General features: G+C 31.7%; 83 protein-coding genes and 2 tRNA genes (2 of these 85 cut by a window edge). 36 read left to right on the top strand and 49 right to left on the bottom strand.

The window, feature by feature from the left end:
* From SHI72_RS14180 to SHI72_RS14155, 6 genes are all read right to left on the bottom strand, one after another.
* Nucleotides 1–192, bottom strand: partial view of an LLM class oxidoreductase gene (locus SHI72_RS14180; protein ID WP_323490355.1) — the start only. Its footprint begins 792 nt before the window's first position; 192 of the gene's 984 nt are visible here — the first part of the coding sequence; it begins with the start codon at nucleotides 190–192; its stop codon lies off the left edge, out of view.
* A gap of 177 nt (nucleotides 193–369) precedes the next feature.
* Nucleotides 370–705, bottom strand: coding sequence for a transcriptional regulator (locus SHI72_RS14175; protein ID WP_323490354.1), 336 nt, complete (start codon nucleotides 703–705; stop codon nucleotides 370–372).
* Between the two features lie 214 nt (nucleotides 706–919).
* Complete coding sequence (locus tag SHI72_RS14170; RefSeq protein WP_323490353.1) at nucleotides 920–1,291, bottom strand: YegP family protein; 372 nt, start codon at nucleotides 1,289–1,291, stop codon at nucleotides 920–922.
* Between the two features lie 36 nt (nucleotides 1,292–1,327).
* Nucleotides 1,328–2,551 carry a sensor histidine kinase gene (locus SHI72_RS14165; RefSeq protein ID WP_086894784.1) on the bottom strand — a complete coding sequence of 408 codons (1,224 nt, stop codon included), beginning with the start codon at nucleotides 2,549–2,551 and terminating at the stop codon, nucleotides 1,328–1,330.
* Nucleotides 2,552–3,099: 548 nt separating this feature from the next.
* Entirely contained in the window at nucleotides 3,100–3,747 is a 648-nt protein-coding gene (locus SHI72_RS14160; protein ID WP_039114701.1) for a response regulator transcription factor, read from the bottom strand.
* 73 nt (nucleotides 3,748–3,820) lie between these two features.
* Nucleotides 3,821–5,461, bottom strand: a complete 1,641-nt coding sequence (locus SHI72_RS14155) for a sensor histidine kinase (RefSeq protein WP_131474497.1) — start codon at nucleotides 5,459–5,461, stop codon at nucleotides 3,821–3,823.
* 815 nt (nucleotides 5,462–6,276) lie between these two features.
* Between SHI72_RS14155 and SHI72_RS14150 the strand changes: the two genes are divergently transcribed.
* From SHI72_RS14150 to SHI72_RS14125, 6 genes are all read left to right on the top strand, one after another.
* Nucleotides 6,277–6,834, top strand: coding sequence for a GNAT family N-acetyltransferase (locus SHI72_RS14150; RefSeq protein ID WP_323490352.1), 558 nt, complete (start codon nucleotides 6,277–6,279; stop codon nucleotides 6,832–6,834).
* A 146-nt stretch (nucleotides 6,835–6,980) separates the two neighbouring features.
* Entirely contained in the window at nucleotides 6,981–8,543 is a 1,563-nt protein-coding gene (locus SHI72_RS14145; protein WP_323490351.1) for a sensor histidine kinase, read from the top strand.
* Between the two features lie 104 nt (nucleotides 8,544–8,647).
* Nucleotides 8,648–11,245: a zinc-dependent metalloprotease gene (locus SHI72_RS14140; RefSeq protein WP_323490350.1), complete on the top strand. Its 2,598-nt coding sequence runs from the start codon at nucleotides 8,648–8,650 to the stop codon at nucleotides 11,243–11,245.
* Nucleotides 11,246–11,272: 27 nt separating this feature from the next.
* A complete protein-coding gene (locus SHI72_RS14135; RefSeq protein ID WP_323490349.1) occupies nucleotides 11,273–14,611 on the top strand; it encodes a SusC/RagA family TonB-linked outer membrane protein in 3,339 nt (1,112 codons plus the stop codon).
* A gap of 10 nt (nucleotides 14,612–14,621) precedes the next feature.
* Nucleotides 14,622–15,941 (top strand): RagB/SusD family nutrient uptake outer membrane protein, encoded by a 1,320-nt coding sequence (locus SHI72_RS14130; RefSeq protein ID WP_323490348.1) that lies wholly within the window; start codon nucleotides 14,622–14,624, stop codon nucleotides 15,939–15,941.
* Nucleotides 15,942–16,001: 60 nt separating this feature from the next.
* A complete protein-coding gene (locus SHI72_RS14125; RefSeq protein WP_039120466.1) occupies nucleotides 16,002–16,760 on the top strand; it encodes a LytR/AlgR family response regulator transcription factor in 759 nt (252 codons plus the stop codon).
* Between the two features lie 407 nt (nucleotides 16,761–17,167).
* Here the strand turns inward: SHI72_RS14125 and SHI72_RS14120 are convergent, their stop codons facing one another.
* The 5 genes from SHI72_RS14120 to SHI72_RS14100 all read right to left on the bottom strand — a co-directional run bounded on the left by SHI72_RS14120 (nucleotide 17,168) and on the right by SHI72_RS14100 (nucleotide 28,368).
* On the bottom strand, nucleotides 17,168–19,567 hold the full coding sequence (locus SHI72_RS14120) for a TonB-dependent receptor domain-containing protein (RefSeq protein WP_323490347.1): 2,400 nt from the start codon (nucleotides 19,565–19,567) through the stop codon (nucleotides 17,168–17,170).
* Nucleotides 19,568–19,957: 390 nt separating this feature from the next.
* Nucleotides 19,958–21,019 carry a helix-turn-helix domain-containing protein gene (locus SHI72_RS14115; RefSeq protein ID WP_323490346.1) on the bottom strand — a complete coding sequence of 354 codons (1,062 nt, stop codon included), beginning with the start codon at nucleotides 21,017–21,019 and terminating at the stop codon, nucleotides 19,958–19,960.
* 271 nt (nucleotides 21,020–21,290) lie between these two features.
* Complete coding sequence (locus tag SHI72_RS14110) at nucleotides 21,291–22,262, bottom strand: NAD(P)-dependent alcohol dehydrogenase (RefSeq protein ID WP_323490500.1); 972 nt, start codon at nucleotides 22,260–22,262, stop codon at nucleotides 21,291–21,293.
* A gap of 298 nt (nucleotides 22,263–22,560) precedes the next feature.
* A complete protein-coding gene (locus SHI72_RS14105) occupies nucleotides 22,561–23,499 on the bottom strand; it encodes a type IX secretion system membrane protein PorP/SprF (RefSeq protein WP_323490345.1) in 939 nt (312 codons plus the stop codon).
* Between the two features lie 21 nt (nucleotides 23,500–23,520).
* Complete coding sequence (locus SHI72_RS14100) at nucleotides 23,521–28,368, bottom strand: gliding motility-associated C-terminal domain-containing protein (protein ID WP_323490344.1); 4,848 nt, start codon at nucleotides 28,366–28,368, stop codon at nucleotides 23,521–23,523.
* A 224-nt stretch (nucleotides 28,369–28,592) separates the two neighbouring features.
* Here SHI72_RS14100 and SHI72_RS14095 point away from each other — a divergent pair, with 224 nt between their 5' ends.
* The gene (locus SHI72_RS14095; RefSeq protein WP_323490343.1) at nucleotides 28,593–30,323 is read left to right on the top strand and encodes a hypothetical protein; all 1,731 of its coding nucleotides are present in this window, start codon (nucleotides 28,593–28,595) and stop codon (nucleotides 30,321–30,323) included.
* An 8-nt stretch (nucleotides 30,324–30,331) separates the two neighbouring features.
* Here SHI72_RS14095 and SHI72_RS14090 read toward each other — a convergent pair whose 3' ends face one another.
* The 3 genes from SHI72_RS14090 to SHI72_RS14080 all read right to left on the bottom strand — a co-directional run bounded on the left by SHI72_RS14090 (nucleotide 30,332) and on the right by SHI72_RS14080 (nucleotide 34,652).
* Nucleotides 30,332–31,243 (bottom strand): GNAT family N-acetyltransferase, encoded by a 912-nt coding sequence (locus SHI72_RS14090; RefSeq protein WP_323490342.1) that lies wholly within the window; start codon nucleotides 31,241–31,243, stop codon nucleotides 30,332–30,334.
* Nucleotides 31,244–31,376: 133 nt separating this feature from the next.
* Entirely contained in the window at nucleotides 31,377–33,380 is a 2,004-nt protein-coding gene (locus SHI72_RS14085; RefSeq protein WP_323490341.1) for a hypothetical protein, read from the bottom strand.
* Between the two features lie 51 nt (nucleotides 33,381–33,431).
* On the bottom strand, nucleotides 33,432–34,652 hold the full coding sequence (locus tag SHI72_RS14080) for a glycoside hydrolase family 27 protein (RefSeq protein WP_323490340.1): 1,221 nt from the start codon (nucleotides 34,650–34,652) through the stop codon (nucleotides 33,432–33,434).
* 306 nt (nucleotides 34,653–34,958) lie between these two features.
* Here SHI72_RS14080 and SHI72_RS14075 point away from each other — a divergent pair, with 306 nt between their 5' ends.
* A complete protein-coding gene (locus tag SHI72_RS14075) occupies nucleotides 34,959–36,377 on the top strand; it encodes an AcvB/VirJ family lysyl-phosphatidylglycerol hydrolase (RefSeq protein WP_323490339.1) in 1,419 nt (472 codons plus the stop codon).
* Nucleotides 36,378–36,393: 16 nt separating this feature from the next.
* On the opposite strand, the gene SHI72_RS14070 is transcribed toward SHI72_RS14075, so the two are convergent.
* Nucleotides 36,394–36,828, bottom strand: a complete 435-nt coding sequence (locus SHI72_RS14070) for a response regulator (RefSeq protein ID WP_323490338.1) — start codon at nucleotides 36,826–36,828, stop codon at nucleotides 36,394–36,396.
* A gap of 13 nt (nucleotides 36,829–36,841) precedes the next feature.
* A complete protein-coding gene (locus SHI72_RS14065; protein ID WP_039119893.1) occupies nucleotides 36,842–38,128 on the bottom strand; it encodes a sensor histidine kinase in 1,287 nt (428 codons plus the stop codon).
* A 687-nt stretch (nucleotides 38,129–38,815) separates the two neighbouring features.
* Here SHI72_RS14065 and SHI72_RS14060 point away from each other — a divergent pair.
* The gene (locus SHI72_RS14060; protein ID WP_323490337.1) at nucleotides 38,816–39,880 is read left to right on the top strand and encodes a pentapeptide repeat-containing protein; all 1,065 of its coding nucleotides are present in this window, start codon (nucleotides 38,816–38,818) and stop codon (nucleotides 39,878–39,880) included.
* A gap of 344 nt (nucleotides 39,881–40,224) precedes the next feature.
* Here the strand turns inward: SHI72_RS14060 and SHI72_RS14055 are convergent, their stop codons facing one another.
* The 18 genes from SHI72_RS14055 to SHI72_RS13970 all read right to left on the bottom strand — a co-directional run bounded on the left by SHI72_RS14055 (nucleotide 40,225) and on the right by SHI72_RS13970 (nucleotide 59,568).
* Nucleotides 40,225–40,755, bottom strand: a complete 531-nt coding sequence (locus SHI72_RS14055) for a hypothetical protein (RefSeq protein WP_323490336.1) — start codon at nucleotides 40,753–40,755, stop codon at nucleotides 40,225–40,227.
* Between the two features lie 153 nt (nucleotides 40,756–40,908).
* Complete coding sequence (locus SHI72_RS14050) at nucleotides 40,909–41,247, bottom strand: hypothetical protein (RefSeq protein WP_323490335.1); 339 nt, start codon at nucleotides 41,245–41,247, stop codon at nucleotides 40,909–40,911.
* A gap of 197 nt (nucleotides 41,248–41,444) precedes the next feature.
* Nucleotides 41,445–41,801, bottom strand: coding sequence for a hypothetical protein (locus SHI72_RS14045; RefSeq protein WP_039114327.1), 357 nt, complete (start codon nucleotides 41,799–41,801; stop codon nucleotides 41,445–41,447).
* Nucleotides 41,802–41,803: 2 nt separating this feature from the next.
* Entirely contained in the window at nucleotides 41,804–43,375 is a 1,572-nt protein-coding gene (locus tag SHI72_RS14040) for a hypothetical protein (protein WP_039114328.1), read from the bottom strand.
* Nucleotide 43,376: 1 nt separating this feature from the next.
* Nucleotides 43,377–43,547: a hypothetical protein gene (locus SHI72_RS14035; RefSeq protein WP_165572113.1), complete on the bottom strand. Its 171-nt coding sequence runs from the start codon at nucleotides 43,545–43,547 to the stop codon at nucleotides 43,377–43,379.
* Between the two features lie 18 nt (nucleotides 43,548–43,565).
* Nucleotides 43,566–45,374, bottom strand: coding sequence for a type VI secretion system Vgr family protein (locus SHI72_RS14030; RefSeq protein WP_039114329.1), 1,809 nt, complete (start codon nucleotides 45,372–45,374; stop codon nucleotides 43,566–43,568).
* 37 nt (nucleotides 45,375–45,411) lie between these two features.
* Nucleotides 45,412–45,807, bottom strand: coding sequence for a type VI secretion system tube protein TssD (tssD, locus tag SHI72_RS14025; RefSeq protein ID WP_039114330.1), 396 nt, complete (start codon nucleotides 45,805–45,807; stop codon nucleotides 45,412–45,414).
* A 170-nt stretch (nucleotides 45,808–45,977) separates the two neighbouring features.
* Nucleotides 45,978–46,952, bottom strand: a complete 975-nt coding sequence (locus SHI72_RS14020; RefSeq protein WP_323490334.1) for a hypothetical protein — start codon at nucleotides 46,950–46,952, stop codon at nucleotides 45,978–45,980.
* A gap of 3 nt (nucleotides 46,953–46,955) precedes the next feature.
* Nucleotides 46,956–47,909 (bottom strand): hypothetical protein, encoded by a 954-nt coding sequence (locus tag SHI72_RS14015; RefSeq protein ID WP_039119887.1) that lies wholly within the window; start codon nucleotides 47,907–47,909, stop codon nucleotides 46,956–46,958.
* On the bottom strand, nucleotides 47,906–50,788 hold the full coding sequence (locus tag SHI72_RS14010; protein ID WP_323490333.1) for a hypothetical protein: 2,883 nt from the start codon (nucleotides 50,786–50,788) through the stop codon (nucleotides 47,906–47,908). Before SHI72_RS14010 ends, SHI72_RS14015 begins: the two co-directional genes overlap by 4 nt.
* A gap of 11 nt (nucleotides 50,789–50,799) precedes the next feature.
* A complete protein-coding gene (locus SHI72_RS14005; RefSeq protein ID WP_039114335.1) occupies nucleotides 50,800–51,288 on the bottom strand; it encodes a DUF4280 domain-containing protein in 489 nt (162 codons plus the stop codon).
* Nucleotides 51,289–51,330: 42 nt separating this feature from the next.
* Nucleotides 51,331–52,314, bottom strand: coding sequence for a hypothetical protein (locus SHI72_RS14000; protein WP_323490332.1), 984 nt, complete (start codon nucleotides 52,312–52,314; stop codon nucleotides 51,331–51,333).
* Nucleotides 52,315–53,040: 726 nt separating this feature from the next.
* Nucleotides 53,041–54,252, bottom strand: coding sequence for a PQQ-binding-like beta-propeller repeat protein (locus tag SHI72_RS13995; protein WP_323490331.1), 1,212 nt, complete (start codon nucleotides 54,250–54,252; stop codon nucleotides 53,041–53,043).
* 257 nt (nucleotides 54,253–54,509) lie between these two features.
* A complete protein-coding gene (locus tag SHI72_RS13990) occupies nucleotides 54,510–55,064 on the bottom strand; it encodes a porin family protein (RefSeq protein ID WP_323490330.1) in 555 nt (184 codons plus the stop codon).
* 294 nt (nucleotides 55,065–55,358) lie between these two features.
* Nucleotides 55,359–55,898, bottom strand: coding sequence for a DUF3575 domain-containing protein (locus SHI72_RS13985; protein WP_323490329.1), 540 nt, complete (start codon nucleotides 55,896–55,898; stop codon nucleotides 55,359–55,361).
* A gap of 88 nt (nucleotides 55,899–55,986) precedes the next feature.
* Entirely contained in the window at nucleotides 55,987–57,141 is a 1,155-nt protein-coding gene (locus SHI72_RS13980; RefSeq protein ID WP_323490328.1) for a helix-turn-helix domain-containing protein, read from the bottom strand.
* Between the two features lie 500 nt (nucleotides 57,142–57,641).
* Nucleotides 57,642–58,778: a helix-turn-helix domain-containing protein gene (locus SHI72_RS13975; RefSeq protein WP_323490327.1), complete on the bottom strand. Its 1,137-nt coding sequence runs from the start codon at nucleotides 58,776–58,778 to the stop codon at nucleotides 57,642–57,644.
* 301 nt (nucleotides 58,779–59,079) lie between these two features.
* Nucleotides 59,080–59,568: a hypothetical protein gene (locus tag SHI72_RS13970; RefSeq protein ID WP_323490326.1), complete on the bottom strand. Its 489-nt coding sequence runs from the start codon at nucleotides 59,566–59,568 to the stop codon at nucleotides 59,080–59,082.
* 700 nt (nucleotides 59,569–60,268) lie between these two features.
* On the opposite strand from SHI72_RS13970, the gene SHI72_RS13965 reads away from it, so the two are divergent.
* The 3 genes from SHI72_RS13965 (at nucleotide 60,269) to SHI72_RS13955 (ending at nucleotide 63,372) form a co-directional block, all read left to right on the top strand.
* Nucleotides 60,269–61,075 carry a formylglycine-generating enzyme family protein gene (locus tag SHI72_RS13965; RefSeq protein ID WP_323490325.1) on the top strand — a complete coding sequence of 269 codons (807 nt, stop codon included), beginning with the start codon at nucleotides 60,269–60,271 and terminating at the stop codon, nucleotides 61,073–61,075.
* A gap of 426 nt (nucleotides 61,076–61,501) precedes the next feature.
* Nucleotides 61,502–62,638, top strand: coding sequence for a hypothetical protein (locus SHI72_RS13960; protein WP_323490324.1), 1,137 nt, complete (start codon nucleotides 61,502–61,504; stop codon nucleotides 62,636–62,638).
* 26 nt (nucleotides 62,639–62,664) lie between these two features.
* Complete coding sequence (locus tag SHI72_RS13955; protein WP_323490323.1) at nucleotides 62,665–63,372, top strand: DUF6090 family protein; 708 nt, start codon at nucleotides 62,665–62,667, stop codon at nucleotides 63,370–63,372.
* Nucleotides 63,373–63,674: 302 nt separating this feature from the next.
* Here the strand turns inward: SHI72_RS13955 and SHI72_RS13950 are convergent, their stop codons facing one another.
* Together SHI72_RS13950 and SHI72_RS13945 are read right to left on the bottom strand one after the other, a co-directional pair.
* Nucleotides 63,675–64,283, bottom strand: coding sequence for a hypothetical protein (locus tag SHI72_RS13950; RefSeq protein ID WP_323490322.1), 609 nt, complete (start codon nucleotides 64,281–64,283; stop codon nucleotides 63,675–63,677).
* Nucleotides 64,284–64,353: 70 nt separating this feature from the next.
* Nucleotides 64,354–65,052 (bottom strand): pseudouridine synthase, encoded by a 699-nt coding sequence (locus SHI72_RS13945; protein ID WP_039120602.1) that lies wholly within the window; start codon nucleotides 65,050–65,052, stop codon nucleotides 64,354–64,356.
* A 577-nt stretch (nucleotides 65,053–65,629) separates the two neighbouring features.
* On the opposite strand from SHI72_RS13945, the gene SHI72_RS13940 reads away from it, so the two are divergent.
* From SHI72_RS13940 to SHI72_RS13920, 5 genes are all read left to right on the top strand, one after another.
* A complete protein-coding gene (locus tag SHI72_RS13940) occupies nucleotides 65,630–66,064 on the top strand; it encodes a hypothetical protein (RefSeq protein ID WP_086896161.1) in 435 nt (144 codons plus the stop codon).
* A gap of 182 nt (nucleotides 66,065–66,246) precedes the next feature.
* Nucleotides 66,247–66,651, top strand: coding sequence for a hypothetical protein (locus SHI72_RS13935; RefSeq protein ID WP_323490321.1), 405 nt, complete (start codon nucleotides 66,247–66,249; stop codon nucleotides 66,649–66,651).
* Nucleotides 66,652–66,857: 206 nt separating this feature from the next.
* Nucleotides 66,858–68,525 (top strand): DUF6138 family protein, encoded by a 1,668-nt coding sequence (locus tag SHI72_RS13930; protein WP_323490320.1) that lies wholly within the window; start codon nucleotides 66,858–66,860, stop codon nucleotides 68,523–68,525.
* Nucleotides 68,526–68,744: 219 nt separating this feature from the next.
* Entirely contained in the window at nucleotides 68,745–69,284 is a 540-nt protein-coding gene (locus tag SHI72_RS13925; RefSeq protein WP_323490319.1) for a helix-turn-helix domain-containing protein, read from the top strand.
* 88 nt (nucleotides 69,285–69,372) lie between these two features.
* Entirely contained in the window at nucleotides 69,373–70,281 is a 909-nt protein-coding gene (locus SHI72_RS13920) for a hypothetical protein (RefSeq protein WP_323490318.1), read from the top strand.
* Nucleotides 70,282–70,436: 155 nt separating this feature from the next.
* On the opposite strand, the gene SHI72_RS13915 is transcribed toward SHI72_RS13920, so the two are convergent.
* Entirely contained in the window at nucleotides 70,437–70,691 is a 255-nt protein-coding gene (locus SHI72_RS13915; RefSeq protein ID WP_086896159.1) for a GIY-YIG nuclease family protein, read from the bottom strand.
* Nucleotides 70,692–70,796: 105 nt separating this feature from the next.
* Nucleotides 70,797–71,042, bottom strand: a complete 246-nt coding sequence (locus tag SHI72_RS13910) for a GIY-YIG nuclease family protein (RefSeq protein ID WP_323490317.1) — start codon at nucleotides 71,040–71,042, stop codon at nucleotides 70,797–70,799.
* 197 nt (nucleotides 71,043–71,239) lie between these two features.
* On the opposite strand from SHI72_RS13910, the gene SHI72_RS13905 reads away from it, so the two are divergent.
* Nucleotides 71,240–72,019, top strand: a complete 780-nt coding sequence (locus SHI72_RS13905) for a hypothetical protein (RefSeq protein ID WP_323490316.1) — start codon at nucleotides 71,240–71,242, stop codon at nucleotides 72,017–72,019.
* 100 nt (nucleotides 72,020–72,119) lie between these two features.
* On the opposite strand, the gene SHI72_RS13900 is transcribed toward SHI72_RS13905, so the two are convergent.
* Nucleotides 72,120–72,192: transfer RNA gene (locus tag SHI72_RS13900), tRNA-Met, on the bottom strand.
* Nucleotides 72,193–72,659: 467 nt separating this feature from the next.
* On the opposite strand from SHI72_RS13900, the gene SHI72_RS13895 reads away from it, so the two are divergent.
* From SHI72_RS13895 to SHI72_RS13875, 6 genes are all read left to right on the top strand, one after another.
* Nucleotides 72,660–73,088: a DUF5713 family protein gene (locus tag SHI72_RS13895; protein ID WP_323490315.1), complete on the top strand. Its 429-nt coding sequence runs from the start codon at nucleotides 72,660–72,662 to the stop codon at nucleotides 73,086–73,088.
* Between the two features lie 143 nt (nucleotides 73,089–73,231).
* Entirely contained in the window at nucleotides 73,232–73,822 is a 591-nt protein-coding gene (locus SHI72_RS13890) for a hypothetical protein (RefSeq protein ID WP_323490314.1), read from the top strand.
* A 160-nt stretch (nucleotides 73,823–73,982) separates the two neighbouring features.
* Complete coding sequence (locus SHI72_RS13885) at nucleotides 73,983–74,363, top strand: hypothetical protein (RefSeq protein ID WP_323490313.1); 381 nt, start codon at nucleotides 73,983–73,985, stop codon at nucleotides 74,361–74,363.
* Nucleotides 74,364–74,827: 464 nt separating this feature from the next.
* Complete coding sequence (locus SHI72_RS23610) at nucleotides 74,828–75,112, top strand: immunity 17 family protein (RefSeq protein ID WP_416348478.1); 285 nt, start codon at nucleotides 74,828–74,830, stop codon at nucleotides 75,110–75,112.
* 513 nt (nucleotides 75,113–75,625) lie between these two features.
* Nucleotides 75,626–77,014, top strand: coding sequence for a serine hydrolase (locus tag SHI72_RS13880; RefSeq protein ID WP_323490312.1), 1,389 nt, complete (start codon nucleotides 75,626–75,628; stop codon nucleotides 77,012–77,014).
* 425 nt (nucleotides 77,015–77,439) lie between these two features.
* Entirely contained in the window at nucleotides 77,440–77,916 is a 477-nt protein-coding gene (locus tag SHI72_RS13875) for a carboxypeptidase regulatory-like domain-containing protein (RefSeq protein WP_039118553.1), read from the top strand.
* Between the two features lie 311 nt (nucleotides 77,917–78,227).
* Here SHI72_RS13875 and SHI72_RS13870 read toward each other — a convergent pair.
* From SHI72_RS13870 to SHI72_RS13830, 9 genes are all read right to left on the bottom strand, one after another.
* A tRNA-Met gene (locus SHI72_RS13870) sits at nucleotides 78,228–78,300 on the bottom strand.
* 219 nt (nucleotides 78,301–78,519) lie between these two features.
* Nucleotides 78,520–80,148: a glycosyl hydrolase family 18 protein gene (locus SHI72_RS13865; RefSeq protein WP_323490311.1), complete on the bottom strand. Its 1,629-nt coding sequence runs from the start codon at nucleotides 80,146–80,148 to the stop codon at nucleotides 78,520–78,522.
* A 175-nt stretch (nucleotides 80,149–80,323) separates the two neighbouring features.
* On the bottom strand, nucleotides 80,324–82,270 hold the full coding sequence (locus tag SHI72_RS13860) for a beta-1,3-glucanase family protein (RefSeq protein ID WP_323490310.1): 1,947 nt from the start codon (nucleotides 82,268–82,270) through the stop codon (nucleotides 80,324–80,326).
* A gap of 264 nt (nucleotides 82,271–82,534) precedes the next feature.
* Nucleotides 82,535–85,864, bottom strand: a complete 3,330-nt coding sequence (locus SHI72_RS13855; RefSeq protein WP_323490309.1) for a family 16 glycosylhydrolase — start codon at nucleotides 85,862–85,864, stop codon at nucleotides 82,535–82,537.
* Nucleotides 85,865–86,578: 714 nt separating this feature from the next.
* On the bottom strand, nucleotides 86,579–89,509 hold the full coding sequence (locus SHI72_RS13850; RefSeq protein WP_323490308.1) for a triple tyrosine motif-containing protein: 2,931 nt from the start codon (nucleotides 89,507–89,509) through the stop codon (nucleotides 86,579–86,581).
* Between the two features lie 555 nt (nucleotides 89,510–90,064).
* Nucleotides 90,065–91,399, bottom strand: a complete 1,335-nt coding sequence (locus tag SHI72_RS13845; RefSeq protein WP_039114358.1) for an anaerobic C4-dicarboxylate transporter family protein — start codon at nucleotides 91,397–91,399, stop codon at nucleotides 90,065–90,067.
* Entirely contained in the window at nucleotides 91,396–92,805 is a 1,410-nt protein-coding gene (gene aspA, locus SHI72_RS13840) for an aspartate ammonia-lyase (RefSeq protein ID WP_323490307.1), read from the bottom strand. Before aspA ends, SHI72_RS13845 begins: the two co-directional genes overlap by 4 nt.
* A 29-nt stretch (nucleotides 92,806–92,834) precedes the next feature.
* On the bottom strand, nucleotides 92,835–93,884 hold the full coding sequence (locus SHI72_RS13835) for an asparaginase (RefSeq protein ID WP_039114361.1): 1,050 nt from the start codon (nucleotides 93,882–93,884) through the stop codon (nucleotides 92,835–92,837).
* A 32-nt stretch (nucleotides 93,885–93,916) separates the two neighbouring features.
* Complete coding sequence (locus SHI72_RS13830) at nucleotides 93,917–95,158, bottom strand: DcaP family trimeric outer membrane transporter (protein WP_323490306.1); 1,242 nt, start codon at nucleotides 95,156–95,158, stop codon at nucleotides 93,917–93,919.
* A 618-nt stretch (nucleotides 95,159–95,776) separates the two neighbouring features.
* Between SHI72_RS13830 and SHI72_RS13825 the strand changes: the two genes are divergently transcribed.
* The 4 genes from SHI72_RS13825 to SHI72_RS13810 all read left to right on the top strand — a co-directional run bounded on the left by SHI72_RS13825 (nucleotide 95,777) and on the right by SHI72_RS13810 (nucleotide 101,874).
* Nucleotides 95,777–96,433 (top strand): succinate dehydrogenase cytochrome b subunit, encoded by a 657-nt coding sequence (locus SHI72_RS13825; protein ID WP_323490305.1) that lies wholly within the window; start codon nucleotides 95,777–95,779, stop codon nucleotides 96,431–96,433.
* A 7-nt stretch (nucleotides 96,434–96,440) separates the two neighbouring features.
* Nucleotides 96,441–98,351, top strand: coding sequence for a fumarate reductase/succinate dehydrogenase flavoprotein subunit (locus tag SHI72_RS13820; protein ID WP_416348477.1), 1,911 nt, complete (start codon nucleotides 96,441–96,443; stop codon nucleotides 98,349–98,351).
* Nucleotides 98,352–98,366: 15 nt separating this feature from the next.
* The gene (locus SHI72_RS13815; protein ID WP_039114368.1) at nucleotides 98,367–99,113 is read left to right on the top strand and encodes a succinate dehydrogenase/fumarate reductase iron-sulfur subunit; all 747 of its coding nucleotides are present in this window, start codon (nucleotides 98,367–98,369) and stop codon (nucleotides 99,111–99,113) included.
* A gap of 379 nt (nucleotides 99,114–99,492) precedes the next feature.
* Entirely contained in the window at nucleotides 99,493–101,874 is a 2,382-nt protein-coding gene (locus SHI72_RS13810; protein ID WP_323490303.1) for a mechanosensitive ion channel family protein, read from the top strand.
* A gap of 33 nt (nucleotides 101,875–101,907) precedes the next feature.
* Here the strand turns inward: SHI72_RS13810 and SHI72_RS13805 are convergent, their stop codons facing one another.
* Complete coding sequence (locus tag SHI72_RS13805; protein ID WP_039114369.1) at nucleotides 101,908–102,774, bottom strand: AraC family transcriptional regulator; 867 nt, start codon at nucleotides 102,772–102,774, stop codon at nucleotides 101,908–101,910.
* Between the two features lie 163 nt (nucleotides 102,775–102,937).
* Between SHI72_RS13805 and SHI72_RS13800 the strand changes: the two genes are divergently transcribed.
* From SHI72_RS13800 to SHI72_RS13765, 8 genes are all read left to right on the top strand, one after another.
* A complete protein-coding gene (locus SHI72_RS13800) occupies nucleotides 102,938–103,858 on the top strand; it encodes a dihydrodipicolinate synthase family protein (RefSeq protein ID WP_039114372.1) in 921 nt (306 codons plus the stop codon).
* Nucleotides 103,859–104,161: 303 nt separating this feature from the next.
* Entirely contained in the window at nucleotides 104,162–105,745 is a 1,584-nt protein-coding gene (locus SHI72_RS13795) for an aldehyde dehydrogenase (NADP(+)) (protein WP_039114375.1), read from the top strand.
* Between the two features lie 3 nt (nucleotides 105,746–105,748).
* Nucleotides 105,749–106,759: a 4-hydroxyproline epimerase gene (locus SHI72_RS13790; protein WP_039114377.1), complete on the top strand. Its 1,011-nt coding sequence runs from the start codon at nucleotides 105,749–105,751 to the stop codon at nucleotides 106,757–106,759.
* Nucleotides 106,760–106,836: 77 nt separating this feature from the next.
* On the top strand, nucleotides 106,837–108,072 hold the full coding sequence (locus SHI72_RS13785; protein WP_039114378.1) for an NAD(P)/FAD-dependent oxidoreductase: 1,236 nt from the start codon (nucleotides 106,837–106,839) through the stop codon (nucleotides 108,070–108,072).
* Nucleotides 108,073–108,076: 4 nt separating this feature from the next.
* Nucleotides 108,077–109,372: a Xaa-Pro aminopeptidase gene (locus SHI72_RS13780; protein ID WP_323490302.1), complete on the top strand. Its 1,296-nt coding sequence runs from the start codon at nucleotides 108,077–108,079 to the stop codon at nucleotides 109,370–109,372.
* Nucleotides 109,373–110,065: 693 nt separating this feature from the next.
* Complete coding sequence (locus tag SHI72_RS13775) at nucleotides 110,066–113,260, top strand: SusC/RagA family TonB-linked outer membrane protein (RefSeq protein WP_323490301.1); 3,195 nt, start codon at nucleotides 110,066–110,068, stop codon at nucleotides 113,258–113,260.
* A gap of 11 nt (nucleotides 113,261–113,271) precedes the next feature.
* Nucleotides 113,272–114,729, top strand: a complete 1,458-nt coding sequence (locus SHI72_RS13770) for a SusD/RagB family nutrient-binding outer membrane lipoprotein (protein WP_323490300.1) — start codon at nucleotides 113,272–113,274, stop codon at nucleotides 114,727–114,729.
* Nucleotides 114,730–115,226: 497 nt separating this feature from the next.
* Nucleotides 115,227–115,343 carry the beginning of a M43 family zinc metalloprotease gene (locus SHI72_RS13765; protein WP_323490299.1) on the top strand. The gene runs 3,822 nt beyond the window's last position, so only the first 117 of its 3,939 coding nucleotides appear in the window; it begins with the start codon at nucleotides 115,227–115,229; its stop codon lies beyond the right edge, outside the window.

Raw genomic sequence — 115,343 nt, 5'->3', positions numbered from 1 at the left:
GATATCTCGTACCCAGATAGCACCAAAATTCTTTTCGTCAATTTGTTTGATATAGCTGGTGTGATTATTAAAGATTGTAAGATCTCCAGCATAAAGATCTAGTGGCAAAAAAAGGCCTATTGTTAATTTTTTTGGACCATAAATGCGGTTGAATGCTTTGTGATTTTCGAAAGTTCTTATTGAATTTTCCATATTAATGTAATTTTAATGTTTGTGAGCTTTTGCAAAATTATTTTCGATATTCTTATATTATTAGATATCTAGAATTATAGATATTCTATAGTTTAAAAAAAAGAACTTATAAGTTCTTTCTTCTGTTATTTTATATCAACATCTTAAATGTTCTTTTTGTTATTATAAAAACAAAAACTATAAAGCTTGTTTAATGTAATCTCCTAATTCCTGGATTTTTTCTTCATTACGTTTGTAGTAAGTCCATTGCCCTTCTCTCACTGATTTTAGTAAGCCAGCACTAACCATTGACGATAGATACGATGATGTTGTAGATTGAGAAATACCTGCTTTTTTTTGTATAACACTCATACATACCCCATAATCCTTTACCTCTGGTTCTATATCCTCAATTGCAAAATGGGCATGGGGATCCTTTAACCATGATAAAATGAGTATACGATGCTCATTAGACAACATTTTAAATAATTCAATCATATCTAGATATCTGTAATTATCGATACAAAGGAACAAATAAATACTTTTACTATCAAAAAAATTAACGTAAAATCTATATTCTATTTTATTCCTGTAACAATTTAGACTCCGTTTTATCTGTTTTGTTAACTTTTTATTAGTCATTAAATCAAAGCGAGATTTATAATATTATAAACCAAAAGCCCTCAAAAATTAAATTCTGGAGGACTTTCTTTTTTACTACAAGTAACTATGTTTATTCTAGTTTAAATCAGCATGCTATCGATTCAGAATTCACATTTTTTTCTGATAATTTTGATTGATCTTCTGTAATTGCATGAAGTGCTTTTTCTTTTAAAAATTCAATTCCCTGATCACGCGAAATTCTATTTTCGTACATTTTACTCATTCCGATAATTTTTCCGTTAAAGGCCTTTAAGTTGAAATAAACCTTATTATCAGAAATTGTTTTTTTGTAAAACTTTGTGCTGTCTTGTGAATTTGTTTTTACAGATTCAATTCCTTTCTCGCACATAAATTTTCTTGTGTATCCGCTGCTTCTTAAAAGTATCTCTCCTTCTTTATTTATAAATTCAAACTGAAACTCATCATTTGTATTTTTTGTAATTACAAATTTCTCCATTTTTAAAACTATTATCTATTATATATTCTATTCTTTTTAATCATTGAATGTCACTGTAAACGTACTTCCCACCCCAACTTCACTTGCAACGTTTACAGCTCCATTCATTGATTCAATCTGGTTTTTTGTTATATACAAACCTATTCCGTGTGCATCTTCATGTTTATGGAATGTTTTATACATGTCAAACAACAAATCCCCGTGTTTTTTTAAATCTATTCCTAAACCATTATCAGTTATAGTAAATGTTTTTTTGCCATTTTCTATAAAGAAATTAAACTCAATTATTAAAGCTCTTTCCGGATCAGCATACTTAATAGCATTGGTGCAAAAATTCAATAAGACGCTTTCCAGATAAGCCGGATTAAAATTAATTGTAGCTTCTTCTGGGATGTTATTTATAATTGTACCAAAATTTTTGTATTTGTATGCACTTACTATATCAAGTACTTTCTTTAAATATGAATTTAAGTTTAATGGTTTTACAATAATATTTTGGTTATTCTGAATATTTACAATTTGAGATAAATCGGCAATCGTATTATTCAAATCATTCGATACGGTTCTTAAATAACTAAATGCTTCACTGTTTTCCATGCCTTTATTTTCAGCATCGATCATATCCAAAAGCAATTTTAAATTCCCCGCATGCGAGTTTAAATTGTGTGCCACTATATGAGAAAAGTTTAATAACTGGCTATTCTTTTCACTGTATAGCTTCATTGTTTTTACCAACTCCAATTCCTTTTCTTTCTGAGCAGTAATATCAGTATGAGTTCCTATTACTCTTAATGGTTTTCCTTTATAGTCACGCTCTATAACTTCTCCTCTATCTAAAATCCATTTGTATTTTCCGCTAGAGGTTAATACCCTATGAAAATTTTCATAAAACGGAGTCTTATTATCAAAATGCTCATTTATAGTAGCGTAATATTCTTCTAGATCATCTGGATGTACAATTTCATCCCAACGTTCTGGATTATCAAAAATATCAGTAGAATTTATTTCGAGGATTTTAAAAGATTGCGACGAATAATAAACAGTATTCGTTTTTAAATCCCAATCCCAAACACCCGTGTTTGAAGCTTCCAGAGCAAATTGAAATCTTTCTTCCAGTACTTTGAATTTCAATTCCTGAGCTCTCAACTCTTTTATATTCGAAACCTTACTATAAAACATACGGTTTCCGTCCTCACGAAATTTTGAAGGGAAGCTATTCATAGCTCTATAACCATCCTTATTGTAAATATCAAACATCATATCTCTTCGCTACTAAATTCATCGACAATAAAACAAAAAAGAAATTATCTCTTAATGTCCTTCACAAAGATACTAGCAATGAAATCAATAGTTTATAGTACATCGTACCACTTTATATAGAACTTGTACTACATGATTATGGGCATTAAACACAAAGGCTCGCAAAACTATTGATGAAGCTTTGCGAACCTTTCTCTAATTGCGGTTAATTCAGCATACTAAAAAACAGATTATAGATGCAGTTTACGCAGACGCACTGCGGTGCGTCTCTACACCAATTGAAACACATGCAAAATACAATCCATCCATTTACACACGGTACTTTGCACACTTCGCGAAAATCTTTGCGCTCTTTGCGGTTAACTCTAAGCTAGATCATAGTTTTTTGCCGCAAAGCACACAAATTTTTTATAAGTAAGATTCTATAAAATCGCGGAGTTCGCTAAGCTTTGTATTCTTTGTTTTTTAAGACAAAAAAAGCAGAGCTTAAAAGGCTCCGCTTTTTAAAATATTTGTACTTAATAAGAGAATAGTACTTATGCTTCTATTTATTTCTCATCATAATAGAGATGAAAAAGCTTTATTAGTTCGGCTAGATTATCTACTTCCAGTTTTTCGAAAATCCTGTTTTTATAAGTACTAACAGTGGTTTTCTTGATTTTTAAAATTTCCAGAATTTCCAGATTACCGTAGCCTTTAACAAATAAGCGTGCTACTTCCATTTCTCTATTCGATAATACTTCTAATGGATTTGTAGGTTTCTTAGTAATATAAGAATCCAGAATTCTGTCTTTAATATTCTGGGTCATGTATTTCCCTGAAGAAATCATTGTATTTATCGCCAATTTCATTTCGTCTTCAGAACTTTCTTTGGTTAAATATCCCGATGCCCCAGCATTTAAATATCGCATGGCATAAATATTCTCCTCTAGAGCCGAGAATATTAATATTTTGACCTCTGGCTGAATTGCCTTAATTTCTGCCAATATATTCAAGCTATTACCATCTGGGAAGTTTACATCCAAAATCAATAAATCTATTTTAACCTCTTTTAATATTTTAAAAGTATCGTTAAAAGTAGCTGCCTTATAAACCATAGCGTTCAAGAATAGTTCTTTAACAATTAAAGTCACCCCTTGACGTACTACGACATGGTCGTCGGCAATTAAAAAACTATAACTATTTGATGAATTCATTGTTTATAAATTAAATTATTATAAACCCGTTTATACTTCTAAAATACGAAAACTGTATTTATTCTGTTTTATTTTAAACTGGGCTTAATATCAAATTAAATACAACTTTTGTGCCTTTTCCTTCTTCGCTTTCAATTTTGATTTCTCCATCAAACAATTCGACTATTTCTTTACATAAATTAAGACCTAAACCTACTCCTAAATCATTGATTTTGTTAGATACAGCTCCTTGGTAATATAATTCGAAAATATTTTTTAAATCATGCTCTGGAATACCTGCTCCATTATCCTGAATTTCTATTTTTAAATTATACTCATAATCCGAACTATTATCAAGATCAATCCCTATAGATATGAGTCCGTTTTCGGTAAACTTATTTGCATTACCCACGATATTATAAAAAAGCTGATGAATTTTTGTAGCATCAGAGTACACTTCGTAATCAGAATTTAAATTAGAATTTAACTTAATCTTATTTCCTTTGCTTTCTACCAGTGAAGACAAAGAATCGATAATTTGATTTATTTCTGATTTTAAATGAAAATTTTTATTCTTTAGCTTAAGCTCGTGATTTTCTTCTTTTGAATATTCTAAAATCTGATTTGATAATAAAATCAAAGAATTAGTCGTAAACTGAATCGATTTGAATGTGTTCTTTATTTCAACATCTTTTATAGAAGAACTGATCTTCTTACTATACATAGAAATTATACTTAAAGGTGATCTTATCTCATGGCTAATCATTCCCATGATTCTATTCTTAAAGTTTAAACTCTGACGTATTTGATTCTGGGCGATTGTTAATCTTTTTTCATACTCAAAAGCCATTCTGGTGAAACTAAAAAGTATGATTGAAACGATAAGCATCACAATTATTAAGATCAATAATGTATAATTCCTAACCGTTATATTTGATTTGTACTGATCCTGTAATTTTTTCTGAGAATCGGCCTGTAGCGTATTAATAGGATTTGTATAGTTAGGTAATATCGTAGCGCTTAAATTTAGTAATTTGCTATTAAGCTCTGTCAATTTTAAATCTTGATCTCTTAAACTTGAAAATGATTTCTTTAAATTATTAAACTGGTTTTCATAGTATTTATTAGTAGTTACAAATACATTTTTTATTTGATCCTCGATACTACCAGAAATAAGTTTATCATTGTATTTCATAGTTACAACAATCTTTAATTGCTCTTTCTGAATGTCCATTTTGCCAGCGAGCGCATCTCCTAATCTCGAGAAAAGTCCTTTTTTGGATACGCTATCAATTTTCATATAAGAATCCGTTTTAATACTATCCAGGATTTTCTTGTATTCAAACTTTTTAAAGTCTAATAAACTCGCTGCTTCTTTGTTATTTGGATTCGTTTGAAGCGCAATAATGGAGTCAATGGTGGATCGCAAAGCCAGAACATCCGATTCGGACTTGCTTTTCTCCATTAACAATTGTTTAAATTCCTGATTATTTGCAGTAACAGCGCTTAGTTTATCAACCAATTCACCAGTCTTATTTATTGATTCAGCGTATTCTTTTAAAGAGGCTTCGTCTTTATTACTTATATAATTATTATAGTGTTTTTGGGAATTAATAAACGAATCATTAACCTCGTTCGTAAGTTGTTTTACACTGCCTAAATAGTTTATCGAATCAAAAATCTTCGATACTTTGGCTTCATTAGTCGATTCGTTATACCATATTATAACTGCCATGATTTGTAAAAGGATTACAAATGCCAGCAAAGTATAATGAATTACTTTTCTATGTTCGAATTTTAGTTTTGTAAAACCAAATGTATTTTTTGTCAAGTTCTCTTTAGTCAAAATTTATACTGTATTAAGGTTAAAAAATGAACTAATAAAAATATTAACTCATAATAACTGCTTTGATATAGGTTCTGAAGTAGTATATGTACTACATTTTTTAAATAGTTATTGTTTTTAAAATATTAAAATCTGTGTTACCAATTAAAGATAAAATAGGTTTAATTGGTGTCAATGTTTTTTTTGAAAAAAAATTAATACTAAACTAAAACAAGAACACGCATTTAAAAGAGATTTGGGGAAGTCTTTTAACTAAATATAAAAACCAATATGTTCATACAATTTACATATTTTAATTATTTTTTAGAAATATATTTTCTTTTTTTATGAAAGAATATTTTGCAAAAATAACTTGCTAGAATTTATCAATATGTAGAACATCGGATAGTCATACTCTAGAACTTGTTCTACAAGTTAGCGCTTTTTATTATACAAATATAAGTTTTAATATAAATGTGAATCGCAAAAATCGAGTTTGTTGCCTTTATATAATCAAACTTAAAGATTCTTAAATCACTTACAGAGTTGTAAAAACGACTATTAGTTTAGATTATTTGTGTAATTCTGTTGATTGAATTTTATTACATAATCACCAATAAAAGTCGATTTTGATGAAAAATCCAAAATAAAACTTAATATATGTGTCTGATTTTGGTATATATGCAAGATTAAGGTATTTTTGCAAAAACGAAAATGAAAAGGTGATGATTATAAGAAAAGCAACAATAAAGGATTCCGAAAGTATTGCAACCTATTTACTATTAGCAATGGAGGATATTGTTTATAAATTTATTGGTGAAGAAAACTACAATAAAGCAAAAGACTTTTTGCTACACTTTATAGCAAAGGAAAATAATCAATACTCTTATCAAAATTGTTTTGTTGCTGTAGATGACAACGAGATTGTTGCTGCTGTAAATATATATGATGGCGCAAAATTAAACCTATTAAGAGAACCTATCGTACAATACGTTAGAACTCATTACAACAAAAATTTTAATCCTGAAGACGAAACTCAAAAAGGAGAATATTATATTGACACGTTAGGAGTTGATCCTAAGTGCCAGGGAAAAGGTATTGGATCTCAAATTTTACAGTTTTTGATTGATGAATATGTAAATAAAAATCAACAAACTTTAGGATTACTTGTAGATGAAGCAAATCCTCATGCTAAAAAATTATACTTAAAATTAGGTTTTAAACCTGTTGGGAACAAAACCCTGATTGGAAAGAAAATGGAGCACCTCCAGATAAAAGGCTAAACAATAGATAGATTTAGCTGATATATTGATAAATACGTTTTATAAACCCCTAATAAGACGAAGAAGAAAAGAATTATCTTTGCAAAAAATTAATAATACCACATTATAATAAGGACTTTTATATTCCTTGTTTTTAAAGAATACCATTGAATTTTAAATTAAAAAATAGCCTTTCTGGGCGTAACTTCTTTATTTTAGGAATTGTTTTCGTAGTCGTTACATTGCTTTCTATTTATATACTAAGCAGTTTAATAACACAAATATCCGAAAAATCAAATTCTACCAACGCGCTACGTAGCTTTATAAAAAAGCAAGAAGTTCTAGCGCTGGAGTTTTCACGTTTTCTTGAAATCGAGAAAGAAATAAAGCAAATTATTAAAATTAGCACTCCTAATAATTTATCAAATAATTTAAACGTTTTAAGTACTATACATGCCAATCAGAATCTTGTAAAAAACAATTGGTTCCAGATAAACAATGGAAAAACAGAATTTAGAACCTCTAATAAGAACGCTGATTTAAGAACGGATATCAGTGATTTCATTGCTAAAAACGGTGATAAAGATAAATTTAATTGTATCCTTAAAGATGGACAAAACATTTTTTGGCGTATTTATTTTAAAGCTAATGCAGCAAATGGCAAAGTAGTACGCTATGGTTATGATATTGATTTAAAAGCATTGCGATTCTATTTTTCAACCGTAGATCAATTGGCAGAAAATTATGCTTTTGTATTTGATAAAGAAGGAACTATACTTTATCACCCCGAAATTAAATTTATAAAGCAGAATGTTTTTAAAATAACCGATGTAGTACCATCAGATACAATCTTTATTCCTAAGATAGATTTCACAAAAAAAATAGGTCTTTCCGAATATTTAAAATTAGACATTGTTAGATACACAAAACGTTTAAATGTAGCAGGTACAAATTGGTACGTTTGTGTCAATTTCCCAGAAAACATTGCAAATGAAGATGTAGATGCTATAAAAAAATATGCGTCATTAATTTACTTTATAACTACAGCAATCTTACTTATATTCTTTTATTTATTTGCGCTTTTTACCCGCAAAAGCTTTCAGGAAAAAGAAGACCTAGCCAAAGAAAAGAATAAATTAAGTTTAGAAAATGAAAAGATAAAGAAAGAAAAAGCATTGATTCAGTTGCACCAATTAAAGGAGCAAATTAATCCTCATTTTTTATTTAATTCCCTGAATTCCCTTTATATGCTTATTGAAAGTAATACTGGTGTAGCACGCAAGTTTACTTTAAATCTTTCTAAAATTTATCGGTATTTAATAAATCCACCTGAGCAAAATATTGTTACACTGAAAGAAGAACTTCTATTTATAGAGAAGTATATCTTTTTGCAACAAACCAGATATAAAGACGAATTTAACTTTATGATAACAATCGAAGACAATAGTGTTTTATCAAAAAAAGTACCCTACTTAGCTTTTCAGATCGCGATAGAAAACGCTATCAAACACAACATTGCTTCAGATGAAAATCCGTTAAATATAACAATTACCATCCAGGAAAATAAGGTGGTCATTACCAATAATCTAAACGAAAAACAAAACTTCGGGAAGGAGTCTAAGTTTGGTCATAAGTACTTACAAAGTATTTACAACTACTATTCTAAAACCGATTTTGAGACGTTTAAAAGAGACGGTTTTTTTGTCTGTATTTTACCCTTAATTGAATAAAAAAAGCATTCACTCCCGAAAAAAAGCCACTCACTCCATTTTGTTTTTTTTAACGTAATGGATGCAATATTTTAGGCGAAAAATTAACCTAAACTTAACTTCAAATGAGGGAAAAGGCATTATTGAAATATTTAAAAAACACATTTATTCTACTATTATTAATTAATAGTACTACAATTATTGCGCAGAAAAAAGATAAAAAAAGTAAAGAAAACAAAACTGAACAAGCAAAGGATTCTACAAGCAACAAAAAAGGAAAAAAATATGATGATCTTTTAAAAGGCGCAACCGTTAAAAAAGGATTATTTAACATTATACAAGCTAAAACTGATCTTTATCTAGAAATAAATGATTCTCTTTTTCAGAGAGAATTTCTTGTGGTAAATAAGATTTCTAATGTCCCAATGCAAGTTAATGAGGCTGGGTTAAATAAAGGAATGAATTATGAAAACAAGATAATTACTTTTCATAAAGATCTTACTGCCAAAAAGGTATGGGTAAAATCATCTGTTCCTAGTGTTTCATCTCCTGTAGGTGATGCAATAACGGCATCTGTAAATAATAACTTCTCTGAGTCTATTATAGAAGTTTTTGATATCGAGACAAAAAACAATGATTCGACTTCGATTGTAATCAAAGCAAATAAAGTTTTTGACGGAAAACAAAAAAGTTTCAATGATGTTTTAAGCAACATTGGCTTTGGTGGATCTGTAAAATCGGAACTATCATATATAGAATACGCAAAATCGTTCCCGAAAAATATAGTTGTTAAGTCACAACTTACTACTTCTGTAAGCGAAGGTGGTGGTCCTGCCCTATCGGTTACAATTGGGGTAACTAGTAACATTATATTATTAGACAAAGTTCCTATGCAACCTCGTTTTTCGGATAGACGTGTTGGGTATTTTACCGAAAAGCACTGGTATTTTAGCGATGATCAGCATGCAATGCGTGAGAAAGAATTAATAACACGATGGAGATTAGAGCCTAAAAAAGAAGATATAGAGAAGTACCGTAAAGGAGAATTGGTTGAACCAAAAAAACAAATCGTTTACTATATCGACCCTTCAACACCTAAACAATGGCGTTCATATATTATAGAAGGTGTTCGTGACTGGCAAATAGCTTTTGAAAAAGCAGGATTTAAAAATGCTGTTATTGCAAAAGAACCTACTGCTGAAGATACCGATTTTGATATCGACGATGTACGTTACTCTGTTATTACTTATGTAGCTTCTCCAAAATCGAATGCGATGGGACCTGCAGTTGTAGATCCTAGAAGTGGAGAAATAATCGAATCGGACATTATATGGTGGCATAACGTTATGACCTCTTTACACAGCTGGATGCGTATACAAACAGGTATTATTGATCCTAAAGCCAGAGGAAACAAATTTAGCGACGAACATATGGGAGAAGCTATCCGTTTTGTATCATCTCATGAAGTAGGACATACTTTTGGATTAAAACACAATATGGGTTCTTCATTTGCTTATGATGTTGAGTCACTTCGTTCTAAAGATTTTACAGCAAAAATGGGTGGTACTGCTCCATCAATCATGGATTATGCTCGTTATAATTATATTGCTCAACCAGAAGATCATGTAGAAGCTATTACGCCAAAAATTGGTGAATATGATAAATACGCTATCGAATGGGGATACAGATGGTATGGTGACGAAAAAGAAGAGCACACGGCTTTAAACGGTCTTATCTCAAAACATCAAAATGATCCAATTTATTTTTATGGAGAGCAACAAGATGAAATAATCGATCCACGTTCTCAATCAGAAGATTTAGGAAATGATGCGATGAAAGCGAGTGAATACGGACTTAAAAACTTAAAGCGAGTTGTAAATAATATCCTTGATTGGACGTATGATAAAGATGAGTCTTACTACGAAACTGGTAAACTTTATATTGGTACTATTGGTCAATGGCAACTTTATAACAGACACGTATTAAGCAACCTTGGAGGTATTTATCTTAACACAACTGTACATGGTGATAACAAAGCAAGTTATGTACCTGTTCCTGCTTCAATCCAAAAAAGAGCTGTAGCGTATTTATTAAAAAACAGTATTACTATTCCTGAGTGGTTGTTTTTTAACCCAATACTAGATAAAACGAATGCATTAAAAGATTCTCCAGTTGGTCCTTATGAGTATACTCCTTATACCCTGGCGAGAGAATTACAATACAGTACTTTATATAGTATGCTTAGTGATGATCGTTTGTTAAGAATTACCGAAAACGAATTATACCAACGTAATGAAGCTAAAGAAAATGTGTTTACTGTAACGCAATTATTTAAAACATTACGTCAGAATATTTTTGCTCCAACAATCCAAAATAAATCATTAACGATTATGGAACGTATGACGCAAAAGAACTATATCGATGTGCTTATTGTTTCTACAAACAAGCTTTTTGAGAAAACAGATGCTAAAAAATTAATCGAAATACAAGATAATTTAAACATTCCTCATTTATGCAATCAGCTTGATGAATCAAGAATGGCACGTAATATAAATCAATCTTCTCTTAAAAGAGTTTCAGAAGTAACCTCTGATAAAAAAGGAGAATTAAAACAAATTTTACAATTATTAAGAACCAAGAAAAATATTGGAAATCAAGAAACACAAAACCATTATTTTGATTTGATTCAACGAATAGAGAAAGCTTTAAATACCACACTATAAATCTTTTATCCTAATTAAAAACCAGAAATGAAAAAATTAATTTACATCTTGACCTTATTCCTGACCGTTGTCGGGTATTCTCAAGAAACTCGAACGATTACAGGAAAGGTAATTGATTACCAAGACAAATTACCAATTCCGGGCGCAACAGTATATGTTGAAAATAGCTCAGTTTCTAATAGTACAAATCAAAAAAGTGTTATCGAAAGCGCTAGTATCGGTACTATCACTGATTTTGACGGTAATTTTGAATTAAAAATATCGAGCAACACTACAAGCGTACGTGTAACCTTTATGGGCTACCAATCTTACACTATTAATGTTACTGCACAAAAAAGTTATAACATTTCTTTAAAACCAGATTTAAGCGAACTTAAAGAGGTTGTTGTAACTGGATACCAAAAAATTGAAAAAAGAAAATTGACTTCTGCTGTTGCAAAAGTTAATATGGCTGATATTCAACAAGCGGGTGTTGCAAGTTTAGATCAATTATTAGTAGGTCAGGTTGCGGGTGTAGCAGTTACTCAAGCTACTGGTGCTCCTGGTGCTATTGCAAAAATTAGAGTTCGTGGTACAGCATCACTTTCGGGTTCACAAGATCCGTTATGGGTTTTAGATGGTTTACCATTAGAGAGCAATGATGTTCCTAAAAACTTTGATAAAGACAATATCGATGAATTAAATAACTTTTCGATTGCTGGATTAAACCCTGACGATATTAAAGATATTACCATATTAAAAGATGCTGCTGCTACCGCAATTTACGGGGCAAGAGCTGCAAATGGAGTAATTGTTGTTACTACCAAAAAAGGTAAAAAAGGGAGTATGAAAGTAAATTTCATAGCAAATACTTTTGTTACTATGAAACCTGATTTTTCTAAATTAAATCTTTTAGATGCTTCACAAAAAGTAGATTTTGAACTAGGATTAGCTAGCAGATCAGACTTAACTTATAGAGACACTGGCGGAGAAATTTCTCGTATACTAAATCAGTCTAATGAATTAGGGGCTTATAGAACGGGAGGTTTTTCGGCGTTGTCTTCAGCTACACAAAACTCTATTAATAACTTAAGAAACAGTAACACAAACTGGGGTGATTTATTATACCAAAGTGCTGTAAATACACAATATGGTTTAAGTTTCTCTGGTGGAGGCGAAAAATCGGATTATTATTTCTCTTTAGGAGCTTATAACGAGCAAGGAACTACAGTAGGAACTGGTTACGACAGATATAATATTACTTTAAAAAACAACTTTGAAGTTACTGATAAGTTAAACATTGGTATTGGGTTATTTGGTTCTGAAAGCAAAACAAAATCATACATAACAGATACAGATGGTTTTACAAATCCTGCTAATTACTCAAGAACAGTAAATCCGTATTTAACTCCATATAATGCAGATGGATCTTATAAATACGACAAAGATATTAGAGGTTATTCTGATGTTTATGTACCTTTTAATTTTATTGAAGAAAGAGAAAACTCCTCTTACGAATTAAAGAACAGAGCCATTAAAGCTATTCTTGATGTAGATTACAGAATTACAAAAGGCTTAAAAGCAAGCACTCAGATTGGTTTGCAATTTGATAATACAGCAAGTGAAAAATTTGCTGATAAGAATACCTATTTTACAAGAAAGGAAAGAGAGAAAACGCTTAGATTCAATAATGGTAAGCCTGCTTATTTTCTTCCAGAAGGTGGAATTATCCAAAATACAAATACAGACTTTTTTCAATACAACTGGAAAACGATGTTAAACTACTCTACTGTTTTCAATGAAAAACACGAGTTGGAACTTATGGCAGGTAGTGAATTAAGAAGAAATTACAATACTAGTATTGCAACCAAAGCATTTGGTTACGATCCTAAAACGTTAACTTCTATTCAAATAATTTTCCCTAGCGCCGATCTTGCAGACGAACCTGTTTATAGAGGCTATAAAAAGTCTAAGAATGAAAATGCATTTGCGTCCTTTTTTGCAACAGCATCTTATACATACGACAGAAAATATACGTTCTTCGGAAGTGTACGTTATGATGGTTCTGACTTATTTGGTGTAGATCCAAAATACAAATACTTACCACTTTGGGCAGCTTCTGGTTCTTGGTTAGTATCTGAAGAAGATTTCTTAAAAGGTAATGAAACAGTATCTAACTTAAGATTACGTGCTTCATACGGATTACAAGGAAATATAGACAAGGGAACATCACCATTTGTAGTAGGAGAATATAAAATTGAAACTATTTTACCAGGACAAACTGAGCCAAGTATTGCGATATTAAGCCCTCCGAATGATAAATTAAGATGGGAAAAAACAGAAAATACCAATTTTGGTATGGATCTGGGCTTATTCAATAATCGTATTAGTATCGTTACCGATGTTTATGGAAGAAAAAGTAGTGATTTAATTGGTATTCAATCACTTCCTGTTGAAAACGGATTTGAGTTCACTACATTAAACTGGGCACAAGTAACTAATAAAGGATTTGAGATTGCATTGGCAACGAAAAATATTGATCATCCAAATTTTAAATGGACAACTAATATTAATTTCTCACACAATAAGAGTAACGTAGATCGTATTCAAATTAGAGAAAATGAACTTACTCCATCAAAAGAAGGATACCCGGTAAGAGCAGTATTTGCTTTAAAAACAAATGGAATTGATGAGAATGGATACCCTTTATTTGTAAATAAAAAGGGAGAAACCGTTAATACACAAACATTCTTCCAATTATACGATGCATTAGCTGATGTTATACCTGGAGAGTTTGCACAATCTAAACTTGATACTAAAGAAATAAGAGATTTATTTACTTATGCTGGAGATTTAGATCCTAAGTTTACGGGTGGTCTTACTAATACTTTCAAAATTCATGATTTTGATATTACAGTTGCTACCACTTTTAATATTAAGCAAACAGTTGTAGAAACTCCTCCGTACAATGGAACAGAGGTAGATCGTGGACGAAACTTCTCTGCTGATATTCTAAATGCATGGTCACCTACTAATACGGGATCAAACTTACCTGGAATTGTTGGGAATGAAACTGGTACTGGCGACTCTTGGATGGCTTACAAATGGTATGCTGGAGCAAACTCTATAAATACTAATAAATTTTTAGATACTTGGGTACGTGAAATGAGTTATATGAGATTAAGCAGTTTACGTTTTGGATATACTTTGCCTAAAAAAGCAATCGAAAAAATGTTTTTTGATAGTCTAAGATTTAGTATTGAAGGAAGAAACTTATTTGTAATCAGCTCTGATTATAAAGGATATTTTGATCCGGAGACTTATGGAAACATCTATGCTCAGCCTATTCCTAAATCAATAACATTAGGATGTAACATAACTTTTTAATTAATTTAAGATGAAAAATATATCAAAATACCTATTTCTTTTTGTAGCTGCGATAGTAGCTACAAGCTGCGATGATTACCTGGATGTAAAACCCGTAGGGAAAGTAATTCCTGAAACACTTGCTGATTTTAGAGCTGTTCTTACTAAAGGATACGCTACTTTTCCAACGCATAAATCACTAACTACTTTAAGAGGAGACGAAATGCTTCTTGAAGAAGAAACCAATGATTTGGTATTCTACAAAGATAACTATATGTGGAATGATGCAAATCCGGATCTTATTGCTACAAGATTTCCGTATGCAGGATTATATAATTGTATTTTTTATACGAATGTAATTATTAATGAAGCTAGTGCTAAACTAGGTCCATCACCAGAAAAAAATCAGTTAGTTGGAGAAGCATACGCATTAAGAGCGCTTGCTTACTTTGACTTGATTAACCTATTTGCAAAACAATATGATCCTGCAACTGCAAGTTCAGAGAGAGGTGTTCCATTGGCATTAGAAATAGATTTAGAGCAAGCATATATACCACAAAGTGTAGAAATTATTTACGGTCAAATCATATCGGATAAAGAAGAGGCTAAAAAATTGCTTAACTTAGATACACAGGCTAAAGGCCTAAACTATCGTTTTTCTAGAGCGGCATTATACGCAATGGAATCTCGTATCTATTTGTACCAAAAACAATGGGATAAAGCTTTACAAGCAGCAGATAAAGGGATGACTATTAACAATTCGTTAGTTGACTTAAATGTTACTCCTATTTTGGCAAACAATTATGATACAAAGGAGTCAATAATGGCTCTTGAAAATACATTTGAGAATAAACTAAAAAGATCAGCTTATCCAGCTCCAACCTTAACAAATGCATACGACAAAGTAAATGACTTGCGTTTTAAATTGTACTATAAAGTAAGTGGAAGCGGATTTATATTTTTAAAAGGTGGTGAGATATACCAAAAAAATACGTTTAGAACTTCTGAGTTGTATTTAACAAAAGCAGAAGCATCTGTACAATTAAATGATCTTGGAACGTCAAGAACAACTATATTAAATTTCATTAAAAACCGATATAATACCACAGGTTACGCTCAATTGAGCACAAAGATTAGTGCTATGAACCAAGCAGAACTTCTTGATTTTGTATATCAGGAAAGACAACGTGAGTTTGCCATTGAGGGACACCGTTGGTTTGATTTAAGAAGAACTACTCAAAAACAAATCGAACATACACTGAGTAACAAAACTTATACTTTGATCAAAAATGATCCGAGATATACGTTGCCTTTCCCATTAGATGCACGATTGAACAATCCAGAATTGTAAATTAATTAGCTCCGTTTTTAACGGAGCTTTTTTTTTTAACTTTGCAAAAAAAAAGGAGAAATGAAAATAGTCATTATTGAAGACGAATATCTTGCTTCAAGCTATCTGAAATCTATTCTGGAACAGCAAAGTATTATTACTATAAGTGAAATAACTTTATTGAAATCAGTAAAAGATGCTGTAGCTTTTTTTGAGAAAAATACCGTTGATCTTGCTTTTATGGATATTCATTTAGGTGACGGAAAAAGTCTTGATATCTTTGAAAAAACTACTATTTCATGTCCCGTAATTTTTATAACAGCTTACGATTCTTACGCTGTTAAAGTTTTTAAACATTTTACTATAGATTACCTTCTTAAACCATATGAAGAAGAAGAATTATTAGAAGCGCTATCGAAATATAAAAACATAAAGGAAACATTTAATCCCAACCCAATTGTTGAATCGCTTGTTACAATTGAAAACCAAACTAACATTCAGCACCACTTTTTGGTAAATCACAGAGATAAACTTATATCTATAAATGATAGAACAATCTCCTATTTTTACGCCACAGGAAAACATCTTTTTATTTATACAAATTCAGGCAATAGTTATTTTTATAATAGCAATCTTAAGGATCTTATAAACAAACTAGATCCTACTCTTTTCTTTAAAGTAAATCGAAAATATATTTTTAATCGAAATCATATTCAGGAAATCGTCAAGCATTCTAGTCAGAAAATAGAGTTGTTATTAAACATTTCTATTCCCGATACCGATCCGATTATTTTGAGCAAAAAAGAAATTAGTAATTTCAAAAACTGGCTTGATTCGTGATTTATTAAGTTACAAAGGTTCTTAGGTGCTAAGGTTCTAAGACTTGTACTTATGTTGAGTAGTTTTTTTTGCAACGAATTTACACAAATAAAAAATCTGCTAAATCTGCAGAATCTGCGTGCTTCTTTTTTTTGCCACAGATTAAAGAATTAAAATGATTCCAAAACTTTGCGACCTTTGCGTAATCCTTTGCGAACTCTGCGGTTAATTCTCCACAATCTTGTCTCCCTGACACAGGAAGGGTCTCCGCAAGAAACTAACACAAAGTATTCTCTAGATTGTCGAGCTACTCGTGATTCTTCGACTACGCTCAGAATGACAACATCGGCGAGAAACTTTGCTCCCGACACTTCGGGATTGCGTAATCCTTTGCGAACTCTGCGGTTAATTTTCGCAAAAGACAATCACTACCTTGCTCTGCTGTTTTCCGTTTGTTCCACTTCTTTTTTCTTGTAATCTGTTTTTTTGGAGTTTCCAAAACTATACGTTGCAACAAGCTTATAATAATTTGTTGTGTATGTTCTATGATAATAAATCTCGGTTTGTCCTACAGTATAATTTCCAGAAGCATAAAATCCTTTAAAAATATCATTGGCAGAAAAGTTCAATTTTAAGGCATTATTTAAAAAATTTCTTTCGATTCCCAATGTTACTATCGAGCGACTATATTCATCTCCCAATCCGTAGCTTTTATCACCCAGATACCAGGCAAGCAATTGAATTTTAAACACATCAGGAATAGTAAATGTATTATTTGTATAGAGATAAATTTGAGGTTTTGTTGCGCCTAATGTAAATGAATAAGTGTTGTCTACAGATTTTGTGTAACTCATACTTACTGTATTGGTTGAACTCCACCATTTGCTTGTAAATGACCTGGAAATCGATGCAAAATAACTATTTTCTTTATCTAAATTCAATGATCTTAAAATATAACTATTGGGATTAATACCGCGTAAAGCTGCTCCAGAAATAGGATCGACTTTGTACGTGTATCCTATTTTAAAATCATACTTTTTATACATCGCTCCTATTTCAAAAGCATAGATTTTTTCTGGTTTAAGATTAGGGTTTCCTTCGATAGTTGTAAATGGGTCCTGGTAAACAACATACGGATTAAGCGCCTGATATCTTGGTCTTGTTATTCTTGAAACATAAGAAGCATGCAACTTCAGATCATCTGAAAGAGGCATATTCAATAATACATTAGGAAAAATATCGGCATAACTTTTCCTAAATTTCTGATTACCGCCTGCAGTTGTATTTAATTCATAATTGGTCCATTCACCTCGAGCGCCCAAAGAATAATTAAACTTTTTTCCTAGAGAACTACTGTAATTTATATACGCAGCTCCTATTTTTTCTTCATATTTAAAATCACTCGAAAGGTCTTCATCAAATACAAATTCAGGATTTTTATCATCAGCAATCAAAAAATCAGAACTTGTTTTGATTGTTGCATAACTTACTTTTGCACCAGCTTCTAACTTTGAACTTTCATTTATTTTTTTTGCGTAATCTGCCTGAGTGTTTATAATATTGATGGTATTATCGGCATTGTTTTTTAAATATCGCTCTGTATTAAAGCTGTTAACCAAACCATTTTCATCTATAAGATCTCTTGTAAAACCGTTGTAATTAGAAAATTGTGTACCAACAAACAACGATGAGCCTTTATCATCTGTAATTGTATTATAATTTAAGTTTACAAACTGATTGAGTCTAACATCATTTCTGTCAACATCTGTAGCATAAAAACTATTACTATTGTTGGTTGCAATCGAATTTCGATTGGCTACTACTCCACCCAAATCATTAATATTCCCACTATATTCCAGCGAAATATAATTCGATTCAGAAAAAGTATATTGTAGTCCAAATCCAAAGTTAGAATAGTTATTAAATCTACGTCTCCAATCTGTGGTAAGTTCAGATTTCATAAATTCGGTAGGATCAGGTCTTGTTCGGGTTGTATATAACAGTTCTCTGTTTTTACCTAATTGCAGTCCGTAATTACCAATAATAGAAACTTTTCCTTTATTGTAATTAAAATCTAGCAGTGTATTTGTACTTGTTCCTCCAAATTCCGAAACTGTAATCTGTTGGCTTGCCGTTCCCATAACTCCACTCTCAAAGTTTTTCTTTGTAATGATATTAATTACTGCTTTTCCTTCAGCATCATACTTAGATGATGGATTAGAAATAACTTCAATCTTGGCGATTTGCGAAACAGGAATTGCTGCAAAACGTTCGTTACTAATCAAAATTCCGTTTAAATAAATAATAGCTTCTCCTTTTCCTAACACACTAATTTGTCCTTCGGAAACAATTACATTTGGAACTCTGCCCAATAATTCATTTACCGAACTACTGGTAGAAAGCAAAGTATTAGCCACACTAACCTCAAGTGTTCCATTAGATCCATATTTTAGTAATGAAGCTTGATTTTTTATAACAACTTCATTTAGCTGATTGTTGTTTCCATTAACGAGTATTGTACCCAAATTTATATTTTCTTTTCCATTGAAAGTAATATGCTGGAATTTGTCAGCAAATTCTACAGAAGTAAGTTTTATCAATACTTCTTTTTGATTAATATTTGATAATTGAAAAGTACCATCTAAAAAATCCTGTTGTTTAATTAAAATAGAATCACGAACAGACAACAATGAAACATTTCCCATCATGGGTTCGTTGCTATGATTAGTAACTTTTCCTGACAGAAATTTTATCGATTGTGCTTTTACAGTTATAGATGGTATAAGTAAACAATAGATGTAAATGAAAACTAAGATTAGAATTCTCATAAAATTTAACGATTAAGATTTGACTTTTTATTAGTACAAAAGTCTATCGTAAATCGCAGTATAAGGTCATTCAAAGAGAAATCAGGAGTACGGATTTATAAATCTACACTCTGTTTATTGAACCTAACTTGGTTAATATTGCTGTAATCCTGCACTTTCGATATTAAAATCATACTCATAAGGTTTATCCCGAAGTGCAATGTCATTAAGTTAAGCTCTTTTGATCTAATTGTGGTTAATTATTTTCGCGCAAAGACGCAAAAGCGCAAAGGTTTTAGGCGTAAACTTGGTGGCTTGGCGGCTTTGCGTGAGATTTATTCGATACAGTATTGTAGCCGTTTTTCTTAACTTAATGGCATTACCCGAAGCGTCGAACTAAAAGGAAAAAGATTAAGCTAATGAAGCTTGTAACTGATAGTTTAAAGGTGTTGTTCCTGTATATTTTTTAAACGCCACAAAGAAGGTTGATTTAGAATTAAATCCTACATCGTAACCAACAGATTCTAAGGTCAGTTTATTGTTAGAAGTTATGATTTTGCATGCTTCGTTTATCCTAAATTCATTAACGTAACTGGTAAAATTCTTTCCAATGTTGTTATTTAAAAACTGAGATAATTGGTGGCTTGAAATAGTAACTTCTTTGGATAAATCTTGTAATGTAAGATTTGGATTTTTATATAATTCTTTCTCCAACATTACATGCTCTAGTTTTTGTAACAAGATTGTTTCTTCGGCTGAATCAATTTTCTTTCCTGAATACTTTGGAGAATTAAGTAAAAATAAATCGTCTGTTTTTTTTCGGTATAAAAGAATAGAAATTATCATATACAGAATAAAAGAAAAAATTATAGATCCACTTAAATAAGAAACAAACGGAGCATTAATCAATGCCAGAAAATAGAAAGTAAAAAGTAAGGTATTACCAAGGTAAATCATGCCAAACCACATTTCGGCTGGATTTGCTTTTTGTTTTCTGCTTACAATCTTTTTTAATACTTCTTTAATTGTAAAACCTGCAAAAACTACATATACAAACCACTGAATATAAATAAGTTTTACAAAATAATCTCTCCAAAGTTTAGGGTAAACACTATACGGAAACAGTATTCCAACAGTAATAATAAGTATTGCCCAGAAAATAAGGGTCAGTTTCCAGGATTTGGGCATTACATGAATTTCCTTAACCGAAGCTTTCATGAAATAATATAAAAACGGACCTATAAAAAAACAAGCCGAAAGACCAATTTGAAGATAGGTTTTAGGTAACGTTGGATCAAAATATATAAATACAGATTTAGCAATTCTAATACTTAACGCTAGTAAGAGTGCGCCTAGAAAATAATTTCCGAAGTATCTTTTCTTTGTAAAAAAGAAGAAATAAATACCCAGAATAATTCCGTTGAAAGCCCCCAAAGCACTAAAAAAGAATAAAAGTTCTTTGCTAGTATCCATAATATATTTTCGTTTTATAAATAGTTATTCTGCAAACAAAGCTAAAAAAAAGATTGATGTATGCTTCAAATAAATTGTTTAAAAAATACTGTAATTCTTAATTAAGCAAAACTTACTTTTATAGTATAGTTAAATCTTTTATGTAAAGTTCATAAAAAAGCCCAATTCTAGAATCGGGCTACTTCTTTCTTTTAAACAGTTAGGAGTAATTATTTTAACAGATAGTCCTGAAGCTTCAGGCAATGTCATTAATGTGTTAATTTAAATCTATTTAAGGAACTAAAACAGCTCTTCCTTTTATTTTTCCTTGTCTTAATTTATCATACACTTCGAGAGCTTGATCTAAACTATATTTTTCGACTTCAATATGTATTTTCTTTTGTATTGCCAGTCCAATTACTTCCATTAACTCGGTTCTTGAACCCCAATAAGGATTGGATATGCTTACGCCAACTGGTAAACCGGTATTGTATTCATACTTTCCTCCTCCTAACCCAACAATGGTTAAATCGCTATCTAAACCTATAATTTTTGTACCTAAATCTATTGTAGATGTAGCACCAACAAAATCAAGTACAACTTTTGCTTTTTTTATTCCAGTGATTTTCTTGATTTGTTCGGCAGCATCTTTATCTGTAGAGTTAACTACGTGAGATGCTCCTAGTTGTTTTGCAAACTCAAGTCTTTCGGGAGTTATATCACAAGCTATAATTGTTGATCCGCACATTTCGGATAAAATCTGTAATGCAACATGTCCTAACCCTCCTACTCCAATAACCACAACATATTCGTCTGGCATAAGTTTATGCAATGATCTTTTTATTGCTGAATATGGTGTTAATGCTGCATCTGTAAGCGGAGCAGCAATTACAGGATCTAAATCATGAATTGGGACTAATAATCGAGAGGAAGGAACAAGCATATAATCTGCCATACCACCATTTAATCCTAGTCCACCACCATAGGCTTGCTCGGAATGATGATCACAATAGTTTTCTTGCGAATGTTGGCATGGTTTGCAATGTCCGCATCCCCAAGGTCCATATACCAAAACTGCATCTCCTTTTTTAAATCCCTTTACATCTTTTCCTACTTCTTCTACCCATCCTGCATTTTCGTGCCCTAAAGTAAATATAGCACCAGAAACTAATCCTCCATCAATTACATGTAAATCCGAATGACATACTCCTGCTCCACCGATTTTTAATAATACTTCATCTCCTGTTGGAGAAGGTTTTTCCAGATCGTTTATAATTCTAACATCTTTGTGTCCATAATATCGTACTGCTTTCGTAAGATTTTATTTATAATTTCTATACTATAAATTTAATCAAACCTGATGTAATACGTACGTTAATGAATTATAAATAAAACCTTTAATACGTTAAAAAACAAAGCAAAATACTTTAAACTTTAACTTGCAACATAACCTGATTTCTATTTTTTATTCGTAAACTAAAACTTATAAAATAATTAAAACACAATAATCTTAATCATAGATTGTGTGGATATTTATCTTTTAAGCTAAGAGAATAAAAAAATCAAAACCCGAGATTATTAGCAGGATCTGTAAAGCTACAACCACATTCCCTACGCATATTTTTAGACTGTTTAAATGTATATTTTAAATAAAATTGATGCGATGACGGCGCATATTTGCCTAATCCGTTTATGTTATGATCATAAGCATATCCGGCTTGAAAATCCTGAAGCAAATTAACTCCTATTATTCCAGTTATAGCCGAATCCCAACGGTAGGATACTCCAAATCTGAACTTTTCTTTAAACTCAAAATTAAGAGCGAAATCTATTGCCAATGGTGATCCCTGAACCTCTTTTGCAAGTATGGAGGGTTTAAATAACAATTCATGTGTTAACGCGGTTTGATATCCTGTTGTAAAATAAATTTGAGGTTTTGTTACCGATATTCCTGCAACAGTTGGATCGTAACTTTCTTTAATAAAATTGGGCGTAGATAATCCTATATACCAATTTGGTGTATTGAATAAAAATCCAACTCCTATTCTTGGAGATATTCTGTTTTCTATATTATTTTCAAAACTTAAATCATTTGTATTCTGTACATCAAGGCGTGTATAATCTACATTAAGGACATTAAAACCTGCTTTTAGACCAAACGAAAGCATATTTATTTCGTCTGTAAAAATGGTATAGGAATAATCTCCTGTCACAATTAATTCTTCGGTTACTCCTAATTTTTCACTTGAAACATTAAGTCCTGCTCCCATATTCATTGTAAGCGGAATATTGACATTTAAGTTCAGACTTTCGGGCGCACCATCAAATCCTGCAAATTGTGTTCGGTGTATCAGTAATACACTTCCGTCAAAAAAACCTGCAAAAGCGGGATTAAAACTCGACATATTTAGTTTATAATCGGAGAATTGAGCATCTTGTTGGGCTCTGGCAGAAAATAGTGTAAATGTAAATGCCAGGGCTAGTATATAATTAAATTTCATTTGTTTTTTTGATTTTGTGAATTAAGGATTTAGATGCAAAAAGCCTGTTTTTGTAATACGCTTATTATCATGATTTGTAAAGCTAAATACATAATAATACGTTCCGTACGGAAGTAAACCAGTACCGTTTCCTAATCCTTTATTACCAAATCCTTTAAATAGATTATCATCTTGTCCGTAACGACTAGCTTCGTAAACTAAACTTCCCCAACTATTAAAAATTTCTAGTTTATTGTCAGGGAAAGTTGTGGCTCCTTCTACAAAAAAGGAATCATTCTTTCCGTCACCATTGGCAGAAATTCCGTTATAGACCACAACATCACAATACCTAATAATAATCTCTACTTCTAGCCTTTTAGAACTTTCGCATTCTGCTCCTATGTAGGATGCATAATATTTATGTTTATCTTCTAAGATTGTAGTCGATGCAAGAGGAACACCTCCTGTTGCGGTTTCGTACCACAAGACTTCTTGTTCATTTGTAATAAGATCTGTAATTGTTGCTTCTTTTTCTTTACATATATACTGCACATCATTGCCTGTGGGAGCTAATGCATCTTTAACAATAATTGTAACAGGAATACGATTACTATAACAATTACCATAATTTGTAGCCGCATAATAGGTTCCGCTAATTATACTTGTATTTAATGAAAGACTTTGGGCTGATGTAGCATCGATAAACCATTTTAAATTAGTACTATCATTTACAGCTATATCCCTTATTGTAGGCGCATCTATTAAACAAAATTCTTGTGTAAGACTCGGGAATGTTGGTTCTGGAATAGGAAGAATTGTTACAATCGCTGTTGCTGAACCTCTGTTTCCTGATTGATCTATTACGGTAAGTGTTACTATATTGACTCCTATATTACTACAATCAAAAGTGGTTTTATCGAGTAGCATTTTATCAATAGTACAGTTATCTGTAGAGCCATTATTTATCTCATTAACAGTAATACTCACAGTTCCTGTTACATTGAGCTGAACTGTAATATCCTGCGTTACCACAGTTGGATTTATCTTATCTTCTATAGTTACTACAGCAGTTCCAGACGCTGAATTTCTATTAAAATCTGTAACGGTAAGTGTTACGATATTTGTTCCAATATCACTACAAGTAAAAGCTGTTTTATCGAGTACCAACATATCGATACCACAAGCATCATTAGAACCATTATTAATCAGCGCTGGAATTATTGCTGCATTTCCTGTAGCATCTAGCTGGACAGTTATATTTTGGGTTATAACATTTGGGGCAATCAAATCCTTTACAGTAACAACAGCAGTTCCAGTCGCTGAATCTCCATTTTTATCAGTAACAGTAAGTGTCACATTATTTATTCCAACATTCGTACAATCGTAAGTTGTCTTATCAAGAATCATCGTATCAATACCGCAATTATCTGTAGAACCGTTATCTATTTGCGTAGCATTAATAGTTGCATTTCCTGTAGCATCAAGCTGAACGATTATACTTTTTGTAATAACAGTTGGTACTATTTTATCTTCGATAGTTACTGTTGCAGTTTCTGAGGTTGAATTTCCATTTTTATCTTTTACGGTAAGTGTTACTGTGTTTACTCCAACATTTGTACAATCGAAAGTGGTTTTATCTAATATCATGCTATCAATACCACAAACATCACTTGAACCATTATCGATATCAGCTGCGGTTATAATGGCGTTTCCTATGGCATCAAGCTGAGCTGTTATATTTTTTGTTATAACAGTTGGAGCTATTTTATCTTCGATAGTAACTATTGCAGTTTCTGATGCTGAATTTCCATTAATATCGGTAACGATTAGTGTTACCGTGTTTGCTCCAATGTTAGTACAATCAAAAGTAGTTTTATCAAGGATTATTGTGTCAATACCACAATTATCACTTGATCCATTATTTATTTGAGCGGCAGTTATAATAGCGTTTCCTGTAGCATCAAGCTGAACTACTATATTCTGTGTTACAACAATTGGAGCTATTTTATCTTCGATAGTTACTGTTGCAGTTTCAGATGTTGAATTTCCATTTTTATCTTTTACGGTAAGTGTTACTGTGTTTACTCCAATATTAGTACAATCAAAAGTGGTTTTATTGAGGATCATTGTGTCAATACCACAATTATCACTTGATCCATTATTTATTTGAGCGGCAGTTATAATAGCGTTTCCTGTAGCATCAAGTTGAATTACTATATTCTGTGTAACAACAATTGGGGCTATTTTATCTTCGATAGTAACTATTGCTGTTTCTGAGGTTGAATTTCCATTGATATCAGTAACGGTTAGTGTTGCCGTGTTTGCTCCAATATTAGTACAATCAAAAATAGTTTTATCAAGGATTATTGTATCAATTCCACAATTATCTGTAGAACCATTATTGATATCGGCTGCAGATATAATAGCGTTTCCTGTGGCATCAAGCTGAAGAGTTATGTTTTTTGTTATAACAGTTGGAGCTATCTTATCTTCGATAGTTACTGTAGCCGTTTCTGATGCTGAATTTCCATTAATATCGGTAACGGTTAGTCTCACTGTGTTTACTCCAATATTAGTACAATCAAAAAAGGCTTTATCGAGTATCATCATACTACCACCACAAACATCATTAGATCCATTGTCTATATCCGTAGCGTTAATACTTGCTTTTCCTGCACCATCAAGCTGAACTGTTATGTTTTTGGTTACAACATTTGGTTTTATTTTATCTTCGACAGTCACTGTTGCAATTTCAGATGTTGAATTTCCATGTCTATCAGTTACTGTAAGTGTTACCGTATTTGTTCCAACATTCCTACAATGAAAAACAGTTTTATCGAGTGTCATATTGTCAATACCACAAGCATCGTTCGAACCATTATCAATATGAATGGGTGTAATAGTTGCACTTCCTGTTGCATCAAGCTGAACGGTTATATTTTGGGTTACAACAGTTGGTTTTATTTTATCTTCGACAGTTACTGTTCGTAATGTTGAAGTTAAATTTCCGCTTTTATCTTTTACCGTAAATATTACCGTATTGGATCCAATATTGCTACAATTAAAAGTTGTTTTATCAAGTACCATCTCAACAATACCACAATTATCATAAGAACCATTGTCTATTTGCGTAGCATTAATTGTTACATTTCCACTAGCATCTAGCGGAACAATTATATTTTGAGCTATAGCGGTTGGGACTATTATATCTTCGACTATTATAGTTGCATTTTCTGTAGTGCTGCAATCTTTTTCATCTGTTACAGTTACAATATAAGTACCAGGTAACAATCCTGTGGCTGTGGCTGTAGTTTGCTCAGGAATGGTGTTCCAACTATATTTATAGACTCCAGTTCCACCTGTTACACCTACAGTCGCTTCTCCATTAGCATGTGTACTACAATCTGCATTTATTTGAGTATCGATTGTAGCAACAAGTTCATCAGGTTCTGTTATAGTAAAATTTTGGGTTGCCGTTTCGTTATTACTATCGGTTACTGTTACGACATAATTCCCTGGGCTAAGATTTGTTGCGCTTGTACCATTTCCGCCTGACGGTGACCATGAATAAGTATAAGTAGGTGTACCGCCTAAAGTAGTAACCGAAGCTGAACCATCGTTTTTTCCGTTACATGAAACATTATCTTCTGATGCTTTAGCTAATTTAAGTATATCGGGTGTGGTAAATGGAGAATGGAATATTGTTGAATAAGAGGAACCTCCATCTTCTGTAACGAAATAAAAGTCATAAGATGTATTAAGCGTGAGTCCTGTAATTGGATATGATTTTTGTGTATTGGCTGTAAGAGCCGAAGTGCCACTTGCTGCAACATTTACACCTCCATAATTTACCCCGCTTTTTATTTCAGCTATTGTAGGTCGTGGCGATCCAGCAGGAACAACTACATAATATCCTGTTACATCGGTTTGTGATAACGTTTTAAAAACTGCCGATGTATATTTTATATCTGTTATTGTTCCACTTGCATTAGCGATATCTTTAATTATTTCTTCTAATTCTACAACTTTACCCGCAGCATAATACCACTTAAATTCATCACTCTCTCCTACCGCAAGATCATTTAATCTAACAAAAAAACCATAAGAACCATCAGTGGCTCCACTACTAATAACACTTGTATTTGGGTTTTGATTAATTACATAGTTCCATTGGCAACATATCTGAATAATAGTATTGGCACGATCAGAATTTGAAAAAATTATGACTCCTTCTTCTCCCGAAAAAAGTTTGAGCGCTTTAGCACGATCATTACTTGTAGTTATAGGAACAAAAGCATCACCAACTATATTTCCTCTTGTTTTTAGCGGGTTGTCATTAGTCCCGATAAAATCATCTTTTGTCCCTGACCAATATCTTACATTACTTACTGGAGCTGTACCTATATTCTTAATTTTTACATTAATTATTATAAAACTTGAGTTTTGTTCTAATGTATATGTATTTTCGACCTCTAATAAAGATCCATTAATTGTAATATTTCCTTTGGAAACAATAGTACCATAACCTTTTGACGACGTAGTAGTTATAAACTTCGAATAATCAATTATTTGACTTGTTAAGGTTCCATTAATCGACGAAAATCCATTTGTATTCCATTCACTAGAACCATCCCCATCAATATAATAGGCATTATCAAAAGGATAATCCTGATAAGTAAGCTTTGCCCATAATGATGATGTAGAATTAAAATAAAAAGGCTGCTGTAAATTTCCCGCAGGATTTACAGAGTTTTCTGCTCCTGTACCAAAACGAAGTATATCATTGTCTAATACCTTTTGTGCGGAAACTTTGTTTAGTAAAATAAATAACATGCATATGACTATATATGACTGTTTTGACATTACTTTATCAAAGTATTTTTTTTTCATAATTGATTTGATTTATTGCCTGAAACGGCTCTCTGAAGTGTGCGCAAAACTAATCTAGAAAGGATTCTTATTATAAAATATGGGGTGGACAAATGGGGGACAAATGATGTATTCGTCTTTAAAAACCTTATAAATAGTCATTTATAGCATATCTATTTTATACTAAATATTACTTCTCATAGATTCATATTTTTGTATTTTAGCAAATCAATGATTCCTTACGCATGGCTTATATTATAAAAAGAACAGGAATTCTATTCGCTGTTTTTATTTTTACTTTTTTATCTAAATCATATTCCCAAACGCTAACAATTCCGTTACAAGATTCACGTGAAAATATTGAGCGCATCATTCTTCAAGAGAAAGATTTTCAAAAAGACTCTGTACAATTAAAAAAGTTTTTGGCTCCTTTACTCCAATCTTCGAGTAAGAAATATAATATCCTTTACTATGCCTTGCTGGCAAATGGCTATTCTAGTTTTTTTGATAAAACAAATTCTCTAAGCGATACTTATTACTTACTTTCAATCCAAAAAGCAAAAGACATAAATGATCCTTCGCTAATAATCTGGGCAGAAATGAATTATTCTAAATACCTTTATTATTACAGAGAAATAGACAAGCTTATCCCAACTTTATTAAAAACGATTGATGCCACAGAAAGTATAAATCCCAACAAAATGATTCTTCCTGGAGAAACTTTTAAATTTTTTGGTTGGATAATGACTACCATTGATGATGAAGACTTGGCTGTTAAATTTTTAAAGAAATCCTTACATTATACTAAGACTAATTCTCCAGAATATGCAAGTGTTTTAAATGCCATAGGAGTATATTATTTTAAAGAAAAAAACTTTCCTGCGGCAATGTATTATTTTGATAAAACCATTGCTGTCTCTTTACCTATTAGTGATAATATACGCTATGCAAAAGCACTTGGTGACAAAGCGCTCATTTATGAAAAAAAGGGAGATTATAAAACTGCTCTTGAGCTTTTGCAAAAAGATATCGATTATTCAGAAAAGTATAAAGACGAGAAAAACAGCATGTATGCCTCTATTTTAATGGCTAAAATTCTTTTAAAAGAACAAGATACATCCAGAGCAAATGCATTATTACAAAAAGCCGAAAAAATTGCTTTGTCTAAACCTTATTACAATAATTCTTTAAAAGATATTATCGAATTAAAACTGAATATATTAAACGGGAAAGATCCTGAAAAAGAATTATCATTAAGGCGTGAACTTAAAAAAATAGAAGAATCTTTACTTAAAACAGATGGCGAAACTGCTTTAACAAGGGCAAATTGGTTTGTACAGAAAGCCAAATATGAAAATAGGGTCAAGAATACACAACTGCAATATGAACACGAAAGTAAGATGAAGAATATCTATATACTGCTTGTTATTTTGGCGATTTTATTATCAATTTTTATTTTCTTCTCTTTTAAGAAAAGACTGAAAAATAACAGCTTAGAATATAATAAAAAGATAATAGATCATAAAATAGAAAAAAGAAACTACGAGAAAAAACTTAATGATGCAAACCTTGATCTTGATGCACACATTAAATTTTTGCACAATAAAAATATTCAGATTTCTAAATTAAAACTAGAACTCGAAAATATAAAACAATCTCCGTCTTATCATTTAGAAAAAGGAAAACTACAGGAATTATTGGACTCCCATTTAATGACAGATGAAAACTGGAATACTTTTAAACGAGAATTTAAAAAAGAATACAATGTTTTTTATGAAGCTTTAATGAAGGATTTTCCAGAGTTAAAGGATTCTAATCTTAAAATTATAATGCTCCAAAAATTGCGATTCACTAATTCCGAAATTGCAAGTTTGCTCGGTATTACATTAGATGCCGTAAAAAAGAGCAAACAACGCTTAAAGAAAAAACTTGGCGATAAACACAATCTTTTATTTGAGATAATCGATATGTCGTAATTGTAATATTATGTATGAGATAATATCGGAATCATCAGTTTTTGGTTATTGAATAAATCTTCTAATTCTGGTGAAACAAACAACGTTAGATCTTCCTCTTTATGAATTGTATAATTATAATCTGTATTTAAGGGACTGAATCCAAATAGTACTGTATCAACTTCTGGCGTTGCTAAAGCAAGAATTACATCTTCTATATTTTGTTCTTCCAGCTGAAAAAGCTGAAGTATAGTCATGGTGTTTTCCTCTTTTTGTACAATGGCAATTGTCTTTAAGGATTCGATATAATATATAGAGTCTTTAAAACCAAAATCGGGATAAGCATAGCAATAAAAAAAAGTCAACCCAAGATTTTTAGTATCGAATGATGAAGTTGGTATTGAATTCTTTACATACGTTTCTAATAATTTTCGTTGATTAGAATCATCCAGATTTAGTTTTGTCACATGATGACTGCTTTCACTAAACACTATAGGCGCACTCGCTTGAAATTCTTGTACTGCTGAAAAATTAAACTTGGGATAAAAGTCCAAAACAGAATCATTGGCAAATAGAAACATTCCACTTACTTTTTCCTTGTAATCTTGCAAAATTCTTTCCATCAAATAACGTGACAATCCTTGTTTTTGATAATCAGGACGAGTCATTACCGTTCCTAATTGAGCCAAAACAATAGACTCGTTTCCAACAATAGTTTCAAATGTACTTACTGTAGTGTGAGAAACTATCTGGTCATCAATAAACAAAGAATAAATGATACAGTTATCGTCCCAATATCCGGATTTGTAATAATTTTCAAAGTCAAATCCCCATACTTCATTTGTAAGTTGATTAAACTTTTTACGCAGATTATCGTCAGATTCGTATTGAATATATAATGTAAATACTTGTTTGTTAAGGGTAATATTTTCTGTCTGCATTTCTCTTTTTTTCAAAATTACAGAATTATTTCATTTTCTGCCTCTTTACTTTTTCCTTTTATTTCGAAAAAACAGAAGAATATTATATTTAATATATACTAAATAAACACTTTATATAAGGGTATACAATAAGCTATTTATCAAATAATACCTTAATAGTATCTCCTTCATTAATAACCTTATCTAACCATATTTTTTTCTTATCCGAGATTGTAATTTTTAATTTCTTTTTTTCTCTTTTCACAACAATATCAAAGTCTTGCCCAAATGCATGAATATTTCGCAATCCCATTTCTGGCCATGATATTGGAAGACGAGGTGTAAAATCAAAGCCTTTTAAACTCGTTGGGCGAATACCAAACAATCCTTCGGTAAAAACTCTACAATACAAACCACTTTCTGCTGAAAGATGACGCTGATTTCCTTCAGGATAAGCTTCTACAGGATAAGGAACATGATCTCCTAATAAACGACGCGTGGAGTAATAATGCAAAAAATCTATTGCTTTTTCGGTTTCTCCTGCTGCCAAAACACCTCTTAAAGCATATAAAGTCGATCTGTCCCAGAAAGTTTTATCTCCCGAAAGGCTTGCTAACCCATCTTGAGTCCATAGTTTAGGTGAAAATAATGCTGCAATAGTTCCTTCTTTTCTATTATAAATACCCATCGTTAATGGAGTACATATCCATGCGCGTAAAACATCATTTTCTTTATAGTATTTATAGGTCTGATACCCATCGATAGTAGATCCAAAATATTTTTCGATTGCAGATTTTAAGTTTTTTGCCTGAGTTTTATAAGTTGTAAGTTGTGCTTCCTTTTTCCCTAAAGTAGCTCCTAAATATATTGCTGAATTTAGCGCGTCATAATATAATGATGATGTATTAAGATTTGCTTTTCCAGCAGGGAAACGCCCTTCTAATTCATCTGAATCTGAGGTAACAACACCTTCAGTATTTAGTTTTAAATTACAATATTCAAGACACCATTCTATCAATGGCCACAATTGTTTGGCTTCGTCAATACTACCTTTTGCAAGAGCATAACGTGCTGCTCCATAAGCAATCATAGCAGCATCTCCCCGATCACCTGCTCCATCCCAAATATCTGTACCCTCGGCAACAATCGAACTTGGAATTGGTTTGTATTCTTTATTAATAAATCGGGCAAAATGAAGATAAGCGTTCAGAGACGCTTTATCACCATAATCATATCCTAAAAAAGGAAAAAAGGGTCCTATATACTCTGCTTCATCATTTGCCCAAATTGCAGCATAATACGCTTCTCCGCCCGGTCCATGCATTGGCCCGCCTTTGGTTTCAAATATACTTTCGGCAGCCCTTAATTTTGCAAAAGCAAATTCAGTATTCAATATAGTATCAGGTGTTTCTAAAACCAATTTATTCGATAATTCTTTAACCAGTTCCAGACGCTTCATTTTCTCATTTTCAGCATTCAGTTCTGGTAACAGTTCATTAGATTTTCCAGCAAAATAAAGAACTGAAAAGCTAATTATATCATTTGGTTTTAGATTAAAATAACCATCATTTAAAACTTTAGATTGAATAGTATAACTTCCTTCAGTTCCATTTATTGGGTTTGTATTATAAATGGTATTCGATTTTGGAATTTCTACAGTATATCCTTTTCCAGAAATATTTTTGATAGTATATATTTCGCAATAACTTGCCTCTGTCGTTGTTGGAAAATATTGTCGGGTTAACTCAAGTGTTTTACCAACTTTACTTTTTACTAATAATGTTCCGTTGAGGGTAATCGAAACTACTTTTTCGTTCTCGATAGCCTTATTGTTAACCGTTACTAGTTTTAAATGATCTTGTGCAAACCTGCGGGTAAGACTCGCGTGAGTATTGTTTGGGATTGTCCTTAACATAGGCCATACCAAACTTCGGGTTACATGAAAAGAACTATCTGCAGCAACTCCATATCTAATTACAGAGGAAATTTTCTTTCCGCTCATCTCAATATGGTCGTCATGAGGTATATTATTGATGTTCCATGAGATAGCTCCATCGGTAGTAATTTGCCAACGATTATTTTGTTGAGCAAATGATTTCCCTGATATAAAGCAAAGTATAATGATTATGAGTTGTTTTTTTGTAAATGCAGTAGTCATCAATTGAATTAAAGTTTTAGAATTGTCTTATTTGTTTTTTTTTATAGAAAATTATGCTTTGCTTAATCGATACATCAAAACACCGTGAGGTGCTATAGTTTCTTTTAATATTTTAGAAGTTGTTCCTGTATTTTTTTTACTCCAAACATCAAATAAGTTGTATACGCTCTTATTATCCAAAGTATATTTATAAATAGCATCTACAATGTTTTCTTTACTCCAATCAAAACTTACAGACTTAGATTCGGTTTTACGATTTATAAAGCAAATAGCCCAATCTCCGTTTTTAAGAGGTTTGCACCAAACTTGCAATCCGTCTTTATCTAGATATCTAAATCCTTGTATTCCTAATTCATCCTGATCAATATTCAGCACCTCTTTGTTAGTAAGAATCTCCAGAGTTTGTTTAGACATCTTTCGGATATCATTACCTGCAATTAATGGTGCAGCCATCATACTCCAAAGAGAAAAATGAGCTTTATCTTCATCATAAGTCATTCCGTTACCTACTTCAAGCATATCGGGATCATTCCAATGTCCAGGACCTGAATATTTACGAAGATTAGACTGCAAATCTGCAATATGCATCACACTTAGAGAATTCCAGGTTCCTTCATCATGCACCGAATCAAATATTTGATATATATCTTCGGTAGTACGCCATAACTGACCAACTCCTTCGCCCCACTCCCAAGGTTTGTTTACTCCCCATTCGCAAATACTAAATACAATAGGTCTTCCTGTTTTATTCAAGGCATTACTCATAGTAGTATAAGCTTCTTTGGCATTTATACCCGTGGCAAAGCACCAATCGTATTTTAAAAAATCAATTTCCCACGCAGCATAATTCCTCGCATCCTGATATTCATAACCTCGTGTTCCTGGATATTTTTGGCAGGTTAATGTTCCTGCACAATTATACAATCCAAATTTTAATCCTTTAGAATGAACATAATCGGCAACGACTTTTATACCATTAGGAAACTTTTTAGGATCAGGCACAAGATTACCCTGATTATCTCTTTCCATTGCCATCCACCCATCATCAAGAACTAAATAAATATAACCTGCATCCTTCATTCCTGAGGAAACCATAATATCGGCAGTTTCCATTACCATTTTTTCGTTAATATCAGTATGAAAAGTATTCCAGCTATTCCATCCCATTGGTGGTGTCAACACCAAATGATCTAATTTTTGTGCATTTAATTGTGTACAAAAAATTACAATAGCCATTAAAAACAAATACTTTACTTTTAGATATCTTCTCATTTTTTAAGTTTACTTTTTTAAGCAAACCTACATGCAATCTAAATTTAAGGCATATAGTATATTAGCTTTAAATTATACTATTTTATCTGATTTTTATTTTTTGGAATAAAGAAATAATAAAACAATTCACAAATCATTTTATCATTGATTAGAGAGATATTGGAAAATTAACTTGAAGAGTAATACCTAATAATTAAAAAGTATCTGTTATAAACTAAATTTATATTTCGTCAAATTTATATTCTAGAAATCAGTATCTTTATGTAGTTATCAATCAACATCTTAAGATTAAAAGACTTAAATCATATGATACGACAAAAGATAAAAACTATTGGTTTTAATCAAACCCTGATTGCTGTATTATACTTAATACTATTTCATACAGCGGTTTTTGCAGTACCCAAAGATACCCTTGCTTATAATGGTTTTGGCTACCTCACGCTTTATAAACCTAGCAAAACAATCAATAATGTAGTTATTTGTATCTCTGGCGATGGGGGTTGGAATAGAGGAATTGAAGGTATTGCGCTTCATCTAAAAGATGAGAATACATTAGTTATTGGTGTCGATATTCGTCAGGTCTTTAAGGCTATGAAAAAAAGCAAATCTGCATGCCTCTACCCTGCTGCCGACTTTGAGCGAATGAGCCAATTTGTTCAAAAAAAATTAAAATACCCAACCTATACAGTCCCAATACTTTTGGGATATTCCTCTGGAGCAACATTAGTTTATGGACTTGTTGCTCAGGCGCCACAAAATACCTTTCGAGCAGGCATTGCCATGGGATTCTGTCCAGATATAAACATAGATAAACCATTATGTTCTGGTTCTGGAAAATTTACTTCAACCAAACTAAAAAATACTAAAGGCTACGATTTAGGAACTGTCGAAAATCTTAAAACTCCCTTTATATCCTTGCAGGGTCAAAACGATCAGGTATGCAATTATGAAAAGACAGTTACTTTTCTTAAAAATGTATCCAATGCAACTGTAATATCTCTTCCTAAAGTCGGACATGGTTATGGCCAGGAAAAAAACTGGGTTCCGCAACTTATGCAAGCTTATAAAAGTACCCTAGATGTAAAGGAAGAAAATAGCCCCGAATTGGCAGCAAAGAACCTTAATCTACCATTACATATTACAAATACTGCCAAAGACAAAGCAAGTCCTTATATGGTCGTATTTATATCAGGAGATGGTGGGTGGACAGATTTTGACCAACAAATGGCGAGTGCATTTGCTGCAAAAGACGCACCAGTAGTTGGCCTTGATGCATTAAAATACTTTTGGAAGAAAAAAAGCCCTGAAGAAACTACATCTGATATCCTCAAAATAATCGAAGCTTATGGTGAAGAATGGAAAAAGGAGAAGATTATTCTAGTTGGTTATTCCTTTGGAGCAGATATTATTCCGTTTGTGTATAATAGAATTCCCGAAAAATTCAAAAAAAGTATAACGGGGTTAGGTTTATTATCTCCATCTAAAGAAACAGACTTTGAAGTTCATGTTACTGAACTATTAGACATCAATGCTTCATCTGGATTTTCTGTGTCTAACGAAATAAATAAAATCAACGATATACGTCCAATCTGTTTTTTTGGAAAAGATGAAGAGGATCTTCCTGTCAAAGAATTTTCAAAAGATAAAGCCAAAATCATATATCTCGATGGAGGACATCACTATACAGATGCATTTATTACAATAGCAAAAGAGATGATGCCTTAAATCTGAATTATAAATTTTAAATGAATTGTTTTTTTAATGAAAACTCAAGTTTTATAAGTTCAAATTTATCTCTATCGAGTGGTTTGTTAAGAAAACGAATTACCGATGGAATGTTTTCTACACGCTTAAGATCATCAGGATGTGTAGAAGAAGTAATCATTATGATAAAACAATTTCTTCTTATTATTTCAGAGAATTTTATGTATTCCTCCAGAAATTCAAAACCATTCATTCCAGGCATATTGATATCAAGGAAGATGAGCTGAGGGAGTAAATCGGGCGTACTTTCTAATGAAAGAAGGTATTCGATAGCATCTGGTGCTGAGTCTAATAAAACAATTTCTTCGGCAAAACAATACTTCTCTGCCATACGATTGGCAATATAACGATCTGTTGCGTTATCATCTACAACGAGAATTTTTTTAAACGGTGGTGTTGTTGTCTGTTCCATAGATTAAGTTAATTTACTTGTTTGGAATTTTAATAGCAAAGGTGGTTCCTTGGCCAATTTCAGATTGAACTTTTATATTTCCATTGAGTTTATTTATTGCTTCTTTTACAATGTAAAGTCCAAGACCCGAACCAACTGATTCTTGAGATACGCGATAAAACATATCGAATATTTTTGAGTGTAATTCTTTATTAATACCAATACCATTATCCTGCACAATGATATTAGTCTCGATATTAGAAGTTACTATTTTAATATTTATAAATGGGTTTGAAATTTGTGCGTTTTGATACCGAATTGAATTCGAAATAAGATTATTTAAAATTGTAACCAAACGATTTTTATCAGAGTATACAGGAGTGTCACCAATTATATCTACTTTAAAACCAACCCTCCTATTGGTATCTCCCATGAATTTTAAATTTTGGGTTACATCATCAAGAAGTTCATTAAAGTTTATTTTTTCCTTATGAACTTCCATGCGTGAATTACGCGAATAAACGAGGATATCGGAAATAAAGCTATCGAGTTTTTTAGCATTTTCTTTTAACATCTGGAGATGTCCCAGCATTAATTCTTCGGCGGTATCATCCTGTGCAATTTCAATAAGACCTAACATTGAATTTAAAGGAGCACGCAAATCATGCGAAGTACTGTATACAAAACGATCCAGTTCGTAATTTGCAGTTTTTAATTCTTGATTCTCAATTTCACGCTTTTTAAATGTTTGATTGATATGTGCTTCACTATATTTTTTAAATTGGTAAGCCCATAATCCGCAAAGGCCAAAAATAGTTGTTGCCAGTATTATATGAATAATAAAGGTTTGCAACGACATATAATCTAACTGGGTAAAATAAATTTCGCTAACCCCTTTATATTGCAAATAACCAAACAGTGCATGATGAAATATTACAACTAATGTAAGCGGTATTTGTAGTTTCCAGTTTTGATAAGTAATAAGTATTGCACTTGCTACAAATGCTGTAAAATGCATTTCGAACATACCATGCATTTGATAAATGTATTGACACATAAAAATACCTAATATCGTACTGAGTACGTACTGATAAAAGTCTGATTCTGGCAAAGCAAATTTTGAAGAATAATAAGCAACAAGTAGTAAACTACCTACTCCTATTGCTATTTGCCATGTATCATAATAAAAGGCAAGTAATAAACCGACAATGAAAAAAATTAAAAGAAAATAATTAATCAAATTATCAGATTTTCTTTTAATTGCCAAAAGGAATTCTTGAATATGTATCGACTGCTCTATATCTTCTATTTTTTGCTTCATACTATTTTTGCGATTTGGTAATTCACATTTGAACGTTTTTAAGGCAAAGGTAAATAGGTTTAAAAAGTGTATGAAAAGGAGGTTAATCCTTTAAAATTAATATCCCTTTCTTGTATGACAACTTTATGTAGGTTAGAGAAAGTGATATGTTGTAATGTTGATAAAAAGATTCAACTTAAGAACGGAATATAACAACTTTTTTACTTCAAGCTTTAGCAAGTGAGTTTGCTGAGAATAAGTTTATAAAGTAAAAAAACCATATAAACTTTAGCTAATTTATGAAAAAAATAGCAAAGTAAGATTTTGTTTGTTATAATATACTTGAAAATTATGACGATTATATTCTTTAAAAATACTCTTTTCTCCTAAATAATTTAAAACTGGCATTAATCAACAGAAGACTTTCGTTTTTTTATTGATTTTTACTTTCAAAAATAGTAGGCAAAAAACTAAATTTATATCTTAAAAAAACTCCAGATTTCTCGGAAGTTTTTTTACTTAATAACCAGTAAGATAATTTTAGAACCATTTTATATGTAGCAGATAGTTAGTTTATAAAATACAACTGATAGTTTCTAAATAGCAACTACAAATAGCGTAAATACAACTAAAAGTGTTTGAGTTTTTTATATTCTGGAAATGTATCTAAATACCTTTGCTGAATCAATAATAAATAAAAAAAGTACTATGTTAAATACTAAACTTATTGGCAATAAAATTGCCGAAGCAAGAAAGAAAATAAATATTTCTCAAGCCCAGCTTGCTCAGCAGCTATTTATTAGTTCTCAGGCAGTAGGAAAATGGGAACGCGGAGAATCAATGCCAGACATCACTACTTTTAATCGTCTAGCGGAAATTCTAAATGTTGATCTTAATTATTTTTCAGAAAACTTTCAATCTAAGGTTAATGAGATAACATTGAATGAACCGTTGAATAAACAATCTGAAAAAGAGGAGAAAAAACTAAGTTGGGATATGTCATATGGAAATTGGGTAGACGCTGACTTTTCTGGATTGAAAGATCTTCATGAAAAATTTAGTTCGTCAAACATGCTACGTTGTTTCTTTGTTGGTTCAGAAATGTCAGAACTGCTTTTAAAAAACAATAATGTAGATAGCTGTGATTTTTCCAATTCCAACATAAGTAACAGTAACATTCAGAATTCTAACTTAGCCAATAATATATTTAAAAGCTGTTCTCTAAAAGAAACTAAATTTTTAAAAAACTATATTAAAGGTTGTGATTTTTCTGGGGCAAATCTTATCGAAGTGGATCTTATTAAAAGCAATCATATTGATAGCTGTAACTTTTCAAATACCGACATAAGTAACAGCCACATTCAGAAATCTAGCTTAGCCAACAATATATTTAAAAACTCTTCCCTAAAAAAAGCTGAATTTTTGGAAAGTCATATTAAAGGCTGCGATTTCTCCGATACAAATTTTACCCAAGCTGAGTTTAAATCAGGTGCTTTCGTTAATAATACGGTTATAAATGCAGTGTGGAGTCATACTTCTTTTATTGGAATGCAAATTGACGATATCCTTTTTGATGGAACTCTGGAAGATTGCTATTTTGAAAACTGCTCTTTTAACAGAGTCATATTTCAAAATTCAACGCTTATTAACACGTTCTTTAAAAACAACAACTTAAAACGAATTCAATTCATAGATTGTCAAGCAGATAGAATGACTTACGAATTCCTAAAAAGCGGAAAAGCTGATTTAACTGGTATCAACTTACAATCTTAGACATCAGGTTAACCAGACAACAAAATATAATCATTACAAACGGCATCTTGCATATTTGCAATATTTAAGAAAATCCAAAAAATAATCTTTAATAATAAAACAATGATAGCACTTTTAGTAACCTTTTATTTAGCTGTTTTCAAATCAATTAATTTTTTATTTTTAAAATAATACTAACTATGGGTCGTCCTAAAATAAGTTGACCGTTTTACAATAAATGCTTAATTAGCTTGGAGTAAAAATGATATTTTAGATGTTCAATTTCATCTCTAAGATTTTACCCGAGCTAAATAAGCTACATAATTTTTCTTCTACGTTATAGAAAAATAGCATCCAAATATGAATTATGAATCTGATTCAATATCTAAAATGTTTTTTAAAGGTTTTATAACTTCACCGTATTCAACTAATAAATATATTGTCGTTGCAATTAAGAAAGCGGCTAATATAGATATTGATTTAATACCTATTAACTTTTTTTTATTAGAGTTAAAATTCTTCTCTAAAAAATAATTTACAATCAAAAACAATATAGCTGCGATTAAACCAATAGGTATAAATGCAACTATACCATACAAATAGTTGTCATTAAAGATTCCGAAAAATAAAATAGAAATAAGAGGAAATATACAGGGTACAAAAAATAGATATAATAAAAACTTCATTTTATCTCTAATAGATTTACTCTTTTTTAGACTATAATCAATTCCTAAATACAGCATAACTAAGCCTAACGGAATAAGGATATCAAAACGACAATTAAATGGAAATGTAGAGTTAACTAATGACCAAATAAATACAAAACTTACTGGTAGTACAATAAAAACGTATAAAGTTGCAATACTATATAACGCAACTCTAGAAAACTCCTTCATAATTTACTTTTTTGAATAACCTATTTTTACACCTGAACTGAATGAGCTTTTCAATCCTATTTCAGCCTCTCTCAAATACTTAATATGGGAGAGATTATTGCGATGACTTTACAAACGTATTTATCTCTAATGCAACTTTCGTGAAAACTAAACTTATATCCAATTTAATCCGAATTCTAAAACATAATGAATTAATGTAATTATTCCGCTTAAAATAATAATGGCTAAAATCCTTGCAATATTTTGATTCAGTTTAGTTTCTATTTTTCTTTTAATATAGTATAAATCGATTAATACAAATGGAATAAAGGAAACCAATCCAATAAATCCACCTATCCAAATTATTATAAATCCATATAGTGCATTAAATATGGAAAAGAAACTTGTTGCATCAATAGGTTTTCCTAATTCAATTCTCATCCATACCATTCCTGAAAGTATACTTAAAAGAAAACATATTATATATTTAATAATTGTTATTGTAACTTTCATTCTCAATAATTATGGTTTATATACAAAACGGCAACTCCACATAACTCTACTCTCACAAACCCTTTCATAAATCTACTTTTCCCGTATTCTGAGTTAACACCTGAATGTATATCATAGGTTTGTCAATAAATACTTTATTAGTTTAAATTCAATGAGGTGCATAAAAATTTGCTAAATACCTGCATGTTTTATTTTAATCAGAGTCCTAAAAATCTACTTATAAAAGATTGTGGATTATCATGATCTTGAAATATCGCGCACAAAACAAACCAATAAACTATTGCTAAAACTACCGCAAATAGAATAATTAGCACCAAAGAAAGTAGCCATTTATTCTTTATTTTTCTAGTTAAAAAATAAATTATTAAAAAAGAAAAAGTAGGGATCAATGCCCCAACAAGTCCAATATAAATTGAAATATTCATCAATGATTTCATTGGCATAGCAGACATATCAGACAAAAGATGATCTGATACATACCAATAGGTTATTCCTATCGTAGAAATAACAAAGATTATAATACTATAGAGAATTAGTTTGTAAGTGCTTTTCATAATTATTTCTTTTTATAACCTGTATTTATGCCTGAACTAAAGGAACTTCTTAGATCTGCTTCTACTTTTTCCCAAAATTGAGTATGACTTAAACCGTGGGATACAGTTGCAAAATAAGGAACTCCACCTGGTCTAATCGCCATATCTATTTTTTTATCTTTATCTGAAACAAGATTCGCATGATAAAGAGTTACTAGCTTTTGATAGTTTAGTATATTTTTTCTTAAAATCTTGATTTGAGCATCTAAGTCACCTGTTACGGCATATTCTGCATAATCTAAATAGCTATTAAACGTTGTAAGGGTTGCTGGTACTAAAAACTGGCTGAACAAACGCATTAATAGTTCTTCTAAATTATTTCTTTTTAAAGCACCTTCAACTCCTGTAGCAAAACCCTCAAATTGAGCCTTTTTCCCTCTACTGTGATAGGAATCATTAGTCGTAATATTTCTATCAACAACAGTTAAACTTCCTGCTTGTTTTTTTGGTGACCAAGATGTATCATCAATACTATCAGTCAAACCATGACTTTCTGCAAATACTTTTGCTAATAATTTTAAGATATAACTATCTTTTACACCCGTTTTTATATCAAACAAGATATTTAATACAGCTACCCCTTGGGTAAGATTCAAATTGCTAACTAACTTACTTTTTCCATATCCACTATTTATGCTACTAAAGTTTACGTGTACATCATAAGTCCATTTTAAAAGGCTTTTAAGCAAAACAACAAACTCATCTCTTTCTTTATCTAAAGTGACTTTAGCAACGTTTATACTTTTAATATATTTAATGAATTGATTTGTTAAAATATTAACTCCAAGAAATACTTTTGCCATTTCTCTCCAAATAATAATTGCCTCTTCCTCATTCATTCTAAAATCGACAACATTATCTTGTAATGCTTTTTTATCTACACTTGCCAATACTTCCATCCCTCTTTTAAAACTGTCAGAATGAAAATCTTTAAGAAAAACTTCTAGATTTATCAATGTAAAATCTGCCACAAAACGTTGGGTAATATCATACTCATTATGAACATTAATGATTTTACACTCCTTGTGTACTTTAGCGTGATTTAACTGATGCTTTTTTTGAAAAAAAGGTGTAGATAAATAAGTAATACTTTTTATTTTCCAAAATTTAGGAAATCTTTTATCAGTAGCAATCAAATTTGTAAATTGATTAATCACATTACCGCCATGAGAGTGACCAATTAAGTGTAAGTGGACTTCTTTATTCTTGTATTTAGGATAAACTCTAACAAATAAATCTAACAAACGATCTGCTGCAATAGTTCTTTCCTCTGTGTTATTATCCCCAGACCAACTTAAAAATGTATCTTCAATATGTAAATCATGAAATTGAAATTTCAATTCTTTTAACTTTCCCCAAAAATTTTCGTTACTAGCACGCCAATAATCCTTATTGGCTTCGTGTTTTAATCCTTTGGTATTTATAGGGTCAGTAGTACCCGGTACAAACATAACAATATCAGTTATTTTACCATCGGATTTCACTACTACTTCTGGTTTTTTAAACCTCGGTTCTCCAAGTATTACATTCCCCATACTATTGTTTATTACCTTTTAGTTGTACCTTTTTGTTCGAAATCAATGTAAGATTTTTATCGGTTGCAACGATTTCAACTTTCTCAGCTGTTTCAATAAACTTCTGCGAAATGCCATAATACTTGTTGTCAACTGTAGTATAAAAATTTTTAGCGGTTTTAGTAATTGCCATAAATAATTTCTTAGATAATTAAAACATATTCGATTTCTCTGCACTATTTACATCTACCGTTTTGGCACTGCTTTCTAAAAGCATACTTTCTTTGGTACTAAAAATGGTAACTTCTTCAGCATGCTGAGTCGATTCTAGAGAACTTCTTATATGTGTTTTTTCTATTATCTCTGTTTTATTATTTGCATTCTCAGTAAAATCTCCCGCAGCAGTTTGATTGATATCTTTTGCCGCAATTTGTATGATATCTTTGTCCGCAGAATTTTCTATGTTTTCACCTGCTGTAATAGTTACATTTTTACCTGCCGAAATAGCAAAATCCTCTCCAGCATTAAGTGTAAAGTTCTTAGGAGCATTTGCACTTATATTTCCTTTCCCATCCATTTCCCAAGTATTCCCACTAGGATCTTCAATTAAAACACTGCCTTCGGCATCATTAAAAACCATTTTAATTCCTGAGCGGGTATGGATAGCTTTTAAATCATTTTGAGCCGATCCGTAACCAGAAGCCTCTTTACCATTGTATTGTGTTCCTAATATATATGGATTCTGTGCATTAGCCCCTTCAAAACCGACCAATACTTCTTCTCCAATTTCTGGAATAAAATAAAATCCTTTACCTACACCTGAGTGGGGCTGTATCATACGTATCCATTCGCTCGTGGTAGTACCACCTGCCCAATAAAACTCAACTTTAACTCGTCCTAATGCTTCAGGATCATTATTGTCTTTTACTTTAGCTGGTTGCGTCTCTGCTTTGGCAAAAACATGCACATCAGTATAATCCGGAGCACCTACATCCGAAGGAATCGCTTTGAACTCACATGAATAATTTCCATGTACTTCAGAATGGTGTATTGCTTCTGTAACAATAAGTTCATGCTCTACAGTTTGGTTTACTATTGTAAATACCTGTCCTATTCCTAAAGGCAAGTAAGATATCCCGCTATAATAAACGCTATTGGCATCGTTTCCTGCAGTTTGCAATTGAACCATTTCGTCTATTTCTTCTTTGTTTTGAGCATTGGTTGTATATGCACCAGTACTTAGATCACCTTGAGTGACGGTTCCTTGATTAAATCCTACAATTGAGGAGAAACTATCTTTACTACCTGTACTTGTTTTTAAAGCCGAATTTCGAATATTGTTTGCATTTTTATAATCATAAGCAGCCAACGAAATTTTGTGCGCTGTCATATTAGTCTGTATCTTAAAACTATGCAATGAAGCTCCGTTGATAAGTTTTATTTTACTAGTTTTAGTTTGTCCGAACTGCATACGCATACCATCAAAATAAAACCATTGTCCATAACGTGTTGCCAATCTTTTCAGAAATTCAAAACTGGTTTCGTTATACTGTGCCATATATTTAAATTCCTTAAGATACGTAGACCTTATAGAATCTCGTTGGTAAAACTCTCCTGGTCCTTCACCTAAAATTCCCAGTACAATATCGTCCATTCCTCTTTCTAAATACGTTCTGGATTTTTTCATATCGTCCAGAACAATAGTATGGCTTATTCCTGTTACATGCAAACCAACTGGGCTACCATGAAGATCTACAGAAGAGAGTTCTGTAATTATTCCTTTACTCATAAGTCGAATTCCAGTAAGACTTTTAAAAGTAAAAATAACTTCATCTCCTAAATAACTCCTTAAAGCTTTTGCCTGATCGGCTGGTTTAATAATTGCTTTACCTGTATATTGCCAGATAAATGAAAAATGATGATGATCGGCCATTTTTTGGGATAGCTTTAAATCATAATAAACAATGTTTTGAGAAAAACTTCCTATAGTAATATGTACTTGTTCTGAGAAATGTGCCATAATAATATGTACTTATTTTTAATAAATTTTTTAAAATTTAATCTAAAGCAATCCAGTTGTTTGAGAATTTAGCATCTCCAAAAGTCAATTCTTTAGCTACTAATTCCATAGTTATTTTCATTGGTACTTCGGTAGTACTTGTAAATTGCTCTTCGTAATTGATACAGAAAGCCTTAACAAACTTAAGTTCTTTCATTTTGCTCAGTGCATCTCTTCTGTAAAAAACAATTTTTCCATCCTTAGTCAAATCACTATTTAACATCCATGACAAAAAATTAGTATTTTGGTTGGCTTCAATAATCATTTTTACCACACCGCCCTTGGCAGCCCCAGTTGGTTTACTTGTGGTATCAATTTCTTGTTTAAAATTAATATTAAATTCAAGAACATTATATTCTTCCCCATCGATTTGTAATTTGGATAAAAAACTCATTTGTCTTTTTTTTTAGGATTATTTATTGTTAAAACTTTATTCGGAATATTAAATATATAAAATTAATCTCTCAAAACTATACTATCTAATAGCTTCATACAATACCCACTTTTAGTGATATTTGCTTAAAAATGAACTTACAAACTTTAATTTTAAATAAGTAGATCTTGTTATCTTATAACCTCTAATGGTCCTCCAGCTTTAGGACGATATAGATACATATCATACCATACTGCCTTACCACTTTCTGGATCTTCCCTCATTAATGCTGAGTAATCAATATAATATTTATCTACTTTTACTAAAGCAACCATTTTACCATCACCAAAGAATTGCATTTTATATTGATTGAAAATAAAAGGTTTACTATCATTTACGTTATCTATCCATTCATTTACAATTTTTTGAGGATCATGAACTATTGGAGTACCAAACCATTCATTCTGATAATCTGCTTGCGTTATTTCAAATTGTCTTTTGTAATATTTTCCCGCTATAGCATTTACATCTTTGGCTTTGTAATATCCTATCATTTCTTTATAAAAAGCCTCTACTTCTTTCAACAGTTCGTCTTTATTTTCTTTGCTTAAATCTATTCCATTTTTCCATCCTTCAATATCTTTTTCATAAGCAACTACAGGAGCATCAAATTCTAAATTCACTTCATAATAAGGTAGTCTTCCATTTTGTTTGGGTAATTCATATTTTAATGCTTCTTTAAAGTCTTTTACTTTTTCTTTTCCATACTCGCCGTAATTAATACTTAATTTCAACACCACATTTTCCATATCAATTTCCTTTGCCATATTGTAGTTATTATCTACAACTGGAGTCATACGGATTGTTAACTTTTGTTTTCCAAACTTCAACAGTGCTTGATTGATTCGGGTCAAACCTGATAAATTACCAGGGTCATATTGTTTATATACTGGTAAATCATTTACTAATGCTTCAAAAGTAAAATTGGTAGCTTTATCTATATTAAGTGTATAACTTGGATTGTAATTATAAGTTTTTACCTTTTTATATATATTTACCACCTTCTTTACATTTTCCTGATTCATAATCTCCTCTTTTTTTATTTCTTTTTGTGCACAAGAAAATAAAAAAACAAAACATAAAAGTGTGCTAAATAGTATTTTCATAATCTAACGGATTACCTCTAATGGTCCTCCAGCTTTGGGACGGTACAAGTACATTATGTAAGTTTGAACATTCCCTTCAGCATCTTCGCGTATTAAATTTGAAAAATTAAAATAGTATTTATCTGTTCTTACTAAAGCAACCATTTTTCCATTTCCATAAAATCGCATGGCGTAATCCTCAAATACAAAAGGCTTAACATCATTTACATCTTTTATCCATTCTTCTATTAGCATTTGAGAATCTTCAGGCTTATTTCTGTATCCCATTTTATCTAATTCTAATTGCCTTTTGTAATATTTTCCAGCAATAGCATTTACATCCTTGGCATCATAATATCCTATTATTTCTTTGTAGAAGTTCTCTACTTCTTTCAACAGTTTATCTTTATCTTCTTTAGTTAAATCTACACCGTTTTTCCATCCTTGTATATCATTTTCATAAGGTAGTACTGGAACATCAAATTCTAAATGTACTTCATAATAAGGCAATTTTCCTTTTTGCTTGGGTAGTTCATATCTTAGAGCTTCTTTAAAATCTTTTACTTTTTCTTTTCCGTATTCTCCATAATTAATACTAAGCTTCAATGCTATATTTTCCATGTCAATCTCCTTTGCCATAATAAAATTATCATCTTTTAAAGGAGTCATTCGGATTGTTAGTTTTTGTTTTCCAGAATGCAGTAACGCTTCATTAATTGGCATAGAACCTGTGAAATTCTTTGAATTATAATTTTTTATCAATTGTTCATCATTCACCAAAGCTTCGAAAGTAAAATTGGAAACCTTTTCAATATGCAGGGTATAACTAGGCTTATAATTGTACTCTTTTACTTCTTTGTAAATATTTGCTACTTTTTTTATGTTTTCCTGATTCATTATGTCTTCTTTTTTTATTTCTTTTTGTGCACAACCTGTAATGCTGCAATTAATTAATAATAGAACAATTATTTTTTTCATGATATTAAATATATTTTATCTGTTTCAAATTTGTAATTCAAAAAGGTAACCTCTCCTTCTATAGATCCTCCTATTTCAAATAAAGGTTTATTATTCTTTAAATTTACACTATCCCCTTTTTTAAACTGAGCTATACCCGTTGCCGAAAACGAAAGTTTAATTCCTTCAAATTCTAATTCTTTCTTGGCGAAAAACCCTTTATTATCAATTCCGTAAAAATCAGTTACACCAATTCCTGCTTCTGCTCCAGCTCCAAATCCTAATTGCAAAATAGCTTCGTATCCAAGTGTTTTATATGTATTCGCAATGTTTATTTTAAATTCCAGAGCTGTTTTAATACTGGTTTTCCCCTTAGCATTAATTTCTTTAAAACCTGCCAGCCTATTATATTGAAAATCTACAGTAGTGTCTATTTGTCCTGATACCGAGAACTCACAAGTTATAGCGCTTGAATCATCTGCTAATATGTATAATAAGGCATCAATAGCTTTTAATACTGCATAAGCAATAGGATGTCTTCTGCATAAAAGTTCTAAAATATCCCATTTTATGGAGACTCCTAAAAGAGGACCAGCTTTTAGCATTAAATCAATACCCAATCCTTGTCTTCCTGCTAATGCTGGATATTTTTTTGCGTCAATTTGCTCATAATACCAAGAACCTGCAAATGATAATTTAGGATATAATATTTCATATTCTACAGTTTTTCTTTTGAGCTTATCCATCAAGCCATCAATACTTTTTTCTTGCGTTGGAGTATATCCTTTTTGATCATAATCCCCTTCTATAATACCTATGGCTTTTCCAGCTAATAAAATTACTGGTCTTAACTGTTCATAAATTTGCTTTACGAAATTTTCAGTCAATTCATTTTTTATGTCTCCACCATAATGTTCTTCTTCTAAAGACACAGTCATTCTTTTCATAATTTCAAGCAACTGCTTAAAACTTGTTCCTTTGTCTACTGGAGCGACTTCTGTTGTTTTAGGTTTTAGATCATATTTTTGAGTAAAGTACTTTTCAGCATTATCTAAGGTTTCTTTCCGTCTTAAATTAGCCTCATTAATTTTTTTGCCTTTCTCAGTTGTATCGTTTTCATTAGCTCTAAAATTAGCCTCATCCTTTTCTTTAGCATTATCTTCAAAGGTTTTTAATGGCGCAAAATCCCCTCCTTTTCTATTTAGTTTTTCAATATCTTCCTTCTTTACATTAAAGCCAAATTTTAATGTCCATTTAATGTCGGGATAGATTGCAATATTTATATTTTGCTGAAAAGCACAACTTTTTGCGACTGCAGTAAGAGTATTTATCTTATCTGCGCTTAAATTGGGCAGCCAGAAATACTTCATTGCTTTATAAAAAGTTGTTAGGGCATTAGCGTCCTGTGGGATATCGTAATTATAAAACGCATCAAACTCAATTTGTTTCTGCCTAACGGTTACAATTCCTTTTTCTGAAGCAACACTTTCTTTTTGTGTTGTCTTCGCACCCATCGTCGAAGTTTTATTACTCGATTCAGTTTTTACTAATTCTTTTTCTTCTTTTTTTACCTTATGCTCTGCTTTAGAGCTTGGATCGATTTTTAATTCATAATCTTTTGGAATAGTTAGTATGATTATTTCCTGAGTATTATGTTTTGGTTTTCTTTCGCATTCTAAGGTTTGAAAATCAAAGTCTAAAAGGTATGTTTCTTTCTTCCCTGTAACTATTTCTATTCCAAGATCTTTTATTGCTCTTTGTTCATCTTTTGACGAATCAAAAAGGATTGTAGATCCTGCTTTGTCTTGCTTTTTTAATTCAATTTTATCGTATCTACATGGGCTGAAACTAGCAATATTAGTTTCTACTTTCCCAACAAGAACAGGATTATTGGTAGGTTCTGTAACAGTCTCATGTTTTTCTCCCTTTATTTCTACTTCTAAAAAGCAATTTTCAGGTATTTTTAAAAATTTACCAGTTTCTTTTGATTTTACTGTAGGGAAAATTTTCAAGGAACTTCCTGCTTTAGCCATCCATTTTGCATCAATTAAAACAGGAATTCTAACTTTCTGAACATGTGATTCTGTTTTACCTTTTACTTTTATACCTCCAGAAATTCCGGTTTTATTTACCTCATTTTCAAGTAATTTATGCACTAACACTTCGCATCCAAAGTTATCCTTATTAGAAATTGGCAGTAAATCATTAGGGTCTGCAGTGTCTTTATCCCATAATCCAACTTCTAAATCTTGTCCATACATATGAGTTGTATAAATGTTTAAAAGAATTTTAGAGCCAAATTTCACCTTTCCTGTAATGGGTTTACAATCAAGATCTGTCCATGCGATACGTACAATTTGAGGGATACCAGTAGCACGAACATACAACCCGTGTGGTGTTTTTCCAGTAGCGGGATCATTTTTAGTAAAAACTTCAAGCCAGGCAAAGCCACCACCAACCAGAATCTCCGGAAAAGAAATGTCATTTTTATAATCTTTGGGTATCCCAATAGTAAAGTCGCTGTTATGTGCTATTGTTTTACCTTTCATTCCGTTACCCACAACTTCCCAAGACCAGCTTATAGTTTTAAGTTCTTCAAGAATTTTTTCGTTAAAGGCTTTCTTATCTTCAACGTATTGTTTTTCTTTCTCTACTACTTTTTCATGTTCCGCAACGTATCTCTTCCTGTCATCAATGTCAGGCATTTTCAAAACTTCTTCTTGAGTTAATTTTTTAAAAGCACCTGGTTTTTTTGGAGCGTTTTCATGAAGCCCAGCTGTAGGTGTAATTTCAACGACAAATACTCCTGCCTTAGACAAGGTTAAGCACCCCATCGCTTTATCAAATTTTTGATCTTTAGTAAGAGGTAATACTGGAACAAGATGTAGATTTTTACTCATAATTTACTCTTTTAAGCTTTATTTTCAATCATTAAAACGGCATTATCTAAATCTTCAAAGTCCACTGCAGGGAAAATTTCATTTAACACTTCGGGTTTACTATTCTCCACATTTTGTTTAGTCACTTCAGCAGTTTGACCATGATCTGTTATAGTAATACAATCGGGGGCTCCCATTGGACATGTCCCTTTACTGTCTTCTAGTAATAGTTTTCCTTGATTAGATAAAACTATTTTTTCATAAATACCACTCCATTTGGTAATTTGGGCTAGGCACGGTAAGTAATCACTTCCTGCAGGTTGCTTCTTACACTTACCAAAGGTGTTTTTCTTAAGTGTTTGCCCTATATCTTTATCACTGGCAATTAGCTTTTTCGATCCGTCTTTGTCATTCGCATAATGTTTTGTATGCGTTTTAACCATTAATTTATCAGTTTTAGGCTCTACACTAAATTTACATTGGCAAGTAGCGCCTTGTACTACAATATGTTTTTCACTCATAATAAATAGTGTTATTTTCTTTAATTCTTAATCTGCTTTATTTTAAAATAATTTAAATATGCTCCAAAAACTATTCTTTTCTTTAACCGGCTCATTTTCTTCTTGCCAATATGATGCACGCTTCTGCTTAGATTTCGAATCAGGTCTGAAAGAACTATTTTCAGGTAAATGATAAATTTCTATTTGGGTTGTTTTCTGTATTTTTTCTGTAATTTTTGTTTTGTAAGTTCCTATTATAGAAAATATACTTCTATCTTCTCCATATAATTTATATTGTACTTCCATATCAGAATTTAAAGGCTCTACTTTAATACCAGCCATATCCGATTTTGGATATTCACATCGATTCAAAACTTCATTTATTGTTCTCTTATCTGCAGATTTTCCTTTAATATTAATATAAATCTTATCTGTTGCAGAGTAGTATTCTTCAATCATTTGTTGCACATCATACTTTATGATTTGGTTTCCAAAAACAGGTGATTCCCAAACAGAATTATGTGCTTGATCTAAATCATATTTTATATATAGTGGTTTGAAGTAAAGATGGAAAAACCACATTTTAGAGATTGATTCTGTTAGTAGCTTCTTATTAACTAAAATAGACTCAATTTTTAGAAGTATTTCAGAAATTATATTTCCTTGATAATATTGTGACAACCTTTCTTTTATAGGAAGCCATCTATCTTTAATAGCATTATGATTTATGATATCTAAAATATCGCCTTCTTCGCTAACTTTTACCCGAATCGGAAAAATCGCTTGTGAACAGTTATCTGCTATTTGTTCTATTTTCAAATCAGGGGCTAGATTATCTATATAAACTTGTTCTCTATTTATATCAAAAGAGAAATTACTACTATTATAACTTTGAATACATACTATGTCTACTTTATAATGGATGGTGCTAATTAAATTGTCATCCTCAAAATTTTGTAGCGTAAAGCCATAAACTCTATTTTCATCAAAAGGATTAAATTGTATTGTATTATCATTTTCTAACAATACTTTTTTTAAGTCTGACATATTTTAAATTATCCTAGCTAAATTATTTTGTATTTAATCACACATTGAGTTTATTATTCTTTATAATCTTCAAAACAACATGTCTTTGTTATTTGTTAAATATTCATTGATTACTGCAATATGTTTCCCAATTATTATAAAAATATGTAAGATTTATATTGAATTTAAAGATACATATTTTTCTTACACTACAAAATCAAACAATAAAAAATAATAATTTTTTAATTAACATAGAGTATTATTATTTGGTATAATCTATAAGTAACCCCTTATTTTATTGACTAAAGTGGGTTTCAAAAAACGTATTTATAAAACAAAAAAAAAAGCAAAAAAAATTGGATCGTTAAGTAAACTAAATGCTATTTTTTTCATTTATTAAAATAAATATCATTGACAAAACAGTTTTTAAAAATTCTGATAAATTATTAATCTGATAAAAGTCTACCAACTTTTATGCAAAGTTTTAGGCTACTTTTTATTTAAATAAGTTTTGAGTGATTATCCTATTTATTTCCTGTAATTCTGTTCAGAAGAACAAAAAGGAAATTATTGTAAACGAAAAAAGCTCCAGATTTCTCTGAAACTTTTTTCATTTTAATAGCGGGAAATATCAAAAAAACCTAACCTAATTATTAAAGATTATAATAGGATAATCTATTTGAATTTGAATCTTAATTTTATTTCGACAAAAGATTATTAATACTGAGAGAGCTTCCCTCCTCTTTTTTATCGAACTAATTGTATATATGCGCTATAGATATCGTCCTTAAGAGAAGTTCGCATATAATATACGTTTTCTTCTTTATCTTTTAAATTATATTGAATTAAACCCGCATCACAATAATAATAAAACAAGTTATCATCATCGGGAAATTCAATATTTGAAACAGGTATACTTGTTAATTTTATTTCGAGTAATAATTTACCATCCGTTAAGTCTAGTTTAAAAAGTTTTCCTTTACGAGTATATCCCCAAAGTTCATTATTTTGCTCAGTGATGTATTCAATATTGTCGCCTTTAAAATCAGTTTTCCATATCTGAGTTCCTGTTTTTGAATCAACAGCGTATACAGAAGAAACTGTGGAACCTTGTGCGGCAAAATATACTTTTTTGTCTTGGCAAAATATACGTTCCTTGATATTATATTGATTTTCCTCTAATTTAAATTGCCATAAAACATCTAGCTTATTCGGAGTTAAGGCAAAAAGCACGTCTTTTTCATTTGCTATAAATACATTTTCGTCATCTGTTACAGGTTTTCCGGTCATAGCTTCCTCAAAGCTTTTTTGGTTAAGAACTTTTCCTGTATTTGCATCAAAACTATAGACATTCGATGCACTTTGAGTGAAAATTTTATTATCAAAAAAGAGTACTGGAATATCGTTATTTGAAGAATCTAACTTGTAGCTCCATGATAAACTACCATCTTTTATATTAAGAGCGTATAGGTTACTACTTTCATCTTGATTTTGACCGGTTATATACAGTTTTCCTCCATTTATAATCGGAGTTTGATCTTTTAGAATAATTTTATCTGTAATGTTACCTAACCTTGATTTCCAAAAAGGATCACCAGTTTCGTTATCTATTGCAAAAATTTCACCGTTTATAAATGGAACGTATATAACTCCATCATGTATTGTTACTTTATTTGCACACATTTCAGTATTAGCATCTGTAGGTTTTACAGTCCAATTAACATCTTCGGAGTCAAAATCATATGAAAAAATAGTACCGTCGTAATCATAAAGTAAGATTGCTTCTTCATCTAATGTTACTTTTTGAAGCGGACTTATAACCTTATTAGTGACTGCTTCGTTAGGAGATAACTTATCATTAGAATAATTCGTTTTATCAGGTTTTGAAGTAGTTGTAATTTGCCCAAACATATTTATGACGGTAAATACAAATAAAATAGTTATTAGTTTTTGTTTCATTTTTGTTTCAGATTGTAATGTTTTATTTGGTTTTTGCATTTTATTCTTAAATATATTTAGTGCAAACAAATATAAACGAAAAAAGCTTCAGATTTCTCTGAAGCTTTGTCTTTGTAACCCTAACGAAACAATTCTCTAACCTATTTGTAGATGATATAAAGATATTGAAATGGTTAAGTGATTAATTCAAAAAATTTGTTCCCAAAAAATGATGAGTTAATACAGTTAGCAAAATATTTTTATTGAATTATTAAGTTTTAGAAAAAGAAGTAACCAACAGATAATTGAAATACTCCATTTTTATTTTTGATGGAAGAACCTTCTACATTATTAATATCGGTTAATCCCAAATTATATCTTGCGCCAAAATTAAGTCCGTTGTCAAGTTTATAGCCTAAACCAAAATTAATACCAAAATCAAAAGTATTAAACGAATCTTTTACATCTGTTTTTTCATTTTTGGCACCAACTAAAAACCCTATTTGAGGTCCGGCTTCAACACTTAAGCCTTTTGTTACATAATATTTTCCCATTAAAGGAATGTTCAGATAACTTAAGGCAACTGTGTTATCATTAAAACTATATCCCTGACCAGAATACATTAATTCAGGTTGAAAAGAGAATTTTTCGGAAATTGGAATTTCTGATACAACACCAAAATTAAATGATGTTACAAGATCGATATCTTTGGTATTATCTCCACTGATATTTGCAAAGTTTAAACCTCCTTTAACACCAAATTTGATTTTTTGAGCATTAACATTTGTAAATCCTAAAACTGTAACAACAGCTAGTAATAAAATTTTTTTCATAAAAATTGATTTGAATTATTTGACTGCAAAATTCAGTTAAGAAAAATCAGAAAAGGTATCAAAAGCTTAAAAATGGATAAATTGGCACTTATTTTGGGGGTATTTTAACATTATTTGTGTTGTGACCAGTTATTTTTTTTTAAGCTTTATAAAAAGTCGTTTTGAAGTAAACCCAGATTCTAATTTCTCAGATGGCACGAGTTTCCCCTTCGTGAATGCAAAGTTGTTTCACGGGTAATCCACAATAAAAAAACTCCAGATTTCTCTGAAGTTTTGTTTTAGTAACAAGAAGTACTAAAATCGATATCCAGCACTTAGACCAAATTTTGCAACAATAGTATGGTCTGTTTTATTTGCATTGAATAATAGGCCACCAAAACCAACATTAGCTTCAAAAAGAAATCCGCTTTTACTCACCCATTTCCAGCCTCCGCCGGCACCAAGAGCAAAATCAATAACATCGGGATTTTCGGTATATATTGAATGATCTTCTGAAGCGTATATTTTTTTTCCATCTATTGAAGTCAGCATTCCAAATCCTTCAACAAACCAGCCTGATGCATATTTTTTACCAAAATATCTTCTGTAATACGGAGATATTGAATAGTTTAAATCTTCTTCATTCTTTGTATTGTCAAACACATAATAAAAAGAAAGTCCTAATGACGAATTATGATTTAAATGTCTTTCGTAACCAACCTGAAAAGATTGCCATAAAGGAGCAATTGCATTTAATTTAATTTCATTATTTTTCTGATATGAATCAGTTTCATTTTGAGCATTAGCAGAATAAAAGACAAACAAAATGATTAGTAGTAAAAAGTTCTTTTTCATAAAAAGTGATTTGAATTATTAAAATCCAAAATTCACATAAGAAAAGTTAGAAAAGGTTTCAAAAACTTAAAAATGAATAAATTGGTACTTATTTACTGGTATTTTTATATTCATTTGGTGTCTGACCAGTAACTTTTTTAAAGGCCTTATAAAAAGTCGTTTTTGAAGTAAACCCAGATTCTAATCCCATCGCTAGCAAATTGTAGTTTTCATATTCAGAATTTGAAATCATTTCCTTGACAGCTTCAACCCGATATTGATTAATGTAATTAGCAAAATTATCCTCTGTTATCGTGTTTATAATTTGTGAAACATATCCTGCGCTTATACCTAGCTTTTCAGCGACTTTTTCTCTGTTTAATGTACTGTCGGTATAAATGTGCTGCTCTTTACAAAGAAGTTCAAGTTTTTGAAAATAAAGATTCTCTGCCGTAATAGATTCTCTGTATTCATCCGGGGTATTATTTTCTTCTGTTGGGCTTTTTTCTATAATTTGGAGACTGGGAGACGAAACAGCTAAATTGGTATTTAAAAAATTATAGATGGCATCTTTGTTTTTGGCGAGCCTATATTTGTAAATGCCTATATAAGCTGTCCAGTGCATTATTAATGTTGCCAATATAGCCACCCCACTCATGGTAGAAGAAATATCTAATTGAAAAAACAGGCCAATCAAATAGGTAGTTAGCCAGACAAATAAGATCAAATACATGATAGTCAATAAGGTAATAACCCATTTTTTCTCTTGAGGGTCTTTTAAATGCCTTATCATAAAATAAGAGTAGAGAGGTAGAAACAGGATGATGATAACGGCCAATAAAATCTGAATCAGCTGAAGTATAGTGATTAGGAACATGTAGGACTCAGGAATTTTATAAATTCCTGCTACATGATCAAGTTGAATTGTAATATTAAGAGTGCTGGCAAAGACAAATGGAATATAACACAAATAAATTTTTTGCCTGTTTTTTACCGCATCATCAATGCGGTTTATAATAAACAAAAATGTGAAAACAGGTAATAGAAATACCCAATCGATAGCATCTATAAAAAGCATTAAAGGATAGGATGTGAATACACCTTCAATTTCAAAAACATAATTTAATAAAACAATGGAAAGTGCAAATAGTAAGAAGGCCAGGTATTTATTTGAATTACTATTGAATATAGAAGACTTTAAAATAATTAAGCCTAAGACTACTCCCTGGAAAATCGCAATATTTAAAAGTGTTGTATAAATCAATTTTTTAATATAAAAGTTGTTTTTATGAGACGAATTTATATTAATACTGATGAATTTTCTTAGGGGATTAAGAAATGATTAACTAAAAGGCACTCTCCGAAGAGTTCTCATGCAAGCCTATGCACATGTTTCCTGACTTCATGCCTGCAATCAGAATCAGACAATATTTTATAAATCTAAACAAACAAAAAAAGCACCAGATTTCTCTGAAGCTTTGTTTAGTAACGGCAAGTATTGAAATATCTAACCAACTTATGAATGATTTTATAAGATTATTTGTGAATAATTTATATTTCTTTCGTCAGCCTTCTAATTCTCTTCATAAAGTGGGAAATCTATATTCTCCAGCCATACTTTCAACTTTTGTAAATGCATCGTTTAAATCAATACCGATTGAAGTAATAAAAAGTTTTTTTTCATAAAAAGTAATTTGAATTATTTCAATCCAAAATTCACATAAGAAAAGGTTTCAAAAACTTAAAAATGGATAAAGTTGGTACTTATTTACTGGTATTTTTATATTCATTTGGTGTCTGACCAGTAACTTTTTTAAAGGCCTTATAAAAAGTCGTTTTTGAAGTAAACCCAGATTCTAATCCCATCGCTAGCAAATTGTAGTTTTCATATTCAGAATTTGAGATCATTTCCTTGACAGCTTCAACCCGATATTGATTAATATAATTGGCAAAGTTATCCTCTGTTATCGTGTTTACAATTTGTGAAACATATCCTGCGCTTATGCCCAGTTTTTCAGCGACTTTTTCTCTGTTTAATGTACTGTCGGTATAAATATGCTGCACTTTACAAAGAAGTTCTAGTCTTTGAAAATAGAGATTATCTGCCGTGATAGATTCCCTATATTCATCTGGTATACTATTTTCTACAATTTGCATATTGCTATACGAAATAGCTAAATCTTCATTTAGAAAATTGTAAACCGCATCTTTGTTTTTGGCTAGTTTGTATTTATAGATACCTATATAAGCTGTCCAGTGAATTATGAATGTTGCAGATAAAGCCAGGATGCTCATAGTAGCAGAAATATCAAATTGAATAAATAAGCTGGTTAGATAGATAATAAGAAAAGCGAATAACAATGAAGTAACAATTGTTAATAAGATGATTATCCATTTTTTTTCCTCTGAATCTTTTAAATGCCTTATCATAAAATAAGAGTAAAGCGATAGAAATGGGATGAAAGTAACGGCTAAAAGAAGATGAATCAGACCAAGTATATTGATTAGATTGATGCCTGACTCAGGAATAGTATAAATTCCTGCAACATGATCGAGATCTTGTGTAATAGTAAGCACAGCGGAATAGGCAAATGGAATAAAACATAAATAAGATTTTTGTTTACTTTTTACAGTATCATCAATCCGGTTTATAATAAACAGAAATATGAAAGAAGGGATTAGAAATACCCACTCGATGTGATCGATAAAGCGTAGAAAAGGATAGGGAGTAAATGCATCTTCAATCTCAAAAACATGATTCAGTAAAATAATTGAGAGTGTAAATAGTAAGTATGCCAGATATTTATTTGAATTACTATTGAATATAGAAGACTTTAAAATAATTAAGCCTAAGACTATTCCCTGGAAAATCGCAATATTTAAAAGTGTTGTATAAATCAATTTTTTAATATAAAAGTTGTTTTTATGAGACGAATTTATATTAATACTGATGAATTTTCTTAGGGGATTAAGAAATGATTAACTAAAATGGCACTCCCAAAGAGTTCTCATGCAAGCCTGTGCTAATGATTCCAGACTTCATGCCTGCAATCTGAATCAGACAATATTTTGTAAATCTAAATAAATCAACAAAGCTCCAGATTTCTCTGAAGCTTTGTCCAAGGGCTGGTTATCTTTTATGATTTTTTATATAAATTTCTGGTAATTTCTTCTGAAATCTAACTAATTAAATTTTCTAGCTTCAAATTATTTTTACTTTAAATTTTGCATCAATATATGTTAGTAATAATAAAAACAAGCAACAAAGAATGAAACTTAAAATATTAAATTTTAAACTTATTCTAAGTTCTTTTGTTGCTTTGTAAACCAAAACTAAAAGAAAACTACAAACAAATATTGAAATTGTAAATAATCCTACTCCAATTGACATTCCAACTCTTCCCTCATCATTTGGGCTTAAGAGGTTTGCTAATCCTGCTGCGAATCTCATAACAAACGGAAAAAAAAGAAATGGGTACAATTCGATTTTCTTATATTTTGTTATTAAAAAGTAAAATAGGATTGCTTGTAAAACTGTAAACAACGGCCCAGCCAATGTTATATAGTTTCTATTCCATTCGTTTTGTAATTCTCCAGAAACTGGATTTGTTCCATTTAATGTTGCTATCATTTTATTTCCCAAGATTTCGCCAATACTCCAATGGGATAATTCGTATAAGATTGTACTCAAAAAGACAGCAATAAAAATTAAGAAAATGTATTTTAAATTAATTCTGCTTATGTTATTTTCAATCATATTTATCTCTTCTTTTACTTGGCGAGAAACCAAATTACTATTTTTTATTAAACTAATAAACTTAATTTTATTTCCTTTTCAGTGTTTTGTAAACAAAATATTGATTTTAACTAGCCTATAATGTTCTGGGACTACAGCGGGTTTGGGACTAAATTAAGCTTTTTTCTTCGGATTTGCCACCCGAGCGATAGCGAACAGACGAAGCAAATCATCCCAAATACAAAACCAACTATCCATTATAGCTATTACCCAAATCCGTTGTAGTAGCAGTTGTGGGACGTTTTTATGCAGTTTAATAAAATCGATATCCTAAATTTAAACTAAATTTTGCAATATCGTCGCGCAATATTAATCCCCCTCTGCTGACGCGAGCATTCCGCTCGTGAACGCAACACAAAATTGACAAAGAGACTTAATAAACATGGTTAAAACAAAACAAAGCTCCAGATTTCTCTGAAGATTTGTCATAATAACGGTAAGTATTGAAATATCTATTCATTTTTTTGAGGATTATTATAGTATTTTAGCATGCGTATCCTATATGTTTTATAATGAAAATTATATATTTGAAATAAAAAGGGTACAATAATTATCACACATATAAATAAGTTGACAGTAATTTAAAACAGATATTATGACAAAACAGACATTTATAATCTTTCTTGGGCTTTTGATGCTAAATTCCTGCAAACAAGACAATGTTGACTATGTTTTTGTGGAGGGTGGAACTTTTGAACAAGGTAAAAACCAATTCATCATTAGCCCAAAAGGAGATACAATAAATGGTTTTACAAGTCCACACCGAATGGTAGAGCTTGATGACTTTTACATAAGTAAATATGAAATAACTGTTAAACAGTTTAGAGAATTTTGTGAAAAAACAGGCAGAAAAATGCCTGAAGTACCTATTGAAAATGCCCACGGAATAAAAGTATATTATAAATGGATAGACGAAAACCCAATGCTTGCAACTTGGGACGAAGCAAATGACTTTGCCAAATGGGCTGGAGGAAGATTACCAACTGAAGCAGAGTGGGAATATGCCGCTAAAGGTGGAAAGAAAACTAAAAACTACAAATATAGTGGTAGTAATAATCCAATCGAGATTGGATGGGTAAAAGAAAACTCAGACAGCATCTTTCATAAAGTTGGTCTACTTAAACCTAATGAACTAGGAATTTATGATATGACGGGAAATGTTGGTGAATGGGTTTTTGATTGGTATAACCCTGAAAAAGATAGTTTAGTAAGTACAAAAAATCCACAAGGACCAGCCGAAGGAGCTTATAAAATTTCGAAAGGAGTTAGTTGGTTTTACGAAACCCAAAGCACTGATGGAAAGCCATTAGAATATGGAATTCATATGCCAGAAGTTAGGTACCAATCTCCAAAAGGCACACGAAATGACGGATTTGGATTTAGAATTGCAAAAAACAAATAAAACTACCGCTAACAGTTACTACAACCGATTTGGACAATAGCCTTAATGGAAAGCAGGTTTTATATTTGGGATGATTTCTTTGAGAATAAAAAGAAGGCACTTTATTATGAAATATAAAACTATTGAAAAAATTAAATTCACTAATTACAAAATTATAGCTTAATTTTTTTCTTCTTTTTGTTGATATATCCACATTCATTTTTGTATCAAAAACATCTGGTAAAATAAAAATCCCTTTGATAATTTATAATGGAAAAATTATATATTTGAAAATAAATAGCATACAATACTTATCCTTTATATCTACCCAAATCCGGGTCGCTTTTTGTGGTTTTGCCACACATATAAACAAGTTGGCTACAATTTTCGGTAACCTTAATAATAAAAAATAAACCAAAAAAATAAACCAAAAAAAGATAATACAAAATGAAAAAAATAATACTCTTACTCCTTACATTATTCATTACAAATTTTAACTATGCTCAAAACATATTACTTGACAGTTTAGTTCAAAAGAATGGTTTCTCTTTCCAAATTGATAAAAATATTTCATTTCAGGGAAAAGGATGGGATGTTTTACTAGACGAAATAAAACAATCTAATTCTGTTTTGTTGGGAGAAAATCATTTTACAAACGAAATTCCTTACTTCACAAATGCTATTATCAATGAGGTTAAGTTTGATAATTATTTTCTAGAGGTTGATCCTTATTCAGTAGATATAATCGAAACAAATATTAAATCTCTATCTGCCGAACAGCTTAATTCTTTTGTTAAAGAATATAGTACAAACTTTTCTTTTTTGGAGTTAGAACCCGAATTTAATTTGCTTAAGGATTTAGTTAAACGTAATACCAAAATATATGGTGTTGAACAAATTAGCATTTTTGCAGATCAAATGATAATTTCAAATTTAAAAGAAACTTCGAAAAATAAAAAAGTGATTGAGATATATGAGCAAATGCTCCATAATTCCAAACTACTTGCGTCTAAAGAAGGTCATGAAAAATTCTACCTATTATCCGAAGATTGCCTTCAAAAAATAGATTCATTGTTGAAGTTAAAACTTTCTGATAAAGAGCGAAAACAAATTGAAGCATTAAAGTTAAGTAGAGAGATTTATATTAATAGAAATCATCCCTTAAGGATTCAACTGATGAAAAGTATCTTGCTAAACCAAATGTCCGATTGGAAAAACAAAAAAAATCTTTTCAAGTTTGGTGCAGTTCATCTACCAAAAGGGGAAACCATATTAACAAAAACTGATATATATGATATAGGCAGCTTAATTTCTAATATTGAAGAAGCAAGTTGGAAAAAATCGTTACATATAATGCTTGTTGGAAAAGGAGAAGACGAAGAGGATAACACTAGTTTTAAATCTTTTCTAAATGTGTTAAAAGATGACCAATGGTACTGTTTTGATTTAAGACCTTTAAAGAAATCTATTTTACAAAACAAACTAAAAGTAGATGATATATACTTATCGAGAGTTATAAAGGGGTATGATTATCTTATTTATATTCCTAAAGTAACTAAAAGTAAAGAAATCTCGATAAAATAATAGGAAGATATTTTAATAAAAAAAATATGCAAGAAGAAATAACGAAACATTCAGAAAAAATTTACAAAACTGTGAAAAATTCAAAACATACATTGGGAGAGAAAGTGAAGGAAATCATTATAGAAATTTTTATAATCGTTTTTGCTGTAACACTTTCAATATCGTTACACAGTTGGAGCGAACACAGGCATCAACAAGAAGAAGTGACAGTGTTTCTTGAAAATTTAAAGAATGATTTGCAAAATGATGTAAAAAACATCGACATTGAAAAGGAAGCATACAAAAAGTCAAACATAAGCTATGAGAAAATTTTAGCACTAACGACTCACCAACTTGACAGTATTTATAAGTCTAAAAATAAAGTTGATTTTCCAATTTATTCGCATGGACCAAAAATGAATATTGGTAATTATGAAGGTTTTAAATCTAGTGGTAAAATTGGCTATATTGAAGACGAAAAATTAAAACAGAAAATCTTAAATTATTATCAAATATATGTACCGGCAATTAACGAAGTCGATAAATATTATAATGATTTTCTGTTTAAGTGTTTTGATAAAATGATAGAAAATGCGGATAAATCAGAACAAGAATTATATTCAGACCCAAAATTTAAAAAGACAATTGAATTTCTTGTAAAACTAGGTAAGAATAATATAAGGGTTTACGACAAAAATACAAAACCACTAACAATTGAACTTATTAAAGAAATTGAAAAAGAGTTGAATAAATAAAAAATGGCACACAACCGCCATTTGACAATGTGGCGGGTTTAGCCTTAATTTGAAGTTGGGGTTATTTGGAATGATTAGCAAATATAATGAATGAGTTTAATTTAATTCCAAGCCCGCTGTACTAGAGGGACGCTATAGGCAATCTTAAATAAACGAAAATTACTTGATATTTGTTGCTTATTGGAACGGATGAGAAGTCGGGAGACTTCTCATCGCAATCGCGGCAATAGGAACACTTCGGAGAGCAAGTGGCATTACTGTAAAGTAAAAATAGAATTAAAGGTAAATCCTATAAGAAAAATTTAAGGACGAAAGAATTTCAAATTATTTAAATTTAATAAATCTAAAACCTGGGGTGAAACTTTCAAATCGGATCGAAACTTTAAAACACCTTTTATGAAATGTCTTTGTAATTCTTTTGCATTGCGTATTGAAAATGGAGTATTGAATATAATGGCTTTATAAATTATTGTGTTTGTAGCATTATCGAAATAATATACACAAATATCAAGACTTACATCTTCACCCTCTGATAAAACTACATCATAATTTTTCGGATCGGGATTTGGGGATAAAGACTTAAAACTTAGAGATTCAATAACTATTTCATTATTATAATGGTGCAAACCATTTTGATCAACTATTACTTTGGTAATTTTATTTTTTCGGATAGTAATTGTATGCTTTACTATGGCATATATCAAAAAAGATAGCAGTAATACAGATAACACTACAGAATAAAATTTAAATATAACAGATAGTTTTTCAGATTCAATGATAACTACCTCTGAAATAATTATTCCTAAAATTGTACTCACAAAAATAAATGCTCCTAAAACCTTTACTATAAAAGTAATTTTATTTGATTTTAATGATTCAATTTCCGAAAATTCATTATTCTGAAAATCCATTTTTTGTTAGAAGTTAGAAATTAAACATTATAGCTTTTGGAGTAAATTTAAGAAAGATAAATTTATTATTCTATTCATACTTACTCAAATCTAGATTAAGAATATTGCCTACTCTGCTAAACTCTTCATTAATCTTTGCGTTCAAGATTAGTTGTTCGTTTTTTATTGGATGATTAAAGATTAACTGATGTGCGTGAAGCATCATTCCTTTCAGCTCATAATTCTCCAACCATAATTTATTTTGCTTGTTACAACCATGTGGACGGCTTCCTAAAATGGGATGAAAAATATGTTTGAAATGCTTTCGTAATTGATGCATACGTCCGGTTTCAGGAATCGCTTCTACCAAACAATATCGTGAGGTTGGCTTATTATTAAACTCTAACTCAACTTCGGCATTTTGCAAACGGTGAAAGTATGTTATTGCATTTTGTTTAATGTCATCGTCATTTATTAAATCATAATCAATCGTTAGTTCTTCGGGTGACCAACCACGTAAAATTGCTAAGTATTTTTTTTCGACTTCGCGTGTGGCAAAACGATCATTCATAATTTTCAAAACCTCTTTGTCCAACGCAAATAACAAGACTCCAGATGTTTTACGGTCTAACCGGTGAATAGGATAAACGTGTTGCCCTCCTATTTGATTTCTCAATTCCTGAATGGCATAAACTTTTGCATCTCGGGCATAAAATGATTTGTGAACCAATAATCCACTTGGTTTATTAATTGCAATAATATATTCGTCTTGGTAAAGAATTTCTAACATTTGGCAAAAGTAAAAGAGATTTCGATTAAAATCACTTTTATGACTTATTTGTTTCTATCCTTTTCTTTTTTATTCTAAATCGAAAAACATAATAAAAGATTCCATTGCAAGAAGTGCTATTAAAATTGCACCCTCGGGAAAAGCTATACGGATTTCACCTGACTTCGCTCCCACAATCTGAATCAGACTTTGTTTTGTAAATTCAAATCCACAAAAAAAGCTCCGGTTTTCTCTGAACCTTTGTCTTAGTAGCGGGAAATGTTCAAATATCTAACTAGATTATTGAAGACCGTATATATAATTATTTCATTTGCATCTTAATTTTAAAATATTGCGATAATTTGTTTGAAAAAAAAATGACATTCTACTTTGAACTATAAAGCCTTAAACAAATTTATTGATTACAAAAATATAACTTAACTTCTTCTCTGTTTTTTGTTTTCATATCGATTCATATAAGCATCAAATGTACCTAACAAATTAAAAGTACTTTTAATAATTGAAAAATTATATATTTGAGAATGAATAATGCGTAATAATTATCATAAATATAAGTTACCAGCAATTTTAAGAACTTATGAATAAACCTAATTTATATTGGCTTAAGAATAAATCCATTGAAAAAGATATACTTTTAGATAAAGTCAATGATGGGAAATTTCGTGTACTGGAATTTGGAAAATTTCAACCTATTCTTTACGGTGGAATTTTGATTGACAATTCTATTGCAGAAGTTTTTCAAAAATATGTTCCTGAACAAATAGGCTCAATCAACAAGGTAATTATCTGGAGAAAATCAACTGCAGAAACTTGGGCTAATTATTCAGAGATACAGATAAAAAATCATTTAGATTTAAAAACTTTTAAAAGTGCAAAATTTGATGGATTCAGAATTCATCAGTTATATTATGATGCAATTTATATTTCTTCTGATCTCAAGGATAAGCTAATCTCAGAATGTGAAAAAGTAAATGAATTGGAATTTATAAATGAAAGACCTCTATACGCTTAAAAAACAAAAATAATGGTCAATATTAGAGTTTTAGGCTAAATTTAAAGATGGTTTTGTACTTGAAATGATTTTAAAAATCCAAAAACAGAGCTTAATTCAACCTAAAAACCACTAAACATCAGAACGTTATATATAATTCTTAAAAAAATAACAGGTTTAATCAACACGAAAAAACAAAAAAGATGAAAAATATTAGAAAGCGATTAAATATTTCAATTTCAGTTACCTTAATAAGTTTAACTTTCATTAGTTGTAATGAAAAAAAGACGGTCAAAAATACTCAAGTAGAAAAATCAAAATCAGAAGAAAAATTTGGTTTGTCAGAAGATAAAAGAAAAGAATTATTCAAGGAAACTGTAAGCGCAGAAGACAAAGCTAACGCATTCCAAAGAGCAAAACAGGATAGTGTTTTAAATTTAAAACTTGATAAAACACAATTAAAGAAAGAGTATCATTTAATTGAAATTCAGTCAGACGAATTAATGAAAAAATATAAAACTGAAGTCACTAAGAAATACAATATTACTGAAGAGCAAGAAAAGCAAATAAGTTTTGAAGGATTGGAAAAAAATTGGCCGTTAGAATAGCCACAACTACATATAACAGATTTAAGCAATTGGCTTAATGGAAATCGGTTTTGTATTTGGGATGATTTGCTTCACCTGTTCGCTATCGCTCGGGTGACAAATCCAAATAATGAGCTTGATTTAGTCCTTTACCTCGCCAAGCACTGGAACGTTAGCTGCAATAGCACAGCATTGCAACATCAAAAGAAAACTCTACAAAAACAGAAATGAATACAATCGAAAAAATAATTATCGACAATATGATGAAAGGTATTGTCGAAGTAACAAAAAATGACTTAAAAAATCATATCGGAGAAACCGCATATTCTGAATGTGAAATTCAGGAAGGCTATCACGATTATCTCAAAATTCAATTCAAAGGACAGAAGATAGGACTGTTTATATACGATTTTGATTGGGACAAAACTCCTTACTTTAAACTCGAAATTTCAGAACCCATCGATAATCTGCCGAAAGAGAATCTTATTGACAATGTAATTCCTATTCTGAAACAACAAATTTCTGATTTCTTTTTTGACAAAGCCAATCAGCCAATGTTTAGGTATTGTATTAAGGTAATTTTGGAATTTGAATATAAAAACGGTTCATACAAGGAAACATTTTTCATTGAAGATGAAGAACGAAAATTAGAGCTTCAGAAACGGATGAACAATTATATCACAAAAGTTATTTACAATCTCGATAGAAAAGTTAAGGATGTAAGAGAAATAACTGTGTTTTCGGGCAACCTAGTAAATTTTAATTTGATGGGGTTTTCACCAATGAAGCTTATTGAAATAATAGAACACTGTTTAAATCACACTTTCAAAGACATTAAAAACAGAAAATCAAGCGAAGATTTCGAACGAAGTATTTTGCATATGCTCAACAACTGGGTAAAAGACGAATTTAAACCATTGCATTTCGATATTTCTGGAAATTTCTCTGAAAAAAATACAATCAAAAATGATTTTAAAAAAGAAAATGTAAACGCCGAACAACTTTCACTTTGGGTTTACACTTCCTTTTTGAGGATTAAATTTAAAGATTATACTCAAGACGCGCTGAAAGATTTAGAAATAGCAAGCAAGGATTTCGGTTCTGAAACTGCAAAAAAATATCTTAATTTCGGCACAGGACTATTTGCCCAAGAAGATATTCATTATAAAGACAAAAATATAGAATGTAAAGCCAATGATGTTTTTTCTACAATTTCCGTTACTATCAAAAACGAAACTTCAGAATGCTACCAAAAGGCTTTAGATTTTATAATCAATCTACTTCAAAAAGGGTTTCCTAACAGTTATTCTATTAAATTTTCTTCAAAATCTGAAAAACAATTTTTACCAATTAAAGGAATTGCAAAATCTTCTACCAACAGATTTTTTTCCAATTGTTTGCAATATCCCGAACTACACGATAAAATCGAGCAATATGCATTGGTTGCTATGAAAGAATTCGAATGGTATAATGACGTAGAAGAAGGCGAAAAAAGCTGTTTGCCTGGAAGTTATGCTGTATTTGGGTTGGGATTGACTTCCGAAAAATATTTTCCATTAGTTCATAAATATTTTGAAATATTGGACGATGAACATCAAATGGTTCATAAATACTTTATTAATAACCTAATTGACAAATATGAAGTTACTAAAAAATCAATCGTTCTGATTTGTGAAGGTATCCTCTCTGCACAGTTTGAAATGACTTATAAAAACCTTGCAACATTGATGAATAAAGAACCAAATTTAGAACTTTTAATTAACGAGTTGGAAAAACTCGAAAGTTATGAGGTTGAAGAGATTATTTATTCTATTTGGGGAAGAGATTATACAAAAACAATCCTAAAACTTGATTCACAATTAAAAGAATTGTTGCTTGAACAACTCAAGAAATAGCTACTACAGCAAACATCGGTTTGGTAATATGGTGTCTGAAGTACTTCTATGAAGTATTTGTACAAGGCTCAAAAGCAGGAATTCTATTAAACTTTTGTACTAAAGACATTGATAGCGCAGATTTGTGTTTAACTAAAAAAAAAACTTAATTTAGTCCCAAACCTGCTGTAGCTTCAGAACCTTAGCAGAACGTTCACCAGAACCGCAAATAAAACGAAAATGAAATCAATAGTTCAATTTTTAAGAGAAGAAAAAAACTTAACCCAAACTGAACTTGCCGAAAAAAGTGGACTTTCGCTAAGGACAATTCAAAGGATTGAAGCAGGAAACATTCCAAAAGGATTTACATTGAGGACACTTGCAAATGTCTTCGAAACTCAACCTGAAAAACTAATTCCTTCGAAAGAAATTGTAAAACTTGACAGAGCAAAATTGATTAATTTTTCTAGTTTATTTGGCCTTCTGATACCTTTTGGAGGAGTTATATTCCCATTAATTTTAACCTACAAAACAAAAGATACCAAAAACAAAGAGCTTGGAAAAAATATAGTAAGTCTTCAAATTCTAATTACAGTTACGCTTGCTATTTCACAAATAGCAAGCCCATTCATTCAAAAAGGATTATCATTGCATTTTCCACTTTTTATATTTCCATTATTATTAATTATTTGTCTGAAATTATTGGTAGTTATTGTAAATGGTATAAGTTTAAACACAAAAAACGACTTACATAAAAATCTAAAAATTAATTACTTATAAACTTTGTCAGTAGATTGACGTAAAATTGGCGTATTCCTTTTGCAAAGAAATTGTTTTGTAAAACAGAAATTTGTAAAAAAATAATCTAATGAAAGTTTTAAAGAAAATTGTCTTGACCATTTTGGTCGTTTTGATTTTAGCTGCACTTGTAGGCTATATTTATTTTGATCAAAAATTCACTCCAGAAAAAAATTATTTGACAGTAGACAATGAAAGTGGTTTTATTCCATTTACATGGTTGGGTACAGAAAAAAATGTTTTGTTGCTTCCTTTACATTTTTCGAATGAAACAATAACTTATTATTTGCAATTTGACACGGGTTCGCCTTATACCATATTTTATTCAAATTCAATAAAAAAAATCAGCCAGATCTCCGTAAATAAAAAACTTGCAAAAACTTCTTTCTATATTGGGAAAACAAAAATTACTTCAGATAAATTTAAAATTTATGATTTCGGAAATGATGATAATGATTCCATAAAAATAATTGGGACTATTGGTGCAGATATTTTAGAAAATAGAAAAACAATCATCAATTTTAAAGAAAATTATATTGCTTTAAATCTATCAAAAACGCCATCTCAATTTCAAACTAAATTGTTTGATTTTAAATTCAAAAAAAGAAAAATAATCGTTAGAGGTTTATTAAAAAAGAAAGAGGAGAATTTTTTATTTGATTCCGGCACAAGTGCCTATGAATTATTAACTGACAAAGAAGTATGGGAAAACTTGAAATTACCTAACTCAAAAATAAATATAGAAAAATCACAATCGTGGGATAAAGTTTTAACTGCGTACACAGCAAACTGCAACCAAAAAATTCAATTCCCCAACCACGAGATACCTTTAAATAATGTTACTTATGTTAAGGGATTTTCGCAAGCCCAATACTTAATAATGAAGTTTTCTGGCATGACAGGATTACTCGGAAACAAAATATTTTTAAACAATAGTTTGTACATTGATTGTACACAAAACAAAATGGGAATCGAATAAAAAAATACTGGCACACGAGTCCCGCTCTTGAACGCGACGAGGTGTTGACAAAAGGATTAAAATAAAAAAGCTCCAGATTTCTCTGAAGCTTTGTCTTAGTAGCGGGAACAGGACTCGAACCTGTGTCCGCCGCGGCGGATATAAGCTCAACGGAGTTATAATTTAGAAATTAGATTTTTAATAAACTCCCTTCCAATTCCGGATTTTAGATATTTTTCTCTTTTCATAGCTTCGGATTTAGAACTAAAAAATTCAACATGAATTACTTCCCAAGGTCTGAATTTTATAGTATATCCTTTTGTTTCAAGAAAATTGTGGGATTTAAATCTTTCAATTAAATTAGAAGTATAACCAGTATAATTTTTATTAAACTTTTCTGAATATAAAATATAAACAACAAATTCCTCCATAATAAAAAGCATAAAAAAAGCTCCAGATTTCTCTGAAGCTTTGTCTTAGTAGCGGGAACAGGACTCGAACCTGTGTCCGCCGCGGCGGATATGAGCCCAACGGAGTTATAATTTAGAAATTAGATTTTTAATAAACTCCCTTCCAATTCCGGATTTTAGATATTTTTCTCTTTTCATAGCTTCGGATTTAGAACTATAAAATATTACTTCCCAAGGTCTGAATTTTATAGTATATCCTTTTGTTTCAAGAAAATTGTGGGATTTAAATCTTTCAATTAAATTAGAAGTATAACCAGTATAATTTTTATTAAACTTTTCTGAATATAAAATATAAAAAACAAATTCCTCCATGATAAAAAGCATAAAAAAAGCTCCAGATTTCTCTGAAGCTTTGTCTTAGTACCGGGAAGCGTTCAAATATCTAACCAGTTTATAAATGATTTTTTTGAAATTTTATGTGCATAAATTGTATTAAAAATTATTTTCTATATTAGCTTGAAGAAAAATAAAATCATCAGAAGAGGATATAGAAAAGCAAACAACTAATTATGGAAATAATAATACGAAAATCATACTTGTTTTGGGATGGCGATGCATACAAGTATGGTGGATTCGGAGAAATAATAGATAAATGTTCTTCTGTTTCTGAGGCTGAAATTTTAATTGAAAAACTAAGCATTAATTTTTTGAGGAATATCAATCCTCTTATTAAAGATTATGTTTTTTCAAATAATAATTATGATAAAGATGTTGAACTAATTGAAAAGGTATCTGCTTTTTTTAAACAAGAATTTCAATTAGATTTCAAAACTGAGTTTTGGTTACCTGCAAACGCAACAGACAAACAGATCTTGGAATTATCGAAACTTTTTCCTTTTCCTTTTTATTCACTAATTAAAAAAGTTAATGATACTTTTTTCATAAATGAACTTAATGCAACATTCTGGAGCGAGAGTGAAATAATTGAAATAAAAAAAACTGAGTGGGATTTTACAAATATTTGTTTGGGAATGAAGGGACAAATAAAACACCTTTATAATGATATTGAAAGTGCTAGAAAAGATGGGATTAAAAGAATGCTTTCAAATGTTAGAAACGAAAATAACCATCAAATTTTTAGCAAAATTACGAATTTAAAAGAACTGAAATTTGTGCAAGAATGGCATAATGAAATTGATTACTACGCTGAAATTTTACCCAACAATAAGCAGAGTAGAAAGACAGAAGAAGTTATTGAAAAAATTAAAAGTACTGTTAATGTAGAAGATATTTTTAAGACGATTGAAATTTCATTTGAAGAGGCACTTTCATTTGAAGAAATTCCATAGAAAACTCTCATCTGCTGTTAAATCTGATAATTACAATTAAGTAAAACTAATTAAATTTTGCATAAAAAAAGCTCCAGATTTCTCTGAAGCTTTGTGTTAGTAGCGGGAACAGGACTCGAACCTGTGACCTTCGGGTTATGAGCCCGACGAGCTGCCTACTGCTCTATCCCGCGTTGTTTCGGGTGCAAAGATACGTAGTCTTTACGGTTATACAATGAAAAAAATGAATTATACCCGATAGCACTGATTTGCAACCATATGCATAAACGTTTGTCTCGTCCTGGAATAAGTTTACTTATTAAACTTCAAGATACTTTACTGCATAAAAAAAGTTTCAAATAAATCTGAAGCTTTTTTTAGTACGGGAAGCATTCAAATATCTAACCAGATTATCTTAGATTATTCCAGTATTTTAGCATGTACATCTTAATTATATTTTACTTTTTGTTTGTATAGCTACTCATATAAGTGCCAAAAAGCATCAATCAAATTAAAAGTCTATTTAATAATTTATAGTAAAAAAAAAGATATATTTGAAAATAGATAATGTGTAAAATTTATCACACATATCTACCTAAATTTGGATGGCTCTGTGTGGTTTTGTCACACATATAAATAAGTTAGTACTAATTTTATAAAAATGAAAAGACATATTATTGTAATAATTTCTCTGATTTTGTTTTCTTGTAATGGTCAGCAATTGAAAAATCAAAACGCAATAGTAAACCAAGAAAATTTAAAAAACGAGAAAATGAAAAATTATGCTTATTTAAAAGATATGTATGCTGATTCATATTTCCCAAAATTTCTTGTTGACAAAGTGAAAACAATTCTTATTGAACTATGCATTGATATTGAAAAAACATCACCGAAAAATCTTGACAATCTTTATAAGTTAACACATACAGCGACTATAAAAATAAATGATTTACAAAACGAATTCTTTGAGCAAAACAGCGAGATTGAAACTGGTGCTAGAGAATCGATTGGGGCAGACTTTGACTTTATAGCTAAAGCATATAGATTCAATGCTGATGTAGAAGAACTGATTGCTCCCAGAGAATGGTAAAAAACGCTAACAGCTACAACTACGGATTTAGGCAATTAGATTAATGGAAAGTTGGTTTTGTATTTGGTAAATCCGAGAATAGGGCTAAATTTCAAAACCCGCTTTGGCCCTAGAACATTACCAGCTATTTAACAGAATTGCATATGAAAGAATATTGGCTTTTTATAAAAACTCCAGATCATTACGGAAACTCGGAGATTATTCAGATTGATGAAGATATCATTGATTTTTTTGTTGTTGAAAAAATCAATGATATTTGTCTAATAAAAAACAGAAATGAAAAATTAAGTGAAACAGAACATAAATTTATAAATCAAAATCGAATTAGATTTTTTAAAAAAGGAAAAATTCATAAAATTTTAAGCGATGAAGAATCTATAACTGAAGATTGTATATTCGAAAACGATTACGAAAAACTAAACGCAACAGAAACTGAATTAACAGAAACTGAAATTCAGAATTTAAAGTTTGAGTTTAATTGGAATGGAGAAAAAATGAATCTTAGATTCAACGAGATTTTGGACTCACCAGTTGTACAAGAAATAGACAAACGTTTGAATAAAGAAGGAAGTAAAATTGTACTTGAAAAACTAAATAAAACGCTATTTCTTTCACTTTATACAGACAATTATCTTGATAAACTAATTCCAATAAAATATGTTGACAAACAAAAGATGATATTATATGGTTTCCCAAAAGAACCTTATCAAATTAATTGTCCAATAATAGAATAAAAAATGGCTGCTAACAGCTACTAGAGCGAATTTGAACAATCGGCTTAATCGAAAGTTGGCTTTGTATTTTGGAATGATTTAGCAAATTAGATAATGGGCTTAATTTAGTCCCAAAGCCTCTGTATTAGCAGAACGTTAGTAACTATTTTAAAAACCTTATATGAAAGAAACAATTTTGTTAATAATCCTTCTCATTAATCTCAATACTTATTCACAAGAAAAAAAATGTTCTGATTATAAAGTGGGTAAATTCACATATACCAATCCTATTTACAAAAATTGGAAGATATTGCGAAATGAAACTGAACAAATAGAAACTGACAAAGTAAATAAAATTGAACTCCGAGCTTCAATAAATTGGGTATCAGCTTGTGAATATATTTTAACTTACACAAAATTTAATGATTCCGAAAATCATTCAATTGTGGGACAAAAAATAAATGTCAAAATAATTAAAGTTGGAAATGAAAGCGTTATTTGTGAATCAGAGGGTTTGGGAGCTAAACTAGAATTAGAAATGGTTCTTGAAAAGGAAAAATAAAATGTTCAAAATACTTGAGAAAATAACGGAATTGATTGGTTGGTTTAAAATTGTGATTTCGCCAACTTTGTTAGGTTTGGAAATTGGATGCATTGTTTATTATAATATTTAAAATTTAGCCGGATTAATTTTAGGAATTAAAATTTCAATAATCGGGCTAATTTGTGGAATTGTGCTGGCTACAAAGAAGTTCAAAACAACTGGAACTATTCATTTTTTGTCAAGAGTTAGCGCAACGCCAGAATTGTACAACATAAACGAAACATCTGAAAAATAAAAAACAGTTGCTAATAGTTACTACAACGGATTGGGGCAATTGGCTTACTGGAAAGTTGATTTTGTACTTGGAATGATTTGCAAAGCAAAAAAATAGGACTAAATTTACTATCAAATCCTCAGTAGTACTGAGACGTTATGCGTCATGCTTTCACGACCACTTGCCTGACAAAAATAATTATAAAAAAATGGATGAATACTTAACAAAATATAGTAACATATTCTCAAATTTCATAAAACAAAACCCAGAATATTTTTATCTGTCTATTTCTGCTATTTCACTTTTATTTTTTATAGGGAGTATTAGAAAATGGGATTGGATTATAAATAAAAATGGAAATTATTATGAAAGAGGAATGTTCTTTTGGATAAATATTTTTGGTGAAAAATTAGTGAGACTTTATATTACAATACTATCAGCAACTGTAACTATAATATGTTTGATTATATTTTTTTATTATAAATCATTTTGAATACCCGATAGCACGGATTTGCAATTCGTGCCTCAAACGTTTGTCTCGTCCTAAAATAAGTTTACATATTTATTTTACCCTACTCCCCGAAGAGTTCTCATGGAAAGCTGTGCGAATGTCTCCTGACTTCGCTCAGGATGACAGACGAAAAAATTACTGTATAAAAAAAAGCTCCAGATTTCTCTGAAGCTTTGTCTTAGTAGTTGGAAGCATTCAATTATCTAACCATATTATCTTGGCTTATTACAGTATTTTAGCATGCGTATCTTAATTTTTTTTAGCTTGTTGTTTGTTTTACCACTCATATAAATGCCAAAAAGCATCACTCAAATTAAAAAGCCTTTTGAAAATTGTAGTGAAAAAAAAATATATATTTGAAAATAAATATAGTGTGAAATTTATCACACATATCTACCAAATTTGGGGGCTTTGTGTGGTTTTGTCACACATATAAATAAGTTGGTGGCAATTTTGCGAAACATCTCACCTACATTAATTAACAAGAAATAAAAAATGAAATTAACAATTACAATCGGACTTCTTTTAATTGCACATCTTACATTTGGACAAGACAGAATTCAAAAAATTGACAGTTTACTCAATTCTCTTTATTCAAAAGAGAAAATCAATGGAAATTTTCTAATTGCAGAAAAAGGGAAAGTTATTTATAGCCGTAGTTTTGGACTTGCAAACGAAACAACAAAAGATAAATTGAACGAAAATTCGATTTTTGAATTGGCATCTTGTTCAAAGCAGTTCACAGCTATGGGGATAATGATACTTAAAGAAAAAGGGAAGTTGAATTTGGACGATGACATCAAAAAATACTTACCCGAACTTTCTTTTTATAAAGGTATAACTGTAAGAAACTTATTAAATCATACTGGAGGTCTACCAGACTATATGCAGCTTATGGATAGTTTATTTGACAAATCTAAAATTGCCACTAACAAAGACATAATTAATATATTTAGTAAGCATCAACCAAAAATATTATTTGAGCCAAATACTAAATGGGAATATAGCAACACGGGCTATGCACTATTGGCATCAATAATTGAGAAAGCATCGGGTTTGACATACGCTGACTATCTAAAAACAGCTATTTTCCAACCGTTGAAAATGAAAAATACCTTTGTTAACAATCGTAGATTATCGCCAAAGAAAATTGACAATTATGCTTTTGGTTATGTTTACTCAGATAGTTTGAAAAAATATGTTTTACCAGACGAATTAAAAGAAACTAAAATTGTTATTTGGCTTGATGGTGTTGTTGGAGATGGCTCAGTTAATTCAACTGTAAAGGATTTATTGATTTGGGATAGAACATTATATACCAATAAATTACTCACAAAAGAGGGAATGGAATCAATTTTTGAATTAGCAACTTTGAAAGACGGAGCTAAAAGGAATTATGGTTTTGGTTGGGGAATTGAAGAAAATGCTGATTTTGGAAAAATTGCAAACCATGATGGGGGTTGGCCAGGTTATGTAACTTTTATCGATAGACATATTACAAATGATAAAACAATAATAATACTTCAAAATCATAACAACGTTTCAATTCCTTCTAAAGCAATTAGAAATATTCTATATAATAAACCATTGCCTGTGCAAAAAATCAGAAAAGAAATTAGTATTACTACTGAAGAACTTCAAAAGTTTGTTGGGACTTATGCAGTTGAAAAAGATTTTGAAATCAAAATTTCATTAGATAAAGACCAATTATTTTCACAATTGACAGGACAAAAGGTCTTCCCGATATTTGTAGAAAGTGAAATGTTATTTTTCTACAAAGTAGTAGATGCACAAATTCAGTTTGAAAAGAGCGAAAAAGGAGAAATTTCAAATTTATTTTTATTACAGAATGGAAAGAAGATAGAAGCAAAACGAACGAAATAAAACTGTCCTGTTCTTCGAAGAGTTCTTATTAAACGCTGTGCGAATGTCTCCTGACTCCGCACCCGTAAAGAGAATCGACAAAGAGAAGTCTACAAAACTAGTAACAATCAATATAGAATATTGGAACGGGTACGAAGTCGGGAGACTTCGCACAGCTGAGTAGCTACTACAAAGGATTTGGGCAATTGGCTAAATGGAAAGTTGGTTTTGTATTTGGGATATTTGGCAAATCCGAAGAAAGGACTTAATTTAGTCCCAAACCCGCTGTAGTACCAGAACGTCAGGCTGTGAAAAAACTAAGTCAAAAAGAGAAACTATTTGGATACCTGTCGGAGAAAAATTTCGTGCAGCCAATTCTCAGAGGATCATTTTTAGTTTATTCACAGACTGACGTTAGCTGTTATTTTACCTGAACTACAAGAAAAATGAAAAAATCAACCAAAATTTTCTTTTTAATTCTTCTAATTTTAATAATTGGAATTTTCATTCATCCTCAGAAAGTAATTTATGAGGCAAATATTGAAGGAAAGGTAATTGACGAAAATAATAAGCCTGTTATTAATGCAACAGTTTACAGAATTGAAAAAGAGTATTACATAAATGAGGAAATTGGTTCGAATGAATCAAGAGATTTAAGAACTGAAAGTGTCAAAACGGACGGAAATGGAAGCTTTAAGTTTTATGAAAAATCAAGAATAGATTGGTTTCATACTCCATTAGATTTGCCGATTGGTTACTGTTATGCGGAATTCGAAATTGAAAAAAGTGGTTATGAATTTTATAAAACAAAGTTTGACGAGTTTGAACAATACAGAATTGAAAATTGTTACGCTTGTGAAAAAGTATTATTTAAGCCAATTATTACTTTGAAAAGTAAAAAAGAAAGCAGAAACCCAAAATAGAATTGAAAAATAAAAACAATGGCTAACAGCCTAACAGCTACTACAACGGATTTGGGCAATTGGCTTAATTGAAAAATGGTTTTGTATTTGGGATGATTTGGCAAATCCGAAGAATGGACTTAATTTAGTCCCAAATGCGCTGTCGTACCAAGACGTTATGCACAATCCCACTCTACATAGCCTAACGGGATTCGAACCAATTTTCCTTGAAAACACTAATAGTTTGTATTTTTTTTGAAATTAAACAAGATTTTTCGAACCACAAAAAAGCCTGAGAAATCTAGATTTCTCAGGCTTTTACTTTAAAATAGTAGCGGGAACAGGACTCGAACCTGTGACCTTCGGGTTATGAGCCCGACGAGCTGCCTACTGCTCTATCCCGCGTTGTTTCGGGTGCAAAGATACGTAGTCTTTACGGTTATACAATGGAAAAAATGAATTATTTTTAAATAAAATTAAGTATTAAACTAAGTACACTACTTAATTTACTGTAAGTCAACAAACTTAGGGCTTTAATCTCAAAAAAATAGAAGTTCAGTTTATAAAACTAAAGCCTGATTCTATGTAGAATCAGGCTTTTTAATTGTGAGGAATAGTAAAATGCTATTTTTTTATAAAGCGTTTTACTGTTTTTGTACCATCTTTATCCAAAACAATCAGATATACTCCCGCTTTTAAACTTGACACGTCAAGACTATTATTAATAATCTTTTGTCCTGAAATCGCAGCTCCAGTTTGAGAATCTACAATACTAACATTAATACCAGTTACATCTGTTCTAAAGAAAAGCGTATTCTCTACTGGATTGGGATATACTATTAAAGAATCCGTTTCTTCTATTTCTGAATTTAAAGAAACAGCTTTTGCAGTTGATCCTGTTTTAGTGATTTTAATCCAATTGATATTTACTCCACTATTCTGAATGTAGATTCCAAAATTATAAGTTCCTGCATTTACATTTACCGTTTGAGATACAGTTTGCCAATTTTGCCAGCCTCCCGTATTTGGAATGTTAACGGCTCCTAACTGAATTGTACCTGCATTTAAATCCGAAGATATTCTGGCACCATTTACAGCACTTGCAACTCTATATTCAATTACGTATGAACCTGATGTTGGGAAGTTAATGTTAGAATATGCCATCCAATCTCCTGTATCGGCATACCCCACATTTAATCCTCCCCCTGTATCTGTTGTAGCTTCTGTTTGAACTCCATTCATCGATGAGTAATTTTCTGCTTGAATTAAAACAGAACCCACTGGTGGTTGCCCCGCATTTACTACTTGATCAATGGCGGTTAACAATGATTTAGAACCAACTGCATCTTGAGATAATTCCCAAATCATAACTCCACCCGCATTTTGAATCGCAAATGTCGTTTTTTGCTTAATTGTTGGAATTCCATTATAGTAAATTGTGCTGGCAACTTGATCCGTATTTTCTGCACCAGGATACGTATTTACAATATTAGCGTATGAAATTCCCTGATTTGCATAACTTCCAAAACCGTATCCGTAAAACGGAAGACCAATTATAGCTTTGCTTGCTGGTAATCCTCTGCCTGTCCAATAATTAAACTGGTTTACAGCCATACTATATGGAGAATGTTGTCCCGGACTTCCCGGAGCCCAAGGACCAGTAGCATCATAAGCCATAATATTAATCCAGTCAAAAGCGGCGAATGTAGATGATGGCACATTTGCTCCTCCATATCCTTCAGAAAGTGCTGCAGTGATTAACTTACCATTTGCATGTAATTTGGCTGCAAGAGCAATTACAAATCCTCCGTAATCACTATTAATCGCTGGGCCTTCCAAATCCATGTCGACACCATCAAAATTATGGGCAACTACATAATCATATATTTTTTGAATAAATGCAGTCCTGTTGGCACTCTTAATCAGATTAAAATAATTGTCGCGAATTGCACCACCTTCAGATACGGAACCTCCACCAAGAGATACAAAAACTTTCACATTTTGGGCATGTGCTGCTTGTATAATTGTATTACTTCCTGAATTAAAAGATAAATATCCATTGGCATCTGGATTTTCGAATGCAATGTTAATGTGGGTTAATTTACTGTATTGTACGCTACTTGAAAATGCATTAAGATCAATCCAGTTAGGGATGTAAGCTATTACTTTTTTCTGGGCAATTGACAAATTGAAAACTCCCAACATCAAAATGATTATACATCTTGATCGCATTGTTTTGTAATTGTTTTTCATAGGGCTTGTTTTTAAAATTAGTAGGATTTGAAATAAATTAATTTATATAGTAGGTTACATAAATTTACACTAAAAATTAACCATATAAGTGATGCAAGTTCATTTAAGCTTACGCTGATTTATAACTCTAATACTTACTTATATCACTTATAAGGTTAAAATAATTTCTCTGAAACTATTTTTTTATAAAACGTTTGACAATTTTTTTACCGTCTTTCTCAAAGATAATCAAATAAATTCCTGATTTTAAATGCGAAACATTTATACTATTATCTGTTGATTTTTGTCCAGAAACTGCAGTACCTGTTTGAGAATCAATAATACTAACATCTCCTCCTGCTAGATCTGTTGTATAAAAAAGTGTATTTTCTACTGGGCTTGGATAAATAATTAACGAACTCGGTTCTTCGGTTTTTGTGTCTATTGAAGCTACTCTTGCTGTTGCTCCTGTTTTAGTTATTTTAATCCAATTGATGTTTACTCCACTACTCTGAATGTAGATTCCAAAATTATAAGTACCTGCATTTACGTTTACAGTTTGTGATACCGTTTGCCAGTTTTGCCAGCCTCCTGTGTTCGGGATAGTAACATTTCCTAAGGGAATCGTTCCTGCATTTAAATCCGAAGATATTTTTGCACCATTTACAGCGCTCGCAACTCTGTATTCTATTAAATATGCTCCAGTCGTTGGAAAATTGATATTATTATTATAAGCCATCCAATCTCCTGTATCTGTATATCCAACATTCGAACCTCCATCGGTATCTGTGGTAGCTTCTACTTGAATTCCGCTCATGGATGAATAGTTTTCGGCTTGAATTAAAATCGAAGATGGCGTTGTAGGTGTTGATCCTCCATATCCTCCAAAAACAGCAATTACTTTAGTAGGTTGTGTAGTATGAAGTGACGGTGATTGATCAGCAACATCATCATAAGCAAATCCGTAAGCCAGATTATCAACACTTATACCTGGCAAATGCCAAAATTTAGAATAATGATTGGTTGGGTTAACTTGGTAGAATTTTGATGCATCATACCAATTTTGTTGTCCAGGATTTGGAGTAGTCACATTTACTACATGTCTGTTAATTGCTGCTGTTAATTGTGCCTGAATTACAAGATCCAAATCACCATCTACAAGTCTTCTGTCTAAGACTCCTTTACCTTCAAGTGCTTCTTGAGTTGATGGTCGATATTGCACTCTTCCTGTACGTCCTATAAATCCTCCAGATTGCCCAACCATTTCTAGTTGTTCGCCTATTACTCTGCCTTTAAAAACACCTGCATCTCCTGCATAAAATATTAAATCTTCTGTTTTATATTTATTCCAGATGGCATCAATATAGGGTTTTAAATAATTGGCTTGAGCGCCAACGGTAGTCCCTCCTGTTCCATCTGCGAAAGCTGGAGTTTTAGATGGCGCAGTAATTTCACCCGTTGCATCATTAACACAACCCTGAAATTGTGATGGCACATTGGCTTTAAATGCTGCAACTATGTCGGCATGTTTTTTTAATTCCCCTACTCTTTTTTGGTATCCATTGGCTCCAAATAATTCAAGTCCCATTGGGTATTTATACGAATCTACTCTAGATGGATTACCAAAAAATCCATATTGATTATTGGTAAGTTCAATAATTTCGTATAAAATACCTTGATTAGGATCTGTTACGTTTAACGGATTTGGCGATGTATATCCAGACGGTGCTCCATTGGCTCCAAAAAAGTAGAAATACAACTGTTGTCCTTTGGCTATAAAAACCCTGCAACCTGCAATTTGTGGCAACGTAAATGTTTTATTCGGAATTTCACTCAATTTGGTAAAACAATTAGCGTATTTTGAGTTTTGTCCCGGTCCTGTATTTCCGCCAATAGTAGGCCCTGTAACGGTATTGTATGAAGAACTCATTGGTAATACCTGACTAGTTTTTGCATTTACCCAAACGTGATTGCCTGTTGTATAATCAATACCTACAATTGCTACGTACAATTCATTGTCATTAAATGTAGATGTATTGCTTATTGTAAACGGTATCGGCCCTTGTCCGTACATAAAATTAGATAGCAGCATAAATAGCAATACTGTAATAAAAGGGATTTTTTTTAATTTAAAGTTCCTCATGTTTAAAGTTTTTTTTGGGGTTAGTAATAGTATATATTCAAAAGTTAGTAGGCGTGAATGCAATATCATTAAGTTAAGAAAACAACTGTAATGTTTTGCCGAATAAATCTCTCGCAAAGACGCCAAGTCGCAAAGTTTAGGCTTGATTTTTTTTGCGACTTGACGTCTTTTCGAGAAAAATTATAGTTCAAAAGCTTAACTTAATGACATTGAATTAAATGTTGGTTGTAATTATTTAAGCTTATTACAACCAACAAGTTTTAATTATTCTTTAATGATTTTTTTAGTCCAGGATTTTTGATCTGATGTAAAGTTTAGAATATAAATCCCTTTAGAAAGTCTGCTTATATCAATAACGCTTTCATTTGCTTTAGCATCAACCTTATTCTGTAACACAGGATTACCAGATAAATCATAAACGGTAATCATTTTATTATCTAATTTTCCAGATGATGAAACTTGGATATAACTACTAGCAGGGTTTGGATATATATTTAAACCTGTAGTTTCTTCTTCGGGAATTTCATTTGTTACAACTGCCGACATTTTTGCTGTCGAAGCTGATCCATAAGCTTCTATCTCAAACAATGAATAACCATAAGGAGTCAACGCTTTGGATGTACATAAAATTCGGATGTATCTTCCTGTTCCGCTTACTACTAAATCATCTGTACCTCCATCACTAGCAGTTTGTGTGTTTACAGTTTCATTTTCGGTAAAAACATTATCTGCAGAAATTTGCACTTTATATTGTGTCGCGTAGGCAGCTTCCCATTTAAGAACAACACGATTAATGTTGTAATTATTTTGTAGATCTACATAAACCCATTCGCTTGTATTTGCAAAACTACTTGACCATCTTGTACCCACATCTCCATCTGTCGCTTTCGCAGAAGAAAAAGTTGTATTTTCTTCGCTTGAAGCTAAAGTTGGTTTAGCTAAAGCCAAATTAACATCGTTATTTGGAACATCTGTTGTAACCAAATTTACACTTCGGATATTATCAAAATAATAGGTGTTTCCTGAACTCGTTCCTGGCTCGAATAAAAACACAAAACGATTTACCTCATTATCTAATGTAGATGCATCTGGCGCACTTGCATATGTAAATACTAGCGTGTGCCAAGTATTGGTTTGTTTTACAACCGCCTGATATACACTATGTCTTCCTACAGGAAAATTAGAGGGGATTGATGCACTACTTTCTGCTTGCCAAGAAATAACAGATCCTACTGGTGCAGAAGTGTAAACATCTATTGCAAACTTTTTAGTTCCTTTTTTAAAATCTCCAATATTGTTTAAAGTTGTGGTAAACGAAAAGTTATCATATAATTCAGTTGATTTTCTAACATATTTACCAACTGATGATGACGTATTTATTCCGCTTACACTAGGATTAACCGTATTTGGAGTATAGGTTCCAATAGCATCTCTAAAAGTAATATTATGTATGGTTTGATAATCTTCATAAACTACTCCAGGTGTAAAAGTATCTGGTAGTTTAGTAGAACCAATTCTTATATTATCAAAATAATACGTGTCGCTTGTATAAGAACCTGAATTAACCAAGATTACCATTTGGTTTATAGCCAAGTTTGATGTTCCTTCATCGGGGCTTGAATTATAATAAAAGGTAAGTGTTTCCCATTGATTCTGTTTAGTAGTCATTGCTACATAACTACTGTTTCTTCCTGTTGGAAAATTTGCAGGAAGTGATGTTAGACTATTTTCCAGATTCAAACTAACAACTGTTCCAACTGGTGCTGATGTGTAAACATCAATCATTATTTTATTCGTCTGGTTTTTTAACAAACCAGCATCTTCGATACTATTTTGTGTATTAAAAAACAACACATCATATTGTTCGGTTACATTACGAACATACTTTGCCACATTTGCAGAAGCATTAACCGAATTTGTACCAGGATTAGCAACTACCGAATATGTTCCTGTTGTAGTCCCTTTTATAATCTTATTGATACCGTCATAATTTTGTAAAATATCGGTCGCAATAATTGGTTTTTCGGGTGCGGCTTTTGTGAGTAAATTATCAAAATAATATGTCGCTCCAGAATTAGAGTTAGACTCAAATAAGAATACTACATTGTTAATAGACAAAGCACTTGTATTGGCATCTATTACTTTTTCAAATTCAAATTCTATCGTTTCCCATTTATTTTGTACAGTTGTAGTAGCTTTATAACCACTATGTCTTCCTGAAGGATAATTAATAGCTGTTGTTACCAAACTATTTTCTAATTGCATTGATATTTTTGTCCCCACTGGTGCAGAGGTATAAATATCAAATGAAAGTCTTTTTCTGCCATACTCATAATCATTGGCATTGGTAATTGTTATGTTTTTTATATTTAATACATCATATATCTCTGAAGCATTACGAACATATTTCCCAACAAGTGCAGATGTGTTTACGCCTGTAGCCGACGGATTTGCAACTGCCTCGGTTAAAACTCCTGTTTTATTTAGATAAACAATATTTCTGTTAGACTGAAAATCTTCATGTATTTTCTCAACAGGCAAAGGCGGTTCTGTAGTTACAGCTATTTTATATGTTTTATTATCGCATCCATTTACTGTTGCCAATACCGAAACATCTCCTCCAGTTGCTCCCCAATTTACATTAATTGCATTGGTTCCTTGTCCTGAAGTAATTGTTGCTCCAGATGGAACTGTCCAATTATAATTTGCTCCTGCAATAGCGTTTACAGAATATGTTTTATTGGTTGCATTGGCATATACTTTTGCAGCTCCAATTACTCCATTGGCAAAACTACCATCATAAACTCGTACATAATCTACTAATAGTTTTGCAGGAAAATCAGCTGGATTAGGTGCTACTCCTGCCCCATTTACACTTGTATAAGGCGTTCCTAAACTCCCGACTGCTAAATTTAAAATGATATAAAATTTATTATCATTAAATGGCCATCCACCATTTACAGTAGTATTAGGACTTGCAGTATGAAATAAATTCCCATCTATAAACCATTTTATACTATTTGGTCCCCACTCTACAGCATAAACGTGAAAGTCTGTAGATAAATCGGTTGGAGATGTATAACTTCTACCTGTATAATGATATCCGCCTGCATCGTAATGTAATGTTCCATCTACCGATTTTGGACTTTTATGTTTGGCTTCCATAATGTCTATTTCACCTGTAAAAGGCCATGTTCCAGTTGCTCCCTCTGGCAACATCCAGAAAGCTGGCCATGCACCCACGCCCGAAGATAGTTTCATACGCGCTTCAATTCTTCCATATTTTAAAGAATATTTCCCTTCTGTAGTGAGCTTTGCAGAGGTATATGGCTGATCAGGAAATTGTGAGTTTGGCTCATATTTAGCTTCGATATTTAAGTAGCTATTTGTGCCCTCTTTTACTATCGTTGCCTGATTTGGATTATACCTTTGTGCTTCGGCATTACCAAAACCACAAAGTGATGGACAACCGTTACCTGTAATACTTTGCCATTTACTACCATCGATTGTAGTACCATTAAACTCATCTGCCCAAACGAGTGTATTACATTGAGAATGTAATTTAATAAAAGGTGACATTACTAAGAATGTCATCAGAATAAGCTTTTTTAAAAATTGTAGGTTGTTCTTCGGTGGTTGGCCGAAAAAAAAGTTTTTTTGTTTCATAGTTTTTTGTTTTTTGGGGTTAAAAATTGTTAAACTCAAAAAGAACTATCTATAAAAAATAGATTCTTTTTTTATTAATAACTCACAATATTAACAAACAAACCACTATAAACTCACATTCGTAAGTACGGTTTGACTACGGTGCTAAAAAAACAAACACTACAAAAACTTATCAATACAGTAAAATAAATGAGGTTTTCTTGGGGATTAAACCATTCATTGACTGCCATTAATTTTAAAATCAGTTTAATCTGTGGCAAAATTAACCGCAAAGGACACAAGGGGTTACGCAAAGAGCGCAAAGTTTTAAAAATTAGTGCAATTAGTATAATCTGTGGCGAAAATTAACCGCAAAGGGCACAAAGCTTTTACGCAAAGTTCGCAAAGAATTAAAATCTGTTAAATCTTTTAATCTGTGGCAAAATTAACCGCAAAGGACACAAGGGGTTACGCAAAGTTCGCAGAGAATTAGAATCTGTTTAATCCTTTAATCTGTGGCAAAAAGGAACACGGATTAAACGGATTTTCTATCTATTATTTTTAAAAATCTGTTTTTAATCCGCGTCTTTACTTTTGTAAATCCGTATCATCCGCGTCCCTATCCGTGTTCATTTATAGACAATTTAAGATTGCGGTTAAGCTTTAAAAGTTGAGTATAAACTCCGTAATATTTGCCTCAGATGAAAGTTGGAGTTTCTTACGGATACGATATCTGGTATCTTCTACCCCTCTAACCGAGATGCCTAAAAGTGGTGCTATTTCTTTGGTATTGAAATTCATACGCAAATAAGCACACAATCGCATATCGCGGGGCGTTAATTCGGGATAACTTGCTTTTAAACGTTGGATAAAATTATCGTGTAGCTGATTGAAAATTTCCTCAAACTCATTCCAATGTTTATCTCCTTGCAATTCATGATCAATTATTCGATTGATTTTGGTTAAGAAACCCAAATTTATAGCGGAATCATTCCTTTTATCAATTTGATTAATAAGTTCCTTTATAGATAATAAAATTTCATTAAGATGTATCAAATTGACTGTATTTGAAGCTACTTTGGCATTCTTAAGATTAATTGTAGCTTCTAAGTTTTCACGAATCACATTCATGTTTTCTTGTTCTAATAACAGTTTTTGCTCATTAAATGCTGCTTGGTTTAGCAATAGTTCTTTTTCCTGATTTAAAATTAATTGTTGGCGCTTACGTTCTGCTAATTTTTTTTGATATTTAATAATAACATAGATTAGAGTTCCAAAAAGGAATAAATACGTGATGTAAGCCCAACTCGTTCTGTACCAAGGCGGCAGAATTTCGAATTTAAAAACAGCTTCTTCGCTTACTACATCATATATATTCTTGGCTCTTACATGAAAAGTGTATTCGTTTTCGGGTAAATTAGTGTATTCTTTTTCTGTTTGTGGTCCCCAATCAGACCATTTTGGTTCAAAACCTTCTAGCCAATATTCATATTTTGTGCCATCGGCATCGTCATACCAAAGCGCAGCAAACGAAAAATGAAGTGCATTTTTAGAATAAGGCAAAACTGGATAAAATTTATCATTTGTAGTTGTTTCCTTTGTCGAAAGAACATCGTATCTGCTTGAATATAATAGACTGTCTTTTGGAAAAATACTTTTTACTTCGGATATAACTGCTTTGTATTTTAAACCATAACTTTTATTTTTAATACTATTATAATGAATCAATCCGTCTTGAGTGCCAAAAAATACATCTCCCTCTTGAGTAGTTTGTATGTTTTCGAAACCAGGAATATATAAATACCTCAATTTTCTAAAAGGTAATTCATCTATAGAAAAACCTCCATCCTTTTTTTTATCGATTCTTCCTGTATTATCTCCCGAAACATACCAAATCGCATTCTTATTGTCGGATTTAAGCAATCTGATGTGATTATTCATACCCAAATACTTTTTAAAAACAGCATCGGGAATCATTCGTTTTGTATAAGAATCTTGTTTGTAAACCCCTTTTGTAGTACCAAAAAGGATTTGATTATTTAGCTTGACGGTATTCAAAAATATACTCGACGGAAAACCGTCTTTCTTGTCATAAAAATGCATGCTTGCAATACTATCAAACGTATTATTCAATCTTATTTTAAAGATTCCCTTGTATCCATGTGCTATCCAAATATTATCTTCTTTATCAATTGTAATTACTCTGCTACTTTCTTTAAAGCCTTTAATTTTAAACTGATATACCCAAGATTGATTTACCTTTTTTAATAAATATAATCCCGAATATCCTCCAACTAGTAACAAATCGGGATGATTTGGCATAACTACACCTTGCCATGCTCCATCTGTTTTTGCAACTAATTTTGCTGCACTTCCGTTTATCTCGAATATTCCGTTTTTTTCGAAAGCCAAAAGTACATTATCAAAAACACCAATATTCCATACCGTTTCAGACATTCCTGCTACACGCTGAAAATGTATATTTCCGTGTTGTCCAAGTCTGTATTTCTCCCAATCCAACCAAAACAGTCCATTATCCGTTCCTATATATAACTTGTTTTGATAAATCTGACTGCAATATATTTTGGTTTCGAAGTTTGTGGTATCCAGAATTCTTGATAATGGCGATGAAATTTGAATAAGCGCAATCCCATCTTTAAGTGTTACCCACAAATTACCTGCTGCATCAAGTTTAAGATTGGTAACATACTCATTTTGCAGCCCCATTTGCTTATTGATATGCTGAATTAAGCGTCCGTTTTTATCAATAATAATGAGTCCGTTTTCTCGTGTTCCAATAGCATAATATCCATCTGGAAGAAGAATACCAACAGAAACCTGATTTTGTTTTAAAAGATAATCTGCTTCGGTTTTTAAAGGTTTTAATTGGCTATTCTTATAAATAAAAAAGCCGTCTTTTTGAGTTAATACTGTTAGGTTATTTTCGGTTCCGAATAGCTTCAGGATTTTCATTCCTGCAAATTTCGAACCGCCATCAATAGAAATCAATTGATCATCTTTTACTTTAAGTAATCCTTTCTTATTATCTAATACATAAAGATTAGTGTTAATTTTAAAAAACTCATCAAAACTCGTAGTGGCTTTTATAACTTGAATTTTATTATTCTTATAAATAAAAAGAACTTCGTACGAGAAAAAAATTACTTCATCATTATAAACAATAGTATGCCATACATCACTAAAATTTCTGGATGAAACTGGAAGTAATTTAACTAAAGATGTATAATCGTATTGACCATTTGGCTGTTTGGTTACAAACCCAAAATCGCCTTGAGCACCTATAAAAATTTTATCGTTTTTATCTATCGCGAGGGAGCGAACCATACTCTTGTTTTCTGGCTGCATAATTATCCCCCATCTTACTCCATCAAATTGTAATAAACCAAAATGATTGGCAAAATACATCATTCCTTGAGAGTCTTGTAAAACATCCCAATTCTCAGAAGCTGCTTTATAGGTTTTAGGGCTATAATTTGTTATAAAAGGAACACCTATTTTCTTAATTTGAGCGTTAAGTACGAAGGTTACAAATAAAATAGAGGTACATAAAAATCTAATTCTAAATTTGATCATTTTGTTTTATACAGTAGGTTATTTTTGGTGCTTTTTACGGCGACAATCCTAAAAAAACTTCTGGGGCAAGAAATTCTTTTAAACAAAAAAAACGTTTTTAGTATTATTCAAAAAGCACTAAAAATTAGTATTTCGAATTAATTAAAAACGAATATATAAAATCAAATATATAAAAAAATATTTTGTAGTAAGGATGTAATAGATTGCTAATTTGAATTTTAGCAGCAGCTTCCTGTAGTAATGGTAGCAGTAATACTTCAAGTAAAAAAAAGATTCCACAATACTCAAAATTAATCTGTTCGTTGTAATTAGTTTTGACACATAGGTAGACTCAACATTAAAAAGGTGTAAGTATTCTTTCACGCAGATTTCAAAAGATTTAAGCTAATGTATGCAGATTCATTTGCTAAAAAATCTGCTCTAATCTGTACTATCTGCGTGAAAAAAATCTTTTGCTAATTTTAAATTCTTAATCGAAACTTTATAGGTTTAAAATTAGTAATGATTTGCTTTTCTTGCATAATGAAACAAGAAAAACAAATCATTAATTAAGTACTATAAAAACATGCTTAATAAAAAACCTGAAGCGATAGTTACAGCAATGGTAACAAGTCCGGGAAGCATAAAACTATGATTAACTACATATTTCCCTATACGAGTTGTGCCGGTACGATCAAAATCCATGGCAGCGACTAATGTAGGATAACCCGGTAATATAAAGTCGGCATTTACAGCTGGAAACATCGCTATAAGATGTGGCTGACCAATTCCTAAAGACAATCCTATTGGCATCATAATTTTTGTTGTAGCAGCCTGGCTAAAAGTCAATGCTCCCATAATTATCAAGGCAAAGGTAAAAGTAAAAGGATACTCTGATGTTATATCTCTAAAAGTGCTTTCTATTAAAGCATTATTTGCTCCCATAAAAGTGGCACTCATCCATACTACACCTAAAACTGAAACAATTGCAGTAGCCATTGATGTAAACAAACTCATTTTTGCTACCAACACTGGAGGTGTTTTGGTAATTATCATTATCAATGCCGAAGCCGATAATGTTATCATGATTATTAATCCTGTAAGGTTAATTGCTCCATCTGCTCCTACCGCAAATCCTGCAGTTCCTTCTCCAACATTTGGAATAAATTGCGGAAATGCTCCAAAAAATATGATCAGTAATATAGCACTACCAAAAATAAATACTGCTGTTTTTGCACCTGGTTTTAACTCTCTATTTGTTTCGGATGTTTTGTTTATACTCTCAGCAAATTCAGGATCTTTCATTTTTTCGATAAACTCTGGATCATCATTAAGTTCTTTGCCTTTTTTCCATACCGAAATAACACCCGCTATAATACCTATCATACAAGCAGGAATACATACTTTCATTATATCTACAACTGCTGTAGAATAAGCTAGTATTGCTGCCAATGAAGCCGTTGCCGCACTCATTGGGCTACCCGTAAGTGCCATGTGAGATGCTATAACAGATATACTCAATGGTCGTTCTGGTCGTATTCTTTTCTTGGCTGATACTTCGGCTATAATAGGAAGTAGTGAATATACTATATGCGCTGTTCCTGCAAATAGACATAAGAAGTAAACTGTAAATGGCGCTATAAAAGTTATATACTTCGGATTACGTCTAATAATCATCTCGGCAATACTCACCAAATAATCCAAACCTCCAGCTGCCTGTAATGTGGCAGCTGTGGTTACAATGGCTAAAATGATAAGAAGTACCGCTATAGGCGGATCAGCAGGGCGCATATGAAAAAACAAGACAAAAATAAGCAGTCCTATCATTCCCATAACTCCTAAACCTATCCCTTTAAGTCTTGACCCTATAAGGATCATGGCCATAAGTATAGCGAACTGTACTAATATCATGAAGTGATGAATTTAGGATTAATAAGGTTTTCTATCGAATAAATCTCATCCCATTTGTCTTGCGTAATGAGCTTTCTTTCGTTTACTACAATATCGTGTATCGATTTACCTGTTTTAAGTGCTTCTTTGGCAATACTTGAAGAAGCTTCGTATCCTAAAATTGGGTTAAGTTGTGTAACAATACCAATACTATTCATTACTAAATCTTTTGCATGTTCAGCATTTGCCGTGATACCTACAATACATTTATCTTTTAAGGTATTACAAGCTTTAGTAAGATACTCTAATGATGTAAACAAGGCAAACCCAATTACTGGCTCCATTACATTTAATTGCAATTGTCCTGCTTCTGCTGCCATAGTAACCGTTAAATCGGCACCAATAACATAAAAACAAGTTTGGTTTACTACTTCGGGTATAACCGGATTTACTTTTCCTGGCATAATCGAAGACCCTGGCTGAAGCGCTGGCAAGTTAATCTCATTAAATCCACAACGAGGTCCGCTACTTAATAAACGAAGGTCATTACAAACTTTACTCAATTTAATTGCACTTCTTTTTAGAGTTCCACTTACTTCTACAAAAGCACTTGGGTCGTAAGTAGCTTCAAATAAATCACCTGCAAGCGTAACAGGAACTCCACTTACTTCGGCAAGGTATTTTACACAAAGTTCAGGATAACCTTCTGGAGCATTTACTTTACTACCAATGGCAGTTGCTCCCATATTTACCTCTGTAATCAATCTTTCTGATTGGCGTAAACGAATTACATCTTCGCCTATTGTTGTTGCAAAAGCATTAAACTCTTGTCCTAATGTCATTGGTACAGCATCTTGTAATTGCGTACGTCCCATTTTAATAACATTAGCAAACTCTTTTCCTTTCTGAAAAAAAGCTTCTTGCAGTTGCGCTAAAGCTTCTGTAAAATACTCTATTTTAAGATAAATTGCTATTCTAAAAGCCGATGGATAGGCATCATTTGTACTTTGCGAAAGGTTTACGTCATTATTAGGATGAAGGTATTGATACTCTCCTTTTTTATGTCCCATATATTCCAATCCTAAGTTGGCAATTACCTCATTAGCATTCATATTGGTAGATGTACCTGCTCCTCCTTGAATAAGATCACTTATAAACTGGTCTGCAAATTCTCCTGCAATTAATCTATCACAAGCATAAATAATAGCTTCAGCCTTTTTTGCATCTAATACACCAAGATCTCTATTGGCCATTGCTGCAGCTTTTTTTACATGACCAAAAGCCTTAATAAATAAAGGTTCTGATCCTATAGGAATTCCTGTTATATCAAAATTTTCTTTGGCACGTACTGTCTGTACTCCATAATAACAATTGTTTGGTATTTCTTTTTCTCCAAGAAAATCATGTTCTGTACGAAAGTTGCTCATAATGTAATGTGTTAAATTATTAAAGGAAATTAAAAACGGAAGAAATAATCTTGCAGTTCTTTTTTGTTTTTTGATTTTGTAAGTCCAAGCATCAATAATATTCTTGCTTTTTGCGGACTAAGATTATCTGATACTACTGTACCAAGTTCATTGTCATTTGTTTCTCCATCAAGCACTACTCTGCCTTCTAGACAACGGCTTGAGCGACAAACTGCTATATTTGCTTTAGTAGCTTTTTTTATAGCTTCGGTAAAAGCTTTAGAGAAATTTCCGTTTCCAACACCAGCTATTACAATACCTTTTACTTTTTGTTTTACTAAATAATCTATATATTCTGGAGATGCATCGGCATACATATATACAATTTCTACTTTAGGTAATTTTGTGTTTTTATTTACTTCAAAAGGTCCTTCTTTTGCTGTTTCTCTTACCGATGATTTGTAATATTCTACACGACCATCATATACTTCTCCAAGCGGACCAGAATCTGGTGATCTAAAAGCATTTACTTTTGTTGTACTAGTTTTAGTAACTTCTCTGGAATCGTAGATTGATTCATTAAAAGATACTAATACGCCACGCCCTTTACTTTTAGGATCTGCAGCGACAGTAATTGCATCAAAAAGATTTTTAGGTCCATCTGCACTTATAGCTGTTGCCGGACGCATAGATCCTGTAATTACAACAGGTAATTCATGCGGTAAAACTAAATCAAGAAAATAGGCTGTTTCTTCCTGAGTATCTGTACCATGCGTTATAACAACACCATCTGCCTCGTTTTTACTAAATATTTCATTAATACGTACAGCAAGTTTTTTCCATATTTCAATACTCATATCCTGACTACCTACAGATGATATTTGTTCTCCGCTAATATCTGCAATAGCGTTTATACTCGGAATACTTCCTATAAGATCAGCTACAGGAATTTTACCCGCAGTATATCCAGCTCTATCCGAAGATTTTCCTTCGCCTGCTATAGTTCCACCCGTGGCAAGAATTATAATTCTGGGCTTTTGTTGTCCAAAAGCCAAAGATGTTGCAATACACAACAAAAAGACAAGTACTAATTTTTTCATTTTTTAAAATATTTATTTGGTTAATCCTGATATTAGAAATTAAATAGCATCCCAAAATTGATGCGAACGGCGTTAGCTCCTTGTGTACTTCCATCGGCATATTGCAATTGTTTGTACCCTATTTGTGGTTCAAGTGCAATTGTTAGAAAATCAAAGAAGTCATACGATGCATTAAGCGTAAACTGGTAATTTGTCATTCGGTCCCAACCTGCTAGTGTACCTGCTCCATCATAAAAATGATTGTAAGAAGCCATAACCATCGAGTGAAACTTTTTATTAAAGAAACGTTCGTACGAAATAAAACCAGCATGTACAGGTAATAGATCTAGTTTTCCTGAAAAATCTGATCTGGCAAAACCATCAAGACCAGATCCTCCTACAGCTAGAAAATAATCACTAATTCCCTTACCGATTGTCCATTGTGCTTGCAGATTATTTACTAAACCTGATTTTTTTCTAAAAAATATACTTGTCATGGCAGTAACACCACCACCACTTTGAGAATCAAATTCAAACTCTGTTTTTCCTGCTGCAATATCCTCAGAGTCATAAGCAATACTGCGATAAAGACCCGATAATTTCATGAAACCTCCGTTATCAAAAGCATATCGTATACCAGCCACAGCATCGGGAGCTCTAGAGGGAGCATAATCTACTCCATGAGTTGGACTTAACGTATAATCATACAAACGGCGCGGCTCCATATATTCTGCCGAAAGCATAAAAGAAGTATGTCCGTTTTCTTTAAAAAGACCTGTGTAACGTACTTGAATCCTGCGAGAAAGTACCATACCAGTAGGTCCGTCCCAATCTAGTAATGGTGAAGGCCATAAGGATGAATCTCCAAAATTTGACCACGTTTGTCCTACCGTCCAATGATTATACTGAACATAAGCATGACGCAGCCTAAACTGAGACGTATTATTAGCACCTTCAAAATCTGCTTCTAACATTGATTTTAGTTCTTTACCATTATTTAATTGTATCGTGCTAACAAAACGCAATTGCGACTGTCTCATATCCATACTAAAAGAAGGTATATCTAAACCCGAAACATCGTTTTTATGTATAAGAAACGAACTATTACCCGCAAGGCTTCCCTTAATATCATAAATACCATTTAATTTAAGCCTTCCTATAAGTCTGGCTGTAACTTTGGGTTTTCCATTTAAAGTATCTTTAGACTCTACAGCCATTAATTGGGCATTTAATGAGTTGGATAACAATACACAGGAACAAAAAAGAACCAATAGCAAAAGTTTGTTTTGTTTCATAAATTATATAAATAAGGGGGGTATAATAACGAAGTTTAGTTACTTTCTTTTTGGGAATAGTTTATATAATTACACCCTTACAGATGTGTTAACAACGGTATAGGATAAATTAGAATTTCTATCTAGATAAACTATTAGAAAATTGCATTGTGGTATTGTAGACGGGCCTAAAAAATTTAATCCATTCTAATCGGATTAGGCTTATTGCTATAACAAAGCTTGTATTAAAACACAAAAACATCAGTCGGTTAAAAGGTATCTTTTTCATACAATTCCTAAGATTAGATTTAGTATACAAAATCATTGATACAAACAAATATAAAAATAAATAGTACAAAATCTTACAAAAAATAATTTGTTTATTCTTGAAAATTTACCTATTACATAATAACAGGGGTGCTTATTTTTTAATACTTCATTATTAATAGAATATTATGGCTAAATATTAAAGAATAAACAATGTTTAATTTTTAGGCATTTTTTTTCAGAAAAATAGGATATTGATTATTTACACCCATTCCATTTTACGTTTTTAATTAAAAGATTCAATCTAAAATTAAATGAATTATAGTAAATTAGGATTCCCTTAATATTAAGTCTTAAAAAATCTTGCAAATAATGAAATCTACTACTTTAAAAAACAAGATGATTATCGCAGCTACTGGCCTTTTCTTATGCTTTTTTCTTGTGATACATCTGCTTGGTAACTTACAACTTTTTTTACCCGAAGATCAGGCAAGAGAACAATTCAATTGGTACTCTAAATTATTGTCAGGCAATATGTTTATAAAAATTATTTCCTGGATTTTGTATTTATCCTTAATCGGACATGCAATTTATGCAATAATTGTTACTATAAAAAATAATACTGCAAGTAAACAAAACTACCATTATGACAAAAGAAATTTTGCCAGCGCATGGAATAGTCGAAACATGGGCATATTAGGTACAATCCTACTCCTATTTCTTATCATACACTTTAAGGATTTTTGGTATGTATATAAATTTACTAACCTGCCTGTAGATGCAGCAGGAAATAAGGATTTATATGAGATTGTTGTACAATCGTATTCGCAACTATGGTATGTAATAATTTATGAGATATCATTTATAGCATTAGGTTTCCACCTATTACATGGTTTTTTTAGTGCCTCGAGAACAATGGGACTTTATCATCCTAAATATGTAAAAGCTATAAAAGTATTTGGATGGGGATATACCCTAATTATCACAGGAGGTTTCATGGCAATTCCCCTTTATATTTATTTAAAATAGTATGAAAATGAGAGATTCAAAAATACCAGATGGCCCACTTGCTGATAAATGGAATAATTATAAAGCCAAAGCAAAACTTGTAAATCCTGCCAACAGAAAGAAACTTACTGTTATAGTTGTAGGAACAGGACTTGCAGGATCTTCTTGTGCGGCATCACTTGCTGAACAAGGATATAACATTAAGTCATTTTGTTTTCAGGATTCGCCCAGAAGAGCACATTCAGTCGCTGCACAAGGTGGTGTAAATGCTGTTAAGAATTATAAAAATGATGGCGATAGCGTGTATAGAATGTTTTACGATACTATAAAAGGTGGAGATTTTAGATCTCGCGAAGCCAATGTGTATAGATTAGCCGAATGTTCAGCTAGTTTAATCGACCAATCGGTTGCTCAAGGTGTGCCTTTTGCAAGAGAATATGGAGGTTACTTAAACAATAGATCCTTTGGAGGTGTACAGGTTTCCAGAACCTTTTATGCCCGAGGACAAACAGGACAGCAACTTTTGCTTGGAGCATATCAATCACTTCTTCGCCAAGTAAACACTGGTAAAGTTACCATGCATACGCGTCACGAAATGCTCGAATTGGTTTTGATAGATGGCAAAGCCAAAGGAATTATAGCCCGCAATCTAGAAACAGGAGCCATAGAGCGTCATGCTGCCGATGCTGTTGTACTTGCAACAGGTGGTTACGGTAAGGTATATTATCTATCTACACTTGCTATGGGGTGCAATAGTTCGGCAATATGGCGAGCACACAAAAAAGGGGCTTATATGGCAGGCGTGAGTTGGATTCAATTCCATCCTACTTGTCTTCCTCAACATGGAGAAAATCAGTCGAAACTTACTCTTATGTCTGAATCATTGCGAAATGATGGTCGCATTTGGGTACCTAAAAAAGCGGGAGACGATAGAATTCCTAATGCTATCCCCGAAGAAGAAAGAGATTATTATTTAGAACGTCGATATCCTGCCTTTGGTAATCTTGCTCCTAGAGATATTTCTTCTCGAGCTGCCAAAGAACGAATTGACTCTGGTCATGGTGCCGGACCAATGAAGAATGCTGTTTATTTGGATTTTTCGGATGCAATCGCTGTACAAGGCAAGAAAAACATCGAAGCCAAATACAGCAACCTTTTTGCTATGTATGAAAAAATCAACGGAATCGATGCTTATAAGGAACCAATGCTTATCTCGCCAGCTGCACATTTTACCATGGGCGGACTTTGGGTAGATTATGAACTTATGACAACTATTCCTGGATTGTTTGCCCTTGGTGAAGCCAACTTTGCAGATCATGGAGCAAATAGACTTGGTGCAAATTCTCTGCTTCAGGCTTGTGTCGATGGATATTTTATAGCTCCCTACACTATTCCTAATTATTTGTCTGGCGAACTAAATGCTTCCCGAATTAGTACCGACCATCCCGCTTTTGCGGAAGCAGAAAAAACGGTTAGAGATCAATTAAACCAATTTTTACAAAGCAAAGGAAATTTATCAACTGATTATTTCCATAAAACCATAGGACGATTATTGTATGAAAAATGCGGGTTATCCAGAAGTAAACAGAATCTTGAAGAAGCAATTGTAGCCATAAAATCTTTGAAAGCTTCTTTCGAAAATGACTTACTAATAACTGGTGACGATACTTTAAATAGTGAATTAGAAAAAGCCGGACGTGTAGCCGATTATATAGAATTAGCTGAGCTTATGTGTTACGATGCATTACAAAGAGAGGAATCTTGCGGAGCGCATTTTAGAGAAGAATACCAAAGTAACGAAGGAGAAGCAGTACGAAATGATGCCGATTTTTGTTATGTGTCGGCTTGGGAATGGAAAGGAGAATCAAATCCTCCTGAACTACACAAAGAGCCTTTGGTATTTGAATCAGTAGAACTTGCAGTACGTAGCTACAAATAATTAAAACTAAAAGAGATGAAATTATATCTAAAAATATGGCGCCAATTAAATGCCAATTCCAAAGGAGAAATGGTAGATTATGAAATAGATGGCGTAACCGAACATATGTCTTTCTTAGAAATGCTCGATCTTTTAAACGAATCACTTATCCAACTACGGGAACGCGTTATAGAATTTGACCATGATTGTAGAGAAGGTATTTGCGGACAATGCGGTGTTATGATTAATGGTAGAGCGCATGGCCCATTAAAACATACTACAACTTGCCAACTCCATATGCGAAGTTTTAAGGATGGCGACACTATATATATTGAACCATTTAGAGCAACAGCTTTTCCTGTAGTTCGGGATTTAAAAATTGACCGAACCGCATTTGATTCTATTATTACTGCTGGTGGTTATATTGGAGCTTCAACTGGTCAGGCACCCGAAGCCAATAGTATTCCTATATCCTACGAAACCGTCGAAGCATCCTTTGATGCGGCAGCTTGTATAGGTTGTGGTGCTTGTGTAGCGACTTGCAAGAATTCTAGCGCAGCATTATTTGTTGGTGCCAAAATAACACACTTAGCATTACTCCCACAAGGAAAAATAGAAGCATCAAAAAGGGTTTTAACAATGGTAAACCAGATGGATTCTGAAGGTTTTGGAGCTTGTTCTAACACCGAAGCATGCGAAGTAGAATGTCCGCAAGGTATATCGGTACTTTCTATTGCTAAGATGAACTACGAGTATAATAAAGCATTGGTAATGAAGAAATAATATTTCATGTTGTTTGTTTTTTCTTCACTTCAAAAAATATAGTTATCCAATACAACCTTTGTCAAAGTTTTAAAACTTTGACAAAGGTCTATACCAAGAATCTTAAATTCTATCCTATTTCAACCATAGCCCGCGGTTTCAACCGTGCGGTACAGATTGCGATTGTCCTCTGCATTCCAACGGTTGAAATCGTTGGCTATGGTTATAAGATGTTGTTTGTGGATGCGATCCGTTATCCAGCTATTTTTACACAACTCACTTAAATGAACTTACATTACTTATATGGTTTAAAGATATAAGCATGATTCCTTTTGACCCAAACAAAACTTAAAGTTTGGATTTTGTAAGCATATTTTTCTAAATTTGACGTCTTAAATACATGATTTATATTATGCGTCATAACAGAAAATTTATTTGTCTTTTATCCTTACTAACGATACTGTTCTTCTCTCCGTTTGCTTACTCACAAGCCACAACAACGGCTACTCCAGATACTGCTAAAACACAAGGTAGTGGGAAATTATTTGAAGATTCGACCAAGACCGATAGTGACTATCTTATGGCTATCGAAAAAGCTGGTGAGGTTTTGCAATCTGCTTATAATGACGCAGTTTTTGAAGGAAGTACATTTCATTTGTTTGCTGAAATAGATAGAACCCAAAATAAACTAGATCTTATTCTAGCTAATTTAAAAGGGGCTAATCCAAATGTGCGAAATCAGCAAATGTATCGTATTGTATTAGAAGAAATTCGTCAGGAATTAGACGAACAAAATACTGCCATTAATTTACGCAACAAAAACCTTGATAAAATCAAAGGTCGATTTGCTGACTTACGCAAAGACAAAGCACTAATTACACTATTAAAAGATACCATCCTTCGCAAGCAATTTAAGAGCGAATTTTTAAATCTTAAAAAGACTTATTTAAGTACAGATAGCCTTATGAACCACAATCTAGAGGTTCTTAATACTAAAAACAGACTAACGGTACAAAGAAAAATAGCTGTTTCGAGTGCATTATTAACTGTAGAAAAAAAGCTAGAAAAATCTGGAATAAGTATTCTTGGCAGAGAATATCCTTTTATATGGAATACTAGCGATACAATTGCCAAAAAAGACATATCGCAAAATATTAAAGCAAAAGTAGCTATAGAGAATAGCGTGGTATCGTACTATTTAAATTATAGTATCGGCGGATTAATCACTCTTACATTTTTTATGGGATTATTAGCTTGGTATATTTCTCGCAATCTTAAATATCTAAAAAATAATAATCATTTTGAGAACCTTACATTACTAAACTTTAAATACTTAAATAGTGGTATTATTATTCCTGTAATTGTAATTGGTCTTAATATTGCCATCGTAAGTAATTTATATGCTCCCGCCCTATTTATAGAATCATTACAGCTAATTCTGCTTGTGGTGCTTACTTTTCTATTTAAAAATCATTGGTCTAAGGAATCAATGCGAAACTTGTTTCTATTAGTAGGATTATTTTCTGCACTTTGTTTCCTGGATTTATTTATCGGGGTTGGCTTGTTCCAACGTTGCGCTTTTATCCTAATTAATGTCTTCGGAATACGTTATGGATTAGTTCAGCTTAAGAGTATTAAAGATCAATTATACATAAAGGGATTCTTTAAATGGGCAAGTATAATATTCATAGGTTTAAATGGTTTGGCTATTGTTTTTAATATTTACGGTAGAGTTTCTCTCTCAAATATGTTAAGTCTTACCGCCTTTATTGCAATTACTCAAATTATTGCACTTAGCGTACTATTAAAAATAATTCTAGAAATAATTCTTTTACAAATATATACGACAAGAATCAAACGCGGAATCGAAACCATTTTTGATCATGAGAGTTTATCAGATAATCTAAAAAGACCTTTTATAATAATAATTAGTTATATGTGGTTGGTAGTGATTGCATCAAATTTAAACATTTGGGAATCGCTACGTGCATCATTTACATCACTATTAACCCACCCGAATACTATTGGTAGTATCACATTTACCTTGGGTAATATTGTTTTGTTTTTTATTATAATCTGGATGGCTCACCTTCTGCAAAAATACGTTGCTTACTTTTTTGGTGAAGTCGATGATGAGAATGAAGAAAATGTAAACAAACGCCAACATTCTAAATTATTAATAACACGTCTTGTGGTATTAATTGGAGGTTATTTATTGGCTGTAGCCGCATCAGGAATGCCGCTGGACAAACTAAGCATTTTACTGGGTGCTTTAGGAGTTGGTGTTGGACTTGGTTTGCAAAACATTGTAAGCAACTTTGTGTCGGGTATTATTTTGATTTTTGATAAACCAATACAAATTGGTGATGTAATCGAAATTAGCTCACAATCGGGTCGCGTAAAAGCAATGGGACTTCGTACAACCAAAATTAATGCTCCAAACGGTGCCGAAATAATAATTCCAAATGGTAACTTATTATCTCAAAATATTACCAACTGGACTTATACTGATAACTTTAAACTAGTCGAAATTTCCTTTGATGTTGAAGGCGACATTGTTCCAGATGATATTAATTTAATTGTACTTGAAGCACTTGAAACTCAAACATTGATAAACAATTCCAGAACTCCACAAATTTATTATACCGCCATATCTGATGGTAATTATAAATTACTAGTGAAATTCTGGTGCAGTATTTACCGCACCGAAGAAACTATTAGTAGTGCACGCCAAGTATTGTTTAGTAATTTTAAAGCTAAAGGTTTAAAATTTTCAACATAAAAAACACTTAATAAATGGATTTTAAAATCATAGCTATGCTTTTTCTTTCCATTTTAACATTTGAGATTTGCGGTATGCAAGGGGAGAAATTCCTTTTATTTCTTTAAATTTTCTATTGAAATTAGAAATATTATTAAACCCACATAATTCTGAAACTTCCAGTACAGATAACTCTTGTGATCTGGATAATAACTTCCCTGCCCGCTCAATCCGGATTTCTATCAGGAACTGAAAAAATGTCTTGTTGGTTCGGACTTTAAAGTATTTGCAAAAAGCATTTTTAGTCATATTTGATAATGCAGCGATTTCCTCCAGAGTAATATTCTTCTGAAAATTAGTCATAACGTACTCAAAAACCGTTTGCATTCGCTTTCCTTCATTATCTGTAATTTTCTTATCATATATATAACTAGAAAGTGGCGTTTTATTCTCTTGAGATAACTTCTTGGTTATTTCCAGAAAAAGAATAAAACGATCAAATTCATTTACCTTTTTTATTTTTTTAAATGCCTTAACAACTTTATTTGAAGGGTTGTTAACCACAAAACCATTCTTACTGTTTTCCCAAAATGGCTGAATGTCTTTTAAAGCAGGAAGCGTAAAAAAATCTTTCCCAAAAGAGTTAGTCGTAAAAAACAATGTTAGCATTACCGAAAGCTCGTTGGTATTATTTTCGCTTCTAAATACATGTGGTAAATTACTACCAATAACTACAACATCTCCTTTTTGATATGGAGAAATTGTGTCGCCTACAAAAATAGTTCCTTCGCCATTCTCGATATAGCTTATTTGTATTTCTTCGTGTTGGTGCAATTTATCATAAAAAACAAATTCTACGTCTTCTTGATAAATGAGCGAATCTTCTTTAGTTTTTGGAATCTTAAATGGAAATACTTTCATAACGGATTAATTATATTCTATAAATATAAAAAAATGTATACATATTAAGTAATAATTTTAAAAATTAGTATAAAATCGGATAATATAGTATCTTTTTGTGATAACTTACCTAATTACATATTTGCAGGTTATAAATATTTTTGAAAAAATTAAAATCGTAATTATGAGTATTCAATGGAAAGGCGTTATGCCAGCAGTTACAACAAAGTTTACTGCCGATGACAAGTTAGACTTCGACATGTTTGGAGTAAATGTAAGAGCTCAGCTCGAGGCAGGTGTTTCTGGGATTATCCTGGGAGGTACACTTGGAGAAGCAAGCACTTTATTAGAGGATGAAAAAAAAGAATTAATCAAAGAGACTATTAATATAGTTAACGGGCAGGTACCGGTGATTATGAATATAGCCGAGCAAACTACTCGGGCTGCGATTCAAGCTGCTAATAAAGCAGAAGAAAATGGTGCAAAAGGATTAATGTTATTGCCTCCTATGCGTTACAATGCAGCAAGTCATGAAACAGTTACTTATTTCTCTGAAGTGGCAAAAAGTACTTCACTTCCTATCATGATTTACAACAATCCTATTGATTACAAAATTGATGTGTCATTGGATATGTTTGAAGAAATTTTGAAATTTGATAATATTCAGGCAGTAAAAGAATCTACAAGAGATATATCTAATGTTACCCGAATTATAAACCGTTTTAAAGGTCGTTTAAAAGTATTATCTGGTGTTGATACATTAGCATTAGAAAGTATTTTTATGGGTTCTGACGGATGGGTTTCTGGTTTAGTAGATGCGTTTCCAGCTGAGACTGTCGCTATTTTTAAATTAGCAAAAGCTGGTAGAGCCGAAGAAGCTTTGGCTATTTACAGATGGTTCTTGCCTTTGTTAGAATTAGACATTAACCCACTATTGGTACAAAATATAAAACTGGCAGAAGTAGCTACTGGTCTGGGAACAGAATTTGTTCGTGCACCAAGATTACCACTTCATGGAGCAGAAAGAGAAAGAGTTTTGGCAATCATTGCAGAAGCATTGCGTACAAGACCAACTCTTCCAGATTATAAATCCATAGTACTATAAAGCATACATTACCCGTTGAGGCAGATTATATTTTAACACGTAAAAACTTATTCAGTAAAATTGATTTGTAATTATATTATGTAAATGCAAATAAGTAAAACTTGTAGTACAATACGTCAAAATTATTTTTTTTTACAAAATCCTCCCCAACGGAGTTAACAATAATATTCTTTTTTAAGTTTAGTTAGATTTGTTTTTAGTTTGGTTTGTTTTTGAGCTGGTTATTAGAGTAGATAGCCAGCTCATAAAACATAATATTTTTTTAGCAAGTCTGGATTTAATTATAATCTTAATACATAAAAAATGATTACAGGAAAAAATTATATAGGAAGCAAGCTTAAGGCTGATGGAACAAAAACCTATAAAACAATAAACCCACAGTTAAACATAGAAAATCCCTGGACATTTACAGAAGCTACTCCAGAGGAAATTGATGAAGCTGTAGCATTAGCAAATGATGCTTTTAAAGTTTATAGAAATTGTCCAGCTCAAAAAAAGGCAGATTTTCTGAATGCAATTGCTGAAGAAATCCTTGCCCTTGGCGATGAATTATTAGAGGTGTATTGTACAGAATCTGGTTTCCCAAAAGGCAGAGCCGAAGGAGAACGAGGTCGTACAATTTTTCAGTTACGCTCATTTGCAAATATGCTTGCTGAAGGAAGCTGGGTTGAAGCAACAATAGACACTGCAATTCCAGACAGACAGCCTTTACCAAAAGATGATTTACGTAAAATGTTAGTTCCATTAGGACCAGTTGTTGTTTTTGGATCTAGTAACTTTCCGTTTGCATTTTCTACAGCAGGTGGCGATACAGCATCGGCATTGGCAGCAGGTTGTCCCGTAATTGTAAAAAGCCACTCTATGCATATAGGAACTGGCGAAATGGTAGCCTCGGCAGTTATAAAAGCAGCCAAAAAACACAATATGCCCGAAGGTATTTTCTCAAACCTAATTGGTAGTGGGGTAACACTTGGAGCAACTTTAGTAAAACACCCACTTGTAAAAGCGGTAGGATTTACAGGAAGTATTAATGGCGGTAGAGCTTTATTTAATTTAGCATCGCAACGTCCGGAGCCTATCCCTGTATTTGCAGAAATGGGAAGTATTAACCCTGTGGTTATTTTGCCAGAGGCTTTAGAAAAAAATAGTAATAAATGGGCAACTGCCTATGCAAATTCTATTACCTTAGGAACAGGTCAGTTTTGTACTAATCCAGGATTACTATTAGGAATAAAAGGAGAAAAATTAAATCAATTTATGGAGCAATTAGCCGAAGAAATTGAAAAAATTGCACCTTCATGTATGTTGCATCCATCTATTAAAGACGACTTTAATAATGGTAGAGAAAAAATAAAATCTCAAAATGGAGTAAGTACTATTGCGGAATATAAAGGTGAAATATCTCCTAACTATGCGCCACAAACTATACTTACAGTAAATGGTAAAACATTTTTGGAGAATGCTACATTAAGTCATGAAGTATTTGGTCCGTTTTCTATTGTGGTACAATGCGAAAATGATGAGGAATTAGAAAGAATTATTAATAAATTAGACGGACAGTTAACAGGTACTATACTTGCAGAACCAAAAGAGATAGCTAATTCTAATACTATTATTGATGCCTTACAAAGCAGAGTTGGAAGATTAATTTTTAATGGTGTACCTACAGGAGTCGAAGTTTGTGCTTCGATGATTCATGGTGGTCCCTATCCTGCTTCATCGGATTCTAGATTTACAGCCGTAGGAATCCATGCCGTTAAACGTTGGGTGCGACCATTTAGTTATCAAAATTGGCCAGACGAATTACTACCGAGCGCATTACAGAACCTAAATCCCTTAAAAATTACAAGAACCGTAAATGATATAATAACCAAGAAATCTATTTAATTTATGCCAAGAAAAACTTTTTTTTGTGTCGATGCACATACTTGTGGTAACCCAGTGAGAGTGGTTGCCGGAGGCGGTCCAAATTTAGTTGGGAATAATATGAGTGAGAAACGCCAACATTTCCTGAAGGAATATGATTGGATTCGTAAAGGGCTAATGTTTGAACCACGAGGTCATGATATGATGAGCGGTAGCATACTTTACCCGCCAAGTAATCCTGAGAACGATTTTGGTATTTTATTTATCGAAACATCAGGTTGTTTGCCTATGTGTGGCCACGGAACTATCGGTACAATAACAATTGCTATCGAAGAAGGTTTGATTACGCCTAAAATCCCAGGGAAGATAAAAATGGAGGCTCCGGCTGGTTTGGTTCAGATTGAATACCAACAAACAGGTAAAAAAGTAGATTGGGTACGATTAACTAATGTAAAATCATACCTCGCTGCCGAAGGACTTACTGTAGATTGTCCTGAACTTGGCGAAATAGTTTTTGATGTTGCTTATGGCGGAAACTATTATGCAATCGTAGATCCTCAAGCCAATTTTTCGGGAGTGCAAGATTTTACGGCAGGAAAAATTGTTCAATACAGTCAGGAAGTTCGCAAGCGCATCAACGAGAAATATCCTAACCTTTTCATTCACCCAGAAAATAGTACTATTCGCGATGTAAGCCATATGCTCTGGACGGGTGATCCTATCGATCCAACATCTTCAGGAAGAAATGCTGTTTTTTATGGAGATAAAGCCATTGATCGTTCTCCGTGCGGAACAGGAACTTCGGCTAGACTTGCTCAGCTTCATGGAAAAGGCAAATTAAAGAAAGGCGAAGATTTTATTCACGAAAGTTTTATTGGCAGCAAATTTATAGGAAGAGTTGAAGAAGAAACCACTATTGGAGATATTAAAGCCATCGTGCCAAGTATACAAGGATGGGCAAAAGTATATGGATATAACAATATAATCATTGATGAAGATGATGATCCGTATGCATTTGGTTTTCAGGTAATTTAATAAAAATATAATCCAAAATAAATCGTTGGTTTAGAGAGCATAAATCTTACCGATGATTTTTTAAATTTATAAGTATAATGAAAAAAGTAAGTATTATTGGTGGGGGAATAATCGGACTATGTTCAGCGTATTATTTAGCAAAAGAAGGATATCAAGTTGTTGTTTTCGATAAGTCGGATATGACAGATGGATGTTCCTACGGGAATGCGGGAATGATTGTTCCCTCGCATATTATTCCGCTGGCACAACCAGGAATGATTACACAAGGAATAAAATGGATGTTTGATAGTCAAAGTCCGTTTTATGTAAAGCCTAGATTAAGCATGGATTTGGCAAATTGGGGATTACAATTCTACAAACATGCCAATAAGCAACATGTAGAAAAAGCAATGCCAGCACTATGTAATTTATCTCTTTTTAGTAAAGAATTGTACCAGGATTTTATAAAAGAAAGCAATTCTTTCTTTTATGAAAAAAAGGGTCTTTTGATGCTTTATAAAACAGAGAAAACTGCCGAAGAAATTAATCACGAAGGAAAGCTAGCCGAATGTTTTGGTCTGGAAGTAGATTACCTTTCTAAGGACGGAGTAACAAAACTAGAAACAGGAACTAGTACTGATGTAATAGGTGGTGTACATTATAAAAGTGATGCGCATATCTATCCTCAAAAATTCATGCAATTTATAAAAGATGAATTAAGCCGACTGAATGTAAAAATCCATAACCGAACTACAGTAGAAGATTTTGTAATAAAAAACAATACTATAACCGAAATACTTACCGATATGGGACCTTTTATGACCGACGAAGTTGTTTTGGCGTGTGGATCATGGAGCCCAAAAATTGCAAAAAAGCTAAATCGGTCCATTTCAATATTACCAGGAAAAGGATATAGTTTTACTCTAAAAGATGTAAATATAAAACCCTCTATACCTGCCATTTTATGCGAAGGAAAAGTTGCTGTTACGCCTATGAACAATGATATCCGTTTTGGAGGTACAATGGAAATTACACATACAAACGATACCAAAATTAACAAAAACAGAGTTCAGGGAATTGTTAATAGCATTAATGAGTTTTACCCTGATTTAAAAATTGAAATGCCAAAAGAAGAAGAAACATGGTACGGATTTAGACCTTGTACTCCATCAGGAATGCCAATAATTGCAAGAGATAAAAGAATAAAAAACTTAACTTTGGCAACTGGACATGCCATGATGGGATTAAGCTTGGCACCAGCAACAGGTAAAATTGTTTCGGAAATTATTTCTGGAAAAAATACCTCTGTTAATACACAAATGTTTCAATTATAAAATTATGAGATACGAATCGATACCTTCTTCTTTATTTATCGAAAACAGAAAACGTTTTTCGACAAAAATGAATCCAAATAGCATTGCTATTTTAGTTTCTAATGATGTAATGCCTAATAATGCCGATGATGTTATGGGGTTTGCACAAAATAATGATTTGTTTTACTTAACAGGAATCGATCAGGATGAAACTATTTTGGTTCTTTTTCCAGATGCTTATAAAGAAGAAAATCGAGCTATTTTATTTGTAAAAGAAGTAAGTGAACATACTAAACTTTGGGATGGTGATTTCTTAACCAAAGAAGAAGCAACAGCTATATCGGGTATAAAAAACGTAAAGTGGATTCATGAATTTGAAAAATCTTTGCAACTTTTTGCTTTTGAAGCTGATGCCTTTTATTTAGGACACAACGAGCATATAAAAAGAGTAACATCAGAAATGACTACTCGCCAAGACCGAATTATACAATGGTGTAAAGAGAAATACCCGTTGCATCAATACGATAGAGTTGCTAAGATAACTCGTGAATTACGACCAATAAAATCAGACGAAGAAGTTGCGCTAATAAAAAAAGCTGTAGCTATTAGTGTAAAAGGTTTTAAAGGACTTCTTAGTGCTGTTAAACCAAACATAAATGAGTTTGAACTAGAAGCAGAACTTATTTATGAAGTGATAAAAAATGGAGCTACACGTCATGCTTTCAAACCTATTATTGCGTCTGGAAAAAATGCCTGTGCTTTACATTACAATTCGAATGATACTATATGCAAAGAGAATGATATGATTCTGGTAGATTTTGGTGTTTGTTATGCCAATTATAATTCTGACACTACAAGATGTGTTCCTGCAAACGGAGTATTTTCACCTCGTCAGCGAGAAGTATATTCATCAGTTTTACATTGCTTAAAAGAAGGTTCTAAGTTATTAAAACCTGGTATTAAACATAGCGATTACGAGAAGCAAATGGCTGGTTTAATTGAAAAAGAATTAATTAAACTAGGATTAATTACCAACGAAGATATTGCCAATCAAAATCCAGATGCTCCAGCTTATAAAAAGTATTTTATGCACGGAACAGCACATCATTTAGGACTAGATGTTCATGATGTAGGATTGTATTCTCGTACTTTAGAAAAAGGAATGGTGCTTACCTGCGAGCCAGGAATTTATATATTAGAAGAAGGAATCGGTTGCCGATTAGAAAATGATTACCTACTTACAGCAGATGGAAACATCAATCTCTCGGAAGCATTACTAATAGAGATTGAAGATATAGAAACATTTATTAAAAATAAATAGCCTTATACCCTCCTTTAAGACTATTAGTTTAAACAGTTACAAGAGCAATTTTGTAGCTGTTTTTTTTTGTCCTGCAAGGTCTTTTTTGGGATCTTGTAGGTAAGGATGTAAGGAACTTTAGTTTTACACAAAATACTCCCAAACTTGTCATTTCGAGGAACGAGAAATCTCCTCGAAAAGCTCTACAAAGATTGGATTCACGTTGCAGAGTTTCTTACGAAGATTTACTTCGTCTATTCGCTATCGCTCGGGTCTCGTTCCTCGAAATGACAGTATTGTGTTTAATCTTTAGTTCTTTTAAAAAAAATAGCTCAAAAAGCTTAACTTAATGACAGTATTAGCTTTATCTGTTTGCACAAAAAAAATCATAAAATCATGAAAGCAAGTTTCTTAAATTCCTGATTTTTAAATTTTACCAAAGACAAAATTTCAATCGAAAATTGGGCTTGTTCCGTACGATTTACCTTCGATTTATACCTCATCATTCTGGTAAATATTGTCTAATAATTTTTCTGATAAAAAATACCAAACCCCCTTTAGGTAAATAAATACTTTCAAATCTATAAAACCCCCAATATCTCAGATAAAATATACTCAAAACTAGATAACATAATCTGATTTTATGATAATATATTGGCATAAAAAAAGCTATAAATGCAAAATATTTGCACTTATTAATAATAAAACCAGTATATGAAATTCAAAATTAACTTTAGGAAAATTGCAATACTCTTTTTTGTATTTGCAACACAACTAATTCTTGCGCAAGAAAGATTAGTTACAGGAATTGTTACAGATGATGCAGGAATACCCTTACCAGGTGTTAGTGTATTAATTAAAGGATCTAAAACAGGCACACAAACAGATTTTGATGGAGCTTATTCTATCAGCGCCTCGCCTACTCAGGTTCTTTTATTTAGCTATATTGGGATGAAAACCCAAGAATTACCTGCAACTACAACCAAAGTGAACCTTAAAATGACAGGCGGTTCAACTGTTCTTAACGAAATTGTTGTTACTGCATTAGGTGTAAAAAGAGAGAAAAAATCTCTTGGTTATGCTACACAGGAAGTAAAAGGTGAAGATTTAAATAAAATAAATAACGGTAACGTAGCAAACTCTATTTCAGGTAAAGTTGCCGGTGTTGACATTAGAAGAAATAATAACATTGGTGGATCTACAAATGTTATTATTCGTGGATCTTCTTCTTTAACTAATGATAATCAAGCATTATGGGTTGTAGATGGAGTTCCTTTGAACAATGACAACACAAATACTGATCAACAACAAAGTGGAGGAAATAAAGGAGGTTATGATTACGGAAATGCTGCCTCAGACATTAACCCGGATGATATCGAATCTATTAACGTTTTAAAAGGAGCTGCTGCATCTGCACTTTATGGTTCAAGAGCTGCTAATGGAGTTATTCTTGTTACACTAAAAAAAGGAAGTAAATCTAAAGGAGGGTTAGGGATTTCTTTTAATTCTGGTGTAACTATTGGATCTGTAGATAAAAAGACATTGCCACAATACCAAAATCAATATGGTAGTGGTTATGGTGATTTTTATGGTACTGTAGATCTAGGAAGTGGTACACATCCTTATGCAGCGACAGACGATGCTTCTTGGGGACCTAAATTCGACCCTAGTTTATTGGTTTACAACTGGAACTCTTTCTACCCGGAATTACCTACTTATGGTATTGCAACTCCATGGGCTCCTGTAAAAAAGAATCCTAACGATTTTTACCAAAATAGTCTTACTTACACAAATAACATTGCTGTTGCAGCAGGAAATGATAGCGGTGATTTTAGATTTGGTTACACAAATTACAACCAAGTACAAGGTGTTTTACCAAACAGTAACAACAGAAAAGATAACTTCAATTTCTCAGGAAGTTATAAAATTAGTGATAAAACCAAAGTATCTGCTTCTGCAAATTACCTAAAATCATATGCTAAAGGAATGAATGAAACCGGATATGGTGATGGTGGAAATAACTACTTAAGCAGTGTAAGACAATGGTATAATATGAGTGCTGATTTTCAGGATTTAGAAGATGCTTATAACATAACTGGAAGAAACACAACTTGGAGTGTTGGTGGGCCAACAGACTTAAAAATTCAATTTCATGATAACCCATATTTTCAACGTTATAACAATTACAACTCATTAAACAGAGATCGTTTCTTTGGTAATTTTGCTTTAAGCACTGATGTAACAAGTTGGTTAAATGTTGTTGGAAAAGGATCTGTAGATTTTTACCAACAATTACAAGAAGAGCGCATTGCAGTAGGTTCAAAAAGAACTCCAAATACATTAGGACAATACTCAAGATTTGACAAAACATTCCGTGAGATCAATTTAGATTTAATCTTAAATTTTAAAACGAATATCACAGAAAAAATCAAATTTTACGGATTAGTTGGAGCAAACTCAAGACGTTCTTCAAATGGTAATACTTATGTAGAAACTAATGGTGGTTTAATTGTACCTGGTAAATACATGTTGAGTAATACAGTAAATCCAATTAATTATCCAAATGAGTTCTTAGAAACTATAGGTACAAATAGTGTCTATGCTAATGCAACTTTCAACTTTGATGAAACATACTTCATAGAAGGTTCATACAGGGTAGATCAATCATCTACATTACCTAAAGATAACAACACGTACACTTATCCTTCTCTTACAGGAACTTACATCTTTAGCAATCACCTTAAAACCGATTGGTTATCATTTGGTAAACTACGTTTAAATTACGCAGAAACTGGAAATGATGCTGAATTTGCAGTAATTCAATCTACATACCCTAAGAATAGTAATTTTGGACCAAATGGAATACGTTTTTCTACCGAAAACAACAAAGCTAATGCTGACCTAAAAAGTGAACTTACTAAAGGTACTGAAGCTGGTATTGAACTTAAATTCTTAAAAAACAGAATAGGTTTAGATTTTTCTTATTACAGAACTAACACGACTAATCAGATTTTATCAATCGAGACACCAGTACAAACTGGTTATTCCAGAGCTTGGATTAATGGAGGTGATGTACAAAATAAAGGTTTTGAACTTTCATTAAATGTTATACCATTTAAAACCCAAAATTTCTCTTGGGAGGCAAGAATCAACTGGTCATCTAATAGAAATGAAGTAATTAGTCTTGATGGTGCCGATAGAATGTCTATTGGATCATTTCAAGGTGTAGGATATATTGCAGAAGTAGGAAAACCAATTGGGCAACTTATCGGAACTGGATTTAAATATTTAGATGGACAAAGAGTTGTGAAACCAAACGGAAGATATGAAACTGTAGCTGGTGCAACAATTGGTGATGTAAATCCTGAATGGACTGGAGGATTTAATAACGTTATTACTTATAAAAACCTTACATTCAACTTCTTGATAGATGTAAAAAAAGGTGGTGATGTATATTCTTTAGACCAACAATATGGTAATACAACAGGTATATACCAAAGTACAGTAGGAAATAACCATTTAGGAAATCCTGTAAGAAATTCTATTGCAGATGGTGGAGGAATTATTCTTGGTGGTGTAAAAGCTGATGGTTCACCTAATACTACAGTTATCTTAGCTGATTATGATACTTATAACACAATGCCACAGGAAGCATACGTTTATGATGCTTCTTATGTAAAATTACGTGAAGTTGGTTTAAGCTATAGATTTCCATCAAAATACCTAAAGAATACATTTATTAACAGTCTTGTTTTTGCTGTAAATGGTAGCAACCTATGGATCATAAGTAAAAATCTTCCTTATGCTGATCCAGAAGCTGGAATGTCATCTGGAAACTTACAAGGTTTTCAAACTGGTGTATTGCCAACATCAAAAGAGTATAACTTTAATATGAAAGTTCAATTCTAAAAAATATAAAAATGAAAAAATTAAATATAATATTCTTTGCAAGTGCACTATTGCTTTCGGCAATTTCTTGTGACGATATCGATAGCCTAAACGAGAATACTAAAGCATATACTACTGCATTACCTAGCACTTTAATGACTAGTTCTCAAGTAAATTATTCTTATTTCCTGACTAATGCATCTGTAAATGACAACAACTTTAGAGGTTATGCTCAACATTGGACTACATCTACCTATACTGATGAGGTAAATTACAATCAAACCAAAAGAAATTTGGGTAACTCTCATAATATAGTACTTTATAGAGATGTTTTACAAGATTTTGTAATGGCTAAAAACAAAACAAACGATGAAGTAGCTTTAGGACCAATAGAAGTTGCAGTTAAAAAGAATAAAATAGCTGTTTTAGAGATTCAAATTATAATGGCTTACCAAACATTGGTAGATCTTTTTGGAGACATCGTTTACACGCAGGCTTTAAATATAGGGAGCTATCCGAATCCTAAATATGATGATGCTAAAACTGTTTATTTAGATTTAGCCGCCAGACTAGATATCGCAATTGCTAATCTAGATGATGCTTACGGTAGTTTTGGAAACGCAGATCTTATTTATAAAGGAAATGTTGGTAAATGGAAAAAATTAGCCAATAGCGTTAAATTAAAAATGGGAATGCACCTTGCAGATGTTGATCCAGCTAAAGCTAAGACTATGGTCGAAAGTGCATTTACCTCAGGTGTGATAATGAATAATGCTGAAAATGCTTTATTCCAATACTATTCAACTACAATAGATGAAAATCCATTGTATAATAGTTTGGTAAATGAAAGCCAAATTATGCCTACTGAATTTTTTGTAAATGAGTTAAATGGAAAATCCGATCCTAGAAGGGATATCTTTTTTGACCCAGCTTCAAAAATTGCAGGCGAATACAAAGGAGCGCCTTATGCACAACAAGTTTCTTATAAAAACTTCTCTAATGTAGGTTTAAAATTAAAAGAAAAAACAAATCCTGGTGTAATTTTCGACCATACAGAAACAAGTTTCTTACTTGCCGATGCAGCTAGCAGAGGTTTTAATGTAGGTGGTACTGCTGCTGATTATTACGAAGAAGGAATTCGTTCTAGTATGAAATACTGGGGAGTTTCTACTGCAGATGCTGATACTTATTTAGCCAGAACCGATGTTGCTTTTGCAACAGCTTTCGGAACTGATAAACAAAAAATTGCTTACCAACTTTGGATTGCTTACTACAACCGTGGTTTTGAAGCATGGACAGAATACAGAAGATTAGACTTCCCTATTCTTATCGCTCCAATAACTGCTGTTAGTGAAGCTGAAGGAAAAGTTCCTGTAAGAAACATATACTCCCTTTTTGATTCAACATTAAACAGAGATAACTATAATGCAGCAGCGACTGCGATTGGTGGCGACAAAATGACCACAAAATTATTCTGGGATAAATTTTAATTTTGAGTTAGTAACATATTAAGTAATTCCATGAATTGAAACAGGCACCTAACAGTGCCTGTTTTTTTTATGTCAAATTTTATGGGTTTATTATTAAGCTTGGATACAAACATTTCAAAACATAGAAACATAGACTTTACAAACTCTAAAAAAGACGCTTCACTAATTTAAAATCCACAGAGGAAACAGCTATGTCAAAGAAATATTTATCATTTTATATTCTTTTTTAGACATAAAATCTATGTTTCTATATGTTAGATACCATCACATAAGATTACACTCAATGCTAAATATTATTCAAAACAAATAATCGCAATATGAGAAATATCTATAATTTTATAAGAATAAAAATACATAATGTAATTTCTAGGTTAATTTATAGATAATTTGATATCATAAACGAATAAAATAGTACAACTACATAATTCAATATAAAAATATCTTTGGTTTCATACTAACAAATTCCTAAGATTATGAAAACAAAATTATTTTTATTTATGGCGTTCATTTTCGTTTTAAAGATAAGTGCTCAAGGATTACCTTGTCGGACTAGCGAAGAAAACGAAAAGATCTACAAACAAAATCCCCATGCATTAAAAGAAAAACTAGACTTT

This window comes from Flavobacterium sp. PL02 (assembly GCF_035013205.1).
Classification (GTDB): domain Bacteria; phylum Bacteroidota; class Bacteroidia; order Flavobacteriales; family Flavobacteriaceae; genus Flavobacterium.
Note: the sequence above shows the minus strand (reverse complement) of the source record. Positions and strands in the feature narration are given on the sequence as shown.

Coding starts and splice junctions, on each gene's coding strand:
- SHI72_RS13925 (WP_323490319.1), top strand. CDS start 68,745: ATGAAATCAATAGTTCAATTTTTAAGAGAAGAAAAAAACTTAACCCAA.
- SHI72_RS14070 (WP_323490338.1), bottom strand. CDS start 36,828: ATGGAACAGACAACAACACCACCGTTTAAAAAAATTCTCGTTGTAGAT.
- SHI72_RS14120 (WP_323490347.1), bottom strand. CDS start 19,567: ATGAGAATTCTAATCTTAGTTTTCATTTACATCTATTGTTTACTTATA.
- SHI72_RS13940 (WP_086896161.1), top strand. CDS start 65,630: ATGAATAAACCTAATTTATATTGGCTTAAGAATAAATCCATTGAAAAA.
- SHI72_RS13820 (WP_416348477.1), top strand. CDS start 96,441: ATGAGAGATTCAAAAATACCAGATGGCCCACTTGCTGATAAATGGAAT.
- SHI72_RS13880 (WP_323490312.1), top strand. CDS start 75,626: ATGAAATTAACAATTACAATCGGACTTCTTTTAATTGCACATCTTACA.
- SHI72_RS14060 (WP_323490337.1), top strand. CDS start 38,816: ATGTTAAATACTAAACTTATTGGCAATAAAATTGCCGAAGCAAGAAAG.
- SHI72_RS14165 (WP_086894784.1), bottom strand. CDS start 2,551: ATGATGTTTGATATTTACAATAAGGATGGTTATAGAGCTATGAATAGC.
- SHI72_RS13960 (WP_323490324.1), top strand. CDS start 61,502: ATGAAAAAAATAATACTCTTACTCCTTACATTATTCATTACAAATTTT.
- SHI72_RS13815 (WP_039114368.1), top strand. CDS start 98,367: ATGAAATTATATCTAAAAATATGGCGCCAATTAAATGCCAATTCCAAA.
- SHI72_RS13805 (WP_039114369.1), bottom strand. CDS start 102,774: ATGAAAGTATTTCCATTTAAGATTCCAAAAACTAAAGAAGATTCGCTC.
- SHI72_RS13965 (WP_323490325.1), top strand. CDS start 60,269: ATGACAAAACAGACATTTATAATCTTTCTTGGGCTTTTGATGCTAAAT.
- SHI72_RS13775 (WP_323490301.1), top strand. CDS start 110,066: ATGAAATTCAAAATTAACTTTAGGAAAATTGCAATACTCTTTTTTGTA.
- SHI72_RS14170 (WP_323490353.1), bottom strand. CDS start 1,291: ATGGAGAAATTTGTAATTACAAAAAATACAAATGATGAGTTTCAGTTT.
- SHI72_RS13890 (WP_323490314.1), top strand. CDS start 73,232: ATGAAAGAATATTGGCTTTTTATAAAAACTCCAGATCATTACGGAAAC.
- SHI72_RS13885 (WP_323490313.1), top strand. CDS start 73,983: ATGAAAGAAACAATTTTGTTAATAATCCTTCTCATTAATCTCAATACT.
- SHI72_RS13825 (WP_323490305.1), top strand. CDS start 95,777: ATGAAATCTACTACTTTAAAAAACAAGATGATTATCGCAGCTACTGGC.
- SHI72_RS14095 (WP_323490343.1), top strand. CDS start 28,593: ATGGCTTATATTATAAAAAGAACAGGAATTCTATTCGCTGTTTTTATT.
- SHI72_RS14055 (WP_323490336.1), bottom strand. CDS start 40,755: ATGAAGGAGTTTTCTAGAGTTGCGTTATATAGTATTGCAACTTTATAC.
- SHI72_RS14075 (WP_323490339.1), top strand. CDS start 34,959: ATGATACGACAAAAGATAAAAACTATTGGTTTTAATCAAACCCTGATT.
- tssD (WP_039114330.1), bottom strand. CDS start 45,807: ATGAGTTTTTTATCCAAATTACAAATCGATGGGGAAGAATATAATGTT.
- SHI72_RS13800 (WP_039114372.1), top strand. CDS start 102,938: ATGAGTATTCAATGGAAAGGCGTTATGCCAGCAGTTACAACAAAGTTT.
- SHI72_RS14040 (WP_039114328.1), bottom strand. CDS start 43,375: ATGGGGAATGTAATACTTGGAGAACCGAGGTTTAAAAAACCAGAAGTA.
- SHI72_RS14160 (WP_039114701.1), bottom strand. CDS start 3,747: ATGAATTCATCAAATAGTTATAGTTTTTTAATTGCCGACGACCATGTC.
- SHI72_RS14030 (WP_039114329.1), bottom strand. CDS start 45,374: ATGGCACATTTCTCAGAACAAGTACATATTACTATAGGAAGTTTTTCT.
- SHI72_RS13770 (WP_323490300.1), top strand. CDS start 113,272: ATGAAAAAATTAAATATAATATTCTTTGCAAGTGCACTATTGCTTTCG.
- SHI72_RS14090 (WP_323490342.1), bottom strand. CDS start 31,243: ATGCAGACAGAAAATATTACCCTTAACAAACAAGTATTTACATTATAT.
- SHI72_RS14140 (WP_323490350.1), top strand. CDS start 8,648: ATGAGGGAAAAGGCATTATTGAAATATTTAAAAAACACATTTATTCTA.
- SHI72_RS13835 (WP_039114361.1), bottom strand. CDS start 93,884: ATGAAAAAATTAGTACTTGTCTTTTTGTTGTGTATTGCAACATCTTTG.
- SHI72_RS13985 (WP_323490329.1), bottom strand. CDS start 55,898: ATGAAAAAGAACTTTTTACTACTAATCATTTTGTTTGTCTTTTATTCT.
- SHI72_RS14065 (WP_039119893.1), bottom strand. CDS start 38,128: ATGAAGCAAAAAATAGAAGATATAGAGCAGTCGATACATATTCAAGAA.
- SHI72_RS13790 (WP_039114377.1), top strand. CDS start 105,749: ATGCCAAGAAAAACTTTTTTTTGTGTCGATGCACATACTTGTGGTAAC.
- SHI72_RS13955 (WP_323490323.1), top strand. CDS start 62,665: ATGCAAGAAGAAATAACGAAACATTCAGAAAAAATTTACAAAACTGTG.
- SHI72_RS13915 (WP_086896159.1), bottom strand. CDS start 70,691: ATGGAGGAATTTGTTGTTTATATTTTATATTCAGAAAAGTTTAATAAA.
- SHI72_RS13865 (WP_323490311.1), bottom strand. CDS start 80,148: ATGAAAAACAATTACAAAACAATGCGATCAAGATGTATAATCATTTTG.
- SHI72_RS13795 (WP_039114375.1), top strand. CDS start 104,162: ATGATTACAGGAAAAAATTATATAGGAAGCAAGCTTAAGGCTGATGGA.
- SHI72_RS13785 (WP_039114378.1), top strand. CDS start 106,837: ATGAAAAAAGTAAGTATTATTGGTGGGGGAATAATCGGACTATGTTCA.
- SHI72_RS14125 (WP_039120466.1), top strand. CDS start 16,002: ATGAAAATAGTCATTATTGAAGACGAATATCTTGCTTCAAGCTATCTG.
- SHI72_RS13850 (WP_323490308.1), bottom strand. CDS start 89,509: ATGATCAAATTTAGAATTAGATTTTTATGTACCTCTATTTTATTTGTA.
- SHI72_RS13905 (WP_323490316.1), top strand. CDS start 71,240: ATGGAAATAATAATACGAAAATCATACTTGTTTTGGGATGGCGATGCA.
- SHI72_RS13950 (WP_323490322.1), bottom strand. CDS start 64,283: ATGGATTTTCAGAATAATGAATTTTCGGAAATTGAATCATTAAAATCA.
- SHI72_RS14000 (WP_323490332.1), bottom strand. CDS start 52,314: ATGTCAGACTTAAAAAAAGTATTGTTAGAAAATGATAATACAATACAA.
- SHI72_RS14015 (WP_039119887.1), bottom strand. CDS start 47,909: ATGAAAAAAATAATTGTTCTATTATTAATTAATTGCAGCATTACAGGT.
- SHI72_RS14005 (WP_039114335.1), bottom strand. CDS start 51,288: ATGAGTGAAAAACATATTGTAGTACAAGGCGCTACTTGCCAATGTAAA.
- SHI72_RS14085 (WP_323490341.1), bottom strand. CDS start 33,380: ATGACTACTGCATTTACAAAAAAACAACTCATAATCATTATACTTTGC.
- SHI72_RS14045 (WP_039114327.1), bottom strand. CDS start 41,801: ATGAAAAGCACTTACAAACTAATTCTCTATAGTATTATAATCTTTGTT.
- SHI72_RS14135 (WP_323490349.1), top strand. CDS start 11,273: ATGAAAAAATTAATTTACATCTTGACCTTATTCCTGACCGTTGTCGGG.
- SHI72_RS14035 (WP_165572113.1), bottom strand. CDS start 43,547: ATGGCAATTACTAAAACCGCTAAAAATTTTTATACTACAGTTGACAAC.
- SHI72_RS13895 (WP_323490315.1), top strand. CDS start 72,660: ATGAAAAGACATATTATTGTAATAATTTCTCTGATTTTGTTTTCTTGT.
- SHI72_RS14105 (WP_323490345.1), bottom strand. CDS start 23,499: ATGAAATTTAATTATATACTAGCCCTGGCATTTACATTTACACTATTT.
- SHI72_RS14080 (WP_323490340.1), bottom strand. CDS start 34,652: ATGAGAAGATATCTAAAAGTAAAGTATTTGTTTTTAATGGCTATTGTA.
- SHI72_RS14115 (WP_323490346.1), bottom strand. CDS start 21,019: ATGGATACTAGCAAAGAACTTTTATTCTTTTTTAGTGCTTTGGGGGCT.
- SHI72_RS23610 (WP_416348478.1), top strand. CDS start 74,828: ATGGATGAATACTTAACAAAATATAGTAACATATTCTCAAATTTCATA.
- SHI72_RS13810 (WP_323490303.1), top strand. CDS start 99,493: ATGATTTATATTATGCGTCATAACAGAAAATTTATTTGTCTTTTATCC.
- SHI72_RS13935 (WP_323490321.1), top strand. CDS start 66,247: ATGAAAAATATTAGAAAGCGATTAAATATTTCAATTTCAGTTACCTTA.
- SHI72_RS13990 (WP_323490330.1), bottom strand. CDS start 55,064: ATGAAAAAAATTTTATTACTAGCTGTTGTTACAGTTTTAGGATTTACA.
- SHI72_RS13920 (WP_323490318.1), top strand. CDS start 69,373: ATGAAAGTTTTAAAGAAAATTGTCTTGACCATTTTGGTCGTTTTGATT.
- SHI72_RS13845 (WP_039114358.1), bottom strand. CDS start 91,399: ATGATATTAGTACAGTTCGCTATACTTATGGCCATGATCCTTATAGGG.
- aspA (WP_323490307.1), bottom strand. CDS start 92,805: ATGAGCAACTTTCGTACAGAACATGATTTTCTTGGAGAAAAAGAAATA.
- SHI72_RS14050 (WP_323490335.1), bottom strand. CDS start 41,247: ATGAAAGTTACAATAACAATTATTAAATATATAATATGTTTTCTTTTA.
- SHI72_RS13945 (WP_039120602.1), bottom strand. CDS start 65,052: ATGTTAGAAATTCTTTACCAAGACGAATATATTATTGCAATTAATAAA.
- SHI72_RS14150 (WP_323490352.1), top strand. CDS start 6,277: ATGATTATAAGAAAAGCAACAATAAAGGATTCCGAAAGTATTGCAACC.
- SHI72_RS13930 (WP_323490320.1), top strand. CDS start 66,858: ATGAATACAATCGAAAAAATAATTATCGACAATATGATGAAAGGTATT.
- SHI72_RS14100 (WP_323490344.1), bottom strand. CDS start 28,368: ATGAAAAAAAAATACTTTGATAAAGTAATGTCAAAACAGTCATATATA.
- SHI72_RS13875 (WP_039118553.1), top strand. CDS start 77,440: ATGAAAAAATCAACCAAAATTTTCTTTTTAATTCTTCTAATTTTAATA.
- SHI72_RS13855 (WP_323490309.1), bottom strand. CDS start 85,864: ATGACATTCTTAGTAATGTCACCTTTTATTAAATTACATTCTCAATGT.
- SHI72_RS14020 (WP_323490334.1), bottom strand. CDS start 46,952: ATGAAAATACTATTTAGCACACTTTTATGTTTTGTTTTTTTATTTTCT.
- SHI72_RS14155 (WP_131474497.1), bottom strand. CDS start 5,461: ATGGCAGTTATAATATGGTATAACGAATCGACTAATGAAGCCAAAGTA.
- SHI72_RS13780 (WP_323490302.1), top strand. CDS start 108,077: ATGAGATACGAATCGATACCTTCTTCTTTATTTATCGAAAACAGAAAA.
- SHI72_RS13860 (WP_323490310.1), bottom strand. CDS start 82,270: ATGAGGAACTTTAAATTAAAAAAAATCCCTTTTATTACAGTATTGCTA.
- SHI72_RS14010 (WP_323490333.1), bottom strand. CDS start 50,788: ATGAGTAAAAATCTACATCTTGTTCCAGTATTACCTCTTACTAAAGAT.
- SHI72_RS14130 (WP_323490348.1), top strand. CDS start 14,622: ATGAAAAATATATCAAAATACCTATTTCTTTTTGTAGCTGCGATAGTA.
- SHI72_RS13995 (WP_323490331.1), bottom strand. CDS start 54,252: ATGAAACAAAAACTAATAACTATTTTATTTGTATTTACCGTCATAAAT.
- SHI72_RS13910 (WP_323490317.1), bottom strand. CDS start 71,042: ATGGAGGAATTTGTTTTTTATATTTTATATTCAGAAAAGTTTAATAAA.
- SHI72_RS13830 (WP_323490306.1), bottom strand. CDS start 95,158: ATGAAACAAAACAAACTTTTGCTATTGGTTCTTTTTTGTTCCTGTGTA.